The 114068-nt window shown below is 73.8% G+C and carries 101 protein-coding genes, 1 pseudogene and 1 riboswitch (2 of these 103 running past the window's edge); of the genes and pseudogenes, 62 read left to right on the top strand and 40 right to left on the bottom strand.

All coding sequences use genetic code 11. The features are described from left to right. A protein-coding gene (locus M1O15_RS17110; RefSeq protein ID WP_282576868.1) for a PAC2 family protein crosses the window boundary here: on the top strand, positions 1-86 show its end. The gene continues 796 nt to the left of window position 1, outside the view; only the last 86 of its 882 coding nucleotides appear in the window; its start codon lies off the left edge, out of view; the stop codon is at positions 84-86. 61 nt (positions 87-147) lie between these two features. Beyond that, positions 148-750 (top strand): dephospho-CoA kinase, encoded by a 603-nt coding sequence (gene coaE / locus M1O15_RS17105; RefSeq protein WP_248634735.1) that lies wholly within the window; start codon positions 148-150, stop codon positions 748-750. Between the two features lie 30 nt (positions 751-780). Here coaE and M1O15_RS17100 read toward each other — a convergent pair whose 3' ends face one another. After that, positions 781-1179 carry a tetratricopeptide repeat protein gene (locus M1O15_RS17100; protein ID WP_248634734.1) on the bottom strand — a complete coding sequence of 133 codons (399 nt, stop codon included), beginning with the start codon at positions 1177-1179 and terminating at the stop codon, positions 781-783. 73 nt (positions 1180-1252) lie between these two features. Further along, complete coding sequence (locus tag M1O15_RS17095; protein ID WP_248634733.1) at positions 1253-1540, bottom strand: DUF6343 family protein; 288 nt, start codon at positions 1538-1540, stop codon at positions 1253-1255. A 161-nt stretch (positions 1541-1701) separates the two neighbouring features. On the opposite strand from M1O15_RS17095, the gene M1O15_RS17090 reads away from it, so the two are divergent. From M1O15_RS17090 to M1O15_RS17075, 4 genes are all read left to right on the top strand, one after another. Next, positions 1702-2148, top strand: coding sequence for a DoxX family protein (locus tag M1O15_RS17090; protein ID WP_248634732.1), 447 nt, complete (start codon positions 1702-1704; stop codon positions 2146-2148). 140 nt (positions 2149-2288) lie between these two features. Further along, complete coding sequence (locus M1O15_RS17085; RefSeq protein ID WP_248634731.1) at positions 2289-5303, top strand: SCO1167/SCO6262 family helicase; 3015 nt, start codon at positions 2289-2291, stop codon at positions 5301-5303. A 976-nt stretch (positions 5304-6279) separates the two neighbouring features. Then, positions 6280-7656: an SWIM zinc finger family protein gene (locus tag M1O15_RS17080; RefSeq protein ID WP_248634730.1), complete on the top strand. Its 1377-nt coding sequence runs from the start codon at positions 6280-6282 to the stop codon at positions 7654-7656. Positions 7657-7715: 59 nt separating this feature from the next. Beyond that, a complete protein-coding gene (locus M1O15_RS17075; RefSeq protein ID WP_248634729.1) occupies positions 7716-8507 on the top strand; it encodes a chaplin in 792 nt (263 codons plus the stop codon). Between the two features lie 500 nt (positions 8508-9007). Here M1O15_RS17075 and M1O15_RS17070 read toward each other — a convergent pair whose 3' ends face one another. Both M1O15_RS17070 and M1O15_RS17065 read right to left on the bottom strand, forming a co-directional pair. Continuing rightward, positions 9008-9643 carry a DUF2293 domain-containing protein gene (locus M1O15_RS17070; RefSeq protein WP_248634754.1) on the bottom strand — a complete coding sequence of 212 codons (636 nt, stop codon included), beginning with the start codon at positions 9641-9643 and terminating at the stop codon, positions 9008-9010. Positions 9644-9780: 137 nt separating this feature from the next. Continuing rightward, a complete protein-coding gene (locus M1O15_RS17065) occupies positions 9781-10992 on the bottom strand; it encodes a pyridoxal phosphate-dependent aminotransferase (RefSeq protein ID WP_248634728.1) in 1212 nt (403 codons plus the stop codon). An 86-nt stretch (positions 10993-11078) separates the two neighbouring features. On the opposite strand from M1O15_RS17065, the gene M1O15_RS17060 reads away from it, so the two are divergent. Next, positions 11079-11795, top strand: coding sequence for a winged helix-turn-helix transcriptional regulator (locus M1O15_RS17060; protein WP_248634727.1), 717 nt, complete (start codon positions 11079-11081; stop codon positions 11793-11795). A 49-nt stretch (positions 11796-11844) separates the two neighbouring features. Continuing rightward, on the top strand, positions 11845-12492 hold the full coding sequence (locus M1O15_RS17055; protein ID WP_248634726.1) for a nucleoside/nucleotide kinase family protein: 648 nt from the start codon (positions 11845-11847) through the stop codon (positions 12490-12492). Between the two features lie 13 nt (positions 12493-12505). Here the strand turns inward: M1O15_RS17055 and M1O15_RS31880 are convergent, their stop codons facing one another. Both M1O15_RS31880 and M1O15_RS31875 read right to left on the bottom strand, forming a co-directional pair. Continuing rightward, positions 12506-13060: a carbohydrate kinase family protein gene (locus M1O15_RS31880; protein ID WP_372499487.1), complete on the bottom strand. Its 555-nt coding sequence runs from the start codon at positions 13058-13060 to the stop codon at positions 12506-12508. Further along, positions 13057-13626: pseudogene (locus tag M1O15_RS31875) on the bottom strand (pseudouridine-5'-phosphate glycosidase); the annotation flags it as partial. The pseudogene M1O15_RS31875 and the gene M1O15_RS31880, both read right to left, overlap by 4 nt. Positions 13627-13774: 148 nt before the next feature. Here M1O15_RS31875 and M1O15_RS17045 point away from each other — a divergent pair. Continuing rightward, complete coding sequence (locus tag M1O15_RS17045) at positions 13775-14140, top strand: cupin domain-containing protein (RefSeq protein ID WP_248634725.1); 366 nt, start codon at positions 13775-13777, stop codon at positions 14138-14140. A gap of 41 nt (positions 14141-14181) precedes the next feature. Here M1O15_RS17045 and M1O15_RS17040 read toward each other — a convergent pair whose 3' ends face one another. Beyond that, positions 14182-15561 (bottom strand): MFS transporter, encoded by a 1380-nt coding sequence (locus M1O15_RS17040; RefSeq protein ID WP_248634724.1) that lies wholly within the window; start codon positions 15559-15561, stop codon positions 14182-14184. Between the two features lie 220 nt (positions 15562-15781). After that, on the bottom strand, positions 15782-16330 hold the full coding sequence (locus M1O15_RS17035; protein ID WP_248634723.1) for a methylated-DNA--[protein]-cysteine S-methyltransferase: 549 nt from the start codon (positions 16328-16330) through the stop codon (positions 15782-15784). Positions 16331-16700: 370 nt separating this feature from the next. Here M1O15_RS17035 and M1O15_RS31670 point away from each other — a divergent pair, with 370 nt between their 5' ends. The 5 genes from M1O15_RS31670 (at position 16701) to M1O15_RS17005 (ending at position 24336) form a co-directional block, all read left to right on the top strand. After that, entirely contained in the window at positions 16701-17699 is a 999-nt protein-coding gene (locus M1O15_RS31670) for an MHYT domain-containing protein (protein WP_308282358.1), read from the top strand. Positions 17700-17777: 78 nt separating this feature from the next. Further along, on the top strand, positions 17778-19961 hold the full coding sequence (uvrB, locus tag M1O15_RS17020; RefSeq protein WP_248634722.1) for an excinuclease ABC subunit UvrB: 2184 nt from the start codon (positions 17778-17780) through the stop codon (positions 19959-19961). A 387-nt stretch (positions 19962-20348) separates the two neighbouring features. Further along, positions 20349-20927, top strand: coding sequence for a TerD family protein (locus tag M1O15_RS17015; RefSeq protein WP_248634721.1), 579 nt, complete (start codon positions 20349-20351; stop codon positions 20925-20927). Between the two features lie 121 nt (positions 20928-21048). Further along, positions 21049-23052, top strand: a complete 2004-nt coding sequence (locus tag M1O15_RS17010; protein WP_248634720.1) for a TerD family protein — start codon at positions 21049-21051, stop codon at positions 23050-23052. A 273-nt stretch (positions 23053-23325) separates the two neighbouring features. Then, entirely contained in the window at positions 23326-24336 is a 1011-nt protein-coding gene (locus M1O15_RS17005; RefSeq protein ID WP_248634719.1) for a TerC/Alx family metal homeostasis membrane protein, read from the top strand. A 110-nt stretch (positions 24337-24446) separates the two neighbouring features. Here the strand turns inward: M1O15_RS17005 and M1O15_RS17000 are convergent, their stop codons facing one another. Both M1O15_RS17000 and M1O15_RS16995 read right to left on the bottom strand, forming a co-directional pair. Next, positions 24447-25103 (bottom strand): MBL fold metallo-hydrolase, encoded by a 657-nt coding sequence (locus M1O15_RS17000; RefSeq protein ID WP_248634718.1) that lies wholly within the window; start codon positions 25101-25103, stop codon positions 24447-24449. A 10-nt stretch (positions 25104-25113) separates the two neighbouring features. Then, on the bottom strand, positions 25114-25797 hold the full coding sequence (locus M1O15_RS16995) for a maleylpyruvate isomerase family mycothiol-dependent enzyme (protein ID WP_248634717.1): 684 nt from the start codon (positions 25795-25797) through the stop codon (positions 25114-25116). Between the two features lie 593 nt (positions 25798-26390). Here M1O15_RS16995 and uvrA point away from each other — a divergent pair. Continuing rightward, complete coding sequence (gene uvrA / locus M1O15_RS16990; protein ID WP_248634716.1) at positions 26391-29426, top strand: excinuclease ABC subunit UvrA; 3036 nt, start codon at positions 26391-26393, stop codon at positions 29424-29426. 195 nt (positions 29427-29621) lie between these two features. Then, positions 29622-30050, top strand: coding sequence for a Rieske (2Fe-2S) protein (locus M1O15_RS16985; protein WP_248634715.1), 429 nt, complete (start codon positions 29622-29624; stop codon positions 30048-30050). Between the two features lie 79 nt (positions 30051-30129). On the opposite strand, the gene M1O15_RS16980 is transcribed toward M1O15_RS16985, so the two are convergent. Then, a complete protein-coding gene (locus tag M1O15_RS16980; RefSeq protein ID WP_248634714.1) occupies positions 30130-31086 on the bottom strand; it encodes a hypothetical protein in 957 nt (318 codons plus the stop codon). Between the two features lie 256 nt (positions 31087-31342). Here M1O15_RS16980 and M1O15_RS16975 point away from each other — a divergent pair, with 256 nt between their 5' ends. From M1O15_RS16975 to M1O15_RS16900, 16 genes are all read left to right on the top strand, one after another. Further along, positions 31343-31987: a papain-like cysteine protease family protein gene (locus M1O15_RS16975; protein ID WP_372499486.1), complete on the top strand. Its 645-nt coding sequence runs from the start codon at positions 31343-31345 to the stop codon at positions 31985-31987. 5 nt (positions 31988-31992) lie between these two features. Next, on the top strand, positions 31993-32829 hold the full coding sequence (locus tag M1O15_RS16970) for a hypothetical protein (protein ID WP_248634713.1): 837 nt from the start codon (positions 31993-31995) through the stop codon (positions 32827-32829). A gap of 103 nt (positions 32830-32932) precedes the next feature. Then, a complete protein-coding gene (uvrC, locus tag M1O15_RS16965; RefSeq protein WP_248634712.1) occupies positions 32933-35038 on the top strand; it encodes an excinuclease ABC subunit UvrC in 2106 nt (701 codons plus the stop codon). Between the two features lie 241 nt (positions 35039-35279). Continuing rightward, the gene (gene rapZ, locus M1O15_RS16960) at positions 35280-36167 is read left to right on the top strand and encodes an RNase adapter RapZ (RefSeq protein ID WP_248634752.1); all 888 of its coding nucleotides are present in this window, start codon (positions 35280-35282) and stop codon (positions 36165-36167) included. After that, the gene (locus M1O15_RS16955; protein WP_248634711.1) at positions 36164-37186 is read left to right on the top strand and encodes a gluconeogenesis factor YvcK family protein; all 1023 of its coding nucleotides are present in this window, start codon (positions 36164-36166) and stop codon (positions 37184-37186) included. The genes rapZ and M1O15_RS16955 overlap by 4 nt, the downstream gene beginning before the upstream one ends. Beyond that, the gene (whiA, locus tag M1O15_RS16950) at positions 37177-38175 is read left to right on the top strand and encodes a DNA-binding protein WhiA (protein ID WP_248634710.1); all 999 of its coding nucleotides are present in this window, start codon (positions 37177-37179) and stop codon (positions 38173-38175) included. Before M1O15_RS16955 ends, whiA begins: the two co-directional genes overlap by 10 nt. 382 nt (positions 38176-38557) lie before the next feature. Next, the gene (locus M1O15_RS16945; RefSeq protein ID WP_248634709.1) at positions 38558-41512 is read left to right on the top strand and encodes a M14 family metallopeptidase; all 2955 of its coding nucleotides are present in this window, start codon (positions 38558-38560) and stop codon (positions 41510-41512) included. A gap of 261 nt (positions 41513-41773) precedes the next feature. Continuing rightward, the gene (gene gap, locus M1O15_RS16940; RefSeq protein WP_248634708.1) at positions 41774-42778 is read left to right on the top strand and encodes a type I glyceraldehyde-3-phosphate dehydrogenase; all 1005 of its coding nucleotides are present in this window, start codon (positions 41774-41776) and stop codon (positions 42776-42778) included. 234 nt (positions 42779-43012) lie between these two features. Continuing rightward, positions 43013-44224 (top strand): phosphoglycerate kinase, encoded by a 1212-nt coding sequence (locus M1O15_RS16935; RefSeq protein WP_248634707.1) that lies wholly within the window; start codon positions 43013-43015, stop codon positions 44222-44224. A gap of 6 nt (positions 44225-44230) precedes the next feature. After that, complete coding sequence (gene tpiA, locus M1O15_RS16930) at positions 44231-45007, top strand: triose-phosphate isomerase (protein ID WP_248634706.1); 777 nt, start codon at positions 44231-44233, stop codon at positions 45005-45007. A gap of 202 nt (positions 45008-45209) precedes the next feature. Next, on the top strand, positions 45210-45440 hold the full coding sequence (gene secG / locus M1O15_RS16925) for a preprotein translocase subunit SecG (RefSeq protein ID WP_248634751.1): 231 nt from the start codon (positions 45210-45212) through the stop codon (positions 45438-45440). Between the two features lie 338 nt (positions 45441-45778). Next, the gene (locus tag M1O15_RS16920) at positions 45779-46114 is read left to right on the top strand and encodes an RNA polymerase-binding protein RbpA (protein WP_006349936.1); all 336 of its coding nucleotides are present in this window, start codon (positions 45779-45781) and stop codon (positions 46112-46114) included. A 242-nt stretch (positions 46115-46356) separates the two neighbouring features. Next, positions 46357-47541 carry an MFS transporter gene (locus M1O15_RS16915; RefSeq protein ID WP_248634750.1) on the top strand — a complete coding sequence of 395 codons (1185 nt, stop codon included), beginning with the start codon at positions 46357-46359 and terminating at the stop codon, positions 47539-47541. A 56-nt stretch (positions 47542-47597) separates the two neighbouring features. After that, a complete protein-coding gene (gene pgi / locus M1O15_RS16910) occupies positions 47598-49244 on the top strand; it encodes a glucose-6-phosphate isomerase (protein WP_248634705.1) in 1647 nt (548 codons plus the stop codon). A 36-nt stretch (positions 49245-49280) separates the two neighbouring features. Further along, positions 49281-49784: a PH domain-containing protein gene (locus M1O15_RS16905; protein WP_248634704.1), complete on the top strand. Its 504-nt coding sequence runs from the start codon at positions 49281-49283 to the stop codon at positions 49782-49784. After that, positions 49781-51370, top strand: a complete 1590-nt coding sequence (locus tag M1O15_RS16900; RefSeq protein WP_248634703.1) for a PH domain-containing protein — start codon at positions 49781-49783, stop codon at positions 51368-51370. The genes M1O15_RS16905 and M1O15_RS16900 overlap by 4 nt, the downstream gene beginning before the upstream one ends. A gap of 60 nt (positions 51371-51430) precedes the next feature. On the opposite strand, the gene pgl is transcribed toward M1O15_RS16900, so the two are convergent. From pgl to tkt, 5 genes are read right to left on the bottom strand one after another with little or no spacing between them, the layout of a single operon-like run. After that, positions 51431-52219 carry a 6-phosphogluconolactonase gene (gene pgl / locus M1O15_RS16895; RefSeq protein WP_248634702.1) on the bottom strand — a complete coding sequence of 263 codons (789 nt, stop codon included), beginning with the start codon at positions 52217-52219 and terminating at the stop codon, positions 51431-51433. Further along, on the bottom strand, positions 52216-53289 hold the full coding sequence (gene opcA, locus M1O15_RS16890; protein WP_248634701.1) for a glucose-6-phosphate dehydrogenase assembly protein OpcA: 1074 nt from the start codon (positions 53287-53289) through the stop codon (positions 52216-52218). The genes pgl and opcA overlap by 4 nt, the downstream gene beginning before the upstream one ends. Then, positions 53286-54809, bottom strand: coding sequence for a glucose-6-phosphate dehydrogenase (zwf, locus tag M1O15_RS16885; protein WP_248634700.1), 1524 nt, complete (start codon positions 54807-54809; stop codon positions 53286-53288). The genes opcA and zwf overlap by 4 nt, the downstream gene beginning before the upstream one ends. A 3-nt stretch (positions 54810-54812) precedes the next feature. Then, on the bottom strand, positions 54813-55940 hold the full coding sequence (gene tal / locus M1O15_RS16880; RefSeq protein WP_248634699.1) for a transaldolase: 1128 nt from the start codon (positions 55938-55940) through the stop codon (positions 54813-54815). Between the two features lie 34 nt (positions 55941-55974). After that, on the bottom strand, positions 55975-58062 hold the full coding sequence (gene tkt, locus M1O15_RS16875) for a transketolase (RefSeq protein ID WP_248634698.1): 2088 nt from the start codon (positions 58060-58062) through the stop codon (positions 55975-55977). Positions 58063-58608: 546 nt separating this feature from the next. Here tkt and M1O15_RS16870 point away from each other — a divergent pair. The 4 genes from M1O15_RS16870 (at position 58609) to M1O15_RS16855 (ending at position 61785) form a co-directional block, all read left to right on the top strand. After that, a complete protein-coding gene (locus M1O15_RS16870; protein ID WP_248634697.1) occupies positions 58609-59574 on the top strand; it encodes a heme o synthase in 966 nt (321 codons plus the stop codon). Between the two features lie 93 nt (positions 59575-59667). Next, positions 59668-60045 (top strand): hypothetical protein, encoded by a 378-nt coding sequence (locus M1O15_RS16865; RefSeq protein WP_248634696.1) that lies wholly within the window; start codon positions 59668-59670, stop codon positions 60043-60045. 73 nt (positions 60046-60118) lie between these two features. Next, complete coding sequence (locus tag M1O15_RS16860; RefSeq protein WP_248634695.1) at positions 60119-60766, top strand: RNA polymerase sigma factor; 648 nt, start codon at positions 60119-60121, stop codon at positions 60764-60766. Beyond that, positions 60763-61785 (top strand): CU044_5270 family protein, encoded by a 1023-nt coding sequence (locus M1O15_RS16855; RefSeq protein ID WP_248634694.1) that lies wholly within the window; start codon positions 60763-60765, stop codon positions 61783-61785. Before M1O15_RS16860 ends, M1O15_RS16855 begins: the two co-directional genes overlap by 4 nt. 91 nt (positions 61786-61876) lie before the next feature. Here M1O15_RS16855 and M1O15_RS16850 read toward each other — a convergent pair whose 3' ends face one another. From M1O15_RS16850 to M1O15_RS16840, 3 genes are all read right to left on the bottom strand, one after another. Next, complete coding sequence (locus tag M1O15_RS16850; protein WP_248634693.1) at positions 61877-62875, bottom strand: COX15/CtaA family protein; 999 nt, start codon at positions 62873-62875, stop codon at positions 61877-61879. 55 nt (positions 62876-62930) lie between these two features. Beyond that, positions 62931-63647 (bottom strand): ABC transporter permease, encoded by a 717-nt coding sequence (locus M1O15_RS16845; RefSeq protein ID WP_248634749.1) that lies wholly within the window; start codon positions 63645-63647, stop codon positions 62931-62933. Between the two features lie 104 nt (positions 63648-63751). Then, on the bottom strand, positions 63752-64678 hold the full coding sequence (locus tag M1O15_RS16840; RefSeq protein ID WP_248634692.1) for an ABC transporter ATP-binding protein: 927 nt from the start codon (positions 64676-64678) through the stop codon (positions 63752-63754). 252 nt (positions 64679-64930) lie between these two features. Between M1O15_RS16840 and M1O15_RS16835 the strand changes: the two genes are divergently transcribed. The 13 genes from M1O15_RS16835 (at position 64931) to M1O15_RS16775 (ending at position 75549) form a co-directional block, all read left to right on the top strand. Continuing rightward, positions 64931-65734 (top strand): helix-turn-helix transcriptional regulator, encoded by an 804-nt coding sequence (locus tag M1O15_RS16835; RefSeq protein ID WP_248634691.1) that lies wholly within the window; start codon positions 64931-64933, stop codon positions 65732-65734. Further along, positions 65731-67146, top strand: coding sequence for a Fe-S cluster assembly protein SufB (gene sufB / locus M1O15_RS16830; RefSeq protein ID WP_248634690.1), 1416 nt, complete (start codon positions 65731-65733; stop codon positions 67144-67146). Before M1O15_RS16835 ends, sufB begins: the two co-directional genes overlap by 4 nt. Before the next feature lie 126 nt (positions 67147-67272). Then, a complete protein-coding gene (gene sufD / locus M1O15_RS16825; protein WP_248634689.1) occupies positions 67273-68451 on the top strand; it encodes a Fe-S cluster assembly protein SufD in 1179 nt (392 codons plus the stop codon). Further along, on the top strand, positions 68451-68768 hold the full coding sequence (locus tag M1O15_RS16820; RefSeq protein WP_248634688.1) for a bifunctional 3-phenylpropionate/cinnamic acid dioxygenase ferredoxin subunit: 318 nt from the start codon (positions 68451-68453) through the stop codon (positions 68766-68768). Before sufD ends, M1O15_RS16820 begins: the two co-directional genes overlap by 1 nt. Before the next feature lie 7 nt (positions 68769-68775). After that, positions 68776-69540: a Fe-S cluster assembly ATPase SufC gene (sufC, locus tag M1O15_RS16815; RefSeq protein WP_248634687.1), complete on the top strand. Its 765-nt coding sequence runs from the start codon at positions 68776-68778 to the stop codon at positions 69538-69540. Between the two features lie 112 nt (positions 69541-69652). Beyond that, entirely contained in the window at positions 69653-70909 is a 1257-nt protein-coding gene (locus tag M1O15_RS16810) for a cysteine desulfurase (protein ID WP_248634686.1), read from the top strand. A gap of 60 nt (positions 70910-70969) precedes the next feature. Next, complete coding sequence (sufU, locus tag M1O15_RS16805; protein WP_248634685.1) at positions 70970-71434, top strand: Fe-S cluster assembly sulfur transfer protein SufU; 465 nt, start codon at positions 70970-70972, stop codon at positions 71432-71434. Further along, complete coding sequence (locus M1O15_RS16800) at positions 71431-71790, top strand: metal-sulfur cluster assembly factor (RefSeq protein ID WP_372499485.1); 360 nt, start codon at positions 71431-71433, stop codon at positions 71788-71790. Before sufU ends, M1O15_RS16800 begins: the two co-directional genes overlap by 4 nt. A gap of 245 nt (positions 71791-72035) precedes the next feature. After that, entirely contained in the window at positions 72036-73019 is a 984-nt protein-coding gene (gene dapD, locus M1O15_RS16795) for a 2,3,4,5-tetrahydropyridine-2,6-dicarboxylate N-succinyltransferase (RefSeq protein WP_248634684.1), read from the top strand. A gap of 385 nt (positions 73020-73404) precedes the next feature. Continuing rightward, complete coding sequence (locus M1O15_RS16790; RefSeq protein WP_248634683.1) at positions 73405-73794, top strand: phage holin family protein; 390 nt, start codon at positions 73405-73407, stop codon at positions 73792-73794. After that, a complete protein-coding gene (locus tag M1O15_RS16785; protein WP_248634682.1) occupies positions 73791-74309 on the top strand; it encodes a DUF3618 domain-containing protein in 519 nt (172 codons plus the stop codon). The genes M1O15_RS16790 and M1O15_RS16785 overlap by 4 nt, the downstream gene beginning before the upstream one ends. Beyond that, the gene (locus M1O15_RS16780) at positions 74306-74620 is read left to right on the top strand and encodes a DUF4235 domain-containing protein (protein ID WP_282576834.1); all 315 of its coding nucleotides are present in this window, start codon (positions 74306-74308) and stop codon (positions 74618-74620) included. Before M1O15_RS16785 ends, M1O15_RS16780 begins: the two co-directional genes overlap by 4 nt. Positions 74621-74820: 200 nt before the next feature. Beyond that, the gene (locus tag M1O15_RS16775) at positions 74821-75549 is read left to right on the top strand and encodes an antibiotic biosynthesis monooxygenase (RefSeq protein ID WP_248634681.1); all 729 of its coding nucleotides are present in this window, start codon (positions 74821-74823) and stop codon (positions 75547-75549) included. A gap of 48 nt (positions 75550-75597) precedes the next feature. Here M1O15_RS16775 and M1O15_RS16770 read toward each other — a convergent pair whose 3' ends face one another. Beyond that, positions 75598-77445, bottom strand: a complete 1848-nt coding sequence (locus tag M1O15_RS16770; protein WP_248634680.1) for a DUF8508 domain-containing protein — start codon at positions 77443-77445, stop codon at positions 75598-75600. A gap of 380 nt (positions 77446-77825) precedes the next feature. On the opposite strand from M1O15_RS16770, the gene M1O15_RS16765 reads away from it, so the two are divergent. Beyond that, positions 77826-79340: a hypothetical protein gene (locus M1O15_RS16765; RefSeq protein WP_248634679.1), complete on the top strand. Its 1515-nt coding sequence runs from the start codon at positions 77826-77828 to the stop codon at positions 79338-79340. Between the two features lie 205 nt (positions 79341-79545). Further along, positions 79546-80406, top strand: a complete 861-nt coding sequence (locus M1O15_RS16760) for an RNA polymerase sigma factor SigF (RefSeq protein ID WP_248634678.1) — start codon at positions 79546-79548, stop codon at positions 80404-80406. Between the two features lie 94 nt (positions 80407-80500). Here M1O15_RS16760 and M1O15_RS16755 read toward each other — a convergent pair whose 3' ends face one another. Further along, positions 80501-81748 (bottom strand): TerD family protein, encoded by a 1248-nt coding sequence (locus M1O15_RS16755; RefSeq protein ID WP_248634677.1) that lies wholly within the window; start codon positions 81746-81748, stop codon positions 80501-80503. Between the two features lie 183 nt (positions 81749-81931). Here M1O15_RS16755 and M1O15_RS16750 point away from each other — a divergent pair, with 183 nt between their 5' ends. Beyond that, positions 81932-82237 (top strand): STAS domain-containing protein, encoded by a 306-nt coding sequence (locus M1O15_RS16750; RefSeq protein WP_248634676.1) that lies wholly within the window; start codon positions 81932-81934, stop codon positions 82235-82237. 36 nt (positions 82238-82273) lie between these two features. Here the strand turns inward: M1O15_RS16750 and M1O15_RS16745 are convergent, their stop codons facing one another. Together M1O15_RS16745 and M1O15_RS16740 are read right to left on the bottom strand one after the other, a co-directional pair. Then, entirely contained in the window at positions 82274-83725 is a 1452-nt protein-coding gene (locus tag M1O15_RS16745; RefSeq protein WP_248634675.1) for a peptidoglycan D,D-transpeptidase FtsI family protein, read from the bottom strand. A 101-nt stretch (positions 83726-83826) separates the two neighbouring features. Further along, entirely contained in the window at positions 83827-84417 is a 591-nt protein-coding gene (locus M1O15_RS16740; RefSeq protein WP_248634674.1) for a hypothetical protein, read from the bottom strand. A gap of 124 nt (positions 84418-84541) precedes the next feature. On the opposite strand from M1O15_RS16740, the gene M1O15_RS16735 reads away from it, so the two are divergent. After that, positions 84542-85591: an aminotransferase class V-fold PLP-dependent enzyme gene (locus tag M1O15_RS16735; protein WP_248634673.1), complete on the top strand. Its 1050-nt coding sequence runs from the start codon at positions 84542-84544 to the stop codon at positions 85589-85591. Between the two features lie 605 nt (positions 85592-86196). On the opposite strand, the gene M1O15_RS16730 is transcribed toward M1O15_RS16735, so the two are convergent. Then, a complete protein-coding gene (locus tag M1O15_RS16730) occupies positions 86197-86748 on the bottom strand; it encodes a MarR family winged helix-turn-helix transcriptional regulator (RefSeq protein WP_248634672.1) in 552 nt (183 codons plus the stop codon). Between the two features lie 172 nt (positions 86749-86920). On the opposite strand from M1O15_RS16730, the gene M1O15_RS16725 reads away from it, so the two are divergent. Beyond that, positions 86921-87997 carry an alkene reductase gene (locus M1O15_RS16725; RefSeq protein ID WP_248634671.1) on the top strand — a complete coding sequence of 359 codons (1077 nt, stop codon included), beginning with the start codon at positions 86921-86923 and terminating at the stop codon, positions 87995-87997. Between the two features lie 96 nt (positions 87998-88093). Here M1O15_RS16725 and thpD read toward each other — a convergent pair whose 3' ends face one another. From thpD to ectA, 4 genes are all read right to left on the bottom strand, one after another. Then, positions 88094-88990: an ectoine hydroxylase gene (gene thpD, locus M1O15_RS16720; RefSeq protein ID WP_248634670.1), complete on the bottom strand. Its 897-nt coding sequence runs from the start codon at positions 88988-88990 to the stop codon at positions 88094-88096. Between the two features lie 3 nt (positions 88991-88993). Further along, positions 88994-89392, bottom strand: coding sequence for an ectoine synthase (locus M1O15_RS16715; protein WP_248634669.1), 399 nt, complete (start codon positions 89390-89392; stop codon positions 88994-88996). Between the two features lie 97 nt (positions 89393-89489). Then, positions 89490-90758 carry a diaminobutyrate--2-oxoglutarate transaminase gene (gene ectB, locus M1O15_RS16710; RefSeq protein WP_248634668.1) on the bottom strand — a complete coding sequence of 423 codons (1269 nt, stop codon included), beginning with the start codon at positions 90756-90758 and terminating at the stop codon, positions 89490-89492. A 106-nt stretch (positions 90759-90864) separates the two neighbouring features. After that, a complete protein-coding gene (gene ectA, locus M1O15_RS16705; RefSeq protein ID WP_248634667.1) occupies positions 90865-91425 on the bottom strand; it encodes a diaminobutyrate acetyltransferase in 561 nt (186 codons plus the stop codon). 641 nt (positions 91426-92066) lie between these two features. Here ectA and M1O15_RS16700 point away from each other — a divergent pair. Beyond that, the gene (locus tag M1O15_RS16700; protein ID WP_248634666.1) at positions 92067-93086 is read left to right on the top strand and encodes a LysR family transcriptional regulator; all 1020 of its coding nucleotides are present in this window, start codon (positions 92067-92069) and stop codon (positions 93084-93086) included. 112 nt (positions 93087-93198) lie between these two features. Here the strand turns inward: M1O15_RS16700 and M1O15_RS16695 are convergent, their stop codons facing one another. Beyond that, complete coding sequence (locus M1O15_RS16695; protein WP_248634665.1) at positions 93199-94302, bottom strand: pyridoxal-phosphate-dependent aminotransferase family protein; 1104 nt, start codon at positions 94300-94302, stop codon at positions 93199-93201. Between the two features lie 175 nt (positions 94303-94477). Between M1O15_RS16695 and M1O15_RS16690 the strand changes: the two genes are divergently transcribed. From M1O15_RS16690 to M1O15_RS16675, 4 genes are all read left to right on the top strand, one after another. Beyond that, entirely contained in the window at positions 94478-95563 is a 1086-nt protein-coding gene (locus M1O15_RS16690; protein WP_248634664.1) for an amidohydrolase family protein, read from the top strand. Positions 95564-95696: 133 nt separating this feature from the next. After that, positions 95697-96095, top strand: coding sequence for a hypothetical protein (locus M1O15_RS16685; protein ID WP_248634663.1), 399 nt, complete (start codon positions 95697-95699; stop codon positions 96093-96095). Between the two features lie 298 nt (positions 96096-96393). After that, on the top strand, positions 96394-97356 hold the full coding sequence (locus M1O15_RS16680) for an SCO1860 family LAETG-anchored protein (RefSeq protein WP_248634662.1): 963 nt from the start codon (positions 96394-96396) through the stop codon (positions 97354-97356). Between the two features lie 230 nt (positions 97357-97586). Beyond that, a complete protein-coding gene (locus M1O15_RS16675) occupies positions 97587-98195 on the top strand; it encodes an SGNH/GDSL hydrolase family protein (RefSeq protein ID WP_248634661.1) in 609 nt (202 codons plus the stop codon). A gap of 33 nt (positions 98196-98228) precedes the next feature. Here the strand turns inward: M1O15_RS16675 and cobC are convergent, their stop codons facing one another. From cobC to M1O15_RS16630, 9 genes are all read right to left on the bottom strand, one after another. After that, complete coding sequence (gene cobC / locus M1O15_RS16670) at positions 98229-99287, bottom strand: Rv2231c family histidinol phosphate aminotransferase CobC (RefSeq protein WP_248634660.1); 1059 nt, start codon at positions 99285-99287, stop codon at positions 98229-98231. 472 nt (positions 99288-99759) lie between these two features. Continuing rightward, entirely contained in the window at positions 99760-100278 is a 519-nt protein-coding gene (locus M1O15_RS16665) for a cobalamin biosynthesis protein (protein WP_248634659.1), read from the bottom strand. Continuing rightward, positions 100275-101618 carry a cobyrinic acid a,c-diamide synthase CobB gene (locus tag M1O15_RS16660; RefSeq protein ID WP_248634658.1) on the bottom strand — a complete coding sequence of 448 codons (1344 nt, stop codon included), beginning with the start codon at positions 101616-101618 and terminating at the stop codon, positions 100275-100277. Before M1O15_RS16660 ends, M1O15_RS16665 begins: the two co-directional genes overlap by 4 nt. Further along, a complete protein-coding gene (gene cobO / locus M1O15_RS16655; RefSeq protein ID WP_248634657.1) occupies positions 101612-102211 on the bottom strand; it encodes a cob(I)yrinic acid a,c-diamide adenosyltransferase in 600 nt (199 codons plus the stop codon). The genes M1O15_RS16660 and cobO overlap by 7 nt, the downstream gene beginning before the upstream one ends. A gap of 52 nt (positions 102212-102263) precedes the next feature. After that, positions 102264-104336 (bottom strand): putative cobaltochelatase, encoded by a 2073-nt coding sequence (locus tag M1O15_RS16650; RefSeq protein ID WP_248634656.1) that lies wholly within the window; start codon positions 104334-104336, stop codon positions 102264-102266. A 73-nt stretch (positions 104337-104409) separates the two neighbouring features. Further along, a complete protein-coding gene (locus M1O15_RS16645; protein ID WP_248634655.1) occupies positions 104410-105951 on the bottom strand; it encodes a cobyric acid synthase in 1542 nt (513 codons plus the stop codon). Beyond that, positions 105948-106958: a cobalamin biosynthesis protein gene (locus M1O15_RS16640; RefSeq protein ID WP_248634654.1), complete on the bottom strand. Its 1011-nt coding sequence runs from the start codon at positions 106956-106958 to the stop codon at positions 105948-105950. Before M1O15_RS16640 ends, M1O15_RS16645 begins: the two co-directional genes overlap by 4 nt. A gap of 102 nt (positions 106959-107060) precedes the next feature. Continuing rightward, positions 107061-107141, bottom strand: a riboswitch (cobalamin riboswitch). 220 nt (positions 107142-107361) lie between these two features. Next, positions 107362-107583, bottom strand: a complete 222-nt coding sequence (locus M1O15_RS16635; RefSeq protein WP_248634653.1) for a hypothetical protein — start codon at positions 107581-107583, stop codon at positions 107362-107364. A gap of 19 nt (positions 107584-107602) precedes the next feature. After that, entirely contained in the window at positions 107603-108892 is a 1290-nt protein-coding gene (locus M1O15_RS16630; RefSeq protein ID WP_248634652.1) for an inorganic phosphate transporter, read from the bottom strand. Positions 108893-109110: 218 nt separating this feature from the next. Here M1O15_RS16630 and M1O15_RS16625 point away from each other — a divergent pair, with 218 nt between their 5' ends. The 3 genes from M1O15_RS16625 (at position 109111) to M1O15_RS16615 (ending at position 112927) form a co-directional block, all read left to right on the top strand. After that, a complete protein-coding gene (locus tag M1O15_RS16625; protein WP_248634651.1) occupies positions 109111-109845 on the top strand; it encodes a class II aldolase/adducin family protein in 735 nt (244 codons plus the stop codon). 412 nt (positions 109846-110257) lie between these two features. Next, entirely contained in the window at positions 110258-111388 is a 1131-nt protein-coding gene (locus M1O15_RS16620; protein ID WP_248634650.1) for an alpha/beta hydrolase, read from the top strand. A 99-nt stretch (positions 111389-111487) separates the two neighbouring features. Further along, positions 111488-112927: a hypothetical protein gene (locus tag M1O15_RS16615; protein WP_372499484.1), complete on the top strand. Its 1440-nt coding sequence runs from the start codon at positions 111488-111490 to the stop codon at positions 112925-112927. Positions 112928-113005: 78 nt separating this feature from the next. On the opposite strand, the gene M1O15_RS16610 is transcribed toward M1O15_RS16615, so the two are convergent. Then, complete coding sequence (locus tag M1O15_RS16610; protein WP_248634648.1) at positions 113006-113416, bottom strand: VOC family protein; 411 nt, start codon at positions 113414-113416, stop codon at positions 113006-113008. Between the two features lie 155 nt (positions 113417-113571). After that, a protein-coding gene (gene ypfJ / locus M1O15_RS16605; protein ID WP_248634647.1) for a KPN_02809 family neutral zinc metallopeptidase crosses the window boundary here: on the bottom strand, positions 113572-114068 show its 3' portion. The gene runs 394 nt beyond the window's last position; the window shows 497 of its 891 coding nt (coding positions 395-891); its start codon lies off the right edge, out of view; its stop codon occupies positions 113572-113574.

Genomic DNA, 114068 nt, shown 5'->3' with positions numbered 1-114068 from the left:
TCGCCGAGCCGGTGGACCTGCCCTCCGCGGACGAACTGGGCCGCGAGTTCGAGCGGTTCCTCGCCGAGCGCGAGGGCGACCTCTGAAAGCCTTCCCGGGCCGGGGCCGGTTCAGCGGCTGCCCGGGGACCGGACTAGGCTTCCGGCCATGCTGAAGGTGGGACTGACCGGCGGTATCGGCGCCGGCAAGAGCGAGGTGTCACGGCTGCTCGTCTCGTACGGAGCGGTCCTGGTGGACGCCGACCTGATCGCCCGGGAGGTCGTGGAGCCCGGCACCCCCGGACTGGCCGCCGTCGTGGCCGAGTTCGGGCCGGAGGTGCTCACCGAAGAGGGCGCGCTCGACCGGCCCAGGCTCGGCGCCGTCGTGTTCGCCGACGCCGACCGGCTGGCCGCGCTCAACGCCATCGTGCACCCGCTGGTACGCGACCGGACCGCCGAACTGGAGGCCGCGGCGGGCCCCGGCGCGGTCGTCGTCAACGATGTGCCACTGCTGGCCGAGAACGGGCTCGCCCCGCTCTACGACCTGGTCATCGTGGTCGACGCCCGGCCGGAGACCCAGCTCGACCGGCTGGTACGGCTGCGTGGGATGACCGAGGAGGACGCCCGCGCCCGGATGGCCGCCCAGGCCGACCGCGGGCAGCGCCTCGCGGTGGCCGACATCGTCATCGACAACGACGGCCCGCGAGAGGCGCTGGAGCCCCAGGTCCGCAAGGTCTGGACGGAGCTCGCCGAGCGCGCCGCCGCCGGCTGAGCCGGTCGGCTCGGGCCGCGTCGGCGCCGGTCAGCCGCCCGCCCCGGCGCCGCCCTCGACAGGCGGCGGCCCGGGGAACCGCGCGGCCCGCAGGTACTCGGGCTTGGGATCCAGCGCCGCCGCCAGCCGGAAGTGGCGTACGGCCTGCTCGGAGCGGCCGGAGCGCTCGAAGGTGCGGGCGAGCGCGAAGTGGGCGTACGCGTTGTCCGGCTCGCGCTCCAGCACCAGCTCGAACTCCAGCTCGGCCGGGCGCAACTGGGCGGCGGCGAAGAACGCGCGGGCCCGCAGCAGCCGGGCGGCGGTGTTCTCGGGATGCGCCGCGATCACCGAGTCGAGCAGCTTGACGGCACCGCGCGGGTCCCGGGCGGCCAGCAGCTGCTCGGCCGCGCGGAAGTCGATGACATGGGTCTCCGGGTCGGTCTCGGGCACGCTCAGGTCCTTCCGCTCGCTGACGGCTGGCAAACGCCGAGTCGAGCCCGGTAATTCCCGTACGGGACCGGGCTCAGCGACCGCCGGGGCGACGGGGCCGCTCCGGCGGCTCGTACGGCGGGATGTCCCGGCCGGGCTGGAATTGGGCGCCCTGGCGCATACGCGCCACCACCACGGCCATGTCCACCAGGGCGAGCAGGGCCAGCACGCCGCAGGCCACCGCCCACCCGGTCTGCCCGAGCAGGACGAAGGCCACCGTGCCGCCGACCGCCCACAGCAGACCCCAGCCGCTCAGCACCAACCGGAAACGCAGCGGACTGCGCGCGGTGCTCGGTTCACTGCCGGTACGTCTCATGGTCATCTTCTCCCAGACGGCCCGGGTACCCCTCCCGGCCTGTCCGAAGACCCTGTTCGCCGGGCGATGAGTTCCGTGCACCGGGCCGGTCAACCCTCCCGTACACCGCGCACAGCACCCATCGCCCTGGGTGTCGCGAGCACCCGCCGCCCGAGGAGGCCGCCGCCATGTCCCGCACCCACCCCGCCAGCCCCACCACTGCCCACCCCGCCACCACCACCGGGCTCTCCCGGCGTGCCGATCTCTCCGTATGGGTCCTCCAGATCCTGCTCGCCCTGTTCATGGCGGTCCCGAGCGCCGGGCCCAAACTCGTCGGCCACTCTTCCGCCACCGCCGCCTTCGACCAGATCGGCCTCGGCGACTGGTTCATGTACTTCGTGGGCGCGCTGGAGCTGGCGGGGGCGATCGGACTGGTCGTGCCGCTGCTGTCCGGTGCGGCCGCGCTGGCGCTGATCGGCCTGATGGCAGGCGCCTTCGCCACCCAGCTCATCGTCTTCGACGGCCGCAACGCCCTCACTCCGGTGATCCTCGCGGTGCTGTTCGCGGTGGTCGCCTGGGCCCGCCGCCACCGCACCGCGGAACTGCTCGCCCTGCTCCGCCACCGGCCCGCCTGATCCTGAGTCCGTCTGCTCCCCCCCCCCCCGCTGGCCAGCGGTTTCCTCCGCCCGATCCGGTGACGAGGGCGATTGTCAGACCCTCGCCGTAAGGTCGGAGACCGACGAAGGATCGACGGTACGGAGGGAGGCGGACGGACATGGTGCCGGGTGGCGGTGACACGGCGCTCGCCGAGGCGGCCGGGGACCGGGCGGGCCCGTCCGTGCCCCCGCTCTCCCGCGCCGCCGTCTTCCTGCCGGCCGCCCTGCCCAGGGAGGGCCGGGTCGCCTTCTGGTCGCCGCCCGACGGCCCCACTGCCCGCCCTGCGGACGCCCCGCCGCCTCCCGCCGCAGGTCCGGGCCACCACTCCGCCCCTCCGCCGGATCCGGTCGCCTGCGACACCATCACCGTGGCCCACCGGGAAGAGGGCGAGGTACGGGGCCGGGCCGTCCCGGCGACCCTGCTCACCGTGGCCGAGGCACTTCCGCTGCTGGTCGCGGCCCGGCACGATCCCACCGCCCACCCCGCCGCGGCCTGCTGGGGGGCGGCCGCCCTGCACGCCCTGCACCTCGCCGCCCGCGGCCGGCTGCTGCCGGGTCTGGCCGAGGGGGACCTCGACGCCTGGCGGGCCGGTCCGCTGGACGCCGACGACATCGCGCATCTGCGGGCCATCGCGGCCGCCATGCCCTACGAGGCCCACGCGGTGCCCGTCGCCGGGCGGCGGCCACTCCATCTGCCGGAGCCCGAGGCCCTGCTCCGGAGCTTCCTGGACGCGGTCGCCGACACCCTGCCGCGCACCCCCGCCGCGGCCCACGCCGCCGGGGCGCCCTTCGCGGCGCAGGCACCCCAGCACCTGCCCCGGGCCCGCGCCTGGGCGGCGGAGGCGGCGGCCGGCATGGACGCGGGGGTGCGGATCTCGCTCCGTATCGACCTGACCGGCTTTGAACTCTTCGACACCGCCGGGGGAGCGGACGACCACCCCGATACCGCGCAGAGCGCCGACGCCACCGGGGACATGGCCGGCGGCAGCCCCGACGACAGCCACGACGGTGGGCCGGGCGGCCGGCGGACGGCCGCCACCGCGCTGCTCCAGGTCCACAGCCTGGCCGACCCCACCCTGGTCACCGACGCGGGCGAGCTGTGGGCGGGGAGCGCCACCGAGCAGTTCGGGCCGCGCGCCCGGATCGACGCGGTGCTCGCGCTGCGCCGCGCCGCCCGGATCTGGCCACCGCTCGCCGCACTGCTGAGCCGGGCGATGCCCGACGCCGTCGCCCTCAGCGAGGACGAGCTGTACGAGCTGCTGGGCCCGGCCGCCGCGCGCCTCGCCGACGCCGGGGTGGCCGTGCACTGGCCCAGGGAGCTGGCCCGCTCGCTCACCGCGACCGCGGTCGTCCGCCCCGCGCCCGGGTCCGCCACCGACGGCACCGCCTTCTTCGACAGCGCCGAACTGCTCCGCTTCAACTGGCAGGTCGCCCTGGACGGCGATCCGCTCACCGAGCGGGAGATGGACGCCCTGGCCGAGGCGCACCGCCCGATCGTGCGGCTGCGCGACCAGTGGGTGGTGGTCGACCCCGGCCTGGTCCGCAAGGCCCGCAAGCGTGAGCTGGGGCTGCTGGAGCCGGTGGACGCGCTGGCCGTGGCGCTCACCGGCACCGCCGAGGTGGACGGTGAGACGGTGGAGGCGGTGCCCACCGGAGCGCTGGCCCGGCTGCGCGACCGGCTCGCCGCGCCCCCCGCCGCCCCCGGCCCCCCGCCACCCGGTCTCGCCGCCGTCCTCCGCGACTACCAGGCGCGCGGCCTGGACTGGCTGGAGCTGATGACCTCGCTGGGGCTCGGCGGCTGCCTCGCCGACGACATGGGACTCGGCAAGACGGTCACCCTGATCGCCCTCCATCTGCGCCGGGCCCGCCCCGAGCCGACCCTGGTGGTCTGCCCCGCCTCACTGCTGGGCAACTGGCAGCGGGAGATCGCCCGGTTCGCCCCCGGTACGGCGGCGCGCCGCTTCCACGGCGCTGGGCGCACCCTGGACGGGGTGGAGGCGGACGGCGGGTTCGTCCTCACCACCTACGGCACCATGCGCTCCAGTGCCGAGACCCTGGCCGCCGTGGACTGGGGCCTGGTGGTGGCCGACGAGGCCCAGCATGTGAAGAACCCGTTCTCCGCCACCGCCAGGGCGCTGCGCACCATCCCCGCCCCGGCCAGGGTCGCCCTCACCGGCACTCCGGTGGAGAACAACCTCTCCGAGCTGTGGGCGCTGCTCGACTGGACCACCCCCGGGCTGCTGGGTCCGCTCAAGGCGTTCCGCTCCCGGCACGCCCGGGCCGTGGAGAACAGCGAGACCCTGCTGAACGAGGAGGCGGTGGAGCGGCTGTCCCGGCTGGTCCGCCCGTTCCTGCTGCGCCGCCGCAAGTCCGACCCGGGCATCGTGCCGGAGCTGCCGCCCAAGACCGAGTCCGACCACCCCGTCGCCCTCACCCGCGAGCAGGCCTCGCTCTACGAGGCGGTGGTACGCGAGACCATGGCCCGCATCGAGGGAGCCGAGGGCATCGCCCGGCGCGGGCTGGTCATGTCGCTGCTGACCTCGCTCAAGCAGATCTGCAACCACCCCGCGCAGTACCTCAAGGAGGAGCGGGCCCGGCTGGCCGGCCGCTCCGGCAAGCTCGCCCTGCTGGACGAGCTGCTGGACACCATCCTGGCCGAGCAGGGCTCCGTGCTGGTCTTCACCCAGTACGTGGCGATGGCCCGGCTCATCACCGCCCATCTGACCGCCCGCGCGGTGCCCTCCCAACTGCTGCACGGCGGCACACCCGTCGCCGAGCGGGAGCGCATGGTGGACCGCTTCCAGGACGGCGAGGTCCCGGTGTTCGTGCTCTCCCTGAAGGCCGCGGGCACCGGGCTCAACCTGACCCGGGCCGGCCATGTCGTCCACTTCGACCGCTGGTGGAACCCGGCCGTCGAGGAGCAGGCAACCGACCGCGCGTACCGCATCGGCCAGACCCAGCCCGTCCAGGTCCACCGGCTGATCGCCGAGGGCACCGTCGAGGACCGCATCGCCGAGATGCTGCGCGCCAAGCGGGCGCTGGCCGACGCGGTGCTGGGCTCCGGAGAGGCCGCGCTCACCGAGCTGACCGACCGCGAGCTGGCCGACCTCGTCTCCCTACGGAGGCAGCGATGACCACGCGTCCCCTGCCGGGCCATACGGCTGCCCGTCCCGCCTGGTGCGGATGCCCTGTGCCGGCCCGGCTCCCTATATCCGCCCGTCCCGTCCGGTGCGGGTGCGGATGCTGGCACCGTGTGCCGGCCGGCCTCCGTACCGCTACCCCTCCCGTGCGGTGCGGGTGGCGGGGCTGTGTGCCGGCTCGACCTCGTGCCGCCGCCCGGCCCGCCTGGTGCGGATGCCCTGTGCCGGCCGGCCTCCGTACCGCTACCCCTCCCGTGCGGTGCGGGTGGCGGGGCTGTGTGCCAGCTCGACCTCGTGCCGCCGTCCGGCCCGGCCTCTGCGGGTGGCGTGTGGCCGTCCGGTCCGGCCCCTGCGGGTGCCCTGTGCCGGCCCGGCTCCGTATCGCCGCCCGTCCCGTCCGGTGGCGGGGCTGTGTGCCAGCTCGACCTCGTGCCGCCGCCCGGCCCGGCCCCTGCGGGTGGCGTGTGGCCGTCCGGTCCCGCCCGCCGGCCCTCCCCCGGGAGCGAGGCCGGGGCCTGCCCTTGCGGGGCCCGGGGTCGCCCCTACCCACCGGAGCCCTGAGCCGTGACCGGGCTGCCAACGGCCGGGCCGGGCATGCCGGCGTCCCCCGCCCGGGCCGGACCATGCCCGTGCCGGTGCCCATGGCCATGTCTGTGGCCGTGGCCCCGGGAGACCGCCGTCGGGTCGCCGAGGCACGCCTGTTGTGGCCGCATCGGACGGGCGCGGTGTCCCACCCCTCGGGGCCGCACCGGCACGTCGCCGCGTCTGGCCTCCGGCTGCCGCACCGGGTGGTCGCGGTGTCCGGCCTCCGGCTGCCGCACCGGAACGTCGTGTCCCGCCCCTCGCTGCCGCACCGGACTTTCGTGGTGTCCGGCACCCCGCTGCCGGGCTGGACGGTCGGGGCGGCACGTCCGGCGTACCCGGTCGGCGGCAGCCGGTCAGGGCCGATCCGGCGCGCGCGGGGGCGGCGATGAGTCCGGTCCGCCCTCGTGGCGGGGGCCGGGCGGGTGCGGCGGCGGCCCGGCGGGTCCCGCTGCACGACGACCACCGCCGTACCTTCCCTCAGCTCGCCCCCGTGCAGGACCAGGAGGGCCGGTTCGCCGGCACCTGGTGGGGCAACGCCTGGGTGGAGGCGCTGGAGGACAGCGCGCTGGACCCCGCGCGGCTCGCCCGGGGGCGCGCCTACGCGACCCGGGGGCATGTGGACGCCATCACGGTCACCCCGGGCCGGGTCACCGCCTATGTGCACGGCACCCGGCCGCGCCCGTACCGCGCGGACATCCGGCTGAGGGTGCTCGGCGACGAGGACTGGGAGCGTTTCCTGGAGTCCGCCGCGGCCCGCCCGGACCATATCGCCGCCCTGCTGGACAAGGACGTGCCGCACGCCCTCGCCGCCGCCGTGGACCTGCTGCCCGCACCGCACGAGCTGCTCCCCGACTGCTCCTGCCCCGACAACGGCATGCCCTGCAAGCACGCCGCCGCCCTCTGCTACCAGGTCGCCCGGCTCCTCGACGAGGACCCGTTCACCCTGTTCCTGATGCGCGGCCGCGGCGAGCAGGAGATCCTCGCCGCCCTCGGCCGGCGCAACGCCGCGCACGAGGCCGCCGAGAGCGGTGGCGGGCCGGGGTCATCACTCGCGACGGCGGCGGTGCCGGCGCACGCCGTCCTCGACGCGCCCCCGCCCGCGCCGCTCCCGCCGCCCCTGCCCGTACCGGACCGGCCGGGGCGACCACCGGTCTACCCGGAGGATCCGGATGCCCCGGACGTGCTCGCGCTGGAGCTGCTCGCCACCGAGGCGGCGGTCCGGGCCCATACCTCGCTCGCCACCGGCCGGGACCCGGTGGCCGGGCTCACCGTCTGGCAGGACGCGGTCCGGTTGGCCGCCGCCCATCCGGGTTCCGGTCTGACCGCCGCCACCCGCGCGCTCTACCGCGACCTCGCCGAGGCTCTGGACCGCACCCCCGCCGACCTCGCCCGCGCGGTCGCCGCCTGGCGCCAGGGCGGGTTGCCCGGGCTGGCGGCGCTGGAGGAGGTCTGGGATCCGCCGGCCGGACCCTTCGACCGAGCCCGCCCCGCACTGCTCGCCGCCGGTCTGCCGCCCTTCCGGCCCTGGCGGAACCGCCTTTCCACCGCCTCGGTGCAACTGCGCTACGGGCGGGACGGCCGGTGGTACGGCTACGAGTCCGATTCCGGCCGCGAGGACTGGTGGCCCCGGGGTCTCCCGGCCCCCGACCCGCTCGGCGCCCTCGCCGATCTACTGGAAGCTGATCCACGCCGGTATGACGATCGGAGCGGAACTTCGCTCGATGGGGTGAATGGTGGATGCGACATAACCCGACCTGGGTAGAGGGCGTTATTCCGGTGCGGGCGGATGCCCGTGACAGTCTCCGGAAGGCAGGAAGCCACATGAGGCACACTCGCCGAAACACTCTGGTCACCCTGGCGGCCACGGGTGGCGCGCTCGCCATGGCGGCGGGCTACGCCCACGCCGACTCCGACGCGTCCGGTGTGGCCGCCAACTCGCCGGGCGCCGTCTCCGGCAACGCGGTCCAGCTGCCGGTGGACCTGCCGGTCAGCGTCTGCGGCAACACGATCAACGTGGTCGGTCTGCTCAACCCGGCATTCGGCAACGGCTGCGCCAACAAGGGCGGTGACGGCAACAGCCACAAGGACAAGCCGGGCACCGCGCACGGCAAGCCCGGGACCCAGGGCGGCCAGTCCGGTACCCACAACGGAGGCGGAAACGGTTCGTCCGCCGAGGGCGCCACCACCAACTCGCCCGGCCTGATCTCCGGCAACGGCATCCAGCTGCCGGTGGACCTGCCGGTCAACGTCAGCGGCAACTCGGTCGGCGTCGTCGGCATCCTCAACCCCGTCTTCGGCAACGCGTCGAGCAACGGCGGTGACCGGACCCCGCCCACCCCCACCCCGCAGAAGCCCAAGCCCCCGCAGCACGAGGAAGAGGAGCCCACCACCCCGCCCACGCCCGACGAGGCCGTGCCGGTGCCGCACCCGGCCCCCGAGGCGGACAAGCCGGCGCCGCAGCCGGAGACCGAGACGGCGGCCCAGCCGGAGCTGGCCGAGACCGGCGCCGGTGCCGGACTGCTCGGCGTCGGTGCCCCGGCCGCGCTCGGTCTGGCGCTCGGCGGAGCGGTGCTGTACCGCCGCTTCCGCCCCACCGCCGGCGCCCGCGCCTGAACCGCCCCGATCCGGAGCCCGGCCGGTCCCCCCGCCAGCCGGCCTCCCGATCACCCCTCATCACCTCCTGAACCCGCACCCCCCGAGCCCGCGGCCGCCCCCGAGCCCGCGGATGCTCGCTCCCCCCGGGGCCTCCCCCTCACAGCTGCGGCTGTCGGCCCCCCGGCTACCGCTCCCCGACGCCTTCGACCCCGCCGGTGGGTGCCCTGGCGGGGGCGTGGCCACCCCCCGAGGACCGGCCCCTCGGCCGCCGTGCCCCAGGCCCGCATCCCCGACCCGCCCGCCCAAGGCCCCCCGCGGCCATCGGCCCGCCGGGCCTTCGGTTTCCCCGAAGTCCCAGCCCGCCCGCAGCCCCATCGGGCTTCCGTTCCACCGGTGGGCCCGACGCGCCGATGCCCCCGCCCCACGGGAAGTGCTCGCCCGAGCCTCAACGCCTGACCCTCAACGTCCGCCCCGGCGCCCGCCCCTGGGCCTGCGAGCCCCGCCCCGCCGCCCCCGGCTCACCGCCGCCAGGAGTCCAGCCCCGTCTCGATGGCGGGCGCCACGCGGGTGCGGGCCTGGTGGCGGGGGAGGCCTCGGGCCGGCAGGGCGTCGTACTCGGTGTCCAGGTGGCGTACCGACGCCCGTACCGCCGCGGTCACCGCGCCCTCGTCCAGTGCGCGGCCCGCGGCGGTGCGGCCCACCCGTCCGCTGCCGCGCTCACCGGTGTGTGCCGCGATCCCGGCCGCCCGGGTGGGAGGGCAGCCGGGGAAGAGCCGCATGATCCGGACGGTGAGCTCGGCCCGGAACCGCCCATCGGCGGCGGCGCGCCGGGCCACGTCACGGGCGCGCCGCTCCGCCCGGGCGCCGGCGTCCGCGCGGCAGGACGGCTCCGCCCGGGCCGGCGCCGCCGGTTCGACGAACGCGCCCTGCCGCTCGTACCGGTTCCGGCGCCGGTTGCGGCGCACCACCACCGCCCACCGTCCGCTCGCCTCCCGGGCCCGCCGGGTCAGCGCCGCGTCGCCGCGCGGCGGACAGACCAGGTCCCCGAGGGCCGCGCAGTCCAGGCAGAGCGGAGCGCCGTCCTCCACCACCAGTCGCGGCAGCGGCCCGCGGTGGCACCCGGCACAGCGGTGGCGCCGACGCGGCTCGACCATCACACGGGACGCGGACGGCACGGGCGCTCCCCTCCTGCCGCGCCCGTGCGCCGCACCGTGCGGACGGGCCGGCGGTACTCGGAGGGATGCCCTCCCGATCCGGTCGCCAACCGCCCGGCGGTGGCCGGAAGGTGACGCTACTGGCGGTAGCCGGCGAGGAAGCGGCCGATACGGCCGATCGCCGCGTCGAGGTCGTCCACATGCGGCAGGGTGAGGATGCGGAAGTGGTCCGGGCGCGGCCAGTTGAAGCCGGTGCCCTGCACCACCTGGATCTTCTCCCGCAGCAGCAGGTCCAGGACGAACTTTTCGTCGTCGTGGATCGGGTACACCTCGGGGTCCAGGCGCGGGAACGCGTACAGCGCGCCCTTCGGCTTGACGCAGGAGATGCCCGGGATCTCGTTCAGCCGCCGCCAGGCGAGTTCGCGCTGCTCGTACAGTCGCCCGCCCGGGGCGGTCAGCTCGTGGATGGACTGCCGCCCGCCGAGGGCGGCCTGGATGGCGTACTGCGCGGGCGCGTTGGCGCACAGCCGCATGGAGGCCAGCATGGTGAGGCCCTCCAGATAGTCGCGGGCGTGCTGCCGGGGCCCGCTGACCACCAGCCAGCCCGAGCGGAATCCGGCCACCCGGTACGTCTTGGAGAGCCCCGAGAAGGTCAGCACCACCAGGTCGGGGGCGAGCGCGGCCGCGGTGTGGTGGACCGCGCCGTCGTAGAGGATCTGGTCGTAGATCTCGTCGGCGAAGACCATCAGCTGGTGGCGCCGGGCCAGGTCGAGGATGCCCTCCACCACCTCCCGTGGATAGACCGCGCCGGTGGGGTTGTTGGGGTTGATGATCACCACCGCCCTGGTCCGGTCGGTGATCCTGGCGGCCAGGTCGTCCAGGTCCGGGTTCCAGTCGGCGGACTCGTCGCACACATAGTGGACCGGCCGCCCGCCGGCGAGCGTGGTCGCGGCGGTCCACAGCGGGAAGTCGGGGGCGGGGATCAATACCTCGTCGCCGTCCTCCAGCAGGGCCTGCACCGCCATGGAGATCAGCTCGGAGACGCCGTTGCCGAGGAAGACGTCGTCCACGTCCACCTCCGGCAGCCCCATGGTCTGGTACCGCTGGGCGACGGCGCGGCGGGCCGAGAGCACGCCCCGGGAGTCGGTGTAGCCGTGCGCCCTCGGCAGCATCCGGATCATGTCCTGCACGATCTCTTCCGGCGCCTCGAAGCCGAAGAGCGCCGGGTTGCCGGTGTTCAGCCGCAGCACGCTGTGGCCCGCCTCCTCCAGCGCGTTGGCGTGCTCGATCACCGGGCCGCGGATCTCGTAGCAGACCTCGTTGAGCTTGCTCGACTGCCGGAACTCCATTGCGCGACGACCTCTCTGAAGCGGTGTTGCTTGGTTTTACCAAGCTGGAGCTTGGAAAGTCCAACCACTTGTCTAGACTGCGTCGTATGCCACGTCCCAGCGCCACCCCGCGCCGCCGAAGCTATGACCAGTACTGCGCCTCCGCCCGCGCCCTGGACGCCGTGGGCGACCGGTGGACGCTGCTGATCGTGCGCGAACTCCTCGCCGGGTCGCGCCGCTACACCGATCTGCACGCCGACCTCCCCGGCGTCAGCACCGACATGCTCGCCACCCGGCTCAAGGACATGGAACGCGACGGTCTGGCCACCCGCCGCCGGCTGGCGCCGCCCGCCTCCGCGTACGTCTACGAACTGACCGAGCGCGGCGCCGCCTTGCTGCCGGTGCTGCGAGCCCTGGCCGCCTGGGGCGCGAGCGAGCTGGAGACGCCGAGGCCGGTGGACGCCGTGCGCGCCCACTGGTTCGCCATCCCGCTGCTCGGCGCCCTGGAATCGGTCCCGGCGGCCGTGGCATCCGGTGACGCCTGGGTCGAAGTGCGGCTGGACGAGGGCGTGTTCCATGTACGGGTGGGCGGGGGAGCGGCCGGTTACGGGGACGGCCCGGCCCCTCAGGCCCCGGACGCCCGGTTGGCCATGGACACCGCCACCTGTGCCGAGGTGGCCCGCGGCCTGCTCACCCTCCCCGCCGGGATCGCGGCCGGGCGGATCGCGCTCACCGGCGACGGCCCCTGCGCCCTCGCGCTCCGGGACGCGGCCGACACGCGGGGGAGCGGGGTCGCGGCGATGGCCGCCGCGACGAGGCCGTGAGCGGCACGCGGCGTACGACCCGGACAGGCGCACCGGGCAGCATGGGGGCGTGCGACTCGAACCGATCACCTGGGAACGGCTGACCGACACCCTCGCCGCGCGGCTGGAGGGGCTCGCCCCCGGCGACGGCAGCGCCTGGCTCAAGGTGGCCGTCGACGGCGCGCCCGCCGCCCGCCCGGAGGAGACCGCCCGGCTGCTGGCCGAGGCGCTGCGCCTGCGCGGGCGGGACGTGCTGACCGTGGCCACCGGCGGCTTCCTGCGCCCGGCGTCGCTGCGGTACGAGTACGGCAAGCAGGACCCCGACACCTACTTCGGCGGCTGGTTCGACACCGGCGCCCTGTGGCGGGAGGTCTTCGGGCCGCTGGAACCGGGCGGCAGCGGCCGGGTGCTGCCCGACCTGTGGGACCCGGCCACCGACCGGGCCACCCGCAGCCCGTACCGGACGCTGGCACCGGGCGGGATGCTGCTGGTGCACGGGCCGTTTCTGCTCGGCCACTGGTTCCCGTTCGACCTGACCGCCCATCTGCTGCTCTCACCGGGGGCGCTGGCCCGGCGCACCCCGGCGGAGGAATACTGGACGCTGCCCGCCTTCGCACGGTACGAGGCCGAGGTCGGCCCGGCGGACACCGCGGACGCGGTGGTGCGCGCCGACCATCCGCGCCACCCGGCCTGGAGCGGGCTGCGCCACCGCGACTGACCCTCCTCGTACCTCAGGAACTCCCGTCTCGTGGGTGCCCGTCCCGGGGGCTCCCGTCCTCCCCCGGCGGAGGGCGTCCGCCGGTACGGGTGACCGCCTCCGCGCCCGCCCGGCAGCCGGCCCGCGCGGCGGCGACCGGGTCCACCCCGGCCAGCCGCGCCGCCAGGAACGCCCCGGTGAAGGCGTCACCCGCTCCCGTGGTGTCCACCACTCGCACCGGAGGGGACGCCGCCTTGGCGACCACCCGGCCCCCCTCGGCCACCAGCGCGCCCCCGCCGCCCAGTGTCACCGCGACCAGCGGGAAGCGGCGGCTCAACGCGGCCGCGGCGGCCTCCGGCGCGGGCAGGCCCGTCAGCAGCGCGGCCTCGTGCGCGTTGGGAAGCAGCAGTTCCACGCCGTCCACCGCGTCCAGGAAGCGGTCGCGGCCCAGCCGGGCGAGGAAACCGGCCGAGGCCGGGTCCACGCTCACCGGGACACCCCGCTCCTCCGCCGAGGCCAGCGCGGTGCGCGCCGCCTCCGCGCTGGTCGGTGCGAAGAACAGATAGCCCGACAGGTGCAGCCGGGCCACCCCGGGAAGCGGTCCGTCCGGTAGCCCAGGACGCCGACGCCCAGGGTCTCCAGCCGCTGCAGGGTGGCCGGGACGTCCAGGATCGACTTCACCCCCGCGCAGACCACCGCGATTCTCGTCCGGGCCAGCAGCCGCAGGTCCGCCGACTCGTCCTGGGTGTCGGTCCACCCCCGGTGCACCCCGCCGAGCCCGCCCGTCGCGAAGACCCCGATGCCGGCCCGCGCCGCCAGGAAGGCGGTGGCGGACACCGTGGTCGCGCCGCTCGCCCCGGTGGCCAGCGCCGGCGCCAGATCCCGGTGGCCCAACTTCCGTACGGCCGGGTCCGCCGCCACCCGTTCCAGCCCGGCCTTGTCCAGGCCGATCCGGGCCACCCCGTCCAGTACGGCGATCGTCGCCGGAACCGCGCCGCCCTCCCGTACCAGCGCCTCCAACTCCCCGGCCACCGCCAGGTTCCGCGGCCGGGGCAGGCCGTGGGCGATGATCGTCGACTCCAGGGCGACGACGGGCCGCCGCGCCGCCACCGCCTCCCGTACCTCTTCGGACAGCACCACCGTGGTCTCTGGCATGTCCCCATCCCTGGCGCGGTGACGGCCCGGGCAAACGTCGGACGGTCCGGCCACGGGGGCCGCGGCCGGACCGTCCGCTCCGTTCGCTCCGTCCAGGGAGTGGTCCCCGGACGTACGCCCAGGTGGCGGACGGCTACAGTCACTGGCCATGACCACGAACGACACGACCGGCCCGGCCTCCTTCGCCGTGCACATCCCCGACGCCGAACTGGAGCCGGAGCCGCTGGACCCGGGGCAGATCGTCTCCGGCACCCCCGAGGTGACCGGAAAGGTGCTGTGGGAGTCCGCCGACGGCAAGCAGCTCCGCGGCATCTGGCAGATCACCCCCGGCGTGGTCACCGACACCGAGGCGAACGAGCTGTTCGTGGTCGTCAGCGGACGCGCCACTGTGGAGGTCGAGGGCGGTGAGACGCTGCGGATCGGCCCCGGTGACGCCTGCGTGCTCCGGGAGGGCGACCGCACCACCTGGACCGTCCACGAGACCCTGCGCAAGGCGTACCACATCAGCCTCTGACCCCCACCGGAGGGACTCTCGCCTGAGGCGAGGAAGAGCGGTCAGTGGTCGGCGGCCGTCGGCCGACGGCGTATCGCGAGGGCGCCCAGCGGCAGCACCAGGGCGGCGCCCACCAGGTTGAGCCAGCCGTACCCGGCGTGGGCCACGACCACTCCCGCGACCACACTGCCGATCGCCGCCGCGGTGTTCATCGTCAGGTCCGACACCCCCTGGGCGGCCGCCCGCGCCTCCTGGGGCACCGAGTCGGTCAGCAGCGCCGACCCGGACACCATCCCCGCCGACCAGCCGAGGCCCAGCAGGAACAGTCCGGCGGCGGTCCGGCCATGGCCCGCCCCCGCCGTACCCGCCAGCAGCGCGGCGAGCGACAGCAGCGCCACCGCCAGGCCGATCACGGTGAGCCGGCCGAACCGGTCGGCGAGCCAGCCCATCACCGGGGACAGCGCGTACATCCCAGCGATGTGCCCGCTGATCACCAGGCCGATCAGCTCGATGCCCGCCCCGTGGTGGCTCAGCGCCACCGGGGTCATCGACATGATCGACACCATGGCGGTGTGGCACACCGCGATGGTCGCCAGCGCCAGCCGAGCGCCCGGCGAGACCCGTATCGCCTTCGTCCCCGCCCGCATCGACCGCCCCGTCGCCGCCCACGGTGAGCGCCTGCCCCCCTTCACCACCTCGGCTTCGGCGGCCCTCGCCGGTGCGGACCCGGAGGCCAGCGCCCGGGCGGTGAGCAGCGGATCGGGGCGGAGCAGCACGGCCAGCAGGGCCGCGCACACCAGGAACAGCACCGAGGCCCAGAGGAACGGCCCGGCCGACACGGGTATGCCGAGTCCGGCGACGCTCCGGCCGGCCGGAGCGGAGATGTTGGGACCGATGACCGATCCCACCGTCGCCGCCCACACCACCGTGGAGATGGCCCGGGCGCGCCGGTCCGGCTCGGCCAGGTCGGCCGCGGCGTACCGGGACTGGAGGTTGGCCGAGGACGCCGCGCCGAACAGGGCCAGCCCCGCCAGCAGCAGTGGGAAGCTGCCGATCGCCGAGGCGAGCACCACCGTGCCGCCGCCGACCGCCGCCAGCAGATAGCCGAGCATCAGCCCCGGCCGCCGCCCGCGGGCCGTCATCAGCGCGGCGAGCGGTACCGACAGCAGGGCCGTGCCGACGACCATGGCGGTGGCGGCCAGCCCGGACAGCGCCTCCGTCCCGCTCACCTCCTGCGCCAGGACGGCGGAGAGCGCGATGCCGGTGGCCACCCCGAGCCCGCCGATCACCTGGTTGACCGCCAGCACCGCGGTGATCCGCCGCCGCACGGCCGGCAGCCGCTCCGGCGGCACCAGCCCCGACGGCCCGGACGGTCCCGGCGGCCCGGAAGGTCCCGGCAGCTGGGCCGGCACGGCCGGGGCGCCGGCTCCCAGGGTGGTCATGTGTTCGGGAGGTTCTGTCACCGGGGCAGTGTGGCACCCGCGCGAGACCCGGCCCAGAGGCCCCGCACCCCCGGGCACCCGGCCGCCCCTGCTCAGAGGCCCCGCATCCCTGGGCACCCGGCCGCCCCTGCTCAGGGGCCCCGCATCCCCGGACACCCGGCCGCCCCGGCCCCGCGCCCCCGCCGCGGCCCGCCTTCCCGCCGCCGCCCGAGCATTCCGCTCAGAACAGCGGCTCGGGCAGCACACCCTCCAGCGCGAGCAGTTGCCGCTTGGTCTCCAGCCCCCCACCGAACCCCCCGATCCCGCCGTCCCCCTCCACCACCCGGTGGCAGGGCACCACGATCGGCAGCGGGTTGGCCGCCATCGCCGCGCCCACCGCCTGCGCCGCCCCCGGCTGACCGACCCGGCCGGCCAGCTCCCCGTATCCGACGACCGTCCCGTACCGCACACCGGACGCCAGCTCCCTGAGCACCTGCCGGTTGAACCCGCCGATCAGCGACCAGTCCAGTGGCACGTCGAATTGCTGTATCCGGCCCGCGAAGTACGCGTGCAGCGCGCGTATCGGCTCGGCCAGCCGCCCCGAGGCGTCCTCCACCAGCTCGGCGCCCAGCCGGGAGGCGATCCGCCGCAGTGCCCGGTCCCGCACCTCGGGGCGGGCGTGGAACACCACCGCGACCAGCCCCTCCTCGGTCGCGGCCAGCATCAGCGGGCCGATGTCGCTGTCGACCACCGCCCACTCCACCCGCCGCGCCACATCGTCTCTGTCCATGGAGATCACGGTACGACCGCGCACTGACAACGCGAACCGTTTGGCGACTACCGGCCACCACACCGGCGAAGAAGCGGCCCGCCCGAGCTGCGCCGGGAGGACCCGCTGACAACGATTCCCTCCGCCGCGGGCCCGGCCCGGGCCCGTTCGGCCGCGTCCCCGGCCTTCGTCCCATCTCTGTTCGAGGACCTCCGGACCGTAGCCGAGGAGCACTACCAGCGGGTACACATGGCACGTCCGGCTCGCGGACCCGGGTGTCCGGCATCCGGGGCCGCTGTCCGGCGACGCCCGGAACCGCGCGGTCCGCGGGTCGGTGCGTGCGGCACCCCGCCGGGGGCGGACGGGGGCGTGAAGCGGAGGGGGCACCAGCGTGGAAGGCACTGTCGAAGGCTTCCGATACGGGCTCACCACGCCCGCGGCCGGGTTTCTGCTGGCCTGTCTGGGCGGGTTCCTGCTGGCCCGCCCGGACGGGCTGCTCGCGACCCGCGCGGCCCGGCCCGGGGGAGGAGCGGATCGGGTGCGGCTCGCCCGCCTGCTGCTCGGGGCGACCACGCTCGGCTGCGGGATCTGGGCCGCGCAGGTGGTCGCGCTGACCGGCTTCGGCGTCGCGGGGGCACCGGTCGGCCGGGACCCGCTCACCACCGCGGCCGGTCTGGCCGTGGCGGTGGCCACCGCGGGCGTGGGCCTCTTCGTGGCCGGGCACCGGGGCCCCGGCGCGCTGTCCCTGGCCACCGGCGGGACGATCATCGGACTGGGCATCGCCGCCACCCACTACCTGGGCATGGCCGGGCTGCGGCTCGCCGGGAGCCTCGGATACGCCACCGGGCTCGTCGCCCTCTCCGTCGTCGTCGCCGCCGTGGCCGCCACCCTGGCACTGCGCGCCGCCGTCTCGACGCGCGGCCGCCCGGCCTCCGCCACGGCCGCCGCCCTGGGCACCGGGGCCGCGGTGATCGGTATGCACCACATCGGCCTCGCCGCGGTCACCGTGACCATGGCCCCCGACACATCCTCCTCCACCTCCGCCGCGGCCGGAGCCACCCCCGTGCTGATCACTGCCCTGCTGGCCGGACCGGTGCTGTTCCTGCTGGTCGCCGGGGTGGCGGCGGTGCGCGGCCGGCGGGTGCCGGACGGCGGGCGGCCCGGGCACCGCGCCCCGGACGGCGGCGACCCGCTCCGCCCCCGGGGGATCCGCCCGTTCCGTACCGGGTCCGCCGGTCCGGGCCGGTCCGGGGCGTGCGCGGCGGGCGGAGCGCACTCCTGCCGGCTGGCGGCCTGGCCCGTCGAGATCCCCGCCGAGCCCACCGAGGCCGCCGGACCCGCCGTGCGCCGCCGGCCGGCCCGCCGCCGCGGGGGCCTTCCGCGCCACTGAGGCTCCGCGCGGCGGGTCGGACCCCCTCCCACCTGCGCCGGAACCCCGTTGTCAGTGGGGGGTCGTACGGTTAATGGCATGCGGCCCGTTTCCTCAATCGAACGCTCGGTGGCGCCCTTCGAGGTCGTCAGCTCCTACCAGCCCAGCGGCGACCAGCCCGCGGCCATCGCCGAACTGGACCGCCGCGTCCGGGCGGGCGAGAAGGACGTCGTCCTGCTCGGCGCCACCGGTACCGGCAAGTCGGCCACCACCGCCTGGATGATCGAGAAGCTCCAGCGCCCCACCCTCGTCATGGCGCCGAACAAGACCCTCGCCGCCCAGCTCGCCAACGAGTTCCGCGAGCTCCTGCCGAACAACGCGGTGGAGTACTTCGTCTCGTACTACGACTACTACCAGCCCGAGGCGTACGTCCCCCAGTCGGACACCTACATCGAGAAGGACTCCTCGATCAACGAGGAGGTCGAGCGGCTGCGCCACTCCGCGACCAACTCGCTGCTCACCCGGCGGGATGTGGTCGTGGTCGCCTCGGTGTCCTGCATCTACGGCCTGGGCACACCCCAGGAGTACGTGGACCGGATGGTCCCGCTCAAGGTCGGTGACGAGTTCGACCGCGACGAGCTGCTGCGCCGCTTCGTGGACATCCAGTACACCCGCAACGACCTGGCGTTCACCCGCGGCACCTTCCGGGTCCGCGGCGACACCATCGAGATCTTCCCGGTCTACGAGGAGCTGGCCGTCCGGATCGAGATGTTCGGCGACGAGATCGAGGCGCTCTCCACCCTCCACCCGCTCACCGGCGAGGTCATCAGCGACGACCAGTCGCTCTACGTCTTCCCGGCCAGCCACTACGTGGCCGGACCGGAGCGGATGGAGAAGGCGGTCAACGGCATCGAGCGGGAGCTGGAGCAGCGCCTGGCCGAGCTGGAGAAGCAGGGCAGGCTGCTGGAGGCCCAGCGACTGCGGATGCGCACCACCTACGACATCGAGATGATGCGCCAGGTCGGCTCCTGCTCCGGCATCGAGAACTACTCGATGCACTTCGACGACCGCGAGCCCGGCTCCGCGCCGAACACCCTGCTCGACTACTTCCCGGAGGACTTCCTCCTGGTCATCGACGAGTCGCATGTGACCGTGCCGCAGATCGGCGCCATGTACGAGGGCGACGCCTCCCGCAAGCGCACCCTGGTGGACCACGGCTTCCGGCTGCCCTCCGCCCTGGACAACCGGCCCCTGAAGTGGGAGGAGTTCCAGCAGCGGATCGGCCAGACCGTCTATCTGTCGGCCACCCCCGGCCAGTACGAGATGTCCCGATCCGACGGCTATGTGGAGCAGATCATCCGCCCCACCGGCCTGGTGGACCCGGAGGTCGTCGTCAAGCCCACCGAGGGCCAGATCGACGACCTGGTGCACGAGATCCGCACCCGCGCCGAGCGGGACGAGCGGGTGCTGGTCACCACCCTCACCAAGAAGATGGCCGAGGACCTCACCGACTACTTCGTGGAGCTCGGCATCCAGGTCCGCTACCTCCACAGCGACGTCGACACCCTCCGCCGGATCGAGCTGCTGCGGGAGCTGCGGGCCGGCGAGTACGACGTCCTGGTCGGCATCAACCTGCTCCGGGAGGGCCTGGACCTGCCCGAGGTCTCCCTGGTCGCCATCCTCGACGCCGACAAGCAGGGCTTCCTGCGCTCCGGCACCTCGCTCATCCAGACCATCGGCCGCGCGGCGCGCAACGTCTCCGGCCAGGTCCATATGTACGCGGACAAGGTCACCCCGGCCATGGCCCAGGCCATCGACGAGACCAACCGCCGCCGTGAGAAGCAGATCGCGTACAACAAGGCCAACAACATCGACCCGCAGCCCCTGCGGAAGAAGATCAACGACATCGTGGCCACCATCGCCCGCGAGGAGATCGACACCGAGGAGCTGCTCGGCACCGGATACCGGCAGGGGAGGGACGGCAGGCCGGTGCTCCGGACCCCGGTGCCCTCGCTCGCCGCCCACACCCCGCCCGGGGGCGGTGACGGCGGCGGCCAGGCCGCCGGAAAGGGTGCCAAGGGCAAGACCAAGGCGAAGGCAGGCACCGGCGCGATCGTCGGCGACCGGCCCGCCGCCGAACTCGCCGGGATCATCGAGGAGATGACCAACCGCATGCGGGCCGCCGCGGCCGAGCTCCAGTTCGAGGTCGCCGCCCGGCTGCGGGACGAGGTCGGCGAGCTGAAGAAGGAGCTGCGGCAGATGAAGGAGGCCGGTATCGCCTGACGGAGGCCGACAGACCGGAGGCACCCGACCGGCCAGGGGCGCCCGATCGGCCGGGGCGCCTGACCGGCCGGGGGCGCGCGATCGGCTGGGGCGCTCGACCGGCCGGAAGCGCCCGACTGGCCGGGGGCGCTCCACCGGCTGTGGGCGGGTGGGTGCCCCGGGCCCCGGGGGCGCCTGGTGGGCCGGTGGCGCTCGCCGGCCGGGCGCCCGGGCCGCCGGCCAAGGGCGGGCGTCGCGGGCGTCTGACACGTCCGCCGCCGCACTCGATGTTGCAAGAGCGCCACAATGCGCACCGCACCTGCTGCCGGGCGGCCGGGGCTGCGTAGGGTGCTGGTCAACCGCACCCGGGTGACGGCGGCGGGGGAACGCCAAGAGAGGGGACAGCGCGTGACGGTCAACATGACCAAGGGTCAGGCCATCAGCCTGCGGAAGAACGACGGAGGGGACCTGACCGCGGTGCGGATGGGGCTCGGCTGGCAGGCGGCTCCGCGCCGAGGCCTGTTCGGATCGCGCACCCGGGAGGTGGACCTGGACGCCTCGGCGGTGCTCTTCGCCGAGAAGCAGCCGATCGACGTGGTCTTCTTCCGCCACCTCGTCAGTGACGACGGCTCGGTCCGGCACACCGGCGACAACCTGGTGGGCGGCGCCGGGCAGGGCGGCGACGACGAGTCGATCCTGGTGGACCTCCAGCGCGTGCCCGTCCACATCGACCAGATCGTCTTCACGGTGAACTCCTTCACCGGCCAGACCTTCCAGGAGGTGCAGAACGCGTTCTGCCGTCTGGTCGACGAGACCAACGGCCAGGAGCTCGCCCGCTACACGCTCGACGGCGGCGGGCGGTATACGGCGCAGATCATGGCCAAGGTGCACCGCGCGGGCGGCGGTTGGCAGATGACGGCCCTGGGCGCCCCGTCCGAGGGCCGCACCTTCAAGGACCTCATGCCGGCGATCCTGCCGCACCTGTGACCGGACCAGTCGGCTGACCGGACCGGTCAGCGGCTCGGGCACCGCCCGGGCCCGGGCGCACCGCACGCCGCACCCATCACGCACCGCAGGCCACACGCCGTACCGAGGGGGACAGAGGCAGATGACGGCCGAGCTGGTCCGGGGGCAGAACCTCCCACTGCCGCACACCCGGCTGGAGGTACGGGTGTCGGCCGGGGCGCCGGTGGTGTGCGGAGCCACCCTGGCCGACGCCGAGGGCCGGCTCTCCGGTGCCGGGCAGGTCGTCCACCCGGGCGCGCCCCGGCTGCCCGGCGTGGAGGTCCCCGGGACGGCGGCCATGGAGCACCGGCTCGTCCTCGACCTGGACGCCCTCGCTCCGGAGGCGCACCGGCTGACCGTACTGCTCGCCCTGCCCGGCGGCGGCGGGGATCCCGGTGCCCCGGCCCACTTCGGGGCCCTCGCCCCGCCCCGGCTGACGGTCGGCGTCCCGGACGGCGACGGGATCGCCACGTACACCCTCACCGGCCTGGACACCGAGTCCGCGGTCGCCGCGTTGGAGCTCTACCGCCGCCAGGGGGCCTGGAAGGTCCGCGCGGTGGGCCAGGGCTACGCGGACGGGCTGGCCGCCATGCTCGCCGACCAGGGCCTCCCGCCCATGACGGCCGGCGAACTGGCGGCCGCCGCCCTGGCCGCCGCCGTACCGACCGCGCCCCCGGCGACCGCGCAGCCGGCGGCCACCCCCCTGACGCCCGGCCCCGCGGTGACCGGGCCGCCCCCTCCCCGTACCGCCGACGGGGGGTCGGCGGCGCCCACCACCGCCGTACCCCTGGACCGTGCCACGACGGATCCGGCCGCCACAGGGGCCACCGCGCGGCCGCCGGCCGCCGTCCCGGGCGCGACCATCGACTACTCGCACCCCCGGCGCTCCACCGCGTCCCGGCCCGCCCCCGCCGTCGAGCGCGCCGCAGGCACCGGACCGCGGCCTCCGGCACCGGCCTCCGCCCCCGCTCCCGCCACCGCCCCCGCCGTGCCCGTGGCCGGTGACGCGGCCGGCTGGACCATGGACGAGCGCCTCTACAACCAGGTGTGGGGCATGTTCGAGGACCTGGCCCGGACGACCGCCGCCTATCGCAGCGCCATCGACTTCGCCGACTCCCGCCGGGAGCAGGAGCTCGACCGGGCCCTGGCCGACCCGCGGGCCCGGATCGGCTCCGCGGGGGACGCGGCCCGGGCCGCCGGCGGGGCGCGGTACGAGGAGCTGAGCGCCCGCGCCCGCGAGACGCTCGACCGGGACCTGGCCCAGCTCACCGCCGAGTCCGAGGCCGTGGAGCCGGCCCTGCCGCCCGCCTACGCGCGCTGGGACCACCCGGTCTGGCTCGGCTACCGGCCCCCGGCCGAACCCGCGATGGCCGTCCGCCTGGGCGACCTCCGTCTGCCCGAGCGCCCGGAGCTGCGGATCCCCATGCTCATCCGGCTGCCGCTGGAGCGCGGACTGTGGATCGACAGCGGACGCGGCGGCTCGGCCGGATCCCTGATGGCGGACGCCACCGAGCTGCGCCGGCTGGCCGCCGGCACCGCCGCGCTGCACGCGGTACGGCTGCTCGCCGCGCACCCCCCGGGCGGCTGCGCCGCGCACCTGCTGGACCCGGGCGGAAGCGCGGCCTCCGCGTTCGCCTCGCTCACCGCCGCCGGACTGGTGAGCGCGCCGCCCGCGCAGGGAGCTGCGGGCGTCACCGCGGTGCTCGACCGGCTGGTGCGGCGGGTGGAGCTGGTGCGGATGGCGGTGCGGGGCGGGGCCACCGACGCGCTGCCACCCGACATCGACTTGGCGGACCAGCTGCTGGTCGTCAACGACTTCCCGTACGGGTTCGACGACCGGTCGGTGACCCGGCTGCGCTACCTGGCGGACGAGGGCCCGGCGGTCGGTGTGCATCTGCTGCTGGTCGCCGACCGGGCGGACGCCGCCGCGTACGGTCCGCTGCTGGACCCGCTCTGGTCCGCGCTGCTCCGTCTGACGCCGGTGCCCGACGAGCACCTGGCCGACCCCTGGGTCGGCCACGCCTGGACGTACGAACCGCCGACCGCCCCGGCCGGCGGCGGCGCCCTGGCCCGGGTGCTGGGAGAGCTCGGGTCAACCCGTCGCTGATTGCGTCACCCTTCCGCCCTGCCCGCCTGACCAGCACTTTTGGTATTCGCTTACCGGTTTCTTTACCTTCCCTTGGGTCTTGGGGTAGTGTTCATGATTGCGGAGGGGAGTACTCCCGCCTGCGGCGTACCCGTCAATACGGACGGTCGGACAGAGACCGGTCCCGGGGCGTCGGCCCGTGGTCGGTTCCGGTGACGGACACCGCCGCCCCGGGTGGAAGAGACCTCCGGCAGCGACGACGCTGATCCATAGCCGTACGACGCCGGAGGCGCAGTGGACGTTTCGATCAATCTGTGGCTGGTGACCATTCTCGGTCTGTCGGCCCTCATCGCGGTCGACTTCTTCATCGGGCGCAAGCCCCATGACGTGTCGATCAAGGAAGCCGGTATCTGGACGGTCGTCTGGATCGTGCTGGCCGCCCTGTTCGGTCTGGGACTGCTGGTCGCGGGCGAGAGCCAGGCGTCCGGTGAGTTCTTCGCCGGTTACATCACCGAGAAGTCGCTGAGCGTCGACAACCTCTTCGTCTTCGTGCTGATCATGGCGAAGTTCTCGGTGCCCACCCACCTCCAGCAGCGGGTGCTGCTGATCGGTGTGCTGGTCGCCCTGGTGCTCCGTGCGATCTTCATCGCCGCGGGTGCCGCGATCATCTCCAACTTCGCGTGGGTCTTCTACATCTTCGGCGCGTTCCTGATCTACACCGCCTGGAAGCTGATCCAGGAGGCGCGGGCCGACGAGGAGGAAGAGGACTGGGAGGAGAACCGCCTCCTGAAGTCCATCGAGAACCGCTTCGGCGTGGCCGACCGGTACCACGGCACCAAGCTGTTCATCCGGGAGAACGGCAAGCGCGTCCTCACCCCGCTGATGGTGGTCATGCTGGCCATCGGCACCACCGACGTGCTGTTCGCGCTGGACTCCATCCCCGCGATCTTCGGCCTGACCCAGGACCCGTACATCGTCTTCACCGCCAACGCCTTCGCCCTGATGGGCCTGCGGCAGCTGTACTTCCTCATCGGCGGACTGCTGAAGAAGCTGGTCCACCTGAGCTACGGCCTGTCGGTGATCCTCGGCTTCATCGGTGTGAAGCTGGTGCTGCACGCCCTGCACGAGTCCGGGGTGCACGTCCCCGAGATCAGCATCCCGTTCTCGCTCTCCGTCATCGGCGGTGTCCTGGTGATCACCACGATCACCAGCCTGATCGCCTCCAGGAAGAAGGAGCGCCAGGAAGCCGAGCAGGCCCAGCGGGCCGAGGGCGGCGACGCGTCGAAGGACAGCGTCGAGGCCTGACGCCGGTAGATAACGGTAAAGATGGAGAAGAGCCGCCCCCCGCTCGTCAGTGGGGGGCGGCTCCCTCGTGTTCCGGGGGGCCGCGGTGGCCGGTGGGGCCGGCCGCCCGGCTACCAGCCGCGTTCGCGCCACTCCGGGAGACCCGGGCGCTCGGCGCCCAGGCTGGTGTCGTCCCCGTGGCCCGGGTAGACCCAGGTCTCGTCCGGCAGTACGTCGAACAGCTTGGCCTCCACGTCACCGAGCAGGCTGGCGAAGGCCTCGGCGTCACCGTGGGTGTTGCCCACCCCGCCGGGGAAGAGGCAGTCACCGGTGAAGACATGCGGATGGCCGTGCGGGTCGTCGTAGACCAGCACGATCGAGCCCGGGGTGTGCCCCACCAGCCGGCGCGCGGTCAGCTCCACCCGGCCGACCCGGACGGTGTCGCCGTCCTCCACCGGTACGTCGGTGGGGACGCCGACGCCCTCCGCGTCGTACCGCCCCGCGTACGTCCGGGCCCCGGTCGCGGCGACCACCTCGGCCAGCGCCTGCCAGTGGTCGGGGTGCCGGTGCGTGGTCACCACCGAGGCGATGGAGTCGCCGCCGACCAGCGCCAGCAGCGTCTTCGGCTCGGCGGCCGCGTCGATCAGCAGCTGCTCACCGGTGGTGCGGCAGCGCAGCAGATAGGCGTTGTTGTCCATCGGACCCACGGCGACCTTGGAGATCATCAGGTCCGCCAGTTCGTGCACGTCGGCGGGCCCGCCGACCTTGACCGTTCCGCTGTACGTCATGGAACTCAGCCTATAGCGGCGGCAGTACGGGCAGCGGGCCGCCGGACACGGTGAGCGCCGAGCCGTCCCGGCGCCCGGCCAGCCAGCCGACCAGGTCGGCGGCCGAGCCGCTGACGGTGACCTCGCCGCCCTCCCGGCCGCCGGTGCGCCACTCGCGGCCGCCCGCCAGCAGCCGGGTCGGCGGCACGGTGGCGAGCCCGGAGAAGCGGTCGGCGAGGAAGTCGGTCTCCTGTCCGGTGAACCGTTCCGGCAGGTCCTCCAGCTCGTAGCCGACGCCCAGGTCCACATGGTGCAGCTCGATCTCCTGGAGCCGCCGGAAGGGGACCCGGGCGGCCCGGTCGGTGACCCCGTTGCGCAGCTCGACCAGGCGCTCCCAGTCGGCCGGGACGGCGCCCTGCGCGTCGAACCGCGCGGCGGTGTCCCGGACGTCGGCCAGCTGGACGGCCGGCGGCCTCGGCGCGTCCCGCTCGATGTCCTGGTCGCGGGCCTCGCCACTGACGTACATGGGGAGCCCCTGGAGGACGTTGACCAGGGCGTCGGCGTTGCGGGCCAGATGGGCCAGGACATGGCCGCGGGTCCAGCCGGGCAGCCGCGAGGGCTCGGCCAGCGCGGTCTCGTCCAGGGAAGCGGCCGCGCTCAGCAGCCGGTCGGTCGCCTCGCGGAGGGCGGCCAGATCCTGCACATGGTCGATCATGCCGCTGACCCTAGCGCCGCGCCCGACCGGGGTGAAGGGCGGCCGGTGCGGGGGAGGGGCGGCCGGTCCGGCCGGTGGGAGGAAGGCCTGGTCGGCGGCTGTTGGGGGGCGTTGTCAGTGGTGGGTCGTAGGGTTTCCGGCGTCGGTCGGATGTGCTGCCACCCCCGTCGCGACCGGGACGGGCCCGGGACCGGAGGCGGGCATTGACCGGCGGACACGGGCATCGTTCCGGCCGCCGCGGGCGTTAGGTGTACGGAGGGGGTGCCCAGGGGTGGCAGCACACGGCACGGCTTCGAACGGCCGAACGAGGCGCTCGCCACACGATCGGGTGAAGCTGACCGGAGGAGGCCGTAAATCGAAAGCACGTGCTATACGCTCGGTGGAGGCATCCTGGAAGTCCAGACAGCCGAAGTCCCGACAGGCGAAGTGTCCCGGGAGCCGTCGACACGGTCCCCGTCCGGTTCGACGCCCTCCGCCCCGGCGGCCCCGCAGACTCGAAGAGCCGGGAGCCGGGTATCCGGACGGGGCTGTCCCCCGCTTCTCCACCCGCTTATCTCAAGCCCCTCTTCTTCTCACGAAAGGTGCGGACCGGCGTGGCCGACCGTCTCATCGTCCGTGGCGCGCGCGAGCACAATCTGAAGAACGTCTCGCTCGACCTTCCGCGTGACTCGCTCATCGTCTTCACCGGACTGTCCGGGTCGGGCAAGTCGTCTCTCGCGTTCGACACGATCTTCGCCGAGGGCCAGCGCCGCTACGTGGAGTCGCTCTCCTCGTACGCGCGGCAGTTCCTCGGCCAGATGGACAAGCCGGACGTGGACTTCATCGAGGGCCTCTCCCCGGCCGTCTCGATCGACCAGAAGTCGACCTCGCGCAACCCGCGCTCCACGGTCGGCACCATCACCGAGGTCTACGACTACCTCCGGCTGCTCTTCGCGCGCATCGGCAAGCCGCACTGCCCCGAGTGCGGGCGGCCCATCTCGCGCCAGTCGCCGCAGGCCATCGTGGACAAGGTGCTGGAGCTGCCCGAGGGCAGCCGCTTCCAGGTCCTCTCGCCGCTGGTGCGCGAGCGCAAGGGCGAGTTCGTGGACCTCTTCGCCGACCTCCAGACCAAGGGGTACAGCCGTGCCCGGGTGGACGGGCAGACCATCCAGCTCGCCGAGCCGCCCACGCTCAAGAAGCAGGAGAAGCACACCATCGAGGTGGTCGTGGACCGCCTCACCGTCAAGGACAGCGCCAAGCGGCGGCTGACCGACTCCGTGGAGACCGCGCTCGGCCTCTCCGGCGGCATGGTGGTGCTGGACTTCGTCGACCTCCCCGAGGACGACCCCGAGCGCGAGCGGATGTACTCGGAGCACCTGTACTGCCCGTACGACGACCTGTCCTTCGAGGAGCTGGAGCCGCGCTCCTTCTCCTTCAACTCGCCCTTCGGCGCCTGCCCGGACTGCACCGGCATCGGCTCCCGGATGGAAGTCGACCCCGAGCTGATCGTCCCCGACGAGGACAGGTCGCTCGACGAGGGCGCGATCCATCCCTGGTCGCACGGGCACACCAAGGAATACTTCGGCCGGCTGATCGGCGGCCTCTCCGAGGCGCTCGGCTTCCGCACCGACATCCCCTGGGCCGGACTGCCCGCCCGGGCCAAGAAGGCGCTGCTGTACGGCCACCGCACCCAGGTCGAGGTCCGCTACCGCAACCGCTACGGCCGCGAGCGCGCCTACACCACGCCCGCCTTCGAGGGCGCCGTCCCCTTCGTCAAGCGCCGGCACAGCGAGGCCGAGAGCGACTCCAGCCGGGAGCGCTTCGAGGGCTATATGCGCGAGGTGCCCTGCCCCACCTGCGAGGGCACCCGGCTCAAGCCGATCGTGCTGGCGGTGACGGTGATGGGCCGCTCCATCGCCGAGGTCTCCGCCATGTCGATCAGCGACTGCGCCGACTTCCTGGCGCAGCTCACCCTGACCGCCCGCGACAAGAAGATCGCCGAGCGGGTGCTCAAGGAGGTCAACGAGCGGCTGCGCTTCCTGGTCGACGTCGGCCTGGACTACCTCTCGCTGAACCGCGCGGCCGGCACCCTCTCCGGCGGCGAGGCCCAGCGCATCCGGCTCGCCACCCAGATCGGCTCCGGACTGGTCGGTGTGCTGTACGTGCTGGACGAGCCGTCCATCGGCCTGCACCAGCGAGACAACCACCGGCTGATCGAGACCCTGGTCCGCCTCCGGGACATGGGCAACACCCTCATCGTCGTCGAGCACGACGAGGACACCATCAAGGTCGCCGACTGGGTGGTGGACATCGGCCCCGGCGCCGGCGAGCACGGCGGCAAGGTCGTCCACTCCGGCTCCCTGAAGCAGCTGCTGTCCAACAAGGAGTCGCTGACCGGTCAGTACCTGGCCGGGAAGCGGTCCATCCCGATCCCCGACCTCCGCCGCCCGGTCGACCCGGCCCGGCAGCTCACCGTGCACGGGGCCCGCGAGAACAACCTGCGGGACATCGACGTCTCCTTCCCGCTCGGTGTGCTCACCGCGGTCACCGGAGTCTCCGGCTCCGGCAAGTCCACCCTGGTCAACGACATCCTCTACACCCACCTGGCGCGCGAGCTCAACGGCGCCAAGTCGGTGCCCGGCCGGCACACCCGGGTGGACGGCGACGACCTGGTCGACAAGGTCGTGCACGTCGACCAGTCGCCGATCGGCCGCACCCCGCGCTCCAACCCGGCCACGTACACCGGCGTCTTCGACAACGTCCGCAAGCTGTTCGCCGAGACGACGGAGGCCAAGGTCCGGGGCTATCTGCCCGGCCGGTTCTCCTTCAACGTCAAGGGCGGCCGCTGCGAGAACTGCTCCGGCGACGGCACCATCAAGATCGAGATGAACTTCCTGCCGGACGTCTACGTCCCCTGCGAGGTGTGCCACGGCGCGCGCTACAACCGGGAGACGCTGGACGTCCACTACAAGGGCAAGTCCATCGCCGAGGTGCTGGACATGCCCATCGAGGAGGCGCTCGACTTCTTCGAGGCGGTGCCGACCATCGCCCGCCACCTGCGCACCCTCACCGAGGTGGGCCTCGGCTACGTCCGGCTCGGCCAGCCCGCGCCCACGCTCTCCGGTGGTGAGGCGCAGCGCGTGAAGCTCGCCTCCGAGCTGCAGAAGCGCTCCACCGGGCGCACGGTCTACGTGCTGGACGAGCCCACCACGGGTCTGCACTTCGAGGACATCTCCAAGCTGATCAAGGTGCTCTCCGGTCTGGTGGACAAGGGCAACTCGGTGATCGTCATCGAGCACAACCTCGATGTCATCAAGACCGCCGACTGGCTGGTGGACATGGGCCCCGAGGGCGGCAGCGGCGGCGGCCTGGTCATCGCCGAGGGCACGCCGGAGCAGGTGGCCGGCGTCCCCGCCAGCCACACCGGCAAGTTCCTCCGGGACATCCTGGACGCCGAGCGGATCAGCGACGCGGCGGCCACCGTGCCCGCGGCCCGCAAGCGCACCTCCGCCCGCAAGGCGGTCGACGGCGCCCCCCGGAAGACGGCTGCCGCCAAGGCGGGCGCCCAGGCCGGTGCCGCCACCAAGGCCGCGACCAAGGCGACGGCCCCGGCCGCCCGCAAGGCGGCGGCTCGCGCCAAGAAGGCCTGAGCCTGACCCTGCCGGACCCCGGATCCCGGGCCCTGTGATCCAGGGCCCGGGACCCGGGGGCGGCGGGAGGGGCGGCGATACCGGCCGGTATCGTCGGGTTCCGTCACCATCCACCGCCTTCGACCGAGTCACCTCCGCCGCCTCCCCGACGGTGGCCGTCTCCGTCGTCCGCTTCTCGCCCTCCGTGGAGTGCCCATGTCCGGCCAGCCGACCGCCCGCCGCACCGTGCTGAAAGGCGCCGCCCTCGCCGGGACGGCCGGGCTGGGGGCCGCCGCCTGCTCCACCGAGTCCAAGGTCGGGCACGCCGCGGTGCCCACCCCCACCGCCCCCGTGGACCTCGGCGACCCGGAGGACGTACCGGTCGGCGGTGCCCGGCTCTACCGCGAGCAGCGGCTCGTGGTGAGCTGCCCGGCCCAGGGCAGCTACAAAGCGTACAGCGCCCAGTGCACCCACGCGGGCTGCGTCTTCGACAAGGTCGAGGGCACCGAGGGCCACTGCCCCTGCCACGGCAGCCGTTTCGACGTCACCACCGGCCAGGCGGTCCAGGGCCCGGCCACCGCCGCGCTGCCCGAGGTCCCGATCCGGGTCAAGGGCGGCAAGCTGGTCGCGGGTCCGGAGAAGTAGAGGCCCGGAGCAGGAGGACGCGGCACGGGCGATCGCGTCGGTACGCGGCACCGGTGATCGCGTCGAGCGCGGGGCCGCCCTACTCCCAGTCCCACTCGATGCCCAGCATCCCCGGCCGCACCCCCTGCTCCACCACATGCACCGAGCGGTGCCGGCCGCTGAGCGTCAGTTCCGTCCGGCCGGTCCGGGGCGCGCCCGCCCCGCTCTGGGCGAACCGCCGGCACCGTACCGGCAGCGCGGCCGGGTCGAACCGCACATGCAGCACGTACTGCCCGCCGGTGAACCGGAAGCCCCGGACGTACTCGCCACTGGGCCCGCCCGTCCCGTCCACGAAGCCGTAGCCGAAGAAGCAGGTCTCACCCGCCCGCAGCCGGGCGTCGAAGAGCAGCTCGGCGACGACCACCCCGGCGGCCGGGTGCCGCCGGATCCGCCCCACCCGGCAGTTCTCACCCGCCCACACCTCCACCCGCTCCGCCTCGCAGCCCGCCTCCCCGTGGTGCACCGCGAGATAGCGGTCCACGCCGTCCCGGTGGGCGCGCACCACATGCTGCGAGTCCCGGCCGGTCAGCTCCCGTCCCGGCCCGATCCGCACCAGCTCGTGGTGGCCCACCGTGTGCAGCCCGCCGTCGAGCGGCGACTCCAGCGAGGCGATCAGCTCCTCCACCGCGCCCGAGGGCTCCAGCAGCGCCCGGTACGGCCGGGAGGCGAACCGCTCACCGCCGCCCGTACCGGGCTGGGCCGCCGCGGCACGGGGGGCTGCCTCGCCGGTGTCGAGCAGCCGCAGCAGTGAGCCGTCCGGCACCCGCAGCAGCTCCTCCAGAGCCCGTACCGCCCGCAGTGACTCCGGGCGGCGGGGGCGCCGCAGCCCCTGCTGCCAGTACGACAGGCTGGTCACCCCCACCTGGATGCCCCGGTGCGCCAGATGGTGCCGCACCCGGTGCAGCGGAAGCCCGCGCGCCTCCAGGGCCGCCCGGAGCGCCAGATGGAACGGGCCGGTGCGCAGGATCTGGGCCAGATCGGCCTCGGTGTGAGCCATGGGGGGTCCTGGGTCCTGGAAGGTGGTCCGGGGTGAACGTTCACGATGGCGCGCGGTCGGCCTCCGGCGCCGGGGAGGGGAGGTGCTGGTGGGTGGCCCGGGGTGTTCACCGGACGGTCGGCTCGTTCACACCCCGCTGCCACCCCGGGTGGACACCGCATTGAACCCTTATTGACCTGACCGCGACAACGCTCGATGCTCCACTCAGCGTCCGGACGTGATCCTCCCTCCCCACATCCCCCGTCGGAGGAACACGATGCGCAAGCTCGTCAGACCCCCGCAGCACCCCTCCGCCCCCCGGCGCCGTCCGCGGCACCGCCTCGCCCTCCTCACGCTGCTCACCGCCGTACTCATGGCGCTGACCGCCGCCGCCCCGACCGCCGCCGTCGCCGCCGACGGTTCGGACGGTGCGGCCGCGCTCGGCCAGAAGCGGCTGGACATCACCATGCAGGCCCAGGTCAAGACCAACTGGTGCTGGGCGGCCGGCGGCAACACCATCGCCGCCTGGTTCGGCCGCAGCTACGCCCAGAACCAGTTCTGCAACGCGGCGTTCAACCGCCAGCAGGGCACCGAGTGCCCCAACAACCAGGCCACCCTGGGCAATGTGCAGACCGGCCTGCGCTGGGCCGGGATCAACCCCGGCTCCTATGTCACCGGCTGGCTGCGATACGCCACCGTGCAGAGCGAGATCAACGCCGACCGCCCGGTGGAGACCCGGATCCAGTGGTCCAGCGGCGGCGGCCACATGCATGTGATCTACGGCTACGACGACGCGAGCAGCCTCGTCTACTGGGGCGACCCCTGGCCCTCCAGCAACCGCTACAACTGGGCCTCGCACGACTGGTACGTGAACAACAACTCCTTCTCCTGGACCCACTCCCTCTACCGGATCGGGGCGTGAGCGCGATGACCGCACGGCACCTCGCGGCCGCCACCGCACTCGCCGCCGCCCTGCTGGCCGGCGCGGCTCCCGCGGCCCTCGCCGCCTCCCCGTCGCCCGCCCCGGGCGCGGCCACCCCGGACCGGGCCGTCTCCGCGCCCGCCACCCTGGACACCCTCGGCCGCTTCTTCACCCAGCCCGCGGCCGGAGCCGGTAAGGGAGCCGGGGCCGCGGCGGACACCAGGGCCGGGAAGCCCCGGATCGACGGAACCTCGGTCCCGGTGCACGTACTGTCGCCCGACTTCGTCGCGGGCCGGGCGGGCGCCCCGGTGGCGCGGGTCGAGTACCACGCCGCCACCGCGACCGCCGCCGACGGCCGGCAGGCCTCCGTCTGGACCGTCCGGCAGGGCGGGTCCTGGCGGGTGGTGAACATCGCCACCGGCGACGACGAGGCCCGCTACGTCCGCCAGGGCGCGCGGCGGCTGCCCGGCGGCACGGTCTTCCGGGAGCCCCAGATCGACGCCTGGTACGTGCGGAAGGGGGCCACGGTCCTCCCGCTCGACGAGGACGCCATCCGCGCGGTCGGCGCCCGGGGCACCACCCTGGCCGCCTACCGGGAGCGGGTGCGCGCCGACTACGGGGACAAGGCCCCGGGCTCGGCGTACGCGAAGAAGGGCCTGGCCGGCGGCTACGGCACCCCGGCGGGCCGTACCGCGCCGGTACCGGCGACGGCGGAGGGCTCGGCGGAGGAGGGCGGTCCGCTCGGGGCCGGCGCCCCGCTGACGGCGGCCGGCGGTGGGCTGGTGCTGGGCGCGGCTGCCCTCGCCCTGACCCGCCTCCGCGCCGCACGCCGCCGAACCTGAGGCCCGCTTCACCGGCTGACGGCTGATGGGGCGCCTCCGCTTCGGTGGAGGCGCCCCTTCGCTCGGCTCCGGAGTGTCAGTGGGCGCCAGTAGGGTGTGAGTCATGGCAGACCCCTCCAGCTACCGCCCCAAGCCGGGACAGATCCCCGACTCGCCGGGGGTCTACCGGTTCCGCGACGAGCACCGCCGGGTGATCTACGTCGGCAAGGCCAAGTCCCTCCGGCAGCGGCTCGCCAGCTACTTCCAGGACCTCGCCGGGCTGCACCCCCGCACCCGCACCATGGTGACCACGGCCGCCTCCGTGGAGTGGACGGTGGTGTCCACCGAGGTCGAGGCGCTCCAGCTGGAGTACTCCTGGATCAAGGAGTACGACCCCCGGTTCAACGTCAAGTACCGCGACGACAAGAGCTACCCCTACCTCGCCGTCACGCTGAACGAGGAGTTCCCCCGCGTCCAGGTCATGCGCGGGCAGAAGAAGAAGGGCGTGCGGTACTTCGGCCCGTACAGCCACGCCTGGGCGATCCGGGACACCGTCGACCTGCTGCTGCGGGTCTTCCCGGTGCGCACCTGCTCCGCCGGGGTCTTCCGCAACGCCGCCCGCACCGGCCGCCCCTGCCTCCTCGGCTACATCGGCAAGTGCTCCGCGCCCTGCGTGGGCCGGGTCACCCCGGAGGAGCACCGGGAGCTGGCCGACGAGTTCTGCGACTTCATGGCCGGCCGCACCGGCACGTACATCCGCCGCCTGGAGAAGGACATGGCCATCGCGGCGGAGGACATGGAGTACGAGCGGGCCGCCCGCCTGCGCGACGACATAGGGGCCCTGAAGCGGGCCATGGAGAAGAGCGCCGTCGTCCTCGCCGACGCCACCGACGCCGACCTGATCGCCCTCGCCGAGGACGAGCTGGAGGCGGCCGTGCAGATCTTCCACGTCCGCGGCGGACGGGTGCGCGGCCAGCGCGGCTGGGTCACCGACAAGGTGGAGGCCGTGGACACCGCCGGCCTGGTCGAGCACGCCCTCCAGCAGCTGTACGGGGAGGAGAGCGGCGACGCGGTGCCCAAGGAGGTCCTGGTCCCGGCCCTCCCCGAGGACGCGGACGCGGTCAGCCAGTGGCTCGGCGACCGGCGCGGCTCCCAGGTCTCCCTGCGCGTCCCCCAGCGCGGCGACAAGAAGAGCCTGATGGAGACCGTCGGGCGGAACGCCCAGCAGGCCCTGGTGCTGCACAAGACCAAGCGCGCCAGCGATCTGACCACCCGCTCCCGGGCCCTGGAGGAGATCGCCGAGGCGCTCGGCCTGGAGACGGCCCCGCTGCGCATCGAGTGCTTCGACATCTCCCACCTCCAGGGCGAGGACGTGGTGGCGTCCATGGTCGTCTTTGAAGACGGCCTGCCCCGCAAGAGCGAGTACCGGCGCTTCGCCATCCGCACCTTCGAGGGGCAGGACGACGTCCGCTCGATGCACGAGGTGGTCTCCCGCCGGTTCCGGCGCTACCTCGCCGAGAAGGAGCGGACGGGGGAGTGGGACCTCGCCGCCGACGGCGCCGAGCCGGGGCCGGGCGGCGTCGGTACGGGGACGGGGACGGGGGCAGCCGAGCCTGGGCCGGACGCCGCCGGAACCGGAGCCGGTACGGGCGGGGCCGAGGCGGTCGGGATGGGGCCGCTGGAGGACGACGGGCGGCCCAGGAAGTTCGCCTATCCGCCGCAGCTGGTGGTGGTCGACGGCGGCAGGCCGCAGGTCGCCGCCGCCCGGCGCGCGCTGGACGAGCTGGGCATCGACGACGTGGCCGTCTGCGGGCTGGCCAAGCGGCTGGAGGAGGTCTGGCTGCCGGACGACGAGGACCCGGTGGTGCTGCCGCGCTCCAGCGAGGGGCTGTATCTGCTCCAGCGGGTCCGTGACACCGCGCACGACTTCGCCATCCGCTACCAGCGCGCCAAGCGGCACAAGCGGATACGGACCGGCCCGCTGGACGCGGTGCCCGGCCTGGGCGAGGCGCGCAAGCAGGCGCTGATCAAGCACTTCGGTTCGGTCAAGCGGCTCCGGCAGGCGACGATCGAGCAGATCTGCGAGGTGCCGGGGTTCGGCCGGAAGACCGCCGAGGCCGTGGCCGTGGCGCTCGCCCGGTCCGCACCGGCCGCGCCCGCCGTCAACACGGCGACCGGAGAGATCCTTGAGGAGGAGGACGTGGCGGCCTCCCCGGGCCCGTCCTCCTGAACCGGGCGCGCGGGGGCGCCCCCGCCGCGACCGGCGGCCGGGCAGGGCGATCGGCGATGATCGGTGGTGATGGATGATGATCGGCAATGATCGTGGTGGCGAGGGCGTTCACCCGGTGCGGAGCGGTCCGCACCACACCGCCCCCGACCCCACCCCCGCAGCGGACCGCAGCACCACACCGACCGAGCACGACCGGGAACCACCGAGAGACGGAGCAGCAGACGTGAGTACGGGCACGACGATGGAGGCCGGCGAGGCCGCCGAGGCGGCGACCCCCGAGCTGGTGATCATCTCCGGAATGTCGGGCGCGGGCCGCAGCACCGCGGCCAAGTGCCTGGAGGACCTCGGCTGGTTCGTGGTGGACAACCTGCCACCGGCGCTCATCCCCACCATGGTGGAGCTCGGCGCCCGCTCCCAGGGCAATGTGGCGCGGATCGCCGTCGTGGTCGATGTGCGCGGCCGCCAGTTCTTCGACGCCCTGCGCGAGTCCCTGTCCGACCTGGACACCCGGCAGGTCACCCGCCGGATCGTCTTCCTGGAGTCCTCCGACGAGGCGCTGGTGCGCCGCTTCGAGTCGGTGCGCCGCCCGCACCCGCTCCAGGGTGACGGCCGGATCGTGGACGGCATCGCCGCCGAGCGGGACCTGCTGCGCGAGCTGCGCGGCGACGCCGACCTGGTGATCGACACCTCCAGCCTCAACGTCCACGAGCTGCGCGCCAAGATGGACGCCCAGTTCGCCGGCGACGAGGAGCCGGAGCTGCGCGCCACCGTGATGTCCTTCGGCTACAAGTACGGCCTGCCGGTCGACGCCGACCTGGTGGTGGACTGCCGCTTCCTGCCCAACCCCCACTGGGTGCCCGAGCTGCGCCCGTACACCGGGCTGAACGAGGAGGTGTCGGGCTATGTCTTCAACCAGCCCGGCGCCAAGGAGTTCCTCGACCGGTACACCGAGCTGCTGCGGCTGATCGCCACCGGCTACCGCCGCGAGGGCAAGCGGTATGTCACCGTCGCGGTCGGCTGCACCGGCGGCAAGCACCGCTCGGTGGCCATGTCCGAGAAGCTCGCGGCCCGGCTGGCCTCCGAGGGCGTCGAGACCGTCGTGGTGCACCGGGACATGGGGCGCGAGTGAGGACCACCCGCCGGCGTACGAGCACCCTTACCGCCCGTACGCTGCGTCGGCGCGGCACCCAGCCCAAGGTCGTCGCCCTCGGCGGCGGCATGGGTCTGTCCGCGTCGCTCGCCGCGCTGCGCCGGATCACCGGCGACCTGACGGCCGTGGTGACGGTCGCCGACGACGGCGGGTCCAGTGGCCGGCTCCGCGAGGAGCTGGGCGTCCTGCCGCCCGGCGACCTGCGCAAGGCGCTGGCCGCGCTCTGCGGTGACGACGACTGGGGGCAGACCTGGGCCCGGGTCATCCAGCACCGCTTCCAGTCCCACGGCGCGCTGCACGAGCACGCGGTCGGCAATCTGCTGATCGTGGCGCTGTGGGAGCAGCTCGGCGACCATGTCCAGGCGCTGGACCTGGTCGGCCGGCTGCTCGGCGCGAACGGCCGGGTGCTGCCCATGTCGGCCGTACCGCTGGAGCTCCAGGCCCTGGTCAAGGGGCACGATCCGGCGCGCCCGGAGGACGTGGACACCGTGCGCGGCCAGGCCACGGTGGCGCTCACCCCCGGCGAGGTGCAGTCCGTCCACCTGGTGCCGAACGACCCGCCGGCCGTCCCGGAGGCGGTGGACGCCGTCCTTGACGCCGATTGGGTGGTTCTGGGGCCCGGTTCCTGGTTCTCCTCGGTGATCCCGCATCTGCTGGTGCCCGAGCTGCTGGACGCCCTGGCGGAGACCAGGGCGCGCCGGGTGCTCTCGCTGAACCTCGCCCCGCAGCCCGGCGAAACCGAGGGCTTCTCCCCGCAGCGTCATTTGGAGGTTTTGGGACGACACGCCCCTAAACTCGCCCTGGACGTGGTGCTGGCCGACGAGGCCGCCGTGCCCGACCGCGACTCCCTCGCGGACGCCGCCAAAGGGTTCGGCGCCGCGGTCGAGCTGGCCCGCGTGGCCAGGGCGGACGGATCGCCCAGGCACGACCCTGAGCTGCTGGCCGCCGCGTACGACCGTATTTTTCGGATGCATGGAAGGATCGGCCCATGGCGATGACGGCAGCGGTGAAGGACGAGATCTCCCGGCTTCCCGTCACCCGCACCTGCTGCAGGAAAGCCGAGGTGTCGTCGATCCTGCGGTTCGCCGGCGGGCTGCACCTGGTGAGCGGGCGGATCGTGATCGAGGCGGAGCTGGACACGGCGATGGCGGCCCGCCGCCTGAAGCGGGACATCGCCGAGATCTTCGGCCACAACTCCGAGCTGATCGTGATGGCGCCCGGCGGGCTGCGGCGCGGCTCGCGCTTCGTGGTCCGGGTGGTGGCCGGCGGTGACCAGCTGGCCCGCCAGACCGGGCTGGTCGACGGCCGGGGCCGGCCGATCCGCGGCCTGCCGCCGCAGGTCGTCTCCGGCGCCACCTGCGACGCGGAGGCCGCCTGGCGGGGGGCGTTCCTCGCCCATGGCTCGCTGACCGAGCCGGGCCGCTCCTCCTCGCTGGAGGTCACCTGCCCGGGCCCGGAGGCCGCGCTCGCACTGGTCGGCGCGGCCCGTCGGCTGTCCATCGGGGCGAAGGCCCGCGAGGTGCGCGGGGTGGACCGGGTGGTGGTCCGGGACGGCGACGCCATCGGCGCGCTGCTGACCCGGCTGGGCGCGCACGAGTCGGTGCTGGCCTGGGAGGAGCGGCGGATGCGCCGCGAGGTGCGGGCCACCGCCAATCGGCTGGCCAACTTCGACGACGCCAACCTGCGCCGTTCGGCCCGGGCCGCGGTGGCCGCGGGGGCGCGGGTGCAGCGGGCGCTGGAGATCCTCGGCGAGGAGGTCCCCGAGCACCTCGCGGCGGCCGGCCGGCTGCGGATGGAGCACAAGCAGGCCTCCCTGGAGGAGCTGGGCGCCCTCGCCGACCCGCCGCTCACCAAGGACGCGGTCGCCGGCCGCATCCGCCGGCTGCTGGCGATGGCCGACAAGCGCGCCCAGGACCTGGGCATCCCGGGCACCGAGTCCAATCTGACCGAGGACCTCGCCGAGGACATGGCCGACGTGGTCGGCTGACGCCGACGGGGACCGGGGTGCCCTTGCGCGGGCGGCGCGCTGGTCGGCCGGCGCCGACGGGGGCCGGGGTGCCCTTGCGTGGGCGGCGGCGTGTTGGTTGGCCGACGCCGGTACGGCCGCTCGGCCCCGTACCGCCGCCTCGTGCCCGCCACCCACCCCCCCCGCCGCGGCGGCGCAGGTCACCGGTTCGGGCGGGGCAGGGGGTGGCCGCCCGCGCGTGTCGGCTCCGCCCGTGGGCTCGGTCGCGCGCACCGCGGGGCCCTTCTGCCTCAGCCGCACCCACGCCTCCGGACACACCGGACCACGCGGTATTGACATGATCATGGCCCGTCGAAAGCCTGGCGCCGTCCACTTCCGTGGCACACCACAGCAAGGGGGGCACATGAGACAGAAGGCGAGAGCGGTTCTCGCCGCGGCGGCGCTGCTGGCGACCGGGCTGGTGGCGGTGCCCGTCGCCGGGGCGCAGGCGCGCGCCGGGGACGGGGGCGGGGAGCGGCTCTCCGTCTGGCGCGCGGAGGTCACCAGGGGGCAGGTACCGCTGCTGCTGGAGGCCGGGGCCGACGGGCACGAGCTGACCGAGCAGGTGCCCGCCAAGGGCACCGCCACCGTGGAGCTGTACCTCACCGGGGCGCAGGCGGACGAGCTGCGGGGGGAGGGGGTCAGGCTCACACCGCACCAGGTGTCCGCCGCGGCGAAGCGGCGTACCGCGGCGGCCGGGGACGGGGTGTTCCGGCCGTACGGCGGCGCGGGCGGGCTGAAGGCGGAGATCCAGGCCACCGCCCGCGCCCACCCGGGGATCACCAAGGTGGTGAGCATCGGGAAGACGGTCAAGGGGCAGGACATTCTGGCGCTGAAACTCAGCAAGGGCGCCACAAAGCAGCGGGACGGGAGCAAGCCGGCCACGCTCTACCTGTCCAACCAGCACGCCCGGGAGTGGATCACCCCGGAGATGAACCGGCGGCTGCTGCACCACTACCTCGACGGCTACGGCAAGGACCCGCGGATCACGCGGATCGTGGACTCCACCGAGCTGTGGTTCGTGCTGTCCGCCAACCCCGACGGCTACGACTTCACCCATGCCGACCCGGCCAACCGCCAGTGGCGCAAGAACCTGCGGGACAACGACGGGGACGGGAGGATCGCTCCGGGGGACGGGGTGGACCTCAACCGGAACTTCTCGTACAAGTGGGGCTACGACAACGAGGGTTCCTCGCCCGACCCGGCCGACGAGACCTACCGCGGCACCGGGCCCGCCTCGGAGCCGGAGACGCGGGCGATCGACGCCTTCCAGAAGCGGATCGGCTTCCGGTACGGGATCAACTACCACTCCGCCGCCCAGCTGCTGCTGTACGGGGTGGGCTGGCAGGTCGCCACCGACACCCCGGACGACGTACCGCTGAAGGCGCTGGCGGGTACGCCCGAGAAGTCGGCCGTGCCGGGCTACCGTCCGCAGGTGTCGTCCGAGCTCTACACCACCAACGGCGAGGCGGACGGCCACGCGGCCAACGTCAACGGGATGCAGATGTTCACCCCGGAGATGTCCACCTGCGCCACCGCCTCCCGGATCGACCCGGATGACGCCTGGGAGCCGGGGGACTGCGCCTCGGTGTTCACCTTCCCGGACGACGAGAAGCTGATCCAGCAGGAGTTCGCCAAGAACATCCCGTTCGCGCTGGCGGTCGCCGAGTCCGCCGCGCGCCCCGACGACCCGGTCTCCCCGGTCGGCACCCCGGCGCCCGCGTTCGTCCCGGACGCCTTCGCCGTCTCCTACGCCCGCGGCGACCAGCAGGTGGCCGTCACCGCGCGCAAGTCCCTGCGGGACAAGGAGCTGAGGTACCGCGTCAACGGCGGCCGGACCTGGGACCAGACCCTGAAGCCCTGGCGCGGCGGCGAGCGGTACGGCGGTGAGGACAACCTCTACTACGACGAGTACCGCGCCAAGGTGCAGGACGGCGAGCCGGGCGACCGGGTGGAGGTCTGGTTCACCGGGCGGACGAAGAAGGACGGGAAGCGGGTCAGCTCCGTACCGTTCACGTACACGATCGCCGAACGGCCGCGCGCCGACACGCTGGTGATCGCCGACGAGGAGGGGAGCGCCCCGGCGCGGCACACCGCCGCGTACACCGCCGCCGTCAGGGCGAACGGCGGGCGGGCCGCGGTCTGGGACACCGCCGTCCAGGGCGCGCCGCACCCGCTCGGGGTGCTCTCCCACTTCCGTACCGCCCTCTGGTACACCGGCGCCGGCGAGCCGGACGGGCCCACCGCGCTCGCGGTGCGCGACTACCTCAACGAGGGCGGCCGGCTGGTCAACGCCGGTGAGCACGCGGGCGGCGAGACCGACATCGGCCGCGCCTACAGCGACGACTTCGCGCAGTACTACCTGGGCGCCTACCGCCGGGCCGGGCTGGCCGGCGCGGAGGAGTTCGAGGGGGCCGGCAAGCTGCGGGGGACCTCGGTCCCGCTGGCCGGCGCGGCCGGCAACCCGCTGGACTCGGCCGGCAGTTACACCGCCACCTCCGACACCCTGGACCCGGCCGACTTCCCGCAGTTCAGAAGCGCGGCCGGCGGTGACTACCCGGGGGTGCGCACCCCGTTCGAGCCGTACGAGGGCAGCTCCTTCGCCGCGGCCCGGCACAGCGACAACGCCTGGATGCGGCTGAGCCGCACCGTCGACCTCACGGCCGCCACCGCGGCGCAGCGGCCGGCGCTCCGGTTCCGGCTGAGCCATGACCTGGAACCCGGCTACGACAACGTGATCGTGGAGGCCCGCACCGAGGGCGGCGAGGACTGGACCACCCTGCCCGACGCCAACGGCGCCACCTCCACCGAGGTGCCCGCCGACTGCGCCGAGGGCTTCTACCTCGCCGGGCACCCCGCGCTCGCCCGCTACCTCACCCTGGGCCCCGACGGCTGCGCGCCCACCGGCACCAGCGGCGCCTGGCACGCCTTCACCGGCAACTCCGGCGGCTGGCTCCCGGTGGCGATCGATCTGAGCGCCTACGCCGGCAAGCGGGTCGAGCTGTCGGTCTCCTATGTGACCGACCCGGGCACCGGCGGCACCGGGGCGTTCGTGGACGACACCCGGCTGGTCACGGGCGGCACCACCACCGGCGCCGAGGGGTTCGAGACCTCGCTCGGGGCGTGGAGCGTGCCGGGGCCGCCGGCCGGCAGCCCGGGCAACGCCACCGACTGGGCGCGCTCGGGAGCCCTCTACCGGTCCTCGGCGGCGATCACCACCCGGGACACCGTGCTGCTCGGCTTCGGCCTGGAGCACGTGCCCGCGGCGGGGGACCGCGCCCGGCTGCTCGGACGGGCCCTGGACGTGCTCCGGCGCTGAACCGGGGTAGCCGTATCCGATGGCTCGCAGACCCCCGGAAAGCCGCCCGGAAGAGCACCTCCGCGCTCGTCCGGGCGGCCGCGCACGGGCCGGTGGCGTTACCGGCCGGTAATGCGGGTCGGACCAGGCCTCCGAGCCCCGTACAGGCGCTTCGGATGTCACCCCACCGCCACCGGAGGGGTAGGGTCGGAGGCGGTCGGGGACATCCCAAAACAAGCTCGCCGGCGTCACTGGCCGGCGTACCAACGAGGAGATCGGTTCGTGACGATCCGCGTAGGAATCAACGGCTTCGGCCGCATCGGGCGCAACTACTTCCGCGCGCTGCTGGAGCAGGGTGCGGACATCGAGGTCGTGGCTGTCAACGACCTGGGCGACACCGCGACCACGGCCCACCTGCTGAAGTACGACACCATCCTGGGACGCCTCAAGGCCGAGGTGACCCACACCGAGGACTCCATCACCGTCGACGGCCACACCATCAAGGTGCTGTCCGAGCGCGATCCGGCCGACCTCCCCTGGGGCGAGCTGGGTGTCGACGTCGTCATCGAGTCCACCGGCATCTTCACCAAGAAGGCCGACGCCGAGAAGCACATCGCCGGCGGCGCCAAGAAGGTCCTCATCTCGGCTCCGGCCAAGGACGAGGACATCACCATCGTGATGGGCGTCAACCAGGACCAGTACGACCCGGCGAAGCACCACGTCGTCTCCAACGCCTCCTGCACCACCAACTGTGTGGCGCCGATGGCCAAGGTGCTCGACGAGAACTTCGGCATCGTCAAGGGCCTGATGACCACGGTCCACGCCTACACCAACGACCAGCGCATCCTGGACTTCCCGCACAAGGACCTGCGCCGGGCCCGCGCCGCCGCGGAGAACATCATCCCGACCTCCACGGGCGCCGCCAAGGCCACCGCGCTGGTCCTCCCGCAGCTCAAGGGCAAGCTGGACGGCATGGCCATGCGCGTCCCGGTGCCCACCGGCTCGGTCACCGACCTGGTCGTGGAGCTGGACCGCGAGGTCACCCGCGACGAGATCAACACCGCCTTCCAGAAGGCCGCCGAGGGCCAGCTGAAGGGCATCCTGGAGTACTCCGAGGACCCGATCGTCTCCTCGGACATCGTCAACCAGCCGGCGTCGTGCACCTTCGACTCCCCGCTGACGATGGTCCAGGGCAAGCAGGTCAAGATCATCGGCTGGTACGACAACGAGTGGGGCTACTCCAACCGCCTCGTCGACCTCACCGTCTTCGTCGGCGACAAGCTCTGACGCTTCACCGGCGGCCCCGCTGAGGGCCGCCACCGACGGCAGGGCGGGCGACCTCGACGTCGAGGTACCTGGGTCGAGGCACCTGGTGTGAGCACAGGGCCCGGGCAGCGCTACGGTGCGCTGTACGGGCCCTGTCGCTTGCGCCGGGGCCCGCCCGCAGCCGGGACCGGCGCGCCGCACGGCCGCCGCCCTTGACGTTCTTCGCTTCCACCAGGAGTACGGAGCCCAGCACAGATGAAGACGATCGACGAACTTCTCCGCCAAGGAGTCGCCGGCAAGCGGGTATTCGTCCGCGCCGACCTGAACGTGCCGCAGGACGGCACCACCATCACCGACGACGGCCGCATCCGCGCCGTGCTGCCGACCGTCAAGGCGCTCGCCGACGCCGGCGCCAAGGTCGTGGTCGCCTCCCACCTCGGCCGTCCCAAGGGCGCCCCGGACCCGGCGTACACCCTGCGCTTCGCCGCCTCCCGCCTCGGCGAACTGCTCGGCGCCCCCGTCTCCTTCGCCGACGACACCATCGGCTCGGCCGCCCACCACGCCGTCGAGGGCCTCGCCGACGGCCAGGTCGCCGTCCTGGAGAACCTCCGCTTCAACCCCGGCGAGACCGCCAAGGACGACGCCGAGCGCGCCGAGTTCGCCGCCCGCCTGGCCGCCCTCGCGGACGTCTACGTCGGCGACGGCTTCGGCGCGGTGCACCGGAAGCACGCCTCCGTCTACGACCTGCCGCGGCTGCTGCCCTCCTACGCCGGCTACCTGATCACCACCGAGGTCGGCGTCCTGGCACGTCTCACCGACGACGTCAAGCGCCCGTACGTGGTGGTCCTCGGCGGCGCCAAGGTCTCCGACAAGCTCGGCGTCATCGACAACCTGCTGAAGAAGGCCGACCGCATCCTCATCGGCGGCGGCATGGCGTACACCTTCCTCGCCGCGCAGGGCAAGGAGGTCGGCATCTCCCTGCTCCAGGAGGACCAGAAGGAGCAGTGCGCCGCCTATCTGCGCGAGGCCGCCGAGCGCGGTGTGGAGTTCCTGCTCCCCGTCGACGTGCTGGTCTCCGCCGAGTTCCCGGACCTGAAGACCAAGGCCCCGGCGAACCCCACCACCGTCTCCGCCGACGCCATCCCCGCCGACCAGGAAGGCCTGGACATCGGCCCGGAGACCCGCCGGCTCTACGCCGGCAAGCTCGCCGACGCCGCCACCGTCTTCTGGAACGGCCCGATGGGCGTCTTCGAGCACCCCGACTACGCCGAGGGCACCAAGGCCGTCGCCCAGGCGCTCGCCGACTCCCCGGCCTTCTCCGTGGTCGGCGGCGGCGACTCCGCCGCCGCGGTGCGGAGCCTGGGCTTCGACGAGAAAGCATTCGGCCACATCTCCACCGGCGGCGGCGCCAGCCTCGAATACCTCGAGGGCGCGGCGCTCCCCGGCCTCGAAAGCCTGGAGGACTGAACCTCGATGACCGCTCGCACCCCGCTGATGGCGGGCAACTGGAAGATGAACCTCAACCACCTTGAGGCCATCGCCCACGTCCAGAAGATCACCTTCGCGCTGAACGAGAAGGACTACGCCGCCGTGGAGGTGGCCGTCCTCGCCCCCTTCACCGACCTGCGCACCGTGCAGACCGTGGTCGAGGGCGACAAGCTGCCGATCAGGTACGGCGCCCAGGACATCTCCGCGCACGACTCCGGCGCCTACACCGGCGAGGTCTCCGGACCGATGCTGGCCAAGCTGCGCTGCGCCTATGTGGCCGTCGGCCACTCCGAGCGCCGCCAGTACCACGGCGAGAGCGACGAGCTGTGCAACGCCAAGGTGAAGGCCGCCTTCAAGCACGGGCTCACCCCGATCCTCTGCGTCGGCGAGGGCCTGGACGTGCGCAAGGCCGGCAACCAGGTCGCGCACACCCTCGCCCAGGTCGACGGCGGGCTGAAGGACGTCCCCGCCGAGCAGGCCGAGACGATCGTCATCGCCTACGAGCCGGTGTGGGCCATCGGCACCGGCGAGGTCGCCACCCCCGAGGACGCCCAGGAGGTGTGCGGCGCGATCCGCGGCCGCCTCGCCGAGCTGTACTCCCAGGAGCTCGCCGACAAGGTGCGCATCCAGTACGGCGGCTCGGTCAAGTCCTCCAACGTCGCCGCGATCATGGCGCAGCCGGATGTGGACGGCGCCCTGATCGGCGGCGCCGCGCTGGACCCGGAGGAGTTCGTCAAGATCGTCCGCTTCCGCGACCAGTGAGTATGCGGTAGGGCGGAATCGTCGTACCCTTGCGGGGGCCGGGACACCTCCACCCCAGGAGGCGCCGCCGGCCCCCGCCGTCCGTACAAGCCCGGGCGCCGGCCGTCCGGGACGAGGGAAACCCCGTGGGAAACGCGGGAAACCCCAGGAAACCCGGGCGCCCACGCCCGGAAACGCCAGGAAGTAGGGTCCAGCCGTGGTTATGGGGTTCTCGATCGCCCTGATCGTCTTCAGCGGTCTGCTGATGCTGCTGGTGCTGATGCACAAGGGGAAGGGCGGCGGCCTCTCCGACATGTTCGGTGGCGGCATGCAGTCCTCCGTCGGCGGCTCCTCGGTCGCCGAGCGCAACCTGGACCGGATCACCGTGGTCCTCGGGCTGCTCTGGTTCGCCTGCATCGTGGTGCTCGGCCTGCTGATGAAGGTCAGCGGCTGAGCCGCTGACTCCCACGGCGGCCGACGAGGGTCGGCCGCCGAGCGCCCCTCCGCGCCCTTCCCACCGCCTCCGCGCCCCGGCGCCGGCCCCGTGCCGCGCCGCTGCCCGCGGAGGCGGTCGCCGTTTCCGGGGCCGTAGGGGAGCGGGCGCGGACGGTGGTTCCGCTTCCGGGCCGGACGGGGGTGGCGCGGGGGTCCGGTTACGGCCGGTGGCGGGACGCCGGGGGCGAAGCGGCGGTTCCGCTCCGGCCCAAGTGGGTAACTCCTTTCACTGGACGCGCGTTGGGCCTTTCGTAGACTGGGGCATCTTCGAGCACCATCACGCAGGGAGTGACAACCGTGGCAAGTGGCAACGCGATCCGGGGAAGCCGGGTCGGCGCGGGGCCGATGGGGGAGGCCGAGCGAGGCGAGTCCGCGCCGCGCCTGCGCATCTCCTTCTGGTGCTCGAACGGGCACGAGACACAGCCGAGTTTCGCCAGTGACGCGCAGGTCCCGGACACCTGGGACTGCCCCCGCTGCGGGTTCCCGGCCGGCCAGGACCAGGACAACCCCCCGGACCCGCCGCGCACCGAGCCGTACAAGACGCATCTGGCGTACGTACGGGAGCGGCGCAGCGACGCGGACGGCGAGGCGATCCTCGCGGAGGCGCTCGCCAAGCTCCGCGGGGAGATCTGAGCAGCCGGTGGTGAGGTCGCCGGTGTGACGGGCCCCGCCGGTGGTACGCCCCCGGCGGGGCCCGTCCGCGTCCCTCCCCGGGGGCCGGTCCGGCCGCGTTGTCAGTGGCGGCCCCTACTGTCGTGGACACCGGATCGCCAGGGGGCGGTCCTCGGCGGCCGGGGGGCGCGGTGGGCGGTACGGAGGCGGTGGACGAGACCGGGACGGGCCCGGTCGGCACGGACGGGAGCGCCCCGGCCCCTGTGGCGGTGCGCTGGCGGGGCGGGTTCGGGCGGTTGTGGGCGTCCGCCGTGGTGTCCCGCTTCGGCGACTCCCTCCGTACGGCGGCGCTGCCGCTGCTCGCCGTCACCCTCACCGACGACCCGCTGCTGATCGCCGCCGTGACCGCCTGCGGTTTCCTGCCCTGGCTGCTGTTCGGCCTGCTCGGCGGGGCGCTCGCGGACCGGGTCGACCAGCGCCGGGCGATGTGGGGCGTGGACCTGGCCCGGGGCGCCCTGGTGGCCGGCTTCGCCGTCGCGGTCGCCCTCGGCCACGCCTCCATCGCCCTGCTGCTGGTGCTCGCCTTCGCGCTCACCACCCTGGGCACCCTCTTCGACAACGCGGCCACCGCCCTGCTACCCACCGTGGTCCCCACCGAGGCGCTGGCCGGTGCCAACGCCCGGCTGATGACCGGTCAGCAGCTGGCCGGGGGGCTGCTGGCCGTCCCCCTGGTGCCGGTGCTGCTGCTGTGGGGCGCCGCCTGGCCGTACGCGCTGGACGCGGTCAGCTATGTCCTGGCGGCCCTGCTCATCGCCTCCCTGCGACCGGCGGCCCCGGCGAGGCGGCCGCCCCGGCCCGCCGGATCCACCCTGCGCACCGAGACCGCCGACGGGCTGCGCACCCTGTGGCGGGACCGGGTGCTGCGCTGGGTCTGTGTGGCCACCGCCCTGACCAGTGTGGCCATCGGCGCGCTCATCGCCACCCTGGTCGTCCACACCACCGACTGGCTGGGCGCCGGCAGCAGGGGGTACGCGGCCGCCCTCACCGCCTACTCGGTGGGCGCCGTCGCCGGGGGCCTCCTCGCCGGGCGACTGGCGGAGCTGACCGGACGGATACGCGCGGTCTTCCTGGCCGGTGCCGTGCAGACCGCCGCCCTGCTGGCCCTGGGCACCATACGGGAGCTGTGGGCGCTGATCGCGGCGCTGGCCCTGTTCGGGCTGATGGGCACGGTGTGGAGCGTGCAGGAGACCACCCTCGTCCAGGAGCGCACCCCGCCCGGCGCGCTCGGCCGGACCAGCTCCGCCTTCCGCACCCTGACCGTCGGCGGCACCCCGCTCGGGGCGCTGCTCGGAGGGGCGGCGGCCGGCTGGGCACCGAACGCGCCGGCCCTTCTCGCGGCTGTCCTGTTCGGGCTCGCCACGACGTCACTCGCCGGGCAGATCAATTAGGTTGGAGAAGCAGCGGGGCAAGCAGCAGGTACGAAGAGAACGGGCTGATAACCACGATGAACACGAAGGCCAGGCTCAACCAGACGCCCGAGTGGGCCGCCCTCGCCACCCACCGCGAGCACCTCGGCTCCACCCACCTCAGGGAGCTGTTCGCCGAGGACCCCGAGCGCGGCACCCGCTACACCCTGCGCGTCGGCGACCTCTACCTGGACTACTCCAAGCAGCTGGTGACCGACGAGACCCTGGCGCTGCTGCGGGAGCTGGCCGCCGCCACCGGGGTGGCCGAGCTGCGGGACGCCATGTTCCGCGGCGAGAAGATCAACACCACCGAGGACCGGGCCGTGCTGCACACCGCGCTGCGCGCCCCCCGGGACGCGGTGGTCGAGGTGGACGGCGAGAACGTGGTGCCCGCCGTGCACGCCGTGCTGGACAGGATGGGCGACTTCGCCGAGCGGATCAGGTCGGGGGAGTGGACCGGCCACACCGGCCGGCGCATCCGCAACATCGTCAACATCGGCATCGGCGGCTCCGACCTGGGCCCCGCCATGGCCTATGAGGCACTGCGCTCCTACAGCGACCGGGACCTGACGCTCCGCTTCGTCTCCAATGTGGACGGCGCCGACCTGCACGAGGCGGTCCGCGACCTGGACGCGGCGGAGACCCTGTTCATCGTCGCCTCCAAGACCTTCACCACCATCGAGACCGTCACCAACGCCACCAGCGCCCGCGACTGGCTGCTCACCGAGCTGAAGGCCGGCCAGGAGGCCGTGGCCAAGCACTTCGTGGCCCTCTCCACCAACGCGGAGAAGGTCCAGGACTTCGGCATCGACACGGCCAACATGTTCGAGTTCTGGGACTGGGTCGGCGGACGGTACTCCTACGACTCCGCCATCGGGCTCTCGCTGATGATCGCCATCGGCCCGGAGCGGTTCCGCGAGATGCTCGACGGCTTCCACCTGGTCGACGAGCACTTCCGCACCGCCCCGCCCGAGGAGAACGCCCCGCTGCTGCTGGGCCTGCTGGGCATCTGGTACGGGGACTTCCTGGACGCCCAGTCGCACGCGGTACTGCCCTACAGCCACTACCTGTCCAAGTTCACCGCCTACCTCCAGCAGCTGGACATGGAGTCCAACGGCAAGTCGGTGGACCGCGAGGGCAATCCGGTCGACTGGCAGACCGGCCCGGTCGTCTGGGGCACCCCCGGCACCAACGGGCAGCACGCCTACTACCAGCTCATCCACCAGGGCACCAAGCTGATCCCGGCCGACTTCATCGGCTTCGCTCGCCCGGTGCCCGACCTGTTGCCCGGACTGGTCGCCCAGCACGACCTGCTGATGGCCAACTTCCTCGCCCAGACCCAGGCCCTCGCCTTCGGCAAGACCGCCGAGGAGGTCCGGGCGGAGGGCGTCCCCGAGGAGCTGGTGCCGCACAAGACCTTCCGCGGCAACCACCCCACCACCACCATCCTCGCCGAGGAGCTGACCCCCTCGGTGCTGGGCCAGCTCATCGCCCTCTACGAGCACAAGGTGTTCGTCCAGGGCGCGGTGTGGAACATCGACTCCTTCGACCAGTGGGGCGTCGAGCTGGGCAAGGTGCTCGCCAAGAAGATCGAGCCGGTCCTCACCGAGGGCACCGGCGCGGAGCAGCTGGACGGCTCCACCCGGGCCCTGGCCGACACCTACCGGGCGCTGCGCGGCCGCTGACCCGGAGCAGAACGAGAGATCGACGGGGGAGGGGCGATGGGGGACGGACAGCGCCCGGTGCGGCTGCGGCCGCCGGTGCACACACTGGACGCCCGGGCCGTCGGCTACTGGCGGACACTGCTGCTGCTGATGACGGTGGTGCCGGTGGCGGTGCTGGGTCTGCTGGGAGCCCTCATCGCCCCCGCCCGCTGGTGGCTGCTGGGCCCCGCCGCGGCGGTGGCGGCGGTGGGCCTCGGCTGCGCCCTGCTGCTGCCGCCGTGGTGGTTCCGCACCCACCGCTGGGAGGTCACCGAGGAGGCGGTCTACGTCAGCACCGGGGCCCTCTGGCGGCAGTGGCGGATCGCGCCGATGTCCCGCATCCAGACCGTGGACACCGTCCGCGGCCCGCTGGAGCGGGCGTTCCGCCTCTCCACCGTGACGGTGACCACCGCCTCCGCCCGGGGCGCCCTGCGTATCGAGGGGCTCGACCACGAGGTGGCCGCGGAGCTCGCCGAGCGTCTCACCCGGATCACCCACCAGACCCCGGGCGACGCCACATGACCCCCGAGGACGGCCCTCCGCTCCACGGGCCGGACGACGAGGGGCCGGACGACGAGGGGCCGTGGCTGCGGATCGACCGGCGGGCCATGGCGGTCGCCGCGCTGACCGCCGCCGGTCTGGCGGTCGGCGCCGGAGTCCCCGTACTGCTGGGGATCACCGGTGGCGCCCTCGGCTCGGCCCCGCTCTGGCAGCTGCTCCTGCTGCCGCTCGGGGCGGTCCTCCTCGCGGCCGGCGGCGCGGGGCTGGAGTATCTGCGGTGGAGCCGTACCCGCTACCGGGTCGGCGCCCGGCGGGCCGAGCTGCACACCGGGCTGCTGCTGCTCAAACGGCGCTCCCTGGCCCGCGAGCGCATCCGCAGCGTCGACCTCACCGCCCCACCCCTGCTGCGGGTGTTCGGGCTGGTCAAGGTCCGCATCGGCACGGGCGAGCAACTGGAGGGCGGCGAGTCCACCCTCCAGCTCCACCCAGTGAGCCGGGCGGAGGGGGAGCGGCTGCGCCGGCTGCTGCTCGACCGCTCCGGGCCCCGCACGGACGCGGACGCCGACCGGGACGGCGAGCTGGCCCGGCTGGACGGGCGCTGGATCCGCTACGCGCCGCTGTCCTTCGGCACCCTGGTGCTCGCCGCCGCCGCAGCGGGCGGCCCGCTCCAGATCAGCGAGTGGTTCGGCGCCCAGGGCGCCCTCATCGACTGGGTCGGCGACCGCTTCCGGTCCACGGCGATCGTCTGGACGGTGCTGGCCCTCCTCGTCCTCGCCACCGCCGCCGGGACGGTCGGGGCGCTCGGGCTCTGGGTCGAACTGTGGTGGGGTTACCGCCTGACACGCGAGCCGGGCGGCACCCTGCGGGTCCGGCGCGGGCTGTTCACCACCCGTTCGCTGACCATCGAGGAACGGCGCTTGCGCGGGGTGGACCTGGTCGAGCCGCTGGGCGCCCGGCTCAGCGGCGCCGCCCGGATCGACGCCGTGGCCACCGGGTTGCGGCGCGACAGCGAGAAGAACGGCGACGGCAACACGCTGCTCCCGGTCGCGCCCAAGGCGGTGGCCGACGCCCTGGCGGCCGCCGTCCTGCGGACGCCCGAGTCCCCGACGGGCGCCCCGCTGGTCCGCCACCCCCGGGCGGCGCTGGGCCGACGGCTGCGCCGGGCCCTGGCCGCCGCACTGCTGCCACTCGCCGTCCTCGCCGCCCTGGCCTGGGTGTTCGGACCGCCGTTCACCGGGCTGGCGGTGGTGACCGCACTGGTGCTGCTCCCGGTCGCCGCGCTGCTGGCCCGGGACGCCTACCGCTCCCTGGGACACGCCCTCTCCGGCGGCTACCTGGTCACCCGCTCCGGCACGCTCCGGCGCAGCACCGTCGCCCTGCAGCGCAGCGGGGTCATCGGCTGGACGGTGCGCCAGTCCCTCTTCCAGCGCCGGGCCGGGCTGCTCACCCTCACCGCGACCACCGCCGCCGGCGCCGGGGGGTACGACATCCATGACGCCGACCGGGACGAGGGGCTGGCGTTCGCGGCCACCGCCGTACCGGGGCTGCTGGAGCCGTTTCTGATACCCGGTCCGCCCGAGGACACCGCGGACCACCCCGGCCCATAAAGCCAGGGCCCGGCCCCCGCCGAAGCGGTGGGCCGGGCCCCGGGGACGGACGTCCCGCGCTCAGTGCCGCGGATACAGCTCCTCCGGCAGCTTGGCGGCGGCCGCCTCGTCCAGCAGCCAGAGGGTCCGGGAGCGGCCGTAGGCGCCGGCGGCGGGCGCCTGCACCTCGCCCGCGCCGGACAGTGCCACCGCCGCGGCCTGCGCCTTGTCCTCACCCGCGGCCAGCAGCCACACCTCGCGGGCCGCCCGGATCGCCGGGAGGGTCAGCGAGATACGGGTCGGCGGCGGCTTGGGGGCGCCGTGCACCGCGATAACCGCGCGCTCGGTCTCCCGTACCCCCGGCAGCTCCGGGAAGAGCGAGGCCACATGGGTGTCCGGGCCGACGCCCAGCAGCAGCACGTCGAAGGACGGCACCAGGCCGTGGTCCTCCGAGCCGCCGGACTGCGCCGCCGCCGCGGCCAGTTCGGCCGCGTAGCCGGCGGCGGCCGCGTCCGCGTCCTCGCCGTACTCCCCGCCCAGGGCGGGCATGGTGTGCACCCGCGCCGGGTCCAGCGGGACGCTGCCGAGCAGCGCCTCGCGGGCCTGGGTGTCATTGCGGTCGGCGTCGCCCTCGGGCAGGAACCGCTCGTCGCCCCACCACAGGTCCAGCCGCGACCAGTCGACCGCGTCCCGCGCCGGGGCGGCGCCGAGCGCGGCCAGCAGGCCGTTGCCGTTGCGGCCGCCGGTGAGCACCACCGAGGCGGAGCCGCGCGCGGACTGGGCGTCCACGATCGCGGTGATCAGCCGGGCCGCGGTGGCCTCGGCCATCAGCTCCTTGTCCCGGTGGACCACCAGCCGGGGGGCGCTCACTTGGCCGCCGCCCGCTTGGCCGGGGCCTTCTTGGCGGCCGAGCCCGAAGCCGGCTTGCCCTTGGAGCCTTCCGGCGCCTCCGGCGAGCCGTCCGTCTCCACGTCGTCCGGCTCCCGGCGTACCCCTTCGGTGGCGTCCGTGCTCCGGTCGCCCAGCCGGTGCACCCCGTACGCCAGCGCGGAGGCGTAGGTGTCGTCCGGGTCGAGGCGGCGCAGCTCCTCGGCGATCAGCTCCGAGGTCTCCCGGCGCTTGAGCGCCACCGCCCGGTCCGGCTGGCCCTTGATGCGCAGGGTGGCCAGCGAGCCGTCGGGGCGGTCGAGCACGATCGGCCCGCAGTCGGTGGACAGCCGTACCGCGGTCAGCCCGGGGCCGCCCGAGGTGGTCCGCTTGACGGTGATCTTCAGCCGGTCCGCCAGCCACATGGCCAGCAGCTCCACGCTGGGGTTGAACTCCTCGCCCTCCACCTCGGCGGCGTCCACCTCGCACACCACCTGGTCCAGGGCCGCCGCCAGCATCGAGCGCCAGGGGGTGATCCGGGTCCAGGACAGGTCGGTGTCCCCGGGGGTGTACGCCCCGGCGTGCGCCTTCAGCTCGCCCACCGGGTCCTCGGAGGCGTAGGTGTCGGTCACCCGCCGCTGGGCCAGCGCGCCCAGCGGGTCGCTGGCCGGGTCGGACGGGGCGCCCACCGGCCACCAGACCACCACGGGGGCGTCGGGCAGCAGCAGCGGCAGCACCACCGACTGGGCGTGGTCGATGACCTCGCCGTACAGCCGCAGCACCACCGTCTCACCGGTGGAGGCGTCCGCGCCGAGCCGTACCTCGGCGTCCAGCCGGGCGTTGGCCCGGTCGCGCGGGGAGCGCGAGTGGCGCTTGATGACCACCAGGGTGCGCGAGGGGTGCTCGCGGGACGCCTCGTTGGCCGCCTTCAGCGCGTCGTAGGCGTTCTCCTCGTCGGTGACGATGACCAGGGTGAGCACCATGCCGACGGCGGGGGTGCCGATGGCTCGGCGGCCCAGCACCAGCGCCTTGTTGATCTTGCTGGACGTGGTGTCCGTCAGGTCGGTCTTCATGGCCGGCGCCAGCTCCGTCCGTCTCGTGCGAGCATGTCGTCCGCCTCGACCGGACCCCAGGTCCCGGACTCGTACTGCGCGGGCTTGCCGTGCTTGGCCCAGAACTGCTCGATCGGGTCGAGGATCTTCCAGGACAGTTCGACCTCCTCCGTGCGGGGGAAGAGGTTGGCGTCGCCGAGCAGGACGTCGAGGATGAGCCGCTCGTACGCCTCCGGGCTGGACTCGGTGAAGGACTCGCCGTACGCGAAGTCCATCGACACGTCCCGTACCTCCAGCGAGGTGCCGGGCACCTTGGAGCCGAACCGCAGCGTCACGCCCTCGTCCGGCTGGACGCGGATGACCAGGGCGTTCTGCCCCAGCTCCTCGGTGGCGGTGTGGTCGAACGGGGAGTGCGGGGCGCGCTGGAAGACCACCGCGATCTCGGTGACCCGCCGCCCCAGCCGCTTGCCGGTGCGCAGGTAGAAGGGGACGCCCGCCCAGCGGCGGTTGTCGATCTCCAGCTTCACCGCGGCGTAGGTGTCGGTGGTGGACTTGGGGTCGATCCCCTCCTCCTCCAGATAGCCGACGGCCTTGGCGCCGCCCTGCCAGCCGGCCGCGTACTGGGCGCGCACGGTGGACTTGGCGAGGTCCTTGGGCAGCCGGACCGCGCCGAGCACCTTGGTCTTCTCGGCCGCCAGCGCGTTGGCGTCGAAGGCGGCCGGCTCCTCCATGGCGGTCAGCGCCAGCAGCTGGAGCAGGTGGTTCTGGATGACGTCCCGGGCCGCGCCGATGCCGTCGTAGTAGCCGGCCCGGCCGCCGATCCCGATGTCCTCGGCCATGGTGATCTGCACATGGTCGACATAGCTGCGGTTCCACACCGGCTCGAAGAGGGTGTTGGCGAACCGCAGCGCCAGGATGTTCTGGACGGTCTCCTTGCCCAGGTAGTGGTCGATCCGGAAGACCTGGTCGGGCGCGAAGACCTCGTGCACGATCTCGTTGAGGTCCTTGGCGGAGGCCAGGTCGTGGCCGAAGGGCTTCTCGATGACCGCGCGGCGCCAGGAGCCGTCCTTCTGGTCGGCCAGGTTGTGCTTCTTGAGCTGCTGCACCACCAGCGGGAAGAACTTGGGCGGCACGGAGAGGTAGAAGGCGAAGTTGCTGCCCGTCCCCTGCGCCGCGTCCAGCTCCTGCATGGTCTTCTTCAGGGTCTCGAACGCCTCGTCGTCGTCGAAGTCGCCCTGGACGAAGCGCATGCCCTGGCTGAGCTGCTGCCAGACCTCGTCGCGGAACGGGGTGCGGGAGTGCTCCTTGACCGCCCGGTACACCTCGTCGGCGAAGTCCTCGTCCTCCCACTCGCGGCGGGCGAAGCCGATCAGCGAGAAGCCCGGCGGCAGCAGACCGCGGTTGGCCAGGTCGTAGACGGCCGGCATCAGCTTCTTGCGGGACAGGTCACCGGTGACGCCGAAGATCACCAGGCCCGACGGCCCCGCGATACGCGGGAGCCGCCGGTCCTGTGCGTCACGCAGCGGGTTGCTGCTCGACACAGTTCACGCCTCCGGGGAAGACTCGCCGCCCAGGCGCTTGAGCTCCGCCTCGGTCGACTTGAGCAGATCGTTCCAGGAGGCCTCGAACTTGTCGACGCCCTCGTCCTCCAGCTGCTGCACGACCTCGGCGAGGGAGATCCCGAGCTTCTCGACCGCGGCGATGTCCGCGCGGGCCTGCTCGTAGGTGCCGGCGACGGTGTTGCCGGTGATCTCGCCGTGGTCGCCGACCGCCTCCAGGGTGGCCTCCGGCATGGTGTTGACCGTGCCGGGCGCGACCAGGTCGTCCACGTACAGGGTGTCCTTGTACTGCGGGTCCTTGACCCCCGTGGAGGCCCACAGCGGGCGCTGCGGGTGGGCGCCGGCCTTCTCCAGGGCCGCCCAGCGCTCCCCGCCGAAGACCTCCTCGTACGCCTCGTAGGCCAGGCGCGCGTTGGCGAGGGCCGCCTTGCCGCGGGCCGCCTTGGCCTCGTCGGTGCCCAGGGCGTCCAGCCGCTTGTCGATCTCGGTGTCCACCCGGGAGACGAAGAACGAGGCGACGGAGCGGATCTGGGACAGGTCGAGCCCGCGCTCCTTGGCCTGCTCCAGCCCGGACAGGTAGGCGTCCATCACCTTGCGGTAGCGCTCCAGCGAGAAGATCAGCGTGACGTTGACGCTGATCCCCTGCCCGATCACCTCGGTGATCGCCGGCAGGCCCGCCTCGGTGGCCGGGATCTTGATGAAGGTGTTGGGCCGGTCCACCAGCCAGGCCAGCTGCCGGGCCTCGGCGGCGGTCGCCTTGGCGTTGTGCGCCAGGCGCGGGTCCACCTCGATGGACACCCGGCCGTCCTGGCCGCCGGTGGCGTCGAACACCGGGCGCAGCACATCGGCCGCGTCCCGGACGTCCGCCGTGGTGATCATGCGGATGGCTTCCTCGACCGTCACCTCGCGGGCGGCCAGGTCGGACAGCTGCTGGTCGTAGCCGTCGCCCTGGGAGATCGCCTTCTGGAAGATCGACGGGTTGGTGGTGACGCCCATGACGTGCTGCTGGTCGACCAGCTCCGCCAGGTTGCCGGAGGTGATCCGCTTGCGGGACAGGTCGTCCAGCCAGATCGCGACGCCTTCGTCGGAGAGGCGCTTGAGTGCGTCTGTCATGAGAGTTGCATCTCCTAGTCGTTGTCTACGGGCGTCAGCGAGCGGCGGCGTCGCGGGATTCCCGCGCCGCGGCGGCGACCGCGTCGGCGGTGAAGCCGAACTCGCGGAAGAGGACCTTGGCGTCGGCCGAGGCGCCGAAGTGCTCCAGGGAGACGATCCGGCCGGCGTCACCGACGTACTTGTGCCAGGTCAGCCCGATCCCGGCCTCGACCGCGACCCGCGCCTTCACCGACGGGGGCAGCACGGACTCCCGGTACCCCTGGTCCTGCTCCTCGAACCACTCCACACACGGCATGGACACGACCCGGGTGGGCACGCCCTCGGCCTGGAGCGCCTCACGGGCCTCCACGGCCAGCTGCACCTCGGAGCCGGTGCCGATCAGCACCACCTCCGGCTGGCCGCCCTCGGCCTCGAAGAGGACGTAGCCGCCGCGGGCGGTGTCCTCGTTGAGGTCGTAGGTCGGCACGCCCTGGCGGGTGAGCGCCAGCCCGTGCGGGGCGCCCACGCCGAACTCCTTGGTCCAGCGGCGCAGGATCTCGCGCCAGGCCACCGAGGTCTCGTTGGCGTCGGCCGGGCGGACCACGTTCAGCCCGGGGATGGCGCGCAGCGAGGCCAGGTGCTCCACCGGCTGGTGGGTCGGGCCGTCCTCGCCGAGGCCGATGGAGTCGTGCGTCCACACGTAGGTCACCGGCAGGTGCATCAGCGCGGAGAGCCGCACCGCGTTGCGCATGTAGTCGGAGAACACCAGGAAGGTGCCGCCGTAGATCCGGGTGTTGCCGTGCAGCGCGATGCCGTTCATCTCCGCGGCCATGGAGTGCTCGCGGATGCCGAAGTGGATGGTGCGGCCGTACGGGTCGGCCTCCGGCAGCGGGTTGCCCTTCGGCAGGAACGACGAGGTCTTGTCGATCGTGGTGTTGTTGGAGCCGGCCAGGTCGGCCGAGCCGCCCCACAGCTCCGGGATGACCCCGCCGAGCGCCTGGAGGACCTTGCCGGAGGCCGCACGGGTGGCGACGGCCTTGCCCTGCTCGAACACCGGCAGCTTCTGCTCCCAGCCGGCCGGCAGCTCGCCCGCGGCGATCCGGTCGAACTCGGCGGCCCGCTCCGGGTGGGCGCTGCGCCAGTCGGCGAAGCCCTTCTCCCACTCGGCGCGCTCGTCCTTGCCGCGCTCCAGGGCGCCGCGGGTGTGCTTCAGGACCTCGTCGGAGACCTCGAAGGTCTGCTCCGGGTCGAAGCCCAGCACCCGCTTGGTGGCCGCGACCTCCTCGTCGCCCAGCGCCGAGCCGTGCGCGGCCTCGGTGTTCTGGGCGTTCGGCGCCGGCCAGGCGATGATCGAGCGCATCGCGATGAACGAGGGGCGCTCGGTCTCCGCCTTGGCCGCCTGGATCGCCGCGTACAGCGCGGCCGGGTCCAGGTCGCCGTTCTCCTTCGGCTCGACCCGCTGCACGTGCCAGCCGTAGGACGCGTACCGCTGGAGGGTGTCCTCGGAGACGGCGGTCTCGGTGTCGCCCTCGATCGAGATGTGGTTGTCGTCCCACAGCAGGACCAGGTTGCCGAGCTTCTGGTGCCCGGCCATCGAGGACGCCTCGGCGGAGATGCCCTCCTGGAGGCAGCCGTCACCGGCGATGGCGTAGACGAAGTGGTCGAACGGGGAGGTGCCGGGGGCCGCCTCCGGGTCGAACAGGCCGCGCTCGTAGCGGGCCGCCATCGCCATGCCGACCGCGTTGGCCACACCCTGGCCGAGCGGCCCGGTGGTGGTCTCCACGCCGACCGTGTGGCCGTACTCCGGGTGGCCCGGGGTCTTCGAGCCCCAGGTGCGGAACGCCTTCAGGTCGTCCAGCTCCAGGCCGAAACCGGCCAGGTACAGCTGGGTGTAGAGGGTCAGTGACGAGTGGCCGGCGGACAGCACGAACCGGTCGCGCCCGGTCCAGTCCGCGTCCGCCGGGTCGTGCCGCATCACCTTCTGGAAGAGGGTGTACGCGGCCGGGGCCAGGCTCATCGCCGTACCGGGATGGCCGTTGCCGACCTTCTGTACGGCGTCGGCGGCCAGCACGCGGGCGGTGTCGACGGCCCGCTGGTCCAACTCGGTCCACTGGAGGTCTGTGGTGGTCGGCTGTGTGCTCACCCTGGGTCAGGGCTCCTCTCCGAATGTCGGATACCGGTGACGGAGATCCCACCGGCCGTAGCCGAGCCTACCCCCGGCGGGACGTGCGTTTTTTCGAGTCATTCCAGACTGCCGGGGTCGGCCTCTTCCCGCCTCCCGACTGGTCCGTCGGGCTTTCGGCACATGAATACGGAGGCGCTCATTCGATCGCTCATACGAGCGTGGAAAACGTCCTTTGCGGAGCCCCGGAACCGGTCCGGGGGACGGCGGCGGAAGGCCACCGCACCCGCCGTCCCCGCCCCCGTTCGGTGATTACGCTGAGTCATCGGCGCCCGGAGTGCGCAGACCGGACCGCCCGGAGGGACGGCCGGGTCGCCCAGGGGGACGAACGGGTCCGCGCGTGGGCTGCGCCGCCGCCCGCGCCCCCGCCCCGGCCCCTCTCCGAGGGCCGCCCGGCACCCGGTCAACACGACCCACCCCCGCGAAGGGCGAGGTATGGGCAACGTCTACAGTGGCGTGGTACGCGCGGGCCTTACCCGGTCTCCACCTCGGGTCGGGCTCGCTGGGATGTCTCTGTCAGGGGTGTGCGTGACGGCCGTCGAATCCCGTCCGGCGGGTGTGCTCGCCGAGGCGAGCACCGGCAAGCGGCCATTCGGGGCCCGCGTCAAGGCCTTCGTGGCGCTGACGAAGCCGCGGATCATCGAGCTGCTGCTGATCACCACGGTTCCGGTGATGTTCCTTGCGGAGCAGGGCGTCCCCGATCTGTGGCTGGTGGTGAACACCTGCATCGGCGGGTACCTCTCCGCGGGCGGCGCCAACGCGCTCAACATGTACATCGACCGCGACATCGACGCGCTGATGGACCGCACCTCCCAGCGGCCGCTGGTCACCGGGATGGTCTCGCCCCGCGAGGGCCTGGTCTTCGGCCTGGTGCTCGCCGTGGTCTCCACCCTCTGGCTGGGCACCCTGGTCAACTGGCTGTCCGCCTGGCTGGCGCTCGGCGCGCTCCTCTTCTACGTCGTGGTCTACACGATGATCCTCAAGCGCCGCACCTCGCAGAACATCGTCTGGGGCGGCATCGCCGGCTGCCTGCCGGTGCTCATCGGCTGGTCCTCGGTGACGAACTCGATGTCCTGGGCCGCGCTCATCCTCTTCCTGGTGATGTTCTTCTGGACCCCGCCGCACTACTGGCCGCTGTCCATGAAGGTCAAGGAGGACTACGCCCGGGTCGGCGTGCCGATGCTGCCGGTCATCGCCTCCAACAAGGTGGTCGCCAAGCAGATCGTGCTCTACAGCTGGGTGATGGTCGCCGTCTCCCTGCTGCTCACCCCGCTCGGCTACACCGGCTGGTTCTACACCGCGGTCGCGCTGGCCGCCGGCGGCTGGTGGCTCTGGGAGGCGCACGCCCTGCTCAACCGCGCCAAGGCCGGTGAGACCGGCGCCAAGCTCAAGGAGATGCGGCTCTTCCACTGGTCCATCACCTATGTCTCGCTGCTCTTCGTGGCGGTGGCGGTGGACCCCTTCCTCCGCTGACGGCCGCTTCGCACGGCGACGGGCGGGTCGCGTGGTCCACACCACGCGGCCCGCCCGTCGCCGTTCCCGCTACCCGCGAGTAGCATCCGGACCATGGCAGACACCACCGCAGACAACGGCACGGAGCAGGCCGGCGACGGCGAGCGGCGCGGCGACGCGCGCCGGGCGGCCAAGCTGGCCAAGCACATCCACGCGTTCGCCGGCAAGCACGGCGGCGCCGAGGGGCAGCTCGCCCACCTCGGCCAGATGGGCACCCGGATCGTGCTCGTCGGCGAGGACGGCAGCTGGGGCGACCTGGTCGCCCCCAGCCACGCCATCGCCCGCGAGGCCGCCGAGAAGGCCGGCCTCACCCTGCACGACACCTTCGACGGCGAGCTGGCCGCCAAGGTGCGCACCGGCCCCTACGAGTGGAGCCGGATGGCCGGCATCCAGGTCGGCGGCGCCTCCGACGGCGGCCCCGCCGACGGCTGATCGCAGACCCCGGCTCGTACCGGTGTGGCGCGGGTCATAGGAACCCCGCCCCGGCGCCGGAGAGAGCACGGGTGTGAGCCACACCGAACACGACGACGGCGGCGGCCTGCGCGCCCGCATCCTCGCCGGCGAACGCACCGCGTTCGCCGAGCTGTACGAGGAGCACGCGCGGGCCGTCTACCACTACGCCCTGCGACTGACCGGCGACTGGTCCACCGCCGAAGAGGTCATGTCGGACACCTTCCTGGCCGCCTGGCGCGGCCGGGAACGGCTGGACCCGGACGGCGGGCCCCTGCTGCCGTGGCTGCTCGGCATCGCCACCCACAAGGCCCGCAACGCCAACCGCGGGCTGCGCAGACGGCTCGCCTTCCTCTCCCGCCAGCCGCCCCCGCCCCCGGTCGCCGACTTCGCCGCCGAGACCGCCGGGCGGCTGGACGACGAGCGGCGCCTCGCCGCCGTACACCGCGCCCTGGGCCGGCTGCGCCCCGCCGAACGCGAGGTGCTGGTGCTCTGCGTCTGGTCCGGGCTCGACTACCGGCAGGCCGCCGAGGCCCTGGACGTCCCGGTCGGCACCGTGCGCTCCCGGCTCTCCCGGGCCCGCACCCGGCTGCGGAAACTCGCCGAGGAGACGACGGAGAAATCGGAACCGGGCCGGGCCCGCGGAGAGGACATCGACAGGGCCGCACTCGCCGCCCTGTCCGTACGGGAGGAACCCGCGTGAACGACACCCCTGACTCCTTCGAGATCAAGGAACTGGCCCGGCTGCTGCCCGAGCCGATCGCGCCGGACCTCCCCCAGCGGGCCCACGACCTGCACAAGGAACGTCTGATGCGACTGATCGACCAGGACCAGCGGAACGCGACCGCCCCGGCCCCCGCCCGGCGGCCGGTGCTGCGCCGCCCCGCCGTGCTGCTGCCCGCCGCCGGCCTCGCCGTGGCCGGCGCGCTGGCCGCCGTCCTCGCCCTCGGCCCGGCGCCGACCGGCCCCGGCACCCTGGAGGCGAAGGCGGCCACCGGGACCCCGGCGGCCGAGCTGGTGCTCGACCGGGCCTCCACGGTGGCGCTCGCCATGGACGCCGAGCCGGTGGGCGAGAACGACTTCGTGTACGTCCGTGGCATGGTCCGCGCCGCGGATCTCACCAGCGGCAAGCCGGTCCTCGAACCACTGCACCAGTGGGAGGCATGGTTCCCGCAGCGGCCCGGCAAGGTCAGGAAGATCGGATACACCCGGGAAAACGGCGAGATCACCCAGCTGAACGGCGAGGTGGAGGCGCAGGCGGCCGGAGGCACCGCGCCCGGGTTCGACCGGCCCACCTACCGCTGGCTCGCCGAGCTGCCCAACGACCCGGAGGAGCTGCTGAAGCGGCTGCGCGAGCTGCCCCGGGTGCAGCGGAGCGAGGACCGGGACCAGGCTGTCTTCGAGGAGATCGGCGCCCTGGTCTGCGCGAAGCTCATGCCGCCCGAGACGGCTGCCATGCTCTACCGCGCCACCGCCCTCATCCCCGGAGTGCGCTCGGCGCCGGACGCCACCGACGCCACCGGCCGCCACGGAATCGGCATCGTCCGCGACAGCCGCAATGGTGAGCGCACGGAGTGGGTCTTCGACAAGGACTACACCCTCCTCGGCAGCCGCACCTACCTGGTCCGGGACACCCCGATGGGACCCAAGGGCACCCTGCTGGACGCCATCGCCATCCAGGAGCGCGGAGTGGTCGGCAAGGTGGGGGACCGCCCCAACTGACCCGGTGACGACCCTCTGACGGAAGCCTGACGGAAGGAAGAAGGGCCCGGCGCCACCGGATGGTGGGGCCGGGCCCTTCGCCGATCTCCGCTCAGGCGGGGGCCGGGGCCTGCTCCTGCCGCGCGGGGGCCGGTACGGCGCCGGGCGCGGCCACCGGGCGCTCGCGCAGGCTCAGGAAGAGCCGCAGCACCGCGATCCACAGCAGCGCCGAGCCCAGCATGTGCAGACCGACCAGGATCTCCGGCACCCCGGTGAAGAACTGGACATAGCCGATGACGCCCTGGGCCAGCAGCACCAGCAGCAGGTCCCGGGCGCGGGCCCGGGTGTCGTCCGGGGCGTCCACCACCTTCAGCGCCACGAAGACGGCGACCGCCAGCGCGCACACCACCCAGGCGGTGATCGCGTGCACATGGGCCGCGGCCACGAAGTCGAACGGCATCCGGGGGACGTCGCTGCTGTCGCCCGCGTGCTTGCCCGACCCGGTGACCGTGGTGCCGGCGACCACCAGTACGGCGGTCACCGCGACCAGCACCTGCGCCAGCCTCCGTACCGGCCTGGGCACCCGCGGCCGGGCCGGGGCGTCGCCCTCGCCGGTCCGCACCCAGGTGATCGTGGCGACCGTCAGCAGCACATTGGCCAGCAGGAAGTGCCCGGCCACGGTCCAGGGGTTGAGCCCCATCCAGACGGTGATCCCGCCGAGCACCGCGTTGCCCATGACCACGAAGAACTGCGCCCAGCCGAGCCGGGACAGCTGCCGCCTGCGGGGCTTGGCCGAGCGCGCGGCGATGATGGCCCAGCCGACCGCCGCGCACAGCACATAGGTCAGCATCCGGTTGCCGAACTCGATCGCCCCGTTCAGACCCTGCGCGGGCGTCGCGAACAGGCTGTCGTCGGTGCACTTGGGCCAGGTGTCGCAGCCGAGGCCCGAGCCGGTCAGCCGGACCGCCCCGCCGGTGACGATGATGAGCACGCTCATCACGACGGCGGAGAGCGCGGCGCGCCGGAGCGCGCGGGGGGACGGGGTCCAGCGCTGGGCGATGAAGGCGAGGGGGGTCAGCACGCGCCCCATGGTAGGCCGCCGCTTGTGCATGGATTCACGAGGGGGTCGGCCCGGGAGGGTGAGCTTCCTCCCAGTCCGGTACGGCCTACTCCCAGCGGAAGAAGCGGGCCGCCGCGCCCAGCGAGAGCACCGCCCACACCGCCAGCACCGCGAGCGCGCCCAGCGGCAGGGCGGCCCCCTGCCGGAGCACCTCCCGCAGCCCGTCCGACAGCGCCGAGATCGGCAGCAGCTCCAGCACCGCGCGCACCCCGCCGGGGAACTTCTCCAGCGGCACGATCACCCCGCCGCCGACCAGCAGCAGCAGGAAGACCAGGTTGGCGGCGGCGAGCGTGGCCTCGGCCCGCAGGGTGCCCGCCATCAGCAGCCCCAGCCCGGAGAACGCGGCGGTGCCGAGGCCCAGCAGCAGGAGTACGGCGAGGGGGTTGCCGTGCGGGGACCAGCCCAGCGCCAGGGCGATGGCCGCAAGGAGCAGCACCTGGAGCACCTCGGTGACCAGCACCGCCAGCGTCTTGGCGGTCATCAGGCCCCAGCGGGGCAGCGGGGAGGCGCCCAGTCGCTTGAGCACCCCGTAGCGCCGTTCGAAGCCGGTGGCGATGGCCTGCCCGGTGAAGGCGGTGGACATCACCGCGAGCGCCAGCACCCCGGGGGCCAGGAAGTCCACCGGTTCACCCGAACCGGTGTCCACGATGTCCACGGTGGAGAACAGCACCAGCAGCAGGGTGGGGATGACGACGGTGAGCAGCAGCTGCTCGCCGTTGCGCAGCAGCATCCGGGTCTCCAGCGCGGCCTGCGCGGCGATCATCCGGCCGACCGGGGCCGCGCCCGGCCGGGGCGCGAAGGCACCCGTGCCCGTACCGGCTCCCCCGCTCGTACCCGTACCGCCGGAAGCCTTCTCCGTACCACCGCTCACGACCGCAGCTCCTTGCCCGTCAGTTCCAGGAAGACGTCCTCCAGGGTGTGCCGCTCCACCGAGAGGGCGTCCGGCATGACCCCGGCCTGGGCGCACCAGGAGGTGACGGTGGCCAGCAGCTGGGGGTCGATGGTGCCGGAGACCCGGTACACGCCGGGGCTCAGCTCGGCGGCGGCGGTGCCGTCGGGCAGCGCCGTGAGCAGGGCGCCCAGGTCGAGACCGGGGCGGCCGGTGAAGCGCAGGGTGTTCTCGGCGCCGCCCCGGCACAGCTCCTCGGGGGAGCCCTGGGCGATCACCCGGCCCGCGTCGATGATCGCCACCTGATCCGCCAGTTGCTCGGCCTCGTCCATGAAGTGCGTGGTCAGCACGGTGGTGACGCCGTCGGCGCGCAGTTCGCGGACCAGCTCCCAGGTGGCCCGGCGGGCCTGCGGGTCAAGACCGGCGGTGGGCTCGTCCAGGAAGACCAGCTCGGGGCGGCCGACCACGGCCATGGCCAGGGCGAGCCGCTGCTGCTGGCCGCCGGAGAGCCGGCGGTAGCTGGTGCGCCCGCAGGAGCCGAGGCCCAGGCGCTCGATCAGCGCGTCCACGTCCAGCGGATGGGCGTGCAGCCTCGCCATGTGGCGCAGCATCTCCTCGGCCCGGGCGCCGGAGTAGACGCCGCCGGACTGGAGCATCACCCCGACCCGGGGGCGCAGCCGGGCGGCGTCGGCCACCGGGTCGAGGCCGAGCACCCGGACGGTGCCGGCGTCCGGGCGTCGGTAGCCCTCGCAGGTCTCCACGGTGGTGGTCTTGCCGGCCCCGTTGGGCCCCAGCACGGCGGTCACGGTGCCCGCCCGGACGTCGAGGTCGAGGCCGTCCACCGCGGTCTTCGACCCGTACCGCTTGACCAGGCCCCGGACCTGGACGACGGACTCGTATCGCATGCCGGAAGTCTAAGGAGGCGGGAGGGGCGGCGAAGAGGGCGGGGCGGTGCTCGGAAGGCCGTGCGCAGGTCCACCCGGCCCTGCCCCCGATCACCCGACCGGGGCAAACCGGGCACCGCCTCCGGCCTGCGAGAATGCGCCCAGGTGATCGTTTCCGCAGGTCAGGTTAGGTTTCCCTTAGTGACGCACTCCACCGCACGATGATCCCTGTGCGGCTTGTCACGTCCCCGCGAATTACGCAACAATGGCGTTGTGAAAAACGTCGGTGAGGCTTCCGCGGCGCCAGCGGAGGAGATCACGACCGGTGAGCGGTCCACCCGCAACCGCGTCGTGCGCTCCGTGCTGGACCACGGCCCGTCCACCGTGGCGGAGCTGGCCCAGCGGCTCGGGCTCACCCAGGCCGCCGTCCGGCGCCACCTCGACGCGCTCGTCGCGGACGGCACCGTCGCCCCGCGCGAGCAGCGGGTCTACGGCGCCCGCACCCGCGGCCGGCCGGCCAAGGTGTTCGCGCTGACCGACTGCGGCCGGGACGCCTTCGACCAGTCCTACGACGCGCTCGCGGTGGACGCCCTGCGCTGGATCGAGCAGAACGCCGGCGGCGAGGCGGCCGTGGCCGCCTTCGCCCGGGACCGCGTCGAGTCCCAGGCGGAGCGCTACCGGGAGGCCGTCGAGGCGGCCCCGCCCCAGGAGCGCGCCGCCGCGCTCGCCAAGGCGCTCACCGAGGACGGGTACGCTGCCACCGCGCGCACGGCGCCGGTCGGGCAGCAGCTGTGCCAGCACCACTGCCCGGTGGCCCATGTCGCCGGGGAGTACCCGCAGCTGTGCGAGGCGGAGACCGAGGTCTTCTCCCGCCTCCTCGGCACCCATGTCCAGCGGCTGGCCACCATCGCGCACGGCGACGGGGTGTGCACCACGTACATCCCGCACACCGCGCCGACCGCGGCCGAGGACGAGGCCGCCACCAGAGCCGCACCATCCGCACCGAGCACCGCACCACGCACGACATCACGCATTGCATCCGCATCTGCCAGCACGGCCGGGAGGAACCCCGCATGACCACCGAGATCAGCCACCCCGAGCTTGAGGGCCTGGGTCGGTACGAGTACGGCTGGGCCGACTCGGACGCGGCCGGTGCCGCCGCCAAGCGCGGACTCTCCGAGGCTGTCGTCCGCGACATCTCCGGCAAGAAGAACGAGCCCGAGTGGATGCTGAAGCTGCGGCTGAAGGGTCTGCGCCTCTTCGACAAGAAGCCCATGCCGAGCTGGGGCTCCGACCTGTCGGGCATCGACTTCGACAACATCAAGTACTTCGTGCGGTCCACCGAGGCGCAGGCCGCCTCCTGGGAGGACCTGCCCGAGGACATCAAGAACACCTACGACAAGCTCGGCATCCCCGAGGCGGAGAAGCAGCGCCTGGTCGCCGGCGTCGCCGCCCAGTACGAGTCCGAGGTCGTCTACCACCAGATCCGCGAGGACCTGGAGGCCCAGGGCGTCATCTTCCTGGACACCGACACCGCGCTGAAGGAGCACCCGGAGCTCTTCCAGGAGTACTTCGGCACCGTCATCCCGGTCGGCGACAACAAGTTCGCCTCGCTGAACACCGCGGTGTGGTCCGGCGGCTCCTTCATCTACGTGCCGAAGGGCGTGCACGTGGACATCCCGCTCCAGGCCTACTTCCGGATCAACACCGAGAACATGGGCCAGTTCGAGCGGACGCTGATCATCGTCGACGAGGACGCCTACGTCCACTACGTCGAGGGCTGCACCGCCCCGATCTACTCCTCCGACTCGCTGCACAGCGCGGTGGTGGAGATCATCGTCAAGAAGGGCGGCCGCTGCCGCTACACGACCATCCAGAACTGGTCGAACAACGTCTACAACCTGGTCACCAAGCGCGCCGTCGCCTACGAGGGCGCCACCATGGAGTGGGTCGACGGCAACATCGGCTCCAAGGTGACCATGAAGTACCCGGCCGTCTACCTGATGGGCGAGCACGCCAAGGGCGAGACCCTGTCCATCGCCTTCGCGGGCGAGGGCCAGCACCAGGACGCCGGCGCCAAGATGGTCCACATGGCGCCGAACACCTCCTCCAACATCGTCTCCAAGTCGGTGGCCCGGGGCGGCGGCCGCACCTCCTACCGCGGCCTGATCGAGATCGGCGAGGGCGCCCCCGGCGCCAAGTCCAACGTGCTGTGCGACGCGCTGCTGGTGGACACCGTCTCCCGCTCGGACACCTACCCCTACGTCGACGTCCGCGAGGACGACGTCTCCATGGGCCACGAGGCCACCGTCTCCAAGGTCTCCGAGGACCAGCTCTTCTACCTGATGAGCCGCGGCCTCTCCGAGTTCGAGGCGATGGCGATGATCGTGCGCGGCTTCGTCGAGCCGATCGCCAAGGAGCTGCCCATGGAGTACGCCCTGGAGCTCAACCGGCTGATCGAGCTGCAGATGGAGGGCTCGGTCGGCTGACCCGCCGGCCGCCGCGGCGGGCGGCGCCCATGCCGCCCGCCGGCCCCCGTCCCCGTACACCGCACGCGTCGCCCCGACCAGTTCCGCGGCGACGCGGCTACGCAGGAAGAGAGCAACACGACAGCCATGGCTGAGGCTTCAATCCCGGTGGGCTCCACCACCGCCGGTTCGATCGCGGTGGCCGCCGAGTCCACCGTCGCCACGCGCATGAGCGCGCCCCCCTCCTTCGACGTCGCGGACTTCCCCGTCCCGCACGGCCGCGAGGAGGAGTGGCGGTTCACCCCGCTGGAGCGGCTGCGCGGACTGCACGACGGCACCGCCATCGCCGTCCGCGACGGCGTCCGCGTCGAGGTGGAGGCCCCCGAGGGCGTCACCGTGGAGACCGTCGGGGCCGGCGACGCCCGCCTCGGCAAGGCCGGCACCCCGGTGGACCGGGTCGCCGCCCAGGCCTACTCCGCCGTCGAGAAGGCCTCCGTCATCACCGTGCCCAAGGAGACCGTGCTCACCGAGCCGATCCGGATCTCCGTCCAGGGCACCGGCGAGACCGCCTACGGCCACCAGGTCATCGAGCTCGGCGCCTTCGCCGAGGCCGTCGTGGTCATCGACCACACCGGCACCGGCGTGCTCGCCGCCAACGTCGACTACCTGATCGGCGACGGCGCCAAGCTCACCGTGGTCTCCATCCAGGACTGGGACGAGAAGGCCGTCCACGTCGGCCAGCACAACGCGCTGGTCGGCCGGGACGCCTCCTTCAAGTCCGTCATCGTCACCTTCGGCGGCGACCTGGTCCGACTCCACCCGCGGGTCACCTACGCGGCCACCGGCGGCGAGGCCCAGCTGTTCGGCCTGTACTTCACCGACAGGGCCCAGCACCACGAGCACCGCCTGCTGGTCGACCACAACAAGCCGCACAACACCTCCAACGTCGCCTACAAGGGCGCGCTGCAGGGCGAGGCGGCGCACGCGGTGTGGATCGGCGACGTGCTCATCCGGGCCGCCGCCGAGGGCACCGACACCTACGAGCTCAACCGCAACCTGGTCCTCACCGACGGCGCCCGCGTCGACTCCGTGCCCAACCTGGAGATCGAGACCGGCGAGATCGCCGGCGCCGGCCACGCCTCGGCCACCGGCCGCTTCGACGACGAGCAGCTGTTCTACCTGATGGCCCGCGGCATCCCGGCCGCCGAGGCCCGCCGCCTCGTCGTCCGCGGCTTCTTCGCCGAACTGGTCCAGCAGATCGGCGTGCCCGACGTCCAGGAGCGCCTGATCGACAAGATCGAGGCCGAGCTGGAGGCGTCCCTCTGATGCCCTTCGTCCGGGCCTGCGGGCTGAGCGAGCTGGAGGACGACACCCCCCGCCGGGTCGAGCTCGACGGCACCCCGGTCGCCGTCGTGCGCACCGACGGCGAGGTGTTCGCCATCAACGACATCTGCTCGCACGCCAACGTCTCCCTCTCCGAGGGGGAGGTCGAGGACTGCTCCATCGAGTGCTGGCTGCACGGCTCCAGCTTCGACCTGCGCACCGGCAAGCCGTCCGGCCTACCCGCGACGCGCCCCGTCCCCGTGTACCCCGTAAAGATCGAAGGGGACGATGTGCTCGTCTCCGTCACCCAGGAGTCCTGAGTCACCCATGGCAACGCTTGAAATCCGCGACCTGCACGTCTCCGTCGAGGCCGACAACGCCACCAAGGAGATCCTCAAGGGCGTCGACCTCACCGTGAAGCAGGGCGAGACCCACGCCATCATGGGCCCCAACGGCTCCGGCAAGTCGACCCTCGCCTACTCGCTGGCCGGCCACCCCAAGTACACGATCACCAGCGGCACCGTCACCCTCGACGGCGAGGACGTGCTGGAGATGTCCGTCGACGAGCGGGCCCGCGCCGGCGTCTTCCTCGCCATGCAGTACCCGGTCGAGGTCCCCGGCGTCTCCGTCTCCAACTTCCTGCGCACCTCCGCCACCGCCATCCGCGGCGAGGCCCCCAAGCTCCGCACCTGGGTCAAGGAGGTGAAGGAGTCCATGGAGCGGCTGAACATGGACCCCTCCTTCGCCGAGCGGAACGTCAACGAGGGCTTCTCCGGCGGTGAGAAGAAGCGCCACGAGATCCTCCAGCTGGAGCTGCTCAAGCCGAAGATCGCGATCCTGGACGAGACCGACTCCGGCCTCGACGTGGACGCCCTGCGGATCGTCTCCGAGGGCGTCAACCGGGTCCGCGAGTCCGGCGACACCGGCACCCTGCTGATCACGCACTACACCCGCATCCTGCGGTACATCAAGCCCGACCACGTCCATGTCTTCGCCGGCGGCCGGATCGCCGAGTCGGGCGGCCCCGAGCTGGCCGACAAGCTGGAGGCCGAGGGCTACGAGGCGTACACGAAGGGCGGCACCGCCCAGTGAGCCGAGTCCGCGAGGCCACCCGCCCGCACCACCCGGCCCGCGTCCAGCGGGTGCGCCTCGCGGGCGCCCACCCGGGCGGCACCAGCGTCCGGACCACCGAAAGGGGAGCAGCGTGATCCAGCTGCCGGGACTCCTCGACACCGAGGCGATCCGCAAGGACTTTCCGATCCTCGACCGCGTCCTGCACGACGACCGCAAGCTCGTCTACCTGGACAACGCCGCGACCTCCCAGACCCCGCGCCAGGTCATCGACGTGCTCAGCGAGTACTACGAGCAGCACAACGCCAATGTGCACCGCGGCGTCCATGTGCTGGCCGAGGAGGCCACCGCGCTCTACGAGGGCGCCCGCGACAAGGTCGCCGCCTTCGTCAACGCGCCCAGCCGCGACGAGGTGATCTTCACCAAGAACGCCTCCGAGTCGCTGAACCTCGTGGCCAACATGCTCGGCTGGGCCGACGAGCCGTACCGGGTCGACCGGGACACCGAGATCGTCATCACCGAGATGGAGCACCACTCCAACATCGTCCCGTGGCAGCTGCTCTCGCAGCGCACCGGCGCGAAGCTGAAGTGGTTCGGCCTCACCGACGACGGCCGCCTGGACCTGTCGAACATCGAGGAGGTCATCACCGAGAAGACGAAGATCGTCTCCTTCGTGCTGGTCTCCAACATCCTCGGCACCCTCAACCCGGTCGAGGCCATCGTGCGCCGCGCCCAGGAGGTCGGCGCCCTGGTCCTGATCGACGCCTCCCAGGCCGCCCCGCACATGGTGCTGGACGTCCAGGCGCTCCAGGCCGACTTCGTGGCCTTCACCGGCCACAAGATGTGCGGCCCGACCGGCATCGGCGTGCTCTGGGGCCGCCAGGAGCTGCTGGAGGACCTGCCCCCGTTCCTCGGCGGCGGCGAGATGATCGAGACCGTCTCGATGTCCTCCTCCACCTACGCCCCCGCCCCGCACAAGTTCGAGGCCGGCACGCCCCCGATCGCCCAGGCCGTCGGCCTCGGCGCGGCCGTGGACTACCTCGCCTCCATCGGCATGGAGAACATCGCGCGCCATGAGCACGCGATCACCGAGTACGCGATCAAGCGCCTCACCGAGGTGCCGGACCTGCGCATCATCGGCCCGGCCACCGCGGAGGACCGCGGCGCGGCGATCTCCTTCACCCTCGGCGACATCCACCCGCACGACGTGGGCCAGGTCCTCGATGAGCAGGGCATCGCCGTCCGGGTCGGCCACCACTGCGCCCGCCCGGTCTGCCTGCGGTACGGAATTCCCGCGACCACGCGAGCGTCGTTCTATCTGTACTCCACGCCGGCCGAGGTGGACGCCCTGGTCGAGGGCCTGGAGCACGTCCGCAACTTCTTCGGCTGACGACGTGATGATGACTTCGTCGGATGAGATGACTGCTTCGGATGAGGGACTGAGGTACGCGTGAAGCTGGACTCCATGTACCAGGACGTCATCCTGGACCACTACAAGAACCCGCACGGGCGGGGCTTGCGGGACGGCGACGCCGAGGTGCACCACGTGAACCCCACGTGCGGCGACGAGATCACGCTGCGGGTGCGGTACGACGGCTCCCGCGTCGCGGACGTCTCGTACGAGGGGCACGGCTGCTCCATCAGCCAGGCCTCGGCCTCCGTGCTGAACGAACTGCTGGTCGGCAAGGAGCTGGCCGAGGCGGAGAAGATCCAGGGCGTCTTCCTGGAGCTGATGCAGTCCAAGGGCCGCATCGAGCCGGACGACGCCATGGAGGAGGTGCTGGAGGACGCGGTGGCGTTCGCCGGTGTCTCCAAGTACCCCGCCCGGGTCAAGTGCGCCCTGCTGAGCTGGATGGCCTGGAAGGACGCGACCGCCCAGGCACTGGGCCGGGACGCGGAGAGGAAGACCGTATGACCGAGAACACCGCCCCCGAGACCGCCGCCGCCTCCGTGGCCATGAAGCCGGCCTCCGAGGAGGAGGTCCGCGAGGCCCTGTACGACGTGGTCGACCCCGAGCTGGGCATCGACGTCGTCAACCTGGGCCTGATCTACGGCATCCACATCGACGACGCCAACATCGCCACCCTCGACATGACGCTCACCTCGGCGGCCTGCCCGCTGACCGACGTCATCGAGGACCAGGCGAAGTCCGCCACCGACGGCATCGTCAACGAGCTGAAGATCAACTGGGTCTGGATGCCGCCGTGGGGCCCGGACAAGATCACCGACGACGGCCGCGAGCAGCTGCGCGCGCTGGGCTTCAACGTCTGAGGTCCGCCTCGTACACGTACGGCCCCGCCCCTGGGTTCATCCCCGGGGGCGGGGCCGTTCTCCGTTCCCGGTCGTACGCGGCGGGCCGTTTCGGTTGGCGGGCCATTTCCGGGCGGCGGGCCGATTCGATTGGCGGGCCGCTTCCGGGCGGCGGGCCGTCTCGGTTGGCGGGCCCCGCCCCCGTACCCCTCCCGTCCCCTGAGACCGGTTCGCCCGGCACCCGGCCCGCCGGTTAGGTTTCACACATGACTTCTGCACCTCGTAGCACCGGCGCGGTCGCCGCCGGCCTCGCCACCATCGCCGGTGACGGCACCGTCCTCGACACCTGGTTCCCGGCGCCCGAGCTGAGCGACCAGCCGGGCCCGGCCGGGACCGAGCGGCTCACCCCCGACGAGGCCGCCAACCTCATGGGGGAGGGCGCGGCCAAGGCGATCGGCGTGGACGCCCGGCGCGGCGTCGAGGTCGTCGCGGTCCGCACGGTCATCGGCTCCCTGGACGACAAGCCGCTGGACACCCATGACGTCTGGCTGCGCCTGCACCTGCTCAGCCACCGCCTGGTCCGGCCGCACGGCCAGAACCTGGACGGCGTCTTCGCCCTCCTCGCCAACGTGGCCTGGACCAGCCTCGGCCCGGTCGCCGTGGACGACGTGGAGAAGGTCCGGCTCAACGCCCGCGCGGAGGGCCTGCACCTCCAGGTCACCGGCATCGACAAGTTCCCGCGGATGACGGACTACGTGGCCCCCAAGGGCGTCCGGATCGCCGACGCCGACCGGGTCCGCCTCGGCGCCCACCTGGCCGCCGGGACCACCGTGATGCACGAGGGCTTCGTCAACTTCAACGCCGGCACCCTGGGCACCTCCATGGTCGAGGGCCGCATCTCCGCGGGCGTCGTCATCGGCGACGGCTCCGACATCGGCGGCGGCGCCTCCACCATGGGCACCCTGTCGGGCGGCGGCAACGTCCGCATCTCCGTCGGCGAGCGCTGCCTGATCGGCGCCGAGGCGGGTGTCGGTATCGCGCTGGGCGACGAGTGCGTGGTCGAGGCCGGCCTCTACGTCACCGCGGGCACCCGGGTCACCATGCCCGACGGCCAGGTCGTCAAGGCCCGCGAGCTGTCCGGCGCCTCCCACATCCTCTTCCGCCGCAACTCGGTCACCGGCACCGTGGAGGCCCGCCCCAACAACGCGGTCTGGGGCGGCCTCAACGACATCCTGCACAGCCACAACTGAGCCCGGTCGTCGGATGGCCGGTCAGTGGGCCACTGACGGGCCGCCCGCCGGTCGCACCCTCCGGCGGCTGGGACGCGTCCGCAGCCCCTACGCACGGGCCGCGACCGCCAGGGCGATGCCCTAGCCGCCGAACCCGGCCATCCCGATCCAGCCCACCAGCAGCGCATCGCCCGCGGAGGGGAAGTCGCCGCGCGGGTCAGGGCCGGCTCGGCGGCGTGGGGAGGAAGCATGCGGGGCGGTCTCGGCTCCGGCAAGGCGGGAGGTCCACTTGGATCTGCTCGCACCACACTCAAGTGTTGCTGAACGGTCGTCGGCCGGCCCCGGGGTATGGGAGCCGGGCGGCGGGGTACCCGGAGCCTCCCCGTACGAGATGGGAGGCGACCCGATGGCCGGAGAACCGTCGGTCGGCGAGCTGGTCAAGCAGGCCTCGGAACAGCTCTCCGACCTGGTCAGGACCGAGATGCGCACGGCGCAGGCGGAACTGGCACTCAAGGGCAAACGCGCCGGCAAGGGCGGCGGGATGCTGGGGGCCGCGGCGGCCGTCGGCTACGTCGGCCTCATCGGGGTGTGGGCCACCCTCGCCGCGGTGCTGGCGATCCCGCTGGACGTCTGGCTGGCGGTGCTGATCGCGACCGTGGTGTTCCTGGCGCTGGCAGGGGTTCTCGCCCTGCTCGGCCGCAAGGAGCTCAAGCAGGCCGTACCGCCGAAGCCCGAGCGGGCCATCGACGGGGTGCGGTCGGACGTCCACGAGCTCAAGGAGAAGGTCCACCGATGAGCGACAGCGCGAAGAGCCCGGGCCCGGACCAGCTACGGCTGGAGGCGGCCCAGAAGCGGGCCGAGCTGGGCGAGACCCTCGACCAGCTGATGGCGAAGACCGATGTGAAGGCGCGTGCCGCCCAGCTGGTCCACGAGAAGGCGCCGCAGCCGGTGCGCGAGCACCCCCGGCAGGTCCTGGCGGCGGCCGCGGCCGCGGTGGCCGTGGCCACCGGGCTGGTGATCTGGGGGCTGAAGCGCCGAGGGGGCGGCGGCGGGCAGGTGAAGCCCCAGCAGCTGAAGCCGAAGCACCTGAAGGTGGAGCGGCTGACGGCGGAGCAGTTGAAGGCCGAGCTGCACAAGGCGGAGCTGGTCAAGGCCGAGCTTCTGAAGCAGGCGAAGGCGGCGCAGGCCAAGGCCGCGCAGGTGAAGGCCGTGCGGGTGAAGCGGAAGCCGACGTCGCCGTTCGCGAAGCAGTTGAAGAAGTTGAAGCGGAAGACGCAGCGTAAGTGCGGTGCGCACGGGAAGTGGGGATGAGCTCAGTGGCCGGTTCGAAGGCGCCCAAGCCTCCGAAGTCGAAGAAGAAGAAAAAGCAGAAGCTGCTGTACCGCCCGGTCGGCCTCGCGCTGGGTATGGCGGGCGGTGCCATCGCCAGCACGGTGTTCAACCGCACCTGGGCGGTCGTCGGTGACGGGGACGCTCCGGACGCCATGGACGAGGAGCGCACCTGGAAGGAGATCCTGCTGGCGGCCGCCATCCAGGGCGCGATCTTCGCCGTGGTCAAGGCCGCGGTGGACCGCAGCGGCGCGGTCGGTGTCCGCCGGGTGACCGGCAACTGGCCGGGCTGACGCCGCCAGGTACCGGATGAGGATGCGGCGTGTGCCGCATGCCGCCAGGGGCCGTCCGTTTCCCGTCCGTTGACGCGGAGGGAAACGGGCGGCCCTTTGCCATGGAGGCAGTTGACCTCAAGTGTGGTTGACCTTTGAGGATGGGGGTCGACGCGGGAAACCCGCACCGTCGGGGTGCGGGCCGCGCTGAGGAGGCCGTCATGTCCGCAGGATCCGTGGTCAGCGACCCGTATGCCCGTCCCCGGCTGGACCGCCCGGGCGTCGGCGTGGTCAAGGTGAGCATCTGGCGGGTGGGGACGCCGGAGCGGCAGCGGGCCGTGGTGGAGGCGATCGGACGGGCCTGGCGGAGCCGGCCCTGGCCCGCGCCGGGGCCGCTGTCGTACACCGTGCTGGTGGGGGAGGACGGCGAGAGCCTGCTGCACTACGGGCAGTGGGCGAGCGAGGAGGACTACCAGGGCTTCGTCCGGCGGGGGCGGGACGAGCGGGTGGCCGAGGTCGACGCGGCGGTGCCCGGGATCGAGCGGACCGAGCCGACCTCGTACGAGGTGTACCGGTCCGTCGGGATGGGCGGGGAAGGGGCGGCGCCGGGGTGTGTGGTGGCGGTGGAGGTGGAGTTCGACGGGCCGGACGGGGAGCGGGTGCGGCGGTGGGTGGACGGGGTGCTGGACGCCCTCGCCGCTGACGCCGACTCCGGCGCCGGACCGCATCCGGGCGGGATCTCGGCCACCTTCCACACGAGCCTGGACGGCACCCGGATGCTCAACTACGCGGAGTGGGAGAGCGCGCGGCACCACGCCGACGCCCTCGACGGGCCGCGCGGGGTGGGCAACGACAGCCCGCAGTGGCTGCGGGTCCGCACCTTCCCGGGCATGGCCGACAGCCGCTTCCGCCGGTTCTCGCCCGCGCTGAGCCTGCGCGCGGGCGAGTGACCCGGACCCGGGTGAACCGGCGGAAGCGGCCGGGCTACCGGCTGCCGGCTACGGGCGGAAGCGCAGGACCTGGGGGTCGTGGTCGCTGTCCTGGGCCGCGAACTCGGCGTTGATGTGCACGCTGTCGTAGTCGAAGTCGCGGATCGAGGGGCTGGTCAGGATCTGGTCCAGCACCTGGCTGTTGCCCTGGTAGACGTAGGAGTAGCGCTCCGAGCGGGGCAGGGACTTCACGGCGGCGCGCAGGGCCCCGCCGTCGGTCAGCGCCTTCGTCGTCGCGGAGAACTCGAAGTCGTTGATGTCGCCGAGGACCACCACGTCCGCGGAGCGCTGCGCCTTCCGCACCTCCTTGACGAAGGCGTTCACCGCCTGCGCCTGCGCCAGGCGCTTGACCTCGGAGGAGCGGTTCGGCGGCTGGCGGTGCGAGACCAGCGACTCGTCCCCGCCCTTGGAGCCGAAGTGGTTGGCGATGACGAGGACCGTGCGGCCGCGGAAGGAGAACTCACCGGCCAGCGGCTTGCGGCTGGCCTCCCAGGCGGCGTTCGCCGGGTCGATCCGGCCGGGGGAGTGGGTCAGCGCCGCCTTGCCCCGTTCCCGTACGACACCGGTCGCGGTGGTCGCGTCACCGGCCCCGCGGTCGGTGAAGGACACCCGGGCCGGGTTGAACAGGAACACCTGGCGGATGTTGCCGCCGGGCTCGCCGCCGTCCGCGTTGTTCACCGGGTCGATCGAGCGCCACTCGTACGCCGGTCCGCCGGCCGCCCTGATCGCCTCGGTGAACGTGCGGACCGTCGCACCGGCCGCCACCGTGCCGTCGTTCTTCGCCCCGTTGTCGTCCTGGATCTCCTCCAGGGCGAGGATGTCCGGCGAGGAGAGGTTGGCGACGACCGCCTCGGCGAGCGCGTCGAACTTCTCCTGCGGGTCGGTCGGGTCCAGGTTCTCCACGTTGTACGTGGCCACGGCCAGCTCACCGGAGCGCTGCTTGCGCGTCACCTCGCGCTCCAGGCCGCGGTCCTGCACCGTGCCCAGGGTGCGGGCGGTCAGGGTGTAGCCGCCGAACTGGTTGAAGTCCAGCGGGCCCTCGGTGGTGCCGGTCAGCCGGTCGCCGACGTCCGCCTTCGGGAAGGGCTGCTCGGCCACCGGGACCAGCGACTGGATCTGCAGGCGGCCGGTGTTCTGGTCCCGGTAGGAGCCGTAGACCGTGCCGCCGCGCCGGTTGTCGTTCTCGTCCGGCTTCACCGTCACCCACAGCTCGTGGTACGGGTCGGTGGCGCCGACCACCCGCGAGGTGCCGACCTTGACGTTCACGCCCTCCAGCGACTCGTAGTAGTCCAGCGCGTAGCGGCGGGGCTTCAGCGGCAGGGCGTTGACCGAGCCGCCGGCCGCCGGGTCGCCGTCCGGGGTGTAGGCGTCCGGCACCGAGCGGGCGGTGATCGCCACCGCGGCGGGCAGCGCGTTGCCCGAGGAGGCCACGGTGACCACCGGCTTGGTCAGCTGGGTCAGCGACTGGTTGCCGGAGCCCGCGCCGCCCGGCACGTACTCGGTGACCGTGCCGGAGACCTGCACCGCGTCGCCGACCTTGACCGCGGGCGCCGAGCTGGTGAAGACGAACAGCCCCTCGCTGGTGGCCGGGTCGGCGTCCGGGTTCGGGTCTTGGAACCAGAAGCCGCGCGAGCCGTAGGACCGCACCCCGGTGACCACGCCGGTCACCCCGGTGACCTGCTGCCCGGCGAGCGGGGATATCCGGGTGGTGCCCTGGATGTCGTGGATGCGGACCGGGTCCGCGCCGGCCGCGCCGTCGGCGGCAGCGCTCCCCGCGCCGGCGAGCAGCCCGGCGGCCAGGGCGAGGGCGATGACGGCCGGAACGGCGGCGGTTCTCGGCAGGTGGGAGGACGTCAACAGGGGCTCCGTTGCTATGAGGGTGGGAAGCGTCCCGGCGGCTGCCTCGTGGGCCGCCCGCCGGGCCGGTCCGCCGACCGGAACCGCCCGGGGCCGGCGGTCGGACCGCTGATCCCGGACGTCTCGCGGTGGACCGCGGACCGTCGCGCTGCGCAGTGCTGCCACGCATTGCTCTACGCGCGTCAATTTCCGGTCATGGGCGGGAACTTGTCAAGGGTGCGCGGGTGTCCGGCGGGTGGCCTTCGGGCGAACTGCCGGGCAGGCACCCGAGGGACGTCTACGCTGGGGGCGCCCCACCCGCGCCCGGCCCGCGCCCGAACCCGCGCCCGAGGGCCCGCACCTGGGGAAACCCACCCCGTACACACTGAGGAGAGACCCTGATGTCGCCGGATCGCCCCACCCTGCCGCCGGTTCGGCTGCCGTCCGAGGCGGAGCTCGCACGGGACGCGCTCGCCGCCCCGCTGCTGGTACGGGCCGTGCGGCTGGCCCGCTGGGCCGACCCGGAGACCCGGGTCGACCTCGACGGCGAACTCGCCGAGGGCCAACTCGCCGCGGCGGCCGTGGCGCTGGGCCTCATCCCGGACGAGGACGGCGAGGCGCACGCGGGCGAGGCCTGGCGGGTCGCCCTGGACACCGGGCTGGTGGAGGTCGCCGAGCCGGACGGCGACGGAGACGCGGACGCGGACGGGGAGGTCGCGGGGGCGGTGGTGGCCGGGGAACTGCTCGCGCTGGTGACCGGTGGCGCCCCGCAGGATGTGCTGGCGCTCTGGCGGGACGCCCTGGAGAGCGCCCTCGCCGACGCCGCCGCCCCGCTTCTGGACGACCTCGCGGACGTCACCGGGGAGGACGGCGAGATCGACCTCGGGGCCCTGGACTGGGACCCGGAGCGGGAGGCCGACTTCCTCGACGCCGTCCTCGGCAACCTCTATCTGCTGACCGTCTCCGAGGGCGGCCCGGCCGACGCGCCCGTCCCGCTGCCCGCGCTCGCCGCCTCCATGCTGGTCCCCGACGACATGCGCGAACCCACCGACGACGTCCTGGAGCAGGTCTCCGAGGCGATGATGCGCCTGGACGACCAGTTCCGGGTGCTGGAGCCGATCGGACTGGTCGAGTACCAGCCGGTGGACGAGGCGCTGATGGCGGAGGAGGACGAGGAGGACGCGGAAGGGGGAGCCGGGGGAGCCGGAGCCGCCGCGGGGCCGCTGGACGAGCTCGACGAGGAGGACGTACGGCGGTACGGGATGGTCCGGCTGACCCCGCTCGGCCGGTACGGGGTACGGGCCCGGCTGCTGGAGGCCGGGATGACCGCCCCGGTCGTCGGCGAACTGGCCGGCAAGGACGCGGACGCGCTGCTCGCCGGGGTCGCCGACTACCCGGAGCCCGCCGCACGGGCCGAGACCGAGGCCTGGCTCGCCTCCCGCGACCCGGCCGCGGCCGCCCGGGACCTGCTGGCCGCCGCCCGGGGCGCCGACGCCGGCTCCCCGCTGCGCCGGCTGCACTGCCAGCAGGCCCTCACCCTGGTCGGCGCGGACGCCGAGCCGGCCGTACGGGAGGTGCTGGACGACCCGCGGCTCGGCGGGCTGGCCCGGGTCTGGCTCGCCGAGCGCGGCGCCGCCGACGTGCCGCCGCCGCCCGAGCCGATGATCTTCTGGCTGGCCGTGGACACCATCGCGGCCCAGCTCGACGCGGCCGGCGGCGAGGACCTGGAGGAGCTGCGGGACCTGGTGGAGGGGCTGACCGGCCAGCACGGCGGCTTCTTCGACGCGGCCTGGCGGGTCGACCACCCGGCCACCCCGGAGGTGCTGGAGGCCATGGGCCGGCTGCACCGGGACAAGGCGATGGCCAAGGAGGCCCGCAAGGCGGCCTTCAAGGCCCGGTCCAAGGCCGGGAGCTGAGGGCCGGGCCCGGACGGTACGGAAGAGGGTGGGGAGAGGGCGGCGGCCGGTCGGCCGGGGGGCCTTCGAACACGCCGGTCGAAACTTCCGTGGCAAACCTGTCGGAAATCTGTGTGCATGCACTCGAACGGCCGGGGTAGACGGTGCTTCGTCGGTCCGTGCGAGACACTGGGGACCGACCTGTAGAGGGAGGGACAGAAGGAGCATGACGGTGACGACGGTGACGCGGACACGGGCCGACCAGCTCAGCAGCGCCCAGGAGCTGCTGCCGCAGGTCGCCGACCCCATGAAGGTGGCGCCCAAGGACGCACGGGCCCTGTCCAAGCTGTTCTTCGAGCAGCTCGCGGTCCTGGAGGAGGGCACGCACGCGTACCAGTACGCGCGCAACACCCTCATCGAGATGAACATGTCCCTCGTCCGCTACGCCGCAGGCCGCTTCCGCAGCCGGGGCGCGGACGAGATGGAGGACATCGTCCAGGTCGGCATGATCGGCCTGATCAAGGCGATCGACCGGTTCGAGCTCTCCCGCGAGGTCGAGTTCACCACCTTCGCCGTCCCCTACATCGTGGGCGAGATCAAGCGCTTCTTCCGCGACACCTCCTGGGCCGTGCACGTGCCTCGCCGCCTCCAGGAGGCCCGGGTCGAGCTGGCCCGCGCCACCGAGGAGCTGCGCACCCGGCTGGGCCGCACCCCCACGGTCAAGGAGCTGGCCGAGCTGATGAACCTCACCGAGGAGGAGGTCACCGAGGCCCGGCTGGCCTCCAACGGCTACAACTCCTCCTCGCTGGACGCCGCGATCAACGGCGCCGAGGAGGGCGAGGCCGCCCTCGCCGACTTCATCGGCGCCGAGGACCACGCCATGGAGCTGGTGGAGGACTTCCACGCGCTGGCGCCGCTGATCGCCGCGCTGGACGAGCGGGACCGCCGGATCATCCACATGCGGTTCGTCGAGGAGCTGACCCAGTCGCAGATCGCCGAGCACCTGGGCTGCTCGCAGATGCACGTCTCGCGGCTGCTGTCCCGCACCCTGAAGCGGCTCCGCGAGGGCATGCTGACCACCCGCTGAGGCCCACTCGCCGGGTGAACATCCCGTACCGGGAAACGGCCGGGACCCCTTCCGGGGTCCCGGCCGTTCGGCGTCCACCGTCCCGTTCGGCGGCCTACAGCGCCTGGGCGGCGGGCTTGACCATCCCGCGGACCGTGCGCGACTTCACGAAGTCGCCCATCGCGGTCATCTCCCACTCACCGGAGAACTGCCGGATCAGCTTGGCCATCATCACCCCGGTCTGCGGCTCGGCGGAGGTCAGGTCGAAGCGGACCAGCTCCTCGCCGCTGGCCGCGTCCATCAGTCGGCAGTACGCCTTGGCGACCTCGGTGAACTTCTGCCCGGAGAAGCTGTTCACCGTGAAGACCAGCCCGGTGACGTCCGCGGGCAGCCGGCCCAGGTCCACCATGATGACCTCGTCGTCCCCCGCCCCCTCACCGGTGAGGTTGTCGCCGGAGTGCTTGACCGAGCCGCCCAGGATGGTCAGCTTGCCGAAGTAGCAGCTGTCCAGGTGGTTGCGCTGCGGTCCGTAGGCGATAACCGAGGCGTCCAGGTCGATGTCCTTGCCCCGGTACGCCGGCTCCCAGCCGAGGCCCATCTTGACCTGGGACAGCAGCGGCCGGCCGCCCTTGACCAGGGAGACCGTCTGGTTCTTCTGGAGGCTGACCCGCCCCTTGTCCAGGTTGACCTTCCCGCCGGCCGGCGGCGCGACCGGGGCGGCGGGCGCCGGGGGAGCGGGCGGGGCGGCCTGCGGCTGCGGGGCGGAGGGCGGCTGCGGGGCGGACCAGGCCGGCGGCGCGGACGGGGCCGAGGGCGGGGCCGGAGCCGCCGGGGGCTGGGGTGCGGCCGGGGCGGCGGGCTCCTCGTCCACCGAGACGCCGAAGTCGGTGGCGATGCCGGCCAGCCCGTTCGCGTATCCCTGGCCGACCGCGCGCACCTTCCAGGCGCCGTTGCGCAGATAGACCTCGACCACGACCAGGGCGGTCTCGGTGCCCAGCCGCGGCGGGGTGAAGGTGGCCAGCGGGGAGCCGTCGTCGGCGCCGCGCACGGTGGCCGTGGGCTCGATTCCCTGGAAGCTCTGGCCGGCGGCGTCCGGGCTGGCGGTGACCACGACCTTCTCGATGCCCGGCGGCAGCGCGGCGGTGTCCACCACGATCGCGTCGGGGGCGGTGCCGCCGCCCGAGCGGTAGGTCACTCCGGGGCCGGACGGCTGGTTGTAGAAGATGAAGTCGTCGTCGGACCGCACCTTGCCGTCGGCGGTGAGCAGCAGGCCCGATACGTCGAGCCGCACGGGCGCGGAGACGTCCACCGCCACACGGGCCACGGGGAGGGGGATGTTCGAGCCGGGGGTCATAGCTGTCATGCCAGGGGTAACGAGCGGTCCTCCACCGCCGTTCCCGTACCCGGCGCCGGTACCCCGTACGGCGGCGCGCCGGGGGCGCGCGGGGTGAAGGAGGTGCGGGAAGGCTGTGCGGATCATGTGCCGGGAGGTGTGCGGCGTCCCCGGCCGGACACGAGGCCGGAAAACCCCAGGGAGGCCGCGGCAGTGGGCACCGATCTGCGCATCGACGTCCTCGCCGGCATCCGGCCCGTACTGGCCCGGATGCACGGCGAGCTCGACCTGCACACCTGCCCGGAGGTGATCGCGGCACTCGCCCCGCTGTCCGGCACCCAGGTCGAACTGGACCTCGAACCGCTGTCCTTCCTCGACTCCTCCGGCATCGGCACCCTGCTCGCCCTGCGCACCGCGGCCCTGCGGGCGGGCGGCGGGCTGCGGGTCATCGCGTGCAGCCCGCTGGTGGGCCGCACCCTGGACCTGGCCGGCTGCCGGCACGTCCTCACCGGGCCGTGAGCCCCCGCGAGGGACCAGGGCCCGGTGGAGGACGCCTCACCTGCCCAGCGCGGCCGCCATCATCTTCTTCGCCACCGGCGCGGCCAGGCCGTTGCCGCTGACCTCGTTGCGGGTGGCCTGCGAGTCCTCCACGAAGACGGCGACGGCGACCTGCTTGCCGGTGCTCTCGTCCTTGGCGTAGGAGGTGAACCAGGCGTACGGCGTACCGCTGTTGTCCACGCCGCGCTGGGCGGTGCCGGTCTTGCCGCCGACCTCCGCGCCGTCGATCCGGGCGTTGGTGCCGGTGCCCTCCTCGACCACGGTGCGCATCGCGTCCCGCAGCTGCCCGGCGGTCCGCTCGGAGACGACCCGCTTCTCGCCGGGGTCCTCGAAGGACTCCAGCGGGTCGCCGTCGGCGTCCACCACCTTGGACACCAGGTGCGGGTCGACCAGCACCCCGTCGTTGGCCAGGGCGGCCGAGACCATGGAGATCTGCAGCGGGGTGGCCGTCACATCGAACTGCCCGATGCCGGAGAGCGCGGTCTGCGCCTGGTCCATGCCGGTCGGATAGCGGCTGGCGTACGCCCGGACCGGGACGTCCTGCTTCTCGTTGTCGAAGCCGAACCGGTCGGCCATGGCCTTCACCTTGTCCTGGCCGAGGTCCACCGCCAGCTTGCCGAAGACGTTGTTGCAGGAGTACTGGAGCGCGACCCGGAGGGAGGCGTCCTCGCAGGGCGCCGAGGCGTTCTCGTTCCTCAGGTCGGTGCGGGTGCCCGGCAGCCGGTAGGGGTTGGGGCTGTCGGTGGCCTCGTCCACCGACCCGTACAGCCCGTCCTCCAGCGCGGCGGCGGCCACCACCAGCTTGAACGTCGAGCCGGGTGCCACCGGCTGCCGGATCGCCCGGTTCACCAGCGGCTTGTCCTCGTCCTCGTTGAGCGCCTTCCAGGCGTCGCCGTCATAGGAGCCGGCGATCTTCGAGGGGTCGAACGAGGGGGTGCTGACCATGCCGAGGACGCGCCCGCTCTCCGGGTCCATCGCCACGGCCGCCCCCTTGGCGTCGCCCAGCGCCTCGTACCCGGCCTTCTGCACCGCCGGGTCGATGGTGGTGAGCACGTCCCCCGGGGCGGCCTGCTCACCGGTGAGCGCGCCCAGCGGGTTCTTCAGCCGGGTGTCGGTGCCGTCCAGCACGTCGGAGTAGATGCCTTCCAGCTGGTTGGCGCCGTAGGCCTGGGAGCTGTAGCCGGTCACCGCCGAGTACAGCCCGCCGTCCCTGTACGTCCGCTGGTAGCGCAGGTCGCCGCTGCGGGCCTCCTTCGAGCCGGTGACCGGCGAACCGGCCACGATGATGTCCCCGAGCGGCTGGGCGTACTTCGCCATCAGGTTCCGCCGGTTGTGCGTGTTGTCGGCCAGGGCCTTCCCGTCGTACGCCTGCACCCAGGTCGCCCGCAGCAGCAGGGCGAACACCAGCAGCAGAGTGAAGACCGCGGCCCGTCGAATCGTCTTGTTCATCCCGCTCGGGGGACGAGCGGGAGGTCCGGCCGAGTTCCGTTCGACCGGTTTTCTCACCAAACGTTCATACGGTGACCGCTCGGTCGAGGGCGGCGGTGGCCTCAGTGGCCGCCCCTGGGCTCCACGCAGCCGCCCTCGGCGTAGAAGCCGTGCGCCCGGGCGGTGGCCGGGGGGCCGAGCCGGCCGCTGACGCAGGGGCCGGTCCCCGGGACGGAGAGGCTGAAGGCCAGTCCTCCGCCACCGTCCGGGTACACCTCGGTGCCCTCCGCCGGATAGCCGAGCCCCGCCAGAGCCTCGCGCAGTCCGGGCCCATCCGCGACCGTCCTTCCGGCGGCGCCCGACAGCGCGCCGGTGATCCGCTCGGCGTGTGCCCGGCCCCGGCACTCGGCGTCCGGCCGCATCGGCGTCTCACGCCGGAACGCGTGGTTCTCCGCGTACTTGGCGGCCTCCGGGTCCAGGGTGCCGGTGGACGCCGGGCCGCTGGGCGCGGTGCTCGGAGCCTGGGCGCAGGCCCGTGCCACCCCGGGGAAGGCCCGGTCGTGCACGGCCCGTCTTGCGGCCTGGGGATCGGCGGAGCCGGAGGCGGTGGCCGCCGGGGCCGACGGGCCGCCCGGCGGACCCGGCCGCTGCGTGCCGCAGCCGGACAGGGCCAGCGCGCCCGCCACCACGACGGGCAGCAGCAGACGCCTCACACCCGCACCTCGCACGGCTCCCCCTGGAGTCCGGACGGACCTGGACCGGTCCTTCGCGGAGCACCGTACCGGGGGCCGGAAGAACGCCGTTGACCCGGGTCGGCGGATGGATCATGGTGGGGGCATGGAGACCCCCCTCGGCGGTGACGAGTTCGCGCCCGTGTCCACCTATCTGAACACCGCCTCCTGCGGGCTGGTGCCCCGCCGGGCGGTGGCGGCGGTACGGGAACTGGCCGAGGACACCGCCGCGGGCAACGAGCGGACCGGCGGCAGCCTCGCCTCGACGGCGGCGGTGCGCGAGTCGTTCGCCCGGCTGGTCGGGGTGGCGGCGGACCGGGTGGCGATGGCCGGTTCGGTGGCCGGCTTCTCCGGGCTGATCGCCGCCTCCCTGCCGCCCGGCGCCGAAGTGCTCTTCCCGGAACGGGACTTCGCCTCGGTGATCACCCCGTTCTCGGCCCGCCCCGATCTGAGGCTCCGGTTCGCGCCGCTGGACGGGCTGGCGGACGCGGTACGCCCCGGCACCGCGCTGGTCGCCCTCTCGGCGGTCCAGTCCGCCGACGGCCGGGTCGCGGACCTGGCGGCGGTACGGGAGGCGGCGTCCGCCCACGGGGCGCGGATCCTGCTGGACGCCACCCAGGCCGCGGGCTGGCTGCCGCTGGACGCCGGCGCGTACGACTACACCGTGACCTCCGCGTACAAGTTCCTGCTCAGCCCGCGCGGGGTGTCCTTCCTCACCGTGCGCGAGGACGCCCAGGAGTCGCTGCGGCCGCTCGCCCCGGGGCTGTTCGCCGCCGAGACGAGGGACGAGATGTACGGGGCGCTCACGCTCGCCCGCTCGGCCCGCCGGTTCGACGAGCCGCCGAGCTTCCTCGCGTACCACGCGGCCGAGCGGTCCCTGGCCCTGGTGGAGGAGATCGGCCTGCCCGCGCTGCACGCCCACGCCACCGGGCTCGCCGCCCGCTTCCGCGCCGGACTGGCCGGGCTCGGGCACACCCCGGTGCCGGGGGACTCGGCGATCGTGGCCGTCCCCGGACTGGGCGCCGCGCAGCCGGTGCTCGGCCGCGCCGGGGTGATGGTCTCGGTCACCGACGGCCATCTGCGGGCCGCCTTCCATCTGTACAACTCGGCGGCCGACGTGGACCGGGCCCTGGAGGTGCTGGCCGCGGCGGGTTAGGGAGGAGGGTGGTTCAGCCGTCCGCCCGGGGCCTCTCCCCGCCCGCGGCGTCCACCACGAGGTGGTCCCGAGCCCACGGCCCATGGCGGCGCTCGGTGGTCTCCCGTCGGCTCGGCAGCCGCAGGCCGGGGATGTCGGCGGTCCGTTCGACCGCCCGCCGGGAGCCGTACCGGCGGGAGCCGGAGCCGGCCGGGGCCGGGCATCTGTACCGCCAGGACCGCAGCCTTACGAGCGGCGGGGCTGGTGCCGTATCGGCGGGGACCGATGTCCCGGCGGGACCGCGGATTTCCGTACCGCTGGGGCGCGGCCGTACGGGCCGGGCGAGGCCGTGGCCTGTACGGGCGGGGCCGTGGCCGCACGGGGGCCGGGGCGGGAGCCGTACCGGCGGGAGCCGGAGCCGGTCGGGGCCGGATCCCCGTACCGTCGGGACCGCAGCCGTACGAGTGGCGCGGCCGGTGTCGTACCGGCGGGGGCCGACGTCCCGGCGGGGCCAGTGCCGTACCGGCGGGAGCCGACGTCCCGGCGGGCCGCAACCGTACGAGCGGCGCGGCCGCAGCCGTACGGGCGGGGCCGTGGCCGTAGCCGTGCGGGCAGGGCCGGGGCCGTCAGCAGGTCGTGGTGCCTTCGGGGGGTGCCGGGTCGGTGGCGAGGGCGGTGGGGCAGCCTGCGGAGACCTCGCGGCAGAGGTTGTCCTCCACCAGGCCCAGCAGCCGGGACAGCTCGGCGCGCTCGGCGGGGCGCAGGCCGGCGAGGAGGCGCTGCTCCAGTTCGCTCCACGCGCCGCTGACGTCCTTCAGCAGGGCGCAGCTGGTCTCGGTGGCCTCCACCAGGACGGCCCGGCGGTCGGCCGGGTCCGGGCTGCGCCGGACGTGCCCGCCCTGCTCCAGGCGCTGGAGCATCTTGGTGACCGTGGAGGGGTCCAGCTCCATCACCCGGATCAGCTCCGACTGCCGCACCGGGCCGGAGTCCCAGAGGTACATCATCACGAACTCCTGGCCCGGATAGAGCCCGGCCGCCCGCAGCAGCCGGCCCGCGGTGATCCGGTGCAGCCGGGCCACCCGGGACAGGGCGTGCGAGGTCGGGCCGCCGCGGGCCGCGGAGGGCAGGGCGTCGGGACAGCCGGGTCCGGCGTCCGCCCCGGGGTGGTCGTGGTCCATCCGCTTCTCGCTCTCTGTCGGGCTCGGGCCGGTCCAGCAGCCTACGGACATCCCGTTCCCCCGATTTTACCTTGGTCGGCCAAGTAATGGTGTACGGTGGGTCCCGCACCAAAAAGTTGGCCGACCATACAAGCCAATTACTTGGCTGACCAAGGAATTGCCGGGAGCTGCCATGACCACCGCCTTCGACCCCATCGACCTCGCCGGGACCCCGCTCGCCAACCGCATCGCCATGGCCCCGATGACCCGCAGCCGGGCCGTCGGCCGGGTGCCCAACGAGCTCACCGCCGAGTACTACGCGCAGCGGGCCTCGGCCGGGCTGATCATCACCGAGGGCGTCCAGCCCTCCGCGGCCGGCCAGGGCTACCCGGACACCCCGGGCCTGCACAGCGCGGAGCAGATCGCCGCCTGGCGCACGGTCACCGACGCCGTACACGCCGCGGGCGGCCGGATCTTCGCCCAGATCATGCACGCGGGCCGGATCGGGCACCCCTCCGTCACCGCCGACCAGCCCGGCGACCTGCACCCGGCCGGCCCGTCCGCGATCACCCCCAAGGGGCAGCTCTTCACCGCCGAGGGGATGAAGGACTTCACCACCCCCCGCGAGCTGACCGCCGACGGGATCCACGAGGCGATCGCCGACTACGCCACCGCCGCCCGCAACGCGGTGGAGGCCGGGTTCGACGGGGTCGAGCTGCACGGCGCCAACGGCTATCTGATCCACCAGTTCCTGGCCCCGAACACCAACCACCGCACCGACGAGTGGGGCGGCTCCGAGGAGAACCGCAACCGCTTCGCCGTCGAGGTGGTTACGGCGGTCGCCGAGGCGATCGGCCCCGAGCGCACCGCCCTGCGCCTCTCGCCCGGCGGTGCCGTCAACGACATCGAGGAGCCGGAGCCGGGCGCCCAGTACATCGCGCTGGCGGAGGCCCTGGAGCCGCTGGGCCTGGCGTACCTCCACCTGATGGAGGCCCAGGGGCGGCGGGACCTCACCGTGGAGCTGCGCAAGCGGTTCTCCGGCGCGCTGGTGCTCAACCCCTTCACCGGCGAGCGTCCCACCGGCGTGGAGGAGCTGGAGCTGATCGAGGACGGCACCGCCGACCTGCTCTCCTACGGCGCGCTGTTCCTGGCCAACCCCGACCTGCCGGCCCGGCTGAAGGCCGGCGGCCCGTTCAACACCCCCGACCCCGCCGCCTTCTTCGGCGGCGACCAGCGGGGCTACACCGACTACCCGGCGCTGGCGGTGTGAGCCGGCACCTCCCCGCATGCCGTACGCCGCGAGCCGTCTCCCGCCCCTCGGGGTGGGAGACGGCTCGCGGCCGCGGTCAGTGACGGCGGTACCGGGTCACCGCACCGGGGTGAAGTCCCGGGCGCCGATGAACTCCGGGCGGCGGATCGGGGCCGCGAAGGGCTCCACCGCCGTGTTCTCCACGCTGTTGAAGACGATGAACACGTTGCTGCGCGGGAACGGGGTGATGTTGTCGCCCGAGCCGTGCATGGCGTTGCAGTCGAACCAGGTCGCCGAACCGGCCTTGCCGGTGAACAGCCTGATGCCGTGGGCCTCCGCGAAACCGGTGAGGGCCTCGTCGGACGGGATGCCCGCGTCCTGCATCTGGAGCGACTTCTTGTAGTTGTCCTTCGGCGTCTCGCCCGCGCAGCCCAGGAAGGTCTGGTGCGAGCCCGGCATGATCATCAGACCGCCGTTGGTGTCATGGTTCTCGGTGAGCGCGATGGACACCGAGACCGTGCGCATCCGGGCCAGGCCGTCCTCGGCGTGCCAGGTCTCGAAGTCCGAGTGCCAGTAGAAACCCGACGCCCCGAACCCGGGCTTGACGTTGATCCGGGACTGGTGGACGTACACGTCCGAGCCGAGGATCTCCCGGGCCTTGCCGACGACGCGCTCGTCGCGCACCAGCCTGGCGAAGACCTCGCTGATCCGGTGCACCTCGAAGACCGAGCGCACGTCCTGGGAGCGCGGCTCGATGATGGAGCGCTCGTCGGCGCGCACCTGCGGGTCGCTCACCAGGCGGTCCAGCTCGGCCCGGTAGACGCCCACCTCGTCCGGGGTGAGCAGCTGGTCGACCGCGAGGAACCCGTCCCGTTCGAACGACTCCAGCTCCGGCGTGAGCTGCCCCCACACCACCGGGTCCCGGCGAGGCGTGCGCACCTCGGCGGCGCCCCGGGTCGGGTACAGGTCCTGGGGAGCGGTGTTCGTGCTCGTGGTCGTGGTGGTCGCGGTCATGGCTCAGGCCTCCTCGGTCAGCAGCGGGTAGACGCCGTTCTCGTCGTGGTCCTCCCGCCCGGTGACGGGAGGGTTGAAGACGCAGACGCACCGGAAGTCGGTCTTCGGGCGCATGGTGTGGCGCTCATGGCCGTCGAGCAGGTACATCGTGCCCGGCTCGATCCAGTGCGTCTCACCGGTCTCGTCGTTGGTCAGCTCGGCCTCGCCCTCGACGCAGAGCACGGCCTCGATGTGGTTGGCGTACCACATGGAGGTCTCGGTGCCCGCGTAGAGCACCGTCTCGTGCAGGGAGAAGCCGACCTTCTCCTTGGCGAGCACGATGCGCTTGGACTCCCAGGTCCCGGACGCGGCCTTGACATGCCGGTCGGTGTTCTCGATCTCCTTGAACGAACGGACGATCACGGTGTACGGGTTTCCTCTCGGGTGGTACGGAAGCGGGGTGCGGTCCCCTGCGGGCCGACGGCCGACGGCCGTCGGCCGGGGGCCGGAGGCCGGGGACTCAGGCGGTCTCGCGGACCGCGCGGGCCAGGGTGCGCAGGCCCTCGTCCAGCTCCTCGGGGGTCACGGTCAGCGGCGGCAGCAGCTTGACGACCTCGCTCTGCGGGCCGGAGGTCTCCAGCAGCAGCCCCAGCTCGAAGGCGCGGGCGCAGACGGCGGTGGCCCGCGCCGGGTCGGTGAACTCCAGGCCCCAGACCAGGCCGCGACCCCGGTAGTGGGCGCCGTACGCGGAGTTCTCGTCGCAGATCGCCAGCAGCGCCTGCTCGACCTGCTCACCGCGGGCGATGGTCTGCTTCTCCATCCCGCCGTCGGCCCAGTAGGTCTCCAGCGCGGCGGTGGCGGTCACGAAGGCCGGGTTGTTGCCGCGGAAGGTGCCGTTGTGCTCACCCGGGCTCCACACGTCGAGCTCCGGGTTGAACAGGCAGAGCGACATCGGCAGCCCGTAGCCGCTGATCGACTTGGACAGCGTGACGATGTCCGGCGCGATCCCGGCCTCCTCGAAGGAGAAGAAGGCACCGGTGCGGCCGCAGCCCATCTGGATGTCGTCGACGATCAGCAGCATGTCCTGCCGCTCGCACAGCGCCTTCAGCGCGCGCAGCCACTCGGGCCGGGCCACGTTGATGCCGCCCTCGCCCTGGATGGTCTCCACGATCACGGCGGCCGGCTTGTTCAGACCGGAGCCCTGGTCCTCCAGCAGCCGCTCGAACCACAGGAAGTCCGGGACCTTGCCGTCGAAGTAGTTGTCGAACGGCATCGGGGTGCCGTGCACCAGCGGGATGCCGGCGCCGGCCCGCTTGAAGGCGTTGCCGGTCACGGCGAGCGAGCCCAGCGACATGCCGTGGAAGGCGTTGGTGAACGAGACGATCGCCTCGCGCCCCTTGACCTTGCGGGCCAGCTTCAGCGCCGCCTCCACGGCGTTGGTGCCCGTCGGGCCGGGGAACATGACCTTGTAGGGCAGGTCACGCGGGCGCAGGATGGTGTTCTGGAAGGACTCCAGGAACGCGCGCTTCGCCGTGGTGGCCATGTCCAGGCCGTGGGTGATGCCGTCGCGCTCCAGGTAGTCCAGCAGGGCGCGTTTGAGGACCGGGTTGTTGTGCCCGTAGTTGAGCGAGCCGGCCCCGGCGAAGAAGTCGAGGTAGCTGTGCCCGTCCTCGTCGGTCAGCCGGGCGCCCTGCGCGCGGTCGAACACGGCGGGCCAGCCGCGGCAGTAGGAGCGGACCTCGGACTCCACGGTCTCGAAGACACTCAGGGCGGGCGGGGTGATGGTCACTGCGTTCTCTCCTCGGTGGTCCGGCGCGGCGGCCGGTGAAGTCTGCGAAGTCTGAAGCGTGGGGGAGTGGGGGAGGGGAGCGGCGGGCCGGTCCGGCCCGCGTGGCTCAGGCGGCGGCGTGGGCGGCGACCGGCGAGATGCGGTACAGCACCTCCGGCTCGTGCGTCCCCTCGGGGAACAGCCCTCCGTCGAAGAGAACCTCGCGCTCCAGGGACGCGCCCCGGCGCTCCGCGTAGGAGGTGAAGAGGCGGTCCGACGCGGTGTTGTCGGGCGTGATGGTGGTCTCCACCGTCTCCACGCCCCGGGCGGCGACCCGGGCGGTGAGCGCGTCCAGCAGTACCCCGGCCAGTCCCCGGCCCCGGTGGGCGTCGTCCACGGCGACCTGCCAGACGACGAGCGTCCCCGGGCGCTCCGGGCGGATGTAGCCGGTGACGAAGGCGATCGGCTCGCCCTCCGGCCCGCGGGCCACCAGCGAGGTGGCGGCGAAGTCACGGCACCACAGCAGATAGCTGTACGAGGAGTTGAGGTCCAGGACCTCCGAGTCGCGGGCGATACGCCAGATCGCGGCTCCGTCCTCTACTCGCGGGGTGTCGATGGCGAGGGCCGGGTCGGCCTTCCGGTCGAATTCGTTTCGGGCACGTGCAAGGTCTGCTGGTGCGGCGGTCATGTCGTTGGAACTTACCCAGCGATTCTGGAAAATGCATCGGGCCAAGGGGTTGGGCAGGCGGCTCGTATGTGTTATCGCGCGAGCGCGAACCTCGATCGGCTTCACCTCTCTCACGTGCGCGTTTGCCCGTATTTAACCGGGCAAGTCGGGCGCTCTGTGGAGTCGATCACATGGCCGTAACCCATCGGAAACGCGCCTGGAATGCCCGGGAGTCCCTTGATGGCCAAGGAGGTTTGCCGACGCGATAACAGGGAAGAAGCACCTGGCGAATTACCCCCCGAATCGCATGCTTCTGGTCGGATGAATATCGCGTTGCGCAATGGGGTCCGGATGGTGAATCGGGCGGTGGAATATTGCTCCGGATAGCGAGGAGTTCCGCCGGCTCCGTTTCGTGAGTGTATTCGCGCATACCGTCGCATAGCCGTACCCGTGGCCGCATCCGTATGCCTTCGACCGCGTGCCCGCCCCGCCCCGGCCCGCTCGGCAGGGCTCCGCCGATTCGTTTCGCCGTCCGCTCCGTATCAGGGTGGGAACACCCGGAGCCGCCGGCGCGTACAGGAGAGTGGCGGCGCGCCGCACGGGACCGGCGGCCGCCGGGACGGTACGGCGACGGGTACGGCGACCAGTGAGGGCGGGACCGGGTGGAGCTGCGTCAGTTGGAGTGTTTCGTCACCGTCGCCGAGGAGGCCGGGGTGGCGCGTGCCGCCGAACGGCTGGGCCGCCCGCCCGCGACGGTCGGTGCCGCGCTGGCCGCGCTGGAACGGGAGCTGGGGCTGCGGCTGTTCGACCGCGCGCCGGGAGCGCCGGCCCCTCAGGCGCCCCGTGCCACGGCGGCAGCTCCCGCGGACTGGCGGGTGCGGCTCACCGCGGCCGGGGAGCGGCTGCTGCCGGAGGCTCGGGCCGCGCTGGTCGCGGCGGGCCGGGTCCGGGCCACCGCCGCCGGGATCGCCGCCGGCACCGAGGGCCTGGTGCGGCTCGGCACCGCGCGGGCGTTCGCCGACCGGGTGTACCGGGCCGTGGACCGGCTGGCCACCCGCCACCGCGGACTGCGGGTACGGCTGGAGCGGGCCCCTCAGGAGGCGCGGCTCGCGGCCGTCCGCTCCGGCACCTTCGACGCGGCGCTGGTCCGCACCGTGCGCGGTGCCGAGGGCGTCCTGCTCCATCCGCTCTGGGCGGAGCCGCTGATCGCCGCGCTGCCCGCGGGGCATCCGCTCGCCGCCGAGGAGCACCCGGACCCGGCGCGGCTCGCCCGGCTGCCGCTGCGGCTGGCCCCGCGCGCCGCGAACCCCGCCTTCCACGACCTGGTGACGGGCGCGCTGCCGTCCTGGACGCCCGGGCCGCCGTTCACCACGCTGCCGGAGACCCTGGCCGCGCTGGCCGCCGACCCCGAGCCGTCCTGGACGCTGTTCCACCCGGTGGGCCCGCCGCACCCGGCCGGCGGCCCGGCCCGCTCCGGCCCGCGGGGCGTGGTCTTCCGTACGCTGCCGGGGCTCACCACCCCGGTCTCCCTCGCGGTCCCCGCCGACCGCCCGCCCGCCCCCGCGGTACGGGCCCTGCTGGACGCGCTGCTCTCGGTGAGCGAGGCCGGCACCGCGGCCTCCGCCCGGGCGGCCGTCGCCGCCACCGCGAGCGAGGCGGCCCGCCTCTGCGCCCGCGGCTGACGCCTGGGCCGCCCGGCCCCGTACCCACCGGGCCACTTGGCCCCGTACCCACCGGGCCGTACGCGTCACCCACCGGGGTCCTCCGCGGGCCAGGCCGTAGCTCCCCCGCCGCTCAGGCCGCCCAGGCCTCCGTCGCGGCCCGGCGGGCGGCGAGCAGGTCCACCGGGGCGCCGCTGTCCGCCAGGGCGGCGCCCAGCGCGGTCAGCGAGGAGAGCACGGCGCCCCGGGTGGCGTCCGGGCCGTAGTGGTTGACCCGGACCATCTCCGTGGCCAGCGCCCCGCCGCCGGCGACCAGCGGCAGCCCCGGGTCGGCCGCCAGGGCGCGGGCCACCAGCTCCGCCGCGTCCACCCCGGCCGGGGTGCGCAGCGTGGTGGCGACCGGCGCCGCGTCCCGGGCCTCGCGCACATACGGCGCCAGCCCGCCGCCGAGCGCCGCCGCCCCGGCCCGTACCGCCGCCGCGGCCGAGGCGTGCCGGGCCATCACCGCCGCCGGGCCCTCCGCCTCGATCCGCTCCAGACAGGCCTCCAGCGCCAGCATCTCCAGCTGCGCCGGGGCGTGCGGCAGGGCGCGGCGGCCCGCGTCGATCCAGCGCTCCTTCCAGTCCAGGAGGGAGAGGTACGAGCGGCGCGGGGCGCCGGGGTTGGCGGCGAACCGCTCCCAGGCCCGCTCGCTCACCGACACCGCCGAGACGCCCGCCGGGCCGCCCATCGCCTTCTGCGCGCCGATCACACACAGGTCCACACCCCAGGCGTCGGCGCGCAGCGGCTCGGCGGCCACCGAGGCGACCGCGTCCAGCATGAACAGCGCCCCGTGCGCCCGCACCACCTCGCCGATCTCGGCGACCGGGTTGGTGTTGCCGGTGGCCGCCTCGGCGTGCACCAGCGAGACGAAGTCGATCTCGGGCCGGGCCGCCAGCGCCTCGGCGACCTGCTCGGCGGTGACCGCCGAGTCGTAGGGCACCTCCAGGTCCACCACCTGGGCGCCGCAGTCCCGCAGCCAGCCGCCGAAGGTCTGCCCGTAGGGCCCGGTGACCACGTTGAGCGCGGTCGAGCCGGACCGGGCGCCGGAGCGGATGCAGCCCTCCAGCGGCAGCAGCGCCTCGCCCTGGGTGACCACCACGTCGTGCCGGGTCTCCAGCAGCGCGGCGACCCGGCGCTCGATGGCGGCGAAACGCTCGGCGGTCAGCGGGGCGAGGTCCAGCAGGGGATGGGTCACGGCGGGTTCTTCCTGTCAGGGCTTGTCGGGGCTGTCAAGAGGCTGCCGTAGGCCGTCGGGGGCTGTACGGGCCGTCCGAGCCTACCCAGCGGGCCCCACCACCCCCTTCCGCTGCCCCACCGCCCCCTTCCGGCCGCCCTGTCGCGGGCGCGCGCCCCCCTCGTAGAGTGCGGGCATGAGCACGGTGCTGCATGTGGTGGGCCGGGTCCTCGCCGGGCCGGAGGACGTACGCGACGAGGTCTGGGCCGTGGACGGCCGGATCACCTGGGAGCGGCCGCCCGGCGCCGTGGAGGCGGTGACGGTACGCGGCTGGGCGCTGCCCGGGCTGGTGGACGCGCACTGCCATGTCGGGCTGGACGCGCACGGCGCGGTGGACGAGGCGACCAGCGAGAAGCAGGCGCTCACCGACCGGGACGCCGGCACCCTGCTGATCCGGGACGCCGGGTCGGCGGCCGACACCCGCTGGATCGACGACCGGGACGACCTACCGAAGATCATCCGGGCCGGCCGGCACATCGCCCGCACCAAGCGCTACATCCGCAACTACGCCCATGAGATCGAGCCCGCCGAGCTGGTCGAGTACGTGGGCCGGGAGGCCCGGCGCGGGGACGGCTGGGTCAAGCTGGTCGGCGACTGGCTGGACCGGGGCACCGGCGACCTCGCCGCCTGCTGGCCGCGCGCCGAGGTCGAGGCGGCCATCGCGGAGGCGCACCGGCTGGGCGCCCGGGTCACCGCGCACTGCTTCGCCGAGGAGTCGCTGCGGGACCTGGTGGAGGCGGGCATCGACTGTATCGAGCATGCCACCGGGCTGACCGAGGAGACCATCCCGCTCTTCGCCGAGCGCGGCGTCGCCATCGTGCCCACCCTGGTCAACATCGCCACCTTCCCGCGGCTGGCGGACTCCGGCGAGGCGAAGTTCCCGGACTGGGCGGGCCATATGCGGCGGCTGCACGAGCGCCGCTACGACACCGTGCGCGCCGCCTACGACGCCGGTGTCCCGGTCTTCGTCGGCACCGACGCGGGCGGCTCACTGGCCCACGGCCTGGTCGCCGCCGAGGTGGCCGAACTGGTCAAGGCGGGCATCCCGCCGCTGGACGCCCTGTCGGCCACCACCTGGCGCGCCCGGTCCTGGCTGGGCCGCCCCGCCCTGGACGAGGGCGCCCCGGCCGACCTGGTCGTCTACGGCGAGGACCCGCGCGCCGACGTCCGGGTACTGGCCGCCCCCCGCCGGGTGATCGTCAACGGCCGGGTGGTCCAGTGACGGACGCCGGGCCGCTCGGTGACGCACAGGCAGGCGGCACAGGGACGGACAGGCGGTTCGTCCGGTGACGGACAGGCAGGCGGCACAGGGACGGACAGGCGGTTCGTCCGGTGACGGACAGGTGGGCGGCCGGATGACGGGCATGGGGGCGGACCCGCGCGGCCGGGGCCGGCGCCGCGGGTGGGCCCCCTGGACGCGGGCCCGGCGGGAGGCCCCGGTGGCCCGGCTGCGGGTCGGCAACGACACGGAGCAACCGCTGGAGCTGGTGCTGGAGCCGTATGGCAGCGACCACTGGCTCGCCCCCGGCGAGACCTCCGTCGTCTGGACCACCGGCTCCGCCCACGGCCCGAACCCCTGGTCGGGGACCACCCTCGGCAACGAACCCTTCCAGGTGAGCTGCGGCCCCGGCTGGGTGGTGGTGCACGCCAACGGCTCGGAGGGCTGGGTCGCCGACGAGGACGGCGACGAGATCGACTGCGGCCACGGCCGACCGGCCACCCGGCGGCCTCCCGGCATGGACACCGGCGCCTGAGCGGCCAGTTGTTGACCGGGCGTGACGAACACCCGAGTTGTCTCGTTTTTCACCCCACGCCTGCTACGGGCCCCGAGCATGACACGCGGGACGCGAGCGAACGTCTGCGCCGCAGGAGCCGCGAGGATTCGAAAGCCCGGCCGGAAACCATACTTTGGGGTGAACTCATCGCAGGCGCAGGCCGGTTCACTCTCCGTGCGTAAAGAATCCGGGTGTCCCGGTCGCCGCCGCCTCCACATGTCCCCGTGGATCCGGCGCCGGCGACCCCTGCCCTGCCTTCCCGGGAGTCCCACCCCACATGAACAGCGACACCTGCGCCCGCACCAGCACCCGCACCCTCCGCACGCCCGCCGTCCGCCGCACCGCCGCCGTGGCGGCCGCCCTGGCCCTCACCGCCGGCCCCGCCGTCCTCGCCGCGCCCACCGCGTACGCCACCGGCGGCGAGCAGGGCCGCTCCAGCGCCGTGGTGCTCCGCACCGACCTCGACGTGGCCCTGCTCGGCGGCTCCGTCCGGGTGCCGCTGGCCGCCACCCTCAACGAGGTGCAGGCCCCGGCCAGCGCCGAGAAGACCGCGCTCACCGTCACCCTCGACGGCGTCGACCAGGGGCGGCCGGTCCAGGTGCTGCGCGCCGCCGTGGCCACCGCCTCCGCCACCGCCGACAAGCGGCGCGCCGAGGGCCGCACCGAGCTGGCCGACGCCCGGCTGAACGTCCCCGGCCTGCCCCTGCTCTCCCTGCTGCACCTGGAGAAGGTCACCTCGCGGGCGCTCTGCGAGACGGGCAAGCGGCCGGTGGCGGAGGCCAATGTCCTCGGCAGCGTCACCGTGCTCGGCAAGCGGACCACGCTGAGTTCCGGCGGGCCCACCCGTGTGGAGGTGCCGGGGGTCGGCGAGGTGACGCTCCAGCTCTCCAGGACCGCCACCACCTCGCGCACCGCGGCCGCCACCGCGCTCTCCCTCGACGTCTCCGTCAACCCGCTCAAGCTCAACGTGGCCGAGGTGAACGGCTCGGTGGTGCTCGCCGAGGCCGAGTGCGAGACCCCCGAGGCCCCCGCCTCCACCGCCCCCACCCCGGAGCCGGCCGACCCGGCCCCGGCCGACCCCAAGCCGCAGACCGGCGCCGAGCCGGAGAAGGCCGGCCTGGCGGAGACCGGCGGCAGCTCGCTGACGCCCTATCTGGCCGGCGGCGCCCTCGCCCTGCTCGCAGCCGGCGGCGGCGCCCTCGCCCTGACCCGCCGCGCCCGCGCGAGCCGCCAGGGCTGAGCCGTCCCGGTGGCCACCGGGGCTGACCGCCCCGGTGGCCACCGGAGGCCGACCCGTTCCCCCTCGGGCCCCGCCCCGGCCCGGCGATGATCCGCCGGGCGTTGCGCGCAGAGGCACTGACCAGGCAGCATGCGCCTCGGCGGGGTGCTGCGGTCATCGGGGAGGCGCGGCGACCGGACACCGGCTACCGGCCATCGGGCCTCGGACGCCGGACATCGGGAGGACACATCATGATCCGCTTGTCGGACCGGCCCATGACCTGGGTCGCGGCCGGGGACAGCATCACCCAGGGCGTCCTGCACACCCATGGCGCCCGCGGCTGGGTGGAGCACCTGCACGAGCGGATCCGGTGGCAACTGGGCCGGCTCACCGACGTGGTGGTCAACACCGGTGTCTCCGGGTGGCGGGCGGTCGACGTACTCGCCGCCCATGACCACCTCATCGGCCGGTTCGCCCCCGATGTGCTCTCCGTGTCCCTCGGCACCAACGACTGCCTGGCCGGGGAGGACGGACTGGACGAGTTCCGGGACGCGATGCGCCGGATCGTCGCCGGGGCGGCTCCGGAGACCCGGCTCGTCCTGCACACCCCGGTGCTCACCGCGTACTCCGGCCGCCCGCGGCGCGCCGCGCTCCCCGCCTACTGCCAGGCCGTGCGGGAGCTCGCCGAGGAGACCGGCGCGCTGCTGGTCGACCATGAGGCCCACTGGCGGGAGCGGCACGGCACGGACGACCCCATCCCCTGGCTGGACGACCCGGCCCACCCCAACGCGGCCGGCCATCTGGCCATGGCGAACCACACCCTGCGCACCCTGGGCCTGGGCGAGCTCGAACCCCGCTGACCCGCCCGTGACCGGCGGTTCAGCGGTGGCCGCTCACCGCCCCGCGGCCATCACCAGCGCCTGGTCCAGGGCCAGCAGGAAGCGGTTGGTGGTGACCCGGTCCCGCACCGCCAGCCGCAGCCACTGGTGGCCCAGGCCCGGGAAGGTGTCCCCGCGGCGGGCCGCGAAGCCCAGGGTGCGCAGCCGCTCCCGTACCGCGTCCGCGCCCTCGATCCGGATCAGCACGAACGGCCCCTCGGCCCCCGGCACCGTCGTGACCTCGTCGAACTCCGCCAGTCCGGCCAGCAGATGCTCCCGGTCCAGGGCGACCTGCCGGGCCGCCTCCGCCGCCTCCGCCAGCGCCTCCCGGCTCATGCAGGCCTCGGCGGCCGCCAGCGCGGGCGTGGACACCGGCCACAGCGGCTGCGCCCGCTCCAGCGCGGCCACCGTCCCCGGATCCGCCAGGACGTAGCCGATCCGCAGCCCCGCCAGCCCCCAGGTCTTGGTCAGGCTGCGCAGCACCACCAGCCCCGGCACATCGGTCCGCCCGGCCAGCGCCTCCCGCTCGCCCGGCACCGCGTCGAGGAAGGCCTCGTCCACCACCAGGGTCCGCCACGGCCGCGCCAACTCCGCCAGCACGGCGGCCGGATGGAGCACCGAGGTCGGGTTGGTGGGATTGCCCACCACCACCAGATCGGCGTCCTCCGGCACCGCGGCCGGATCCAGCCGGAAGCCGTCCTCGGCGCGCAGCAGCACCCGGTGCACCTCGTGCCCGGCGTCCCGCAGTGCCGCCTCCGGCTCGGTGAACTGCGGGTGCACCACCACCGGCCGGCGCACCGGCAGTGCCCGCGCCAGCAGTACGAACGCCTCGGCCGCGCCCGCGGTCAGCAGCACCCGGGCGGCCGGCAGCCCGTGCCGCTCGGCGACCGCGGCCCGCGCGGCCCGCCCGTCGGGGTAGGCGGCGAGTCCCGTGAGGGACGCGGCCACGCGCTCGCGCAGCCAGTCGGGCGGGGTGTCCGCCCGGACGTTGACGGCGAGATCGACCAGCTTCTCGTCTCTGACCTCCGCGTCACCGTGGTGCCGCAGATCGGGGGTGTGGGGGTGGGAGTACATGGCCGCCTGGGGGGTGGGTGACGGAAGTGGGGGAGGGCTGGTGCGGGTGGTCCACAGGGGACCGGCGGTCGCCGGCAGTGCTCCGGTGCGGTGGGGCGCGGTGCGGTGGGGCGGGATGCGGTGCGGTGGGGCGGGATGCGGTGGGGCGCGGTGCGGATGGTGTGGATGGTACGGAGGGTGCGGATGGCGCGGATAGTGCGGTGCGGATCGGTCCGGTGCGCATACGAGGTGCGGTACGCGTACGAGGTGCCGTACGCGTACGGGGTGCGGCACGCGAGCGACCTGCCCGTACGCGTACGAGGTGCTGGTACGTGTACGACGTGCCCGTACGCGTACGACGTGCCGGTACGCGGACGAGGCGCCTGCACCCGTACGACATGCCCGTGCCCGTACGCCCGCCAGGCGCCGCTCCGCGTACAGGGTGCCGGTGCCTGCCGGCGGCCCTTCCGCCAGGCGGCCGATCGGCGGGGCCCTACCGCCGAGCCGGAGCCTGCCGGGGGGCCAGGGCCTCCCGGACGGGAATCCCTAACGTGCCCGGTACCTCCTCGCCCGTGTACCCGCGTCCCCGGTCCGACAACCGCCCGCGCGCGACCGCGCAGGTCGCCCGCCCGGACCGGGACACCCGCTTGGGGACGAGCAGTTCCACGGCGGCGAGGCCTCGGGACTCGGCCGCGGCCGCCAGTGCCGCCGCCTCCGCGACGGAGGGGGTGCCGAGCACCGCCGCCACCGAGGTGGACGGGTTCGGTACGGCGATGGGCGCCAACTCCCGTACGGGGAAGGGAAGCAGCGCCACGCCGAGATGCCCGGCGGCCTCGGTGATCCCCGGCTCGGCGGCCTTCTCCTCGGCGGTGGCCAGCGCCACCACCCCGGACACCGCGCGCCCGGCGCCTGCCAGCGCCTCGCCGACCAGCTCCAGCACCTCGGCGGCGGTCACCCCGCGCCGCGCCCCGACCCCGACGAACAGGGCCTCCGTCCCCTCCGGGCCGCTCATGGGGCGCAGTGCTCCACGAACCGGCGGGCCGTGCCCGGCACCGCCGCCCAGTGGGTGTGCAGATAACTGGCGTGCACCCCGCCCCGGGTGAAGCCCTCCACCCGCGGCTCCGGCTGCCTCAGCCCCCATGCCGGGGAAGGCCCCGCGCCGGGCTCCAGCACCGTGCGGTGGAACTCATGGCCGCGCATCCGGGTCCCGGCCGCCGCCAGCGGGCTGTCGCCCAGCGCCACCGCGTCCCGGTAGCCCAGCGTCAACCGCTCGGTCATCCGGGCGTCCGCGTCCAGCACCCCGCACATCGGCCGGCCGTCCAACGACCGTGCCAGATACAGCAGTCCGGCGCACTCGGCGGCCACCGGGGCGCCCGAGCGGGCCAGTTCGGCGACCGCCTTGCGCAGCCGCTCGTTGGCGGACAGCTCCGCCCCGTACACCTCGGGAAAGCCGCCGCCGATCACCAGCCCCCGGGTGCCCTCCGGCAGCTCCTCGTCCCGCAGCGGGTCGAACGGCACCACCTCGGCACCGGCCGCCGCCAGCAGCTCAGGGTGCTCGGCGTACGAGAAGGTGAACGCGGCCCCGCCGGCGACCGCCACCACGGGCCGGGCCCCCGCGTGATCCGCCGACGCCTCCGGGCTCCAGGCGGGCGCGGACAGCGGGGGAGCGCTACGGGCCAGGGCCAGCAGCGCGTCCAGGTCGCAGCCCGCCCGTACCTGCTCGGCCTGCGCGGCCACCGCCTCCACCGCCGCCGCCTGCCGCTCGGCCACCGGCACCAGGCCCAGGTGCCGCGAGGGCGTCGCCGCCGCCGGGGCGCGCCGCAGCACACCCAGCACCGGCACACCGGAACCGCCCAGCGCCTCCCGCAGCAGCTGCTCGTGCCGGTCGGTGGCCACCTTGTTGAGGATGACCCCGCCGATCCGCACCTCCGGGTCCCAGGAGGCGAAGCCGTGCACCAGCGCGGCCACCGACCGGGACTGCGAGGAGGCGTCCACCACCAGGACCACGGGGGCCCGCAGCAGCTTGGCCACCTGCGCGGTGGACGCCAGCTCGCCCTGCCCGGAGGCCCCGTCGAACAGCCCCATCACACCCTCGACCACGGCCAGGTCCGCCCCGGCCGCGCCGTGCGCGAGGAGCGGCGCCACCAGGTCCGTACCGCACATGAAGGCGTCCAGGTTGCGGCCCGGGCGGCCGGTGGCCAGCGCGTGGTAGCCCGGGTCGATGTAGTCCGGGCCCACCTTGTGCGGGGACACGGCGAGCCCCCGGCCGGCGAACGCGGCCATCAGACCGGTCGCCACCGTAGTCTTGCCGGCGCCCGAGGAGGGCGCGGCGATGACGAGACGCGCTACCACTCGATGCCCCGCTGGCCCTTCTGCCCGGCGTCCATCGGATGCCGGACCTTCGACATGTCGGTCACCAGGTCGGCGAACTCGCACAGCTCGGCCGGGGCGTTGCGCCCGGTGATGACCACATGCTGGGTGCCGGGGCGGTTCGCCAGCACCTCGATCACCTCGGCGGTGTCCACCCAGCCCCAGTGCAGCGGATAGGCGAACTCGTCCAGGACGTAGAAGCGGTACGTCTCGGCCGCCAGGTCCCGCTTGACCTGCTCCCAGCCCTCCCGGGCCTTCTCCTCGTTGGACTGCTCGGAGTCCCGCTGGATCCAGGACCAGCCCTCGCCCATCTTGTGCCAGTCCACCCGGCCGCCCTCCCCGGAGGCACCGAGCACCTTGAGCGCGTTCTCCTCGCCGACCTTCCACTTCGCCGACTTCACGAACTGGAACACCCCGACCGGCCAGCCCTGGTTCCAGGCGCGCAGCGCCATCCCGAACGCGGCCGTGGACTTGCCCTTGCCGATGCCCGTGTGGACCATCACCAGCGGCCGGTTGCGGCGCTGGCGGGTGGTGAGGCCGTCCTGCGGTACGACGGCCGGCTGTCCCTGCGGCATTACGCCACGCTCCTGTCCATGAGGTCGGTGTCCGCTGTTCCGGTACGGGGCATCAGGCGGCCCTGCCCGCGCCCCGGGCGTCCCCGCGGGCGTCCCGGACCAGCCCGGCGATGGCGTCCGCCCGCAGCTCGTCCAGGGTGACCGCGGTGCCGCCCAGCGAACGGGCCAGTTCGACGGCGAGCCCGAGCCGCACCGGGCCGGTCTCGCAGTCCACCACCACCGAGGCGATCCCCTCGGCCGCGTGCAGCCCGGCCGCCCGGGTGGCCAGCTTCAACGGCTCCGGGCCACCGGTGGCCCGCCCGTCGGTGACCACCACCAGCAGCGGGCGCCGCGCCGGGTCCCGCAGCCGCTCCACCCGCAGCACGTCATGGGCCTTCAGCAGCCCGGCACCCAGCGGGGTGCGGCCGCCGGTGGGCAGCCGCTCCAGCCGGGCGGCGGCCGCGTCCACCGAGGAGGTCGGCGGCAGCGCCAGCTCGGCGCCGGAACCGCGGAAGGTCACCAGACCCACCTTGTCCCGCCGCTGGTAGGCGTCCAGCAGCAGCGACAGCACCGCGCCCTTGACCGCGCCCATCCGCTTGCGGGCCGCCATCGAGCCGGAGGCGTCCACCGCGAACAGCACCAGGTTCCCCTCGCGCCCCTCCCGGACCGCCTGCCGCAGATCGTCCCGGCGCACCACCAGACCGGGCCCGGACCGGCCGCGGGCCCGCTGGTGCGGGGCGGCGGCCTGCACGGTCGCCGCCAGGTGCAGCTTGGTCAGCGCCCCGCTCGGGCGGCGCGCGCCGGTGGTCCGGCCATGCTCGGTACGCGCCCGGGAACGCCGCCCCTGCGCCCCCTCGCCCAGCCCCGGCACGCTCAGCACCCTGGTGCGGAACGGCTCGGCGGCGGGGGCGGCGGGTTGCTCGGGGGCGGGGGAGGGAGCCGGGGCCTGTCCGGCCGGGGCCTCGGCGGACTCGCCGGGCCGCCCCTCCGGCGTACTGCCCTCGGCCGGGCCGCCCTCCTGCGGGCCGCCCTGCGGGGGAACTCCGCCGGGGCCGCCGCCATCGGGGCCGCCGCCACCCGGGTCCGGGTCGGGCTCCGGGTCGTCGTCGCCCCCGGAGTCCTCCGCCGGCTGCTCCTTCGACTCCTCCAGGGTCCGGTCGAGCTTGTCCTCGTCCAGCCCCGGCGCGTCGAACGGGTTGCGCCGGCGCCGGTGCGGCAGGGCCAGCAGCGCGGCCTGCCGTACGTCGTCGGAGTCCACCTCGGTACGGCCCGCCCAGGCGGCCAGCGCGGTCGCGGTACGGGCCATCACGATGTCGGCGCGCATCCCGTCCACCTCGAAGGCGGCGCAGGTCGCCGAGATCTGCCGCAGCGCCCCGTCGCCGAGCCGCACGCTCGGCAGCAGCGCCCGGGCGGCGGCGATCCGCTCCCGCAGCTCGCCCTCCTCGGCGGTCCAGCGCGCGGCGAAGGCGGCCGGGTCCTCGTCGTACGCCAGCCGGCGCCGCACCACCCGCACCCGCTGCTCCGGCTCGCGGGAGGCGGCCACCTCCACGGTCAGCCCGAAGCGGTCCAACAGCTGCGGCCGCAGCTCGCCCTCCTCCGGGTTCATCGTCCCGACCAGCAGGAACCGGGCCGCGTGCCGGACCGAGACGCCCTCCCGCTCGACATAGGAGGCGCCCATCGCGGCGGCGTCCAACAGCAGGTCGACCAGATGGTCATGGAGGAGGTTGACCTCGTCCACATAGAGGATGCCGCGGTGGGCGGCCGCCAGCAGACCGGGTTCAAAGGCCTTCACGCCCTCCGACAGCGCCCGCTCGATGTCCAGCGCGCCGACCAGCCGGTCCTCCGAGGCGCCCACCGGCAGCTCGACCAGCCGGGTCGGCCGGGAGACCCCGGGGCCGGGTTCGTGCGGCCCGTCCGGGCACTGGGGGTCGGGGGAGTCCGGCGCGCAGGAGAAGCGGCAGCCCGCGACCACGTCCAGCGCGGGCAGCAGCGCGGTCAGCCCGCGGACCACCGTCGACTTGGCGGTGCCCTTCTCACCTCGGACCAGCACCCCGCCGATCGCGGGGGAGACGGCGTTGAGCACCAGGCTCAGCCGCATGTCGTCCATGCCGACGACGGCGGTGAACGGATAGGGGACGGAGGCCATCAGCGGGCGCTCCCTTCACAGACACGGATGCGGCGGACGGGGGTACGGAAACGCTTCACGGGGGTCGCCGTTCTCACGGCGCCCCCGGTGGGACGAACGGCAGGCCGGCCGGCGGCCCGTTCTCGATCAGCTTCCAGAGCGCACCGGTGTCGGCGTGCTCCTCGATCAGGTCGCCGAGCCGGTCGAGCTGCTCCTCGCGCAGCGTCCCGAAGGCGGTGTCCGGGGCGGGTGTGAAGCGGCGGCCGGACTGCTCGGCGACCCGGCGCAGGAACGCCCGCCGGAAGGCGTCGCTCTCCAGCGAGCCGTGCCAGTGGGTGCCCCAGACCGCGCCGACCCGGCAGCCGTCCAGGAACGGCTCGCCGCCCAGCACCTCGGCGACCCCGTGGTGGATCTCGTAGCCCTCCACCGGCTCGCCCAGCGCCGTACCGGACGGCCGGGCGAGGGTCTTCTCGCGGGCGAACCGCACCCGCACCGGCAGCAGTCCCAGCCCGTCCACCAGCCCGGCCCGGGACTCCACCTCGTCCTCGATCCGCTCGCCGAGCAGCTGGAAGCCGCCGCAGATCCCGAGCACCGGCCGCCCCTCGGCGGCCCGCCGGGCCAGCGCATCGGCGAGCCCGCGCTCGCGCAGCCAGGCCAGCGCCTTGACGGTGCCGCGGGTGCCGGGCACCACCACCAGGTCGGCGTCGGCCAGCTCCTCCGGGCGGTCCACGAAGCGGACCAGCACCCCCGGCTCGGCGGCCAGCGCGTCCACATCGGTGAAGTTGGACATCAGCGGCACCGCGCAGACCGCGACCCGCAGCAGGTCCTCGCCGTGCGGCGGGGCGGACACCGACTCGCGGACCGCGCCGCGCAGGGACAGTCTCAGCCCGTCCTCCTCGTCGATGCCGAGCCCGTGCGCGTACGGCAGCACACCGTAGGTGCGCCGCCCGGTCAGCCCGAGCAGCATGTCCAGCCCCGGCTCCAGCAGGGTCACATCGCCGCGGAACTTGTTGACCAGATAGCCTGCGACCAGCTCCTGGTCCTCGGGCGCCAGCAGCGCGGTGGTGCCGAAGAACTGGGCGAACACCCCGCCCCGGTCGATGTCCCCGACCACCAGCACCGGCAGCCGGGCGGCCCGGGCCACGCCCATGTTGACGATGTCGGTACGGCGCAGATTGATCTCGGCCGGGCTGCCGGCGCCCTCGCAGATCACCGCGTCATGGGTGTCGCGGAGGCGCTGGAGGCAGTCCAGCACCGGTTCCAGCAGGTCCCGCTGGCGCCCGCCGTGGTAGCCGCGGGCGCTCATCTCGCCCACCGGCCTGCCCATCAGCACCACCTGGCTGGAGCGGTCGCCGCCGGGCTTGAGCAGCACCGGGTTCATCAGCGCGGTCGGCTCCACCCGGGCGGCCTGGGCCTGCATCGCCTGGGCGCGGCCGATCTCGGCGCCCTCCCTCGTCACGTAGGAGTTCAGGGACATGTTCTGACCCTTGAACGGCGCCACCTTCACGCCTTGGCGCACCAGCCAGCGGCAGATCCCGGCGGTGACCACGCTCTTGCCCGCGTCGGAGGTCGTCCCCGCGACCAGCAGCCCGCCGCCCTGCGTCCTTCGCTGCGTCGTGAGCCCGCCGCCGCTCATGCCGTACCCGCCTTCCGCCGCCTGCGAGCCGCCACCGCCGCCACGGCCAGTCGGCCGCCCGCGCACACCGCGAGGGCGCCCAGGGAGACCCGGCGGGAGAGCCGTACCGCCCGTTCGATGTCGGCGGTCTCCACGGCCCGCCCGTCCTCATTGAGCACCGGGCGGTGCTCCACCCGCCCGCCGTACGAGAGGGCGCCGCCGAGCCGGACGCCGAGCGCCCCGGCGAAGGCGGCCTCCACCGGGCCCGCGTTGGGGCTCGGGTGCCGGTGCGCGTCGGCCCGCCAGGCCCGTACCGCTCCGGCCGGGTCCCCGCCCGTGGCGGCGGCCAGCAGCGCGGTCAGCCGGGCGCCGGGCCAGCCGGCCAGGTCGTCCAGCCGGGCCGAGGCCCAGCCGAACCGGCGGTAGCGCGGCGACCTGTGGCCGACCATCGCGTCCAGGGTGTTCACCGCCCGGAACCCGGCCAGCCCGGGCACCCCGGCGAGCGCGCCCCACACCAGGGCGCCGACCGCCGCGTCGGAGGTGTTCTCGGCGACCGACTCCACCACCGCTCGGGCCATCGCCGGGCCGTCCAGCGCCTGCGGGTCGCGTCCGCACAGATGCGGCAGCCGCTCCCGGGCGACCTCCAGGTCCCCGGCGGCCAGCGCGCCGCCGATCGCCCGGGCCTCCCGGCCCAGGGTCGTGCCGCCGACCACGGCCCACACCGCGGCGGCGGTCAGCGCGGTGGAGGCGGCGGGCCGGCCGCGTACCGCCCGGGCGGCCAGCGCCGCTCCACCGGCGGTGCCCCCGGCGCAGAGCAGCGTGTGCAGGGCGCCCCAGCCGCGGTGGTCGCGCCAGAGCGCCCGCTCGACCCGGGCCGCGGCGCGCCCGAAGGCGGCCACCGGGTGGCCCCGGTGGGGGTCGGCGAGCAGTGCGTCGACCAGCAGTCCGGCGGCCGCGCCGACGGCGAAGGCGGCCGGGCGGAGGGATACGGGGATCGGGGCGGGGGCGGGGGTGGGGTCAGCGCGCATCGGGGGAGCCCGACGCTCTCGACCCCGGGGCAGGGCGGCCCGGCATGGGGTTCAGGTCCTCACTCAGGGTCCGCGCCCTGGTTCGACGTGTCCGGCGGCGAGAGTTCCTGGCTCACCCGGGCCGCGCGGGCGCGGATCGGGCTCACAGTGGCGGGACCGCGCCGGGCTCTCACCGGGCTTCCTCTCGTGTGCCGCCGTCAATGGCCCCGGCAGTCCACCACGCCCCGCGAACGCCCGTCAACTCGCCGTTGACCTGCGAGACCGTCCGCCGGGCCGGGTGGAGGCGGGCCGTGTCGCGAGCCGTGACACGGCGGCGCCCCGGGAGGCGGCTGGGCCTCCCGGGGCGCCGGAGGAGCGGGGGACGGAGCCGTTCCGCTCCACCCGATGGCCTGGGGCCGTGTGCTCAGACGACGATCAGATAGATCCCGTACGAGACGGCCGCCGCGCAGAGCCCGAAGCAGGCGAAGGCGCCGGTACGGGCCAGGGTGGCGGAGCCGCCGCGGGCGCCGGCCGCCTCGTGCCGGGAGAGGCCGGCGATACCGAGGGTGAACAGGCCCACCAGGGCGATGGTGGCGGCGAGGCTGACGCCGAAGACGGTGCCGAGTGCGGCCCAGTCGATCTTCATGTGCGGTTTCCTCGAAGGCTCAGACGGTGGCGGCGGGCGCCGGGGTGTGGGAGGAGGAGCCGGCCGCGGCCAGCTCGGGCGCGTGGCCGTCCACCGCGGAGGTGGGGCCGGCCGGCGGCGGGGAGACGGCCGCGATGGCGGCGGTGATGACCCCGGCGGGCTCCGGCTCGGCGGCCGGGCCGGTCCCGGTGGTGCCCCCGGCCGGCGTCTGCTCGCCGGTGACGTGGGTGTGGTCCACCGGCTCGCGCCGGGAGGCCAGCCAGATGGCGCCGGAACCGGCGATCAGCAGCGCGGCGGTGGCGACGACGCCCCAGGTGCCCTGCTTGGTGAGCAGCTCGGCGACGGCGGCGACCACGCCGGCGGCCGGCAGGGTCAGGCCCCAGGCGACGAACATCCGGGTGGCGGTCGACCAGCGGACCACGCCGCCCTTGCGGCCGAGGCCGGCGCCCATCACGGCACCCGAGCAGGACTGGGTGGTGGAGAGCGAGAAGCCGAGGTTGGAGGAGGCCAGGATGACCGTCGCGGCGCTGGTCTGGGCGGTGAAGCCCTGCTGCGGCTGGAGGTCGGTCAGGCCCTTGCCCATGGTGCGGATGATGCGCCAGCCGCCGAGGTACGTGCCCAGCGCGATGGCCACGCCCGCGGAGACGATGACCCACATCGGGGGGTTGGCGCCGGGGGCGAGCACACCGCCGGTGACCAGGGCCAGGGTGATGACGCCCATGGTCTTCTGCGCGTCGTTGGTGCCGTGGGCCAGCGAGACCAGGCCCGCGGAGGCGATCTGCCCGGCGCGGTAGCCCTTGGAGGTCGACCTGTTCCGGGTGGTGCCGCCGATGCGGTACGTCAGCCGGGTGGCGAGCATCGCGGCGATGCCGGCCACCAGCGGGGCGGCGACGGCCGGGATGAGGACCTTGGTGACGATGGTGCCGCCGTTGACCGCGGAGAACCCGGCGGACATCACGGCCGCGCCGATCAGACCGCCGAACAGCGCGTGCGAGGAGCTGGACGGCAGGCCCAGCAGCCAGGTCAGCAGATTCCACAGGATGGCGCCGACGAGCGCCGCGAAGATGACCGAGGTCTCGATGCCGTTCTCGTTGATGATGCCGCCGGAGATCGTCTTGGCGACCTCCACCGAGAGGAAGGCGCCGACCAGGTTGAGCACGGCGGACATGGCGACCGCCGCCTTGGGCTTCATCGCGCCGGTCGAGATGGTCGTCGCCATCGCGTTGGCGGTGTCGTGGAAACCGTTTGTGAAATCGAACACGAGAGCTGTCACGACCACGATGGCGAGCAGCAGCGTGAAGTGTTCCATCGACCCAGGCAATCGTTCGACGTCAGTGGCTTGGTGAACGTAGGGAACCTGAGTGAACGGAAGGTGAACTGAGCCGGGCTTCATGGTGACCCCAACTAGGAGTCGTCCATTCCGGTTACCGCCGAGGAGTCCGGCCGGGTGCCCCCAGCACCGGGTATGGCTGCCGGCCCCCTTCCCCTCACCCAGCGTCACCGCCCCCGAATGGCAGGATCACCCCCATGCCCTCCGCCCCCTCGCCCGCCCCCGACCCCTCCCTTCCCCTCCCGGAGCCGCTGGCGCGGGCCTGGGCCGACCTCGTCGCCACCGCCCGCCGCACCGTCGCCGACGGGCTGGTGGTCGGCACCTCCGGCAATGTCTCGGTACGGGTCGGGGACCTGGTGCTGGTCACCCCCAGTGGCGTCCCCTACGACCGGCTCACCGCCGCCGACCTGCTCGCCGTCACCCTCGACGGCCGCCGGGCGCACGGGACACTCGCCCCCACCAGCGAGCTCCCCTTCCACCTGGACGTCTACCGCACCACCTCCGCCCGCGCGGTGGTCCACACCCACGCGGTGCACGCCACCGCGGTCTCCACGCTCGTCGACGAACTGCCGCTGATCCACTACATGGCCGCCGCCCTCGGCGGCCCGGTCCGGGTCGCCCCCTACGCCCCCTACGGCACCGAGGAACTGGCCGCCCACACCCGCGCCGCCCTCGAAGGGCGCAGCGCCTGCCTCCTCCGCAACCACGGCACCCTCGCCCACGGCGACACCCTGGACCAGGCCTACGACCGCACTGCCCAGCTGGAGTGGATGTGCCGCGTCTGGCTCACCGCCTCCTCCGTCCCCGGCCGCACCCCCACCCTCCTCACCGAGGCCCAGCTCGCCGACGTCGCCACCCGCCTGCGCACCTACGGCCAGCCCGCCGCGCCCCCGGACGGCGCCGAGGCCCCGGCGAACCTGCCCGACGCCTGAGACGCCGCAGGCGGGCGCAGCGCCTGAGAAGCCGTAGGCCGTGCCCGGCCCCCGAGACCCGCCGAACCGGGGCGCCCGCCGCCGGACCGGGGCGCCCACCCCGGCCCCGGCGGGGAAGGCCCCGGCCCCGGCGGGGAAGGCCCCGCGCCCCGGCCGCGGCCGGGAAGGCTTCGGCCCTGGCCGGGAAGGCCCGCGCCCCGGCCGCGAAAGGCCTGCGCTCCAGTCGCGAAAGGCCCCGGCCCCGGCCGGGGAAGCCCCGCCCCCCGTCCTCCGCGCCCCGTCCTCCGTGCCCCCGCCTCCCCGCAGGAGTCGGAGCGGCGGCGAGGGGCACACGGTCGGTGTGACCCGAGCCCACACCCCTGGCGGTGCCCGTCCACTGGCAGCCCGCGGCGGCCGCGCCGACACTGGTCTGATGCGCCCCGCAACCGTGACGGCCGCGGCCGTCACCACCCTGGTCGGTGCCGGCGCGGCCGCCGTAGCGGCCGGCCGCTACGCCGGCGGCGTAGCGCTGAGGGTGCCCTCCGACCGGCCCCTGCCCGGTGAGTCCCGGCTCACCGTGCACGCCACCGCGGCCGGCCAGATCAGCCTCACCCGCGATCTGACCTCGCTGCGCCCCGGCACCTGGGGGCTGGCCGGGCCCGGCGGCGTCCATGCCGTGGTCGGCCCCGTCCTCGAAGACGTGGAGCACTCCGCCGACACCGTGGTCCGGCGCCTGGAACGCGTCACCGGCGGCACCCTGGACACCGGCGCCCGGGTCCGCATCACCCCTCAGCTGCACACCGGCGACCCCGCCTCGGCGCTCGGTCTGGAGTACCGGGACGAGACCGTCCCCGGCGAGCTGGGCCCCCTGCCCGCCTGGCAGGTGCCCGCCCTCCGCTCCACCTGGGTGATCGCCGTGCACGGGCTCGGCACCACCCGCGCGCACACCATGAACCTGATGGACTTCTGGCACCGGATGCGGCTGCCGGTGCTCGCCCCCGCCTACCGCGGCGACCCCGGCGCCCCCCGCCCGCGCGGCGGCCTCGGCCACCTCGGCGACTCCGAGTGGCGCGACCTGGACGCGGCGATCCGGCACGCCATGGCCTCCGGCGCCGAGCGCGTCGTCCTGCACGGCTGGTCCACCGGCGCCGCCATGGCCCTGCACGCCGCCGACCGCTCCGAGCTGCGCGAGGTCATCGGCGGACTGGTGCTGGACTCCCCGGTGCTGGACTGGGAGACCACCCTGCGCGCCCTGGCCGGCGCCCGCCGCGTCCCCGCCGCCCTGCTGCCGCTCGCCGTGCGGGCCGCCAAGGGCACCACCGGGGTGCACGGCGACCGGCTGGCCGAGGCCGCCGCCCCGGACGGGCTGAGCGTCCCGACCCTGGTGTTCCACGGCCCCGGCGACCGCGTCGCGCCCTGGAGCTTCTCCCGCGACCTGGCCGCCCGCCGCCCCGACCTGGTCACCCTGCACACCGTCCGGGACGCCCCGCACGCCGCCATGTGGAACGCCGACCCCGCCCGCTACGAGGAGAACCTCCGCCGCTTCCTCGTCTCCCTGGTCTGACCCTCCCGTCCGACCCGTACCCGCCTCCCGGCGGCTCCCCGTGGCCGCCCGACCGCGGCGCGTTTGGGCTTTCGGGGCGTCAGCGGGAACACTGCTCCTGTGACGTCTCGAAAGCCTGATGAGCAACTGGCGCGCAACTCCAGACTCCGACTCGTACGTCCGCGGCCCCTGACCACGGCCCGGCGGGCCGTGACCACCCGGCGCACCAGGCCGGTGCCCCGGCCGCCGGAGGGCACTCCCGCACCCGCCGAACTGGCCCGGCAGGCCCGGGCCGTCCTGCACGACGCCGTACGCATCGCCCGCTGGGCCGCCGTCGAACGCGACCGCGGTCGCGGCCGCCCGGCGGGCCAGGACACCACCGGCCCCGGCCCCGCCCCCAGCACGGTCACCGCCGTCACGGCCACGGAACGCGCGGCCGCCGCGCTCGGCCTGACGACCGACCAGGTGCGCGCCGGCTGGGACCGCGCCCGCCTCGCCGGGCTGGTCGAGCTGCACGGCGACACCGCCCGCCCCGGCTGGCGGCTGCGCGCCTGGGACCGCGACGACTCCGCCGTGCTGCGCGGCTGGGTCGCCCTCTTCGACGCCTGGTCGCTGGTGCGGCCCGCGCCCGACGGCACCGCCCCGGCCGCCGTCGCCGAGGTCGTGGAAGCCCTGCCCCAGGTCCTCTCCCTCCTCCAGTTGTCCGCCGGCCCGGTGGCCGTGCCGGTGCTGTTCGATCTGCTGGAGCAGCGCGTCGCCGAACTGCGCGAGGAGCGCTGCGAGGTCCCCGAGGGGCCCGTGCCCGCCCCGCCGCCCGGCCCCGACTCCCTCGCCCTGCTGCTGGACTGGGCGCTGGAGCGGCTCGCCGAGGTCGGCGCGCTGACCCTCGGCGACCTGCTCTCCGGCGAGCGCCAGGCCACCCTGACCCCGCTCGGCAACTGGGCGGTCTGGGTCAAGCTGGAGCAGATCTGCGTCGCGGCCCAGAGCCCGGCCGGCCATATCGAGCAGTCCGCCGAGGACATGCTGCGCGGCTGCGCCCGGCTCACCCCCGGCCCGGCCCGCGCCGAGTACCGCGCCTGGCTCGCCGCCCGCCCGGTCCGCGGCGCCGTCACCGAGCTGCTCACCGCGGCCCGCGGCGAGGACGCCCTGCTGCGCGGCCTCGCCTTCGAGGCGCTGCGGGTCGTCGGCGCGCCCGCGGAGGCCGACGTCCGCGCGGCCGCCGAGGAGGTCTCGCTGCGCCCCTACGCGCTGCTCTGGCTCGCCGAGTACGAGGGGGCCGACCCCGAGGAGGCCGCCGAGACGCTGACCCGGGAGGAGTCCACCTGGCTCTGGGTGGACACCGCGGCGGCCGTCGCCGACCACGGCGAGACCAGCCTGCTGGTGCGGCACCTGGAGTCCGCCGTCCAGGGCACCGTGCCGGCCCTGCTGGACGAGGTCCGCGCGGTCGGGCACCCCAGGACGGTGCAGGTCCTGGTGGCGCTCGCCGCCGCGCACCCCGACCCGGCCCTCGCCAAGGCCGTCCGGCGCGCCGCCTTCCAGGTGCACACCGGCGGCTCCTGACCCGCCCGGTGGCTCCGGGGAGGCCCCGGACCGGGGGACGGGCCACCCGCCCCGCCTCCCGGTCCCGGCCGCCCGGACCTATCCGGGTATCGCGGGTATCTGCGGCGCGTAGGTGCCGAAGCTCCAGACGTTGCCCTCCGCGTCCCGCGCCATGTAGTCGCGGGAGCCGTAGTCCTGGTCGGTGGGCGGCATCAGGATCTCCACCCCGTACTCCGCGGCCCGCCGGTGGTGCGCGTCGGCGTCCGCCACCACCACGTACATACCGGCCGGGCCCGCGTCCGCCATCGCCTCGGCGAACACCCCGCCCCGGCCCTTGCTGCCCAGCATCACCACACTGCCGCCCATGGCCAGCTCGGCGTGGACCACCGAGCCGTCCTCACCCTCGTACACCGCGAGCTCCCGGAAGCCGAAGCCGTCCACCAGCAGCCGGATCGCCGCCCGCGCGTCCTCGTACAGCAGCGTCGGGCTGATCGTCGCCGCGTCCGCCATACCGACCACTCCTCACGCCTCGCACCGCACCCCTCCCCCCAAGGTGCTGTGACCTGGATCACGAACGACTCCCAGTCTGGCACCCCCCACTGACAACCCCCCACTGACAACGCCTCCCGGGCGCCGGCCCGGCCGGGCGGGCAGGGCCCGAGGGATCACCGGAAGGTGTCGCACCGCGCCATGTCGCCGGTCCGGTAGCCGGTGGCGAACCACTGCTGCCGCTGCGCCGCCGAGCCGTGCGTCCAGCTCTCCGGGGTCACCCGCCCCTGCAGCCGCTCCTGGATCCGGTCGTCGCCCACCGCCGCGGCCGCGTCCAGCCCGTCCCGTACGTCCTCCTCGGTCAGCCCGGACAGCACCGGCCGCCCGGTCCGCTCGTCCGGCGCCGTGGTCGCGTGCCGCGCCCACACCCCCGCGTAGCAGTCGGCCTGGAGCTCCACCCGTACCGCGTTGCTCCCCGCGCCCTGCCGCCCGTCCTGCGACCGCCGCAGCGTGCCCATCAGGTCCTGCACATGGTGGCCGTACTCGTGCGCCACCACATACGCCTGCGCGAACGGCCCGCCCCGCGCCCCGAACCGGGACCGCAGCTCGCCGAAGAAGTCCAGATCGAGATAGACCCGGGCGTCGCCCGGGCAGTAGAACGGGCCCACCGCCG

The organism is Streptomyces lichenis (genome assembly GCF_023218175.1).
GTDB classification, from domain to species: domain Bacteria; phylum Actinomycetota; class Actinomycetes; order Streptomycetales; family Streptomycetaceae; genus Streptomyces; species Streptomyces lichenis.
The sequence above is the reverse complement of the archived record's forward strand: the minus strand, read 5'-3'. Positions and strand labels throughout refer to the sequence as shown.

Coding starts and splice junctions, on each gene's coding strand:
- coaE (WP_248634735.1), top strand. CDS start 148: ATGCTGAAGGTGGGACTGACCGGCGGTATCGGCGCCGGCAAGAGCGAG.
- M1O15_RS17095 (WP_248634733.1), bottom strand. CDS start 1,540: ATGACCATGAGACGTACCGGCAGTGAACCGAGCACCGCGCGCAGTCCG.
- M1O15_RS17090 (WP_248634732.1), top strand. CDS start 1,702: ATGTCCCGCACCCACCCCGCCAGCCCCACCACTGCCCACCCCGCCACC.
- M1O15_RS17085 (WP_248634731.1), top strand. CDS start 2,289: ATGGTGCCGGGTGGCGGTGACACGGCGCTCGCCGAGGCGGCCGGGGAC.
- M1O15_RS17080 (WP_248634730.1), top strand. CDS start 6,280: ATGAGTCCGGTCCGCCCTCGTGGCGGGGGCCGGGCGGGTGCGGCGGCG.
- M1O15_RS17075 (WP_248634729.1), top strand. CDS start 7,716: ATGAGGCACACTCGCCGAAACACTCTGGTCACCCTGGCGGCCACGGGT.
- M1O15_RS17070 (WP_248634754.1), bottom strand. CDS start 9,643: ATGGTCGAGCCGCGTCGGCGCCACCGCTGTGCCGGGTGCCACCGCGGG.
- M1O15_RS17065 (WP_248634728.1), bottom strand. CDS start 10,992: ATGGAGTTCCGGCAGTCGAGCAAGCTCAACGAGGTCTGCTACGAGATC.
- M1O15_RS17060 (WP_248634727.1), top strand. CDS start 11,079: ATGCCACGTCCCAGCGCCACCCCGCGCCGCCGAAGCTATGACCAGTAC.
- M1O15_RS17045 (WP_248634725.1), top strand. CDS start 13,775: ATGACCACGAACGACACGACCGGCCCGGCCTCCTTCGCCGTGCACATC.
- M1O15_RS17040 (WP_248634724.1), bottom strand. CDS start 15,561: ATGACCACCCTGGGAGCCGGCGCCCCGGCCGTGCCGGCCCAGCTGCCG.
- M1O15_RS17035 (WP_248634723.1), bottom strand. CDS start 16,330: ATGGACAGAGACGATGTGGCGCGGCGGGTGGAGTGGGCGGTGGTCGAC.
- uvrB (WP_248634722.1), top strand. CDS start 17,778: ATGCGGCCCGTTTCCTCAATCGAACGCTCGGTGGCGCCCTTCGAGGTC.
- M1O15_RS17010 (WP_248634720.1), top strand. CDS start 21,049: ATGACGGCCGAGCTGGTCCGGGGGCAGAACCTCCCACTGCCGCACACC.
- M1O15_RS17000 (WP_248634718.1), bottom strand. CDS start 25,103: ATGACGTACAGCGGAACGGTCAAGGTCGGCGGGCCCGCCGACGTGCAC.
- M1O15_RS16995 (WP_248634717.1), bottom strand. CDS start 25,797: ATGATCGACCATGTGCAGGATCTGGCCGCCCTCCGCGAGGCGACCGAC.
- M1O15_RS16985 (WP_248634715.1), top strand. CDS start 29,622: ATGTCCGGCCAGCCGACCGCCCGCCGCACCGTGCTGAAAGGCGCCGCC.
- M1O15_RS16980 (WP_248634714.1), bottom strand. CDS start 31,086: ATGGCTCACACCGAGGCCGATCTGGCCCAGATCCTGCGCACCGGCCCG.
- M1O15_RS16975 (WP_372499486.1), top strand. CDS start 31,343: ATGCGCAAGCTCGTCAGACCCCCGCAGCACCCCTCCGCCCCCCGGCGC.
- M1O15_RS16970 (WP_248634713.1), top strand. CDS start 31,993: ATGACCGCACGGCACCTCGCGGCCGCCACCGCACTCGCCGCCGCCCTG.
- uvrC (WP_248634712.1), top strand. CDS start 32,933: ATGGCAGACCCCTCCAGCTACCGCCCCAAGCCGGGACAGATCCCCGAC.
- rapZ (WP_248634752.1), top strand. CDS start 35,280: ATGGAGGCCGGCGAGGCCGCCGAGGCGGCGACCCCCGAGCTGGTGATC.
- whiA (WP_248634710.1), top strand. CDS start 37,177: ATGGCGATGACGGCAGCGGTGAAGGACGAGATCTCCCGGCTTCCCGTC.
- M1O15_RS16945 (WP_248634709.1), top strand. CDS start 38,558: ATGAGACAGAAGGCGAGAGCGGTTCTCGCCGCGGCGGCGCTGCTGGCG.
- M1O15_RS16935 (WP_248634707.1), top strand. CDS start 43,013: ATGAAGACGATCGACGAACTTCTCCGCCAAGGAGTCGCCGGCAAGCGG.
- tpiA (WP_248634706.1), top strand. CDS start 44,231: ATGACCGCTCGCACCCCGCTGATGGCGGGCAACTGGAAGATGAACCTC.
- secG (WP_248634751.1), top strand. CDS start 45,210: ATGGGGTTCTCGATCGCCCTGATCGTCTTCAGCGGTCTGCTGATGCTG.
- pgi (WP_248634705.1), top strand. CDS start 47,598: ATGAACACGAAGGCCAGGCTCAACCAGACGCCCGAGTGGGCCGCCCTC.
- M1O15_RS16905 (WP_248634704.1), top strand. CDS start 49,281: ATGGGGGACGGACAGCGCCCGGTGCGGCTGCGGCCGCCGGTGCACACA.
- M1O15_RS16900 (WP_248634703.1), top strand. CDS start 49,781: ATGACCCCCGAGGACGGCCCTCCGCTCCACGGGCCGGACGACGAGGGG.
- opcA (WP_248634701.1), bottom strand. CDS start 53,289: ATGAAGACCGACCTGACGGACACCACGTCCAGCAAGATCAACAAGGCG.
- tal (WP_248634699.1), bottom strand. CDS start 55,940: ATGACAGACGCACTCAAGCGCCTCTCCGACGAAGGCGTCGCGATCTGG.
- M1O15_RS16870 (WP_248634697.1), top strand. CDS start 58,609: ATGTCTCTGTCAGGGGTGTGCGTGACGGCCGTCGAATCCCGTCCGGCG.
- M1O15_RS16865 (WP_248634696.1), top strand. CDS start 59,668: ATGGCAGACACCACCGCAGACAACGGCACGGAGCAGGCCGGCGACGGC.
- M1O15_RS16850 (WP_248634693.1), bottom strand. CDS start 62,875: ATGCACAAGCGGCGGCCTACCATGGGGCGCGTGCTGACCCCCCTCGCC.
- M1O15_RS16845 (WP_248634749.1), bottom strand. CDS start 63,647: ATGATCGCCGCGCAGGCCGCGCTGGAGACCCGGATGCTGCTGCGCAAC.
- M1O15_RS16840 (WP_248634692.1), bottom strand. CDS start 64,678: ATGCGATACGAGTCCGTCGTCCAGGTCCGGGGCCTGGTCAAGCGGTAC.
- sufB (WP_248634690.1), top strand. CDS start 65,731: ATGACCACCGAGATCAGCCACCCCGAGCTTGAGGGCCTGGGTCGGTAC.
- sufD (WP_248634689.1), top strand. CDS start 67,273: ATGGCTGAGGCTTCAATCCCGGTGGGCTCCACCACCGCCGGTTCGATC.
- M1O15_RS16820 (WP_248634688.1), top strand. CDS start 68,451: ATGCCCTTCGTCCGGGCCTGCGGGCTGAGCGAGCTGGAGGACGACACC.
- sufC (WP_248634687.1), top strand. CDS start 68,776: ATGGCAACGCTTGAAATCCGCGACCTGCACGTCTCCGTCGAGGCCGAC.
- M1O15_RS16800 (WP_372499485.1), top strand. CDS start 71,431: ATGACCGAGAACACCGCCCCCGAGACCGCCGCCGCCTCCGTGGCCATG.
- dapD (WP_248634684.1), top strand. CDS start 72,036: ATGACTTCTGCACCTCGTAGCACCGGCGCGGTCGCCGCCGGCCTCGCC.
- M1O15_RS16790 (WP_248634683.1), top strand. CDS start 73,405: ATGGCCGGAGAACCGTCGGTCGGCGAGCTGGTCAAGCAGGCCTCGGAA.
- M1O15_RS16785 (WP_248634682.1), top strand. CDS start 73,791: ATGAGCGACAGCGCGAAGAGCCCGGGCCCGGACCAGCTACGGCTGGAG.
- M1O15_RS16780 (WP_282576834.1), top strand. CDS start 74,306: ATGAGCTCAGTGGCCGGTTCGAAGGCGCCCAAGCCTCCGAAGTCGAAG.
- M1O15_RS16775 (WP_248634681.1), top strand. CDS start 74,821: ATGTCCGCAGGATCCGTGGTCAGCGACCCGTATGCCCGTCCCCGGCTG.
- M1O15_RS16765 (WP_248634679.1), top strand. CDS start 77,826: ATGTCGCCGGATCGCCCCACCCTGCCGCCGGTTCGGCTGCCGTCCGAG.
- M1O15_RS16760 (WP_248634678.1), top strand. CDS start 79,546: ATGACGGTGACGACGGTGACGCGGACACGGGCCGACCAGCTCAGCAGC.
- M1O15_RS16755 (WP_248634677.1), bottom strand. CDS start 81,748: ATGACAGCTATGACCCCCGGCTCGAACATCCCCCTCCCCGTGGCCCGT.
- M1O15_RS16745 (WP_248634675.1), bottom strand. CDS start 83,725: ATGAACAAGACGATTCGACGGGCCGCGGTCTTCACTCTGCTGCTGGTG.
- M1O15_RS16735 (WP_248634673.1), top strand. CDS start 84,542: ATGGAGACCCCCCTCGGCGGTGACGAGTTCGCGCCCGTGTCCACCTAT.
- M1O15_RS16730 (WP_248634672.1), bottom strand. CDS start 86,748: ATGGACCACGACCACCCCGGGGCGGACGCCGGACCCGGCTGTCCCGAC.
- M1O15_RS16725 (WP_248634671.1), top strand. CDS start 86,921: ATGACCACCGCCTTCGACCCCATCGACCTCGCCGGGACCCCGCTCGCC.
- thpD (WP_248634670.1), bottom strand. CDS start 88,990: ATGACCGCGACCACCACGACCACGAGCACGAACACCGCTCCCCAGGAC.
- ectA (WP_248634667.1), bottom strand. CDS start 91,425: ATGACCGCCGCACCAGCAGACCTTGCACGTGCCCGAAACGAATTCGAC.
- M1O15_RS16690 (WP_248634664.1), top strand. CDS start 94,478: ATGAGCACGGTGCTGCATGTGGTGGGCCGGGTCCTCGCCGGGCCGGAG.
- M1O15_RS16685 (WP_248634663.1), top strand. CDS start 95,697: ATGACGGGCATGGGGGCGGACCCGCGCGGCCGGGGCCGGCGCCGCGGG.
- M1O15_RS16680 (WP_248634662.1), top strand. CDS start 96,394: ATGAACAGCGACACCTGCGCCCGCACCAGCACCCGCACCCTCCGCACG.
- M1O15_RS16675 (WP_248634661.1), top strand. CDS start 97,587: ATGATCCGCTTGTCGGACCGGCCCATGACCTGGGTCGCGGCCGGGGAC.
- cobC (WP_248634660.1), bottom strand. CDS start 99,287: ATGTACTCCCACCCCCACACCCCCGATCTGCGGCACCACGGTGACGCG.
- M1O15_RS16665 (WP_248634659.1), bottom strand. CDS start 100,278: ATGAGCGGCCCGGAGGGGACGGAGGCCCTGTTCGTCGGGGTCGGGGCG.
- cobO (WP_248634657.1), bottom strand. CDS start 102,211: ATGCCGCAGGGACAGCCGGCCGTCGTACCGCAGGACGGCCTCACCACC.
- M1O15_RS16650 (WP_248634656.1), bottom strand. CDS start 104,336: ATGGCCTCCGTCCCCTATCCGTTCACCGCCGTCGTCGGCATGGACGAC.
- M1O15_RS16645 (WP_248634655.1), bottom strand. CDS start 105,951: ATGAGCGGCGGCGGGCTCACGACGCAGCGAAGGACGCAGGGCGGCGGG.
- M1O15_RS16640 (WP_248634654.1), bottom strand. CDS start 106,958: ATGCGCGCTGACCCCACCCCCGCCCCCGCCCCGATCCCCGTATCCCTC.
- M1O15_RS16635 (WP_248634653.1), bottom strand. CDS start 107,583: ATGAAGATCGACTGGGCCGCACTCGGCACCGTCTTCGGCGTCAGCCTC.
- M1O15_RS16630 (WP_248634652.1), bottom strand. CDS start 108,892: ATGGAACACTTCACGCTGCTGCTCGCCATCGTGGTCGTGACAGCTCTC.
- M1O15_RS16625 (WP_248634651.1), top strand. CDS start 109,111: ATGCCCTCCGCCCCCTCGCCCGCCCCCGACCCCTCCCTTCCCCTCCCG.
- M1O15_RS16620 (WP_248634650.1), top strand. CDS start 110,258: ATGCGCCCCGCAACCGTGACGGCCGCGGCCGTCACCACCCTGGTCGGT.
- M1O15_RS16610 (WP_248634648.1), bottom strand. CDS start 113,416: ATGGCGGACGCGGCGACGATCAGCCCGACGCTGCTGTACGAGGACGCG.